This window comes from Allochromatium humboldtianum, assembly GCF_013385175.1.
Taxonomy (GTDB): domain Bacteria; phylum Pseudomonadota; class Gammaproteobacteria; order Chromatiales; family Chromatiaceae; genus Thermochromatium; species Thermochromatium humboldtianum.
Genome location: NZ_JABZEO010000002.1, coordinates 56,957 through 172,299 on the forward strand (window position 1 = coordinate 56,957; position 115,343 = coordinate 172,299).

Genomic DNA, 115,343 nt, shown 5'->3' on the forward strand with positions numbered 1-115,343 from the left:
ACCCTCCGCCGCTATCGTCCGGCACTCATCGTCAGCGTCTATCACCATCCCAAGGACTTCCTGGAGATCAAGCCCTGGCTGGAGTCGCTGGAGCTGGGCTATTACTTCAGCTTCAAGCGTCTGGATCTGCAATCGCCGGTCGCGGACATGGTGATGCTCTGTTATCCGCGACTCGACACGCTCGGCGTGGGCGAGTCGGCATCCTGATCGAATCTGTGACAAGCGAACCCTCATGAAGACATTACACAAACGTGTCCTGGTCACCGGCGGGGCCGGGTTTCTCGGCAGCCGGCTGTGCGCGCGGCTGGTCGCCGAGGACTGCGAGGTCATCTGCGTCGACAACTTCTACACCGCGACCAAGGACAACGTCAGCCAGTTGCTCGGCCATCCGCACTTCGAGCTGATGCGCCACGACATCACCTTTCCGCTCTATGTCGAGGTCGACGAGATCTACAACCTCGCCTGTCCCGCCTCGCCGGTGCACTATCAGTTCGACCCGGTGCAGACCACCAAGACCAGCGTGCATGGCGCCATCAACATGCTGGGTCTGGCCAAGCGCACCAAGGCGCGTATCCTGCAAGCCTCGACCAGCGAGGTCTATGGCGATCCCGAGTGCCATCCGCAGTCCGAGACCTACTGGGGCCGGGTCAACCCCATCGGCCCGCGTGCCTGTTACGACGAAGGCAAGCGCTGCGCCGAGACCCTGTTCTTCGACTATCACCGTCAGCACCGGCTCGAGATCAAGGTCGCACGCATCTTCAACACCTATGGTCCGGGGATGCATCCGAACGACGGGCGGGTGGTGTCGAACTTCATCGTCCAGGCACTCAAGGGCGAGCCGATCACCCTCTATGGCGACGGCTCGCAGACGCGCTCGTTCTGTTTCGTCGACGACATGATCGAGGGGTTCGTGCGGCTCATGGCCAGCCCGGCCGAGATCACGGGGCCGATCAATCTGGGCAACCCGATCGAACTGAGCATGCGCCAACTGGCCGAGCGTATCCGCGAACTCACGGGGTCCAAGTCCGAACTGGTCTACCGTCCGCTGCCGCAGGACGACCCGACCCAGCGCCAGCCCGACATCACGCGCGCGCGTGAACTGCTCGGTTGGGAGCCGCGCGTGCCGCTCGACGACGGACTCAAGCAGACCATCTTCTATTTCGAGGGTCTGCTGAGCCGGGGGCTGGCATGATCCCGGTCCTGGTCACGGGCGGTGCAGGCTACATCGGCAGCCACACCTGCAAGGCGCTGGCACGCGCGGGCTACCGGCCGATCACGCTCGACAATCTGGTCTATGGCCATGAGTGGGCGGTGCGCTGGGGGCCGCTGGAGATCGGCGACATCAGCGACCGCGCCTGTCTGGACGCGGTCATCGCGCGCCATCGGCCCGAGGCGGTGATCCATTTCGCCGCCTATGCCTATGTCGGCGAGTCGGTGCGCGATCCGGGGCGTTACTACCGCAACAATGTCGCCGGCACCCTGACGCTGCTCGAAGCCATGCGCGATCACGCCATCCCGCACATCGTCTTTTCGAGCACCTGCGCGACCTATGGCATCCCGGACCGGACCCCGATCACCGAGGATCATCCGCAACGTCCGATCAACCCTTATGGCGCCTCCAAGCTGATGGTCGAGCGGATGCTGGCCGACTTCGAGCACGCCCACGCACTGGGCTGGATCGCGCTGCGCTATTTCAATGCCGCCGGCGCCGATCCCGAGGGCGAGATCGGCGAGGATCACGATCCCGAGACCCATCTGATCCCGCTGGCGCTCCAGGCGGCCGCTGGGCGTGGTCCACAGCTCCAGGTCTTCGGCGACGACTATCCGACTCCGGACGGGAGCTGTATCCGCGACTATATCCATGTCAGCGATCTGGCCGAGGCCCATGTCCGGAGTCTCGCCCATCTGCGCGCGGGTGAAGCGAGCGGCGCCTTCAATCTCGGGACGGGGCAGGGGGCTTCGGTGCTGGAGGTCATCGCCGCCGTCGAGCGCGTCACTGGCCGCCCGGTTCCGCGTGAGATCGGCCCGCGTCGTCCGGGCGATCCGCCGGTGCTCTATGCCGATGCCGACAAGGCGCGGCGTCTGCTCGGTTGGGAGCCGCGCTATCGCGCGCTGGCCGAGACGATCGAACATGCCTGGAGCTGGCTGCAATCGCGATGATCCATTCGTTCGACATCTTCGACACACTCGTCACCCGCCGGGTCGGCACGCCGCGCGGGGTCTTCGTCCATCTGCAACGCCGGCTGCTGGCCGATCCGCAGGGACTGCCGTCTGAACTCTGCCGGCGCTTTGCACACGAGCGCGTGGCGGCTGAATACGCCGCTCGCCTCGAAGCGCGCGCGCGCGATCCCCAGGCCGCGCATCAGGTCGAGGAGATCGACTTCGCCGACATCCACGCCTGTCTCGGTCGGCGGCATGGACTCACGCAAGCCGACATCGAGCGTCTGATGGAGCTCGAACTGGCCGCTGAGGCCGAGTTCCTCTATGGCGTCCCCGAGATGCTGGCGCGGTTCCGCGCGTTGGCTGAGCGTGGCGAGCGGGTGGTGCTGATCTCGGACATGTATCTGCGCCGCTCGGATCTGAAGCGACTGCTCGACGGCATCGATCCGTTCCTGCTGGAGACCGCGCCGCTCTATCTTTCATCTGAGATCAAGCTCAACAAGGCTTCGGGTCGGCTGTTCGAGCATGTAGCCAAGGTGGAAGGCGTGGCGCTCGCCGAGATCCAACACATCGGCGACAACCCGATCAGCGACATCAGCCGTCCGCGCGAGAAGGGCTGTCAGGTGACGCTGTTCGAGGCCTGTCATTTGACGCCAGACGAAGCCTTCGGCGCCAACGAGGACGACTTCGGCTGGCAGGTCTCAGCGGGCGTCTTTCGCGAGAGCCGTCTGACGCTCGACTCCGACCGCGCGCGCTTGGGAGCCATCCACGCCGCGCCCCTGCTGCTGCCGTTCGTGCATTGGGTGATCGATCACGCGCGCACCCAGGGCCATGACCGGCTCTATTTCCTCGCCCGCGACGGACAGGTGCTGCTCGACATCGCCCGTCGGCTCGGGCTGGGGGATATGGAGACGCGCTATCTGCATGTCTCGCGTCTGGCCTGTCATCGCTGTGTCGATCAGGATTACGAGGCGCTGGTCGACTGGATCCTGGTCTCGCACCGCGAGATGTCGCTCATCGACATCGCCCATCGTCTGAGCGCCCGGCCCGAGGCGCTGATCGAACGGCTCCAGGCGGCCACGGGTCTCAATGGTTCACCCGAGACACCGCTCGATGCCCGCACCCGGCGGCGTCTGCGCACGCTGTTCGTCTCGGACCCCGAACTCAAGGCGCTCGTCCTCGAACAGGCCGCGCTGGAGCGCGCCCGACTGCTGGACTATCTGGATCAGGAAGGACTGACCGCAAGCGATGCGGTCTGTCTGGTCGATGTCGGCTGGAGCGGTACCATCCAGGATTCGCTGCACGCCATCCTGAACGGCGATGAGCCTAACCGGGTCAGCCTGCACGGCCTCTACTGGGGCCTGATGGGTCAGGCACGCGCCGGCGCCGCGACCAACCGCAAGACGGCCTTCGCCTTCCAGCCCGGCCAGTTCTGGCGCGATCCGACCGCCCTGCGCGAGATCGTCGAATGCTTCACGGCGGCCGATCACGGCAGCACCCTGGGCTACGAAGCGCGCGACGGCGTCCATCACCCCATCCTCAACGCCGAGGGCGCTGAGATCCGCGACTGGGGACTGAGCGCGTTTCGCGCCGGCATCCACGCCTTCAGCGACCGTCTCAGCCGATGGCTCACGCCGGCCGAGATCATGGCCCTCATGCCTCATTACTTCAGCCGTCTGGAATTCCTGGTCGAGCGCCCGAGCGTACTGCTCGCACGCGAGATCGGCGACTTCCCCTATTCGCCCGACCCGACCGGACGCCTGCTGCCCTTCGCCCCGGCCCTGAGCCTCGGCGAGGCACTGGCCTATCATATGAGTCCGGGCGCCCGGCGCGGCGCCATCACCCGCTGGCGCCAGGGCAGTCTGGTCAACAGCGCGCCCCCGGTGCGTCTCCTGATGTCGTCCAAGGCCAACCGCCTCTCCGGCCTGCTGCGCGCCGTCCATCCGCGCATGCTGGTACGCTTCCTGCCCTATCCGGCGCTGATGTGGCTCAAGCAGCGACTGCCGACGCCGATGCTCCGCGCCGCGCGTGCCATGCTGCGGATGTGATAGCAGTTGCCGGACCGGGTGACAAATCGATATTCTGTTGCGCCGCACAAAAGACTGGATCCCTTCCAAGATGACTACTCCCAGACCCGTATTTCTCGACCTGTTGCGGATCAAGCTGCCGCTGTCAGGTATCGTCTCCATTCTCCATCGCGTCAGCGGTGTACTGATGGTGCTCACGATCCCGATCGTCGCCATCCTGTTCCATCAGGCCCTGTCCAGCCCCGAAGGCTTCGCGGCGACCGCCGCCGTTCTGGATACCTGGTTGATCAAGCTGGTTCTGCTCGGACTGCTCTGGGCGCTGTTCCATCATCTGGTCGCCGGGATCCGTCATCTCTTCCTGGACTACGGCGTCGGCCTCGATCGCGCGATGGCGCGCGAAACCGCCCGCCTCACGCTCTATGCCGCCCCCGTGCTGCTGGTGCTGTCCATCATCCTGTCGTTTCTGCTGGGAGACTGAACGCATGAGTCGTCAAGCATCCGGACTCATGGCCTGGCTGTTGCAGCGCACCACGGCCATCTATCTGTCCTTTCTCGCGGGCTACCTGCTGCTCAAATTCATTTTCGACGCCCCCGCCGACCACGCCGAACTGGTGGCCTGGGTGGCGCATCCGCTGGTCGCCATGGCGCTGATGCTCGGCGTGCCGCTGGTGCTCGCCCATGCCTGGGTCGGCATCCGCGACGTGCTGATCGATTATGTGCGTCTCACCAATCTGCGCGTGGGTCTCATGACCTGGTTCGTATTCATCATCGTCGCCTCCGGACTCTGGTTCGTGAAGGCGATCATCACTGCCGGCATCGGGGGTTGAGTTCCGTATGAGTCTTCCAACACGTCATTTCGACGCCCTCATCATCGGTGCCGGCGGCGCGGGCCTGAATGCGGCGCTGCAACTGGCCGGCGCGGATCTGCGCGTGGCCGTCGTCTCCAAGGTGTTTCCGACCCGCTCGCACACCGTGGCCGCACAGGGCGGCGTGAACGCGGCGCTCGCCAACGTGCTGCCCGACTCCTGGCACTGGCACATGTTCGACACCGTCAAGGGTTCGGACTATCTGGGCGACCAGGACGCCATCGAGTTCATGTGCCGCGAGGCCATTCCGACCGTCTATGAGCTGGAACACGCGGGCGTGCCCTTCTCGCGTCTGGACAACGGCAAGATCTATCAGCGTCCGTTCGGCGGCCAGAGCCAGAACTTCGGCGGCGATCAGGCCGCGCGCACCTGTGCGGCGGCCGACCGCACCGGACACGCCATCCTGCATACGCTCTATCAGCAGAACATCCGCGCCCGCACGCACTTCTTTGACGAGTTCTTCGCCATCGATCTGGTGCGCGACGCCGAGGGCATCATCTGCGGCGCTCTGGTGCTGGAGATCGAGACCGGCGAGCCGCTGCTGATCGAATCCAAGGCCACACTGCTGGCGACCGGGGGCTGTGGTCAGGTGTTCCGCACCACCTCCAACGCCCACATCAACACCGGCGACGGGTGCGCCATGGCCCTGCGCGCCGGCATCCCGCTGATGGACATGGAGTTCTTCCAGTTCCATCCGACCGGCATCGCCGGCAAGGGCATGCTCATCACCGAGGGCACGCGCGGCGAGGGCGGCTATCTCGTCAATAAACATGGCGAGCGTTTCATGGAACGCTATGCGCCGCGCGCCAAGGATCTGGCCAGCCGCGACGTCGTGTCGCGCGCCATCGTCACCGAGGTCAAGGAAGGACGCGGCTGCGGTGAGAACGGCGATTATGTGATGCTCAAGCTCGACCATCTCGGCGAGTCCGTCATCGCCAAGCGGCTGCCGGGCATCCGCGAGTCGAGCAAGATCTTCGCCGGCTGTGATCCGGTCGTCGAACCCATTCCGGTGTTCCCGACCGCGCACTATGCGATGGGCGGCATCCCGACCGATCGCTTCGGGCGTGTGGCCATGCCGGCGGGTACGGGTTCCGAGGAGGTCGTGGTCGGACTCTACGCGGCGGGCGAGTGCGCCTGTGCCTCGGTGCATGGCGCCAACCGGCTCGGCGGCAACTCGCTGCTGGACATCCTGGTGTTCGGGCGTCTGGCGGGCAAGGACATCATCGACTTCGTGCGCGAGAACCCCTACCAGCGCGCCGCCGACTCGGCGAGCCTGGATCAGGCCATGGCGCGTCTGACGCGCTGGGAGCAGAAGGGTGAGGGGGCCACGGTGCAGGAACTGCGCGCCGAGTTCCGCAAGTGCATGGAGGACCACGCCGGCGTCTTCCGCACCGAAGAGATCATGTCCGAAGGCGTCGAGCGTCTGCGCGAGCTGCGCGACCGGCTGCCCGAGGTGCGTCTGACCGACCACTCCAAAGTCTTCAACACCGCGCGCATCGAGGCGCTGGAGTTGGAGAACATGGTCGATGTGGGTCTGTCGATCGCGGTCTCAGCCCTGCATCGTCAGGAGAGCCGTGGCGCGCACTCACGCCCCGACTACCCCGAACGCGACGATCAGGTCTGGCTCAAGCACAGTCTCTATTATCAGGACGGCGACCGCATGGACTACAAGCCGGTGCGCACCAAGCCGCTGACCGTCGAATCCTTTCCCCCGAAGGAACGGGTGTACTGAAGCCCCTCTCCCCAACCCCTCTCCCGCAAGGGGAGAGGGGCTGAGCGGCCTCACAGGCGCTCGAAGGTTTCGCGCGCCTCCTCGATGCCAGGGAAGGTCTCCCCTGATTCCAGCGCTCGCGCGAGCGCCTGACGGGCCTCGTCGGTTCGGCCCAGGCCGGCCTTGATCAGACCCAGGTGATAGAGCATCTCGGCAGGCATCGGGTCGACCATGGCGGAGGCCCGCTCGATGGTCGCCAGGGCCGCATCCGCATCGCCCGAACGGAACTGCACCCAGCCGAGCGTATCGAGCAGCACCCATTGATCCGAACCCGCAAAGTCCTGGGTCAGTTCGCGTGCGCGCGCCAGGGCCTCTGGATCATCGCGCCGATGGTTCACCAGCAGCATAGCCAGATTGTTGATGACTGCCTCGGCCTGCGGGTTGGTCTTGAGGACTTCCTCATAGACCGAGATCGCCTCGTCCTCCTGTCCCGTCTCCTGGAGCAGCATCCCGAGCCTGAACAGCAGGAAGGGGTTGCGCTCGGTCGAATCCAGGCCGGTGCGCAGTGTCACGACGGCCCCGTCGCGATCGCCCGCCCGGAGCTGGAGATCGGCCAAACGCGCGTAGGCGCCCGGCACGGTCGGATAGAGCGCGATGAGCTGACGGAACTGCTCGCGTGCCTCGTCGAAGCGCCCAGAAGCCAGTTGGATCTCGCCGAGCAGATTGAGGCCGGCGGCATTGACAGGTTCGTTGTCGAGAAGCTGACGCACCCTGGCCTCGGCCCGATCGGACTGACCCAGCGTCATGTGGGCGCGCGCCAGCGCCAGTAGCGGCTCGACGGCATCGGCACGCTTTTCGAGCGCGGTCTCGAATTGCGTGACGGCCTCGGCGTCGCGCCCCTCACGCTGCAACAGCAGTCCGTTCAAGTAATATCCCAAGGGGTGCTCGGGATTGGACTCCAGGATGCGTTTGGCCGTCTTCTCCATCGCCGTCCAGTCCTGCTGACCGAGCTGGATGCGAGCGAGCGCGCTCTGGGCGAGCGCATTGTCGGGCGCCTTCTCCATGAGTCGTTCCAGGATGGTCGTGGCGCCCGGCAGGTCTCCGCTGTCGGCCTTGAGCTGGGCCAGTTCCAGATAGGCGATGGGGTCGTTCGGCGCGGCGGCGATCGCACGGTCGAGCGCGTCCTGGGCCAGTGCCGGCTCGTCGCGCCGCTCATGCGCCTTGGCCAGCATGATCAGGGCGCGCGTGTCGTTCGGGTCGCTCTGGAGCGCATCGCGCAGATCGGCGACCGCTCGCGCCGTGTCGTTCCGGTCCAGGGCGATGGCGGCGCGTAGCACCAGCGCCTCATGGTTGCGCATGTCCTTGGTCAAGACCTCGGCGAGCAGGGCTTCGGCCGCGTCCGTGCGTTGCGCGGACAGATTGAGTGCGGCCAGTCGGTTGCGCGCCTTGAGTCCATCAGGTCCGAGCTGGTCGCGCTCGATGATGTCCCGGTAGACCGCCTCGGCGGCGTCCGTCCGGCCCGAGGCACGCTGGACGTCGGCCAGCGCGAAACGCAGTTCCTGGTCGTCCGGGCGTGACTCGACATAGGTCTCCAGCAATTCGATGGCCGCTTCGGCGCCGCGCTCGCGCCCGGTCCATTCCACCAGCAGCAGCTTGGGCTGGAGTTCATCCGGCTTGTCGGCGACGCCCTGGCGCAGTACGGATTCGGCCGCAGCCTTGTCGCCGGTCTGATCCAGGAAGGCCGCCAGACGCGCGACATGGATGAGTTCGCCCGGCTCGATGGTCAGGATGCGTTCGAGTTGTTCGCGCGCGGCGGCCGTGTCGCTCTGATCCTGGTAGAGACTGGCCAGTGACAGACGCAGCCGGACGTCATCCGGATGGGCGGTGACGGCCTGCTGGAGCAGTCGGATGGATTCAGTCGGATTCTGGCGCGCGCGCTCGATCTCGGCGAGCAGCAACAGACCATTGCGATGATCGGGATCACGCGCCAGGGCGGCCTTGGCATCCGCCGTTGCACCCGCGAGATCGTCCTGGCGCGCGCGGATGGCGCCGCGCAGGGCCAAGGCCTCGGGATCGTCGGACGTGCGTTGCAGGACGGCCTCGGCGTCCTTCAGCGCGTCTTCGGTCTGATTGGCGTCGAACAGCAACTGTCCGCGCTTGAGCCGCGCCTGGACGAGCGTGCCGTCCAGTTCGATGGCCTTGGAATAGGCGCCGTAGGCGGCGGGCCATTCCTGGCGCGCCGCCTCGGTCTCGCCGAGCTGGAACCAGGCCATCGCATCCTTCGGATCGATCTTCAGGACGTTCTTGAACTCCAGGCGCGCGCGTGTCGGGTCGCCGGCGGCGAGTAGTTCCATTCCACGTTCGAGATACGCCTGCTTGCGGTCCTCGGCGCCACAGCCGAGCAGCAGCACCACGAGCAGCAACGACAGCAAGGGTTTGGATGATGAGCGCATGACGACGAGTCTCTCCCTTCGATGACAGTGAAAAAATCCGGCCGGACTGCGCTATGCTTGTCCACCAGACACACGCGAACCCGCTTCGTGTCGGAGTGGGAGCCTCAGACCGTCGCCCTGGAGTCCTCGGTCTTGACATGCAGCGCATACAGCATGTCCTCATCGGCGATATGATCGATGAGCCAGTCCTGGGTGATGTCGAGTGCACGGTCGGCCAGATCCTGACTGGGACCGAAGATCATGAGATCGTTCTCCAGTTCGTCGAGACGGCGGAAGAAGGCCGCGTGCTGGCGCAGGTGGTCCTTGAGTCCGGGGTAGTCGTGCTCGCGCATGAAGACCTCCTCGGTCTGGAAGTGACGGTTGGCGTAGTCGCGCATGAAGGCGATCGCCTCGACGACGGCGTTGCGGCCCTCGCGATCGAGGATGCCTTCGTACAGGCGGTGGGCGGCCTCGAAGAAGCCACGGTGTTGCTCGTCGATCTCGGTGATGCCGATCGAGTAGACGTCGGACCAGTCTCTTAACATGTGACACCCAGTCTGGATTGGAACGAAGGAGCGGGCGCGCATGGAGACGGCGCCCGACTCGGGCTGAGAATCGGCGCCGAGCGCCGCTGTTCGGCCCGATCATAGCCCAACGCGCACCGCGATTCGCGTCGGATTTGCTAAAGTCGTTTGCGACGACAACTCAATCACGCATCGATAATCAACTAGACAAACAGCGGGGTCATCGCACAGTGGAAGCAGAATTCGCCCAACTCTCAGCACGGATCGGACAACGTCTTCGCGCCGAGCGCATGCGGCGCGGGTGGTCGCTCAACGATCTCTCCAAGCGCACCCAGGACCAGTTCTCCAAGTCCAGGATCAGCAACTACGAGCAGGGGATTCGCCGCATGGGGCTGGAGGCGGCCTGTCAGTTGGCCGAGGCCTTCGGCGACGTGACGCCGGCCTGGCTGCTGATGCTCGACGACTGTGGTCCGCTCAGTCCCGAGGAACGCCAGCTCGTCGAAGCCTTCCGCGCCATGGACGACAAGGGGCGTCGTCAGGTGCTCGACACGATCGCGCCAGACGGCGAAGGCTGACCGGCTCAAGCGCCGGCCGCGTCGCCCGTCAGCGCGGCCGCGACACATCCCTGACCGAGTGCCAGTCCGCCGTCGTTGGCCGGTAGCCGGCGATGGACGAGTGGCGTCAGTCCTGCGTCGCGTAATCCACCGGCGACCGATTCCAGCAGCAGTCGGTTCTGAAACACGCCCCCCGAGAGTGCGATGGTCTCGACAGCGAGATCCCGCGCCAGCCGTGCGCCCATGTCGCTGATGGCGGCGGCGAAACCAAGGTGGAACCGCGCCGCGATGCAGGCCGGTGGCAGATCATGCTCCAGATCGGACAGGAGCGCGTCCCACAGCGGCGCCGGGTCCAGACGCCAGGGACGGTTCGAACAGTCGAGATCGAAGACATAGCCCGACTCGGTGCCGGATGTCCGTGCAAACGTCGATGCCAGAGCCTCCAGTTCGATCGCCGCCTGTCCTTCGTAACTCAGTGTCTCGCCACCCAGGCCGAGTGCCGCCGCCACGGCATCGAACAGCCGACCGGCCGAACTCGAGCGGGGCGCGTTCAGACCGCGCGCGATCAGGTTGCGTGCCAGACCGATCGGCTGGGCTTCCAGACGCCGTATCACCTCGAGATCGGGATGGCGTGCGCGCCAGTGCTCCCAGCCGCCGGCGTCCTCCAGCCGCGCCAGCAGATTGCGCCAGGGCTCGCGGATGGCCTGGACGCCGCCTGGCATGGCCGCCGGCGTCAGATGTCCGACCCGCTGAACGCTCCGATAGTCCCCCAGCAGGAACTCACCGCCCCACAGCGTCCCGTCCTCGCCCAGCCCCAGGCCGTCGAGCAGGATGCCGAGCACCGCGCCGCCGTCCAGCGGCCAGTCGTTGTCAGCCAGCACCGAGGCCAGATGGGCGTGATGGTGCTGGACCTCGATCAGCGTCAATCCCTCGCGTTCGGCCCAGGCGCGCCCGAGCTGCGTGGAGTGATAGTCGGGATGGCGGTCGACGGCCAGGATCTCGGGGCGATGCTGGAACAGCTCGCCATAGAGGGCGAGCGTGGCGCGATACTCTCGCGCGGTGCGCGCTTCCTCCAGATCGCCCAGATGTTGCGAGAGGATCGCCGAGCCGTCGCGGATCAGGCAAAAGCTGTTCTTGAGTTCACCGCCCAGGGCCAGGATCGGCGCTGTCGACGCGAATCCGGGCGGCAGTCGGATCGGCGCCGGCGCATAGCCGCGTGCGCGCCGCAGTGGGCGGGGGCGGCCGTCCATGAGGCGCCAGACCGAGTCGTCGACCCGATTGACGATGTCACGGTCGTGGAGCAGCAGGTGATCGGCCAGACCACTCAGACGGGCGAGGGCGTCGGCATTGTCGATGCACGGCGGCTCGTCGCTGAGATTGCCGCTGGTCATCACCAGCGGGCGGTCCCAATCGGCCAGTAGCAGATGATGCAGCGGACTGTAGGGCCGCATGAAGCCGAGCGTGGACTGACCGGGCGCGATGCCGGGGGCGAGATCGGAATCGCAGCGGCGTTCGAGCAGGAGGATCGGCGCCGCCGGACTCGCGAGCCATTCGGCCTCCAGCTCGGACAACCGCGCATGACGCCGGATCACGTCCGGATCACGGGCCATCAGCGCAAACGGTTTGGCGAAGCGTCGCTTGCGTTGGCGCAGTGTCTCGACCGCCGTGGCATGGGTGGCGTCACAGGCCAGATGGAAGCCGCCGATGCCCTTGATCGCGAGGATTCGCCCCTCGGTCAGCAGGCGACTGGCCGCCGCGATGGCGTCCGGCGCGTCCAGCTCCGCCGGTACGATCTCCCGCCCAGCCGCATCGACCAGCCACACCTGCGGCCCACAGTCCGGGCAGGCGTTGGGCTGGGCGTGGAAGCGCCGGTCGGCCGGGTTCGCGTATTCGGCCCGACAGCGCGCGCACATCGGAAAGGCGGCCATGCTGGTACGGGCGCGATCATAGGGAATGCCGCGCACGATGCTCAGGCGCGGCCCGCAATGGGTGCAGTTGGTGAAGGGATAGCGGTAGCGCCGATCGGTCGGATCGCGGATCTCGGCCAGACAGGCCGGACAGGTCGCGGCATCGGCGACGATGCCGGTGTGGACGGCGCCGGCGTCGCTGCCGAGGATGGCGAAGGTCGTGGTGTCGAGCCGGCTCTCCAGGCGGGTACGCTCGACGGCATCGATCCGTGCCAGCGGCGGGCACTCGGCGCGCAACCGGGCGCAGAAACTCTCGATGGCATCCGTATCGGTCGGGTCGGCCGGCTGGAGTCGGATCAGCACCCCCTCGCCATCGTTGCGCACGTCACCGAGCAGTCCCAGCTCATGGGCCAGACGCCACACGGTCGGGCGGAATCCGACCCCCTGCACCAGCCCCCGCACCCGGATGCGCTCGGCGCTCATGGGGCGTGTCCGTGCCGGGCAGGTGCTGGGCGTCCAGCCACACAGGGCGCGTCATTGCAAGTCTTGGCAGAACAGGCGGGCGACCCTACCTGGATGACTCCGGCCTGTACCAAGCGCGCGGGCGGTTCGAGTTTCATAGCCAACATGGGAGGTGAGTCATGGCGATACGCGAGGCGACATTCGGTGGTGGGTGTTTCTGGTGTCTGGAAGCCGTCTTTCAAGCGATCCAGGGCGTCGAGTCGGTGGTTTCGGGCTATGCCGGCGGGCAGATCCCGAATCCGACCTATCAACAGATCTGTACCGGCGCCACCGGGCACGCCGAGGTGGTCCGGATCGCCTTCGATGAGGCGGTGGTCGACTACGAGACCCTGCTGGACGTCTTCTTCGCCACCCATGATCCGACCACGCGCGACCGTCAGGGGGCGGACGTCGGGAGTCAGTATCGATCGGTCATCTTCCATCACGACGACGAGCAGCGTGCCCTGGCTGAGGCCGTGGTCGCGCGCCTGAATGCCGGACGGATCTGGCCGGACCCCATCGTCACCCAGATCGAACCCGTGCCGACATTCTATCCGGCCGAGGGGTATCATCAGAACTACTATCGCCGCTATCCGACTCAGGGCTACTGTCAGGCGGTCATCGCGCCGAAGCTCTCCAAACTGCGTCGGAGCTTCCGCAATCTGGTCGCCGACGCGGAACGGCTCTCGGCCTGACCCTTACCCAGGACAGCTCATGACGTTTGAAACCGCTTTCGATCGCAACGCGCTCAACTTCTCGGGGGGACCGGGCGCGTTGCCGGCGGTGGTGCTGGCCGAGACCCGGCAGGCGATCGAGGCCGTGCCCGAGGTCGGACTCTCGATCCTGGGCATCAGTCATCGCTCGGACTGGTTCGCCGGTCTCGTCGAGCAGACCGAGCGCGATCTCCGCGCGCTCCTGGATCTGCCCGACAGTCATGCTCTGCTCTTGCTCCAGGGCGGGGCGACGCTCCAGTTCTCGATGGTGCCCATGCTGTTGCTGCGCGGCTCGGGACGGGCGGCCGAGTATTTGCGGACCGGCTACTGGAGCGCCAAGTCCATTGCGCCCGCACGGCTGGAAGGGGAGGTGCGGGTGCTCTGGGATGGCGAGCGTCAGGGGTCGGGCTTTCGCCGACTGCCGACGGCGGACGAGCTGGCGTGCTCGCCCGAGGCGGCCTATCTGCACTATGTCTCCAATGAAACGGTCGAGGGGGTGCAGTTCCATCACATTCCCGGACTCGACGGGGTCAGGCGGGTCTGCGACATGTCGTCGGACTTTCTCTCGCGCCCCTTCGATCCCGAGCGCTTCGATCTGATCTATGCCCATGCACAGAAGAATCTGGGGCCGGCCGGGGTGACGCTGGTCGTCATCCGCCGCACGCTGCTCGATCGGGCGCCGCCCGGAATCCCCGAGATCCTCGACTATCGCGCCCATCTCCAGGCCCGTTCGATCTACAACACGCCGCCGGTCCTGGCCATCTATGTGGTCTCGCGTGTCCTGCGCTGGCTGCGTGAAGACATCGGCGGGCTGGAGCGGATGGACGCGCTCAATCGCCGCAAGGCCGAGTGTCTCTATGGGGTCATCGACCGTTATCCGGACGTCTACGAGGGCTGGGCGAATCCGACGGACCGCTCGCGGATGAACGTCGTCTTCCGGCTGCCGACGCCTGAGCGCGAGGCCGACTTCCTGCGCCGGGCCGAGTCGGCCGGATTCAGCGGACTCAAGGGGCATCGCTCGCTCGGCGGCATCCGTGCATCCATCTACAACGGGATGTCGCTCGAAGCCGTCGAGCGGCTGGCCGGGTTCATGGTGGACTTCGCGCGCCATGGAGGCTGAATCGGCCATGTCGACCTTTCTCGGTCTCGCCAAATGGTTGCGGCTCGCGCTGGCGGGCGAGGATCTGGCGCCCTTCGGTCAGTCGCTGTTGCAGCGCGCGGCGGACGATCCGAGCGACAGCGCGGCGCTGCTGGATGCATCCATCGTCCTGCAGTGTCTCGGCAATGCGGAGATGGGGTTGAGGCTCCAGCGCGAGGCGCTCGGGCAACAGCGGCAGTATCGGATTCGCGCGACGACCGGCCCGGCGCGGCTCAGGCTGCTGGCGCTCATGGCGCCGGGCGCGATCATGGCCAATGTGCCGGTCGAATGTCTGCTCGATGGGAGCGACATCGAACTCGATCTCTACTATGTGTCGACCGATGCGCCGGATCCGGCCGACCTCCCCGAGCATGATCTGCTCTTCGTCGCCATCGGGGAATCGGAGGCCAATCGGCCGCTGCTCGAAGCCTGGGCGTCGCATCTGCGCGACTGGCCGCGACCTGTGTTGAATGATCCGCGCCGTATTCTCGATGTGGCGCGCGATCGGGCCTGCCTGCGGCTCCAGGGCTGGTCGGGACTGGTGGCACCGCTCACGGCGCGTCTCGATCGCGACCGACTCCGGGTATTGGCGGGCGGGGAGGGGGGGGCGGGACTCGACTTCCCACTGCTGGTGCGCCCGCTCGATTCTCATGCCGGGCAGGGGTTGACCAAGGTCGATACTCCGGAGGCGCTGTTCGCTGCCCTCGACGGCCAGTCGAGTCAGGCGTTCTTCGTCTCGCCCTTCGTCGACTATCGCAGTCCCGATGGACGCTTTCGCAAATTCCGCGTCGTCCTGATCGATGGTCGGCCCTTTGCCGTCCACATGGGGATCTCGGATCACTGGATGATCCACTATCTCAACGCCGGCATGGACGAGAGCGCCGCCAAGCGTGCCGAGGAAGCCGCGTTCATGGCTGGCTTCGAGCGGGATTTCGCCCGACGTCATGACGAGGCTCTGGCCGCCATCCACGCGGCATTCGGCTTGGACTATCTGGGGATCGACTGTGCCGAGACCGCCGATGGGCGGCTATTGATCTTCGAGGTCGACCCGGCGATGGTGGTTCACGACATGGACCCGATCGATCTATATCCCTACAAACCGGCCGCGATGCACCGTATATTCGCCGCGTTTCGGGCGTTGCTGATCGAAGCTGCCGAGTGCCGGACGCCCGGTCTGCCGTAGGAGGCTTGAAAGGCATTGGAGCGCACTGGGATCGAAGACTCTCGCCGGCACGATCTAAGACATACCTGGGCGAGCCGGCGATGTTCAGGGCGGCACATCGCTATTGAATTCATGGAGCCGATGAGCGGATTCGAACCGCTGACCCACGCATTACGAATGCGCAATTCAGCCTCGATTCGCTTTATATTCAACAGGTTAGCCGCTCGCGCACTGTGCAAACCTGCCCTGATCTGCCCTGTTTATACCCGTGTCGGCGGTGTGCCGGCACATTATCCGGCACACTGCTGAAGGCGGTAATCAGTAGTCCTCCGGCAGCAGAATCGTCGTTGCCGAGCGGTCTCACTTGGTGATGACCCAGACCTTCAGGTCATCGTGAATCCGGTAGGCGCTCAGCAGCCGAGAGCCGTCCTTGAGGGCTTGGTAGTTGCTGGCAGTCCTCCTCGTCCAAATCGCCCCAGTCTCCCAAAGCATATCGGGCGAGAATCGTCGGGGTGATCGCCTCCAGGTCGCGCTGACGTAGATGTCTTTCTTTTCCTCCCCGCCTTGGTAGGCCGCTTCAGCGGCGACCAATGCTGTTGATTTCAGCTTCCAGCTGCCGCAGGCGTGCCACGATGGTCTCGAATGCCAGGGTGTCGCCGTAGAACATCTGTGCAGCCAGCATCGCTTGGTAATCCTGGCGTAAAGCGTCCAGCAGTGGCTGATCGGGAATCAGCCGCAGGCCACCCGCGATGCATCGGTCGTAGTGACTGAAACCGCTTCGGTAGAAAGTCTCCTTGATGCGCAGGACGTCGCGCAGCAAATCCGAATCACCTAAAGCTTGTTGCCCGACCTCGTGATCCGCGAGACGTGCGAGGTCGTACCAATGGCGAGATAGTCGCTCCGCACTGGGTCTCAGGTTCGAGCGATGGCACTCCACATGAATCAGCGTCGCCTTCTCCCAAAAGGTACGCGCGGCCGATAACACCGACACCTGCGCCATCGGCAAAGCCAGGTCAGGGACGTGTTCGGCAATATCGGGCGTGATAGCCAGCGTGCTTTGCGGCAAGGTCGAGTTGCGACCGCCGAATTCGATCAGGATGCTCGGCCGCACGTAGCTGTCGGTGTTTTCTACGGCGCTGGGGTAGAACACCCACAGTTTCTCGGCGTCATCACTGACCTCGATGCTGGGGGTCTGCGTGGGCAACGCCGAAGCGAGCGCTACTTGCAATGCCGGCGCCAGCTCGTCAATTACATGCCGAGTGAGCGCCGCTTTCAATGTGTCCGACAACTTGCTGCGCCGGCTGTTGCTGGTGATGGATTCCAGTTCAGGTGCATCGGCTACCAGGCTGCGGTAGTCGACCGTGACGTCGATGTCTTCCGAGAAGCGCTCAATCGCCTTGTAGACCTTGGACAGCGAGGTGCCGCCCTTGAAAGCCATGGGCTTGCGGCATGGAAGCTGAAACAGGATGTCGAGCACCTGGCACAGCCAAATGTCCTTTTCGAGGATCTCGGCCCGGCGTCCCATCACGGGCGCCAGGCTCTGGAGCACATCGGCTTGATCGCTGACGGGGAGGTCGAAGTAGTGCTCGCGGTGGATGTCAGCCATGCGCCACCGTGCCTTCCTCATACCGGCGAAGGGCTTCGACCATCCAGGCCGGCATCGAGGACTTGGCGCTACGCAAAGCCTCGAATTCGCTCGGCGGCAGTTTGGCGGCAATACGCTCGAACGTGGCCGGCGTGACTTGCCGACGACCGAGGTACCAGAGTGCGGACAAGGCCTGGCCCGCTGGACGACCGGCCAGTGCCAGCTTGCGCGCCGCGACGTGCTGCAGTCGTACCTTCAGCTTGCCCATCCGCACGGTGTGAGACGAGCCGGTGGTGTAGAAGACCGGCTGGGCCGGCGCCTGGGTGCTGAAACCAAAACGACGAGCGGCTTCGGCTCCGTGCATTTCGATGGAGGCTCCTTCGGTGGCCGCTACCGTCTGCGCCACCGTTTCTGGCGAGGGCATGGTTTTCAGACCAAAACGGCTGGTTTTGGGGACGGTGTAGAGACCACGGCCGAGGCGTTCGATGAGACCTTCCTTGGTCAGGCGCATCAGGGTCTGATCAATGGACGCACGCGACCCCAACCCTGCAAATAGGGCCGGGGTGAACGGTGCTCCAACAGGTTGAGCCGCGATGCGCTCGCGGATGGCTTGAGATGTGTTCATGGTGGCCTCTGTGTTAGATAATTTAATAAAAAATCTAACAGTTCACAAGGAAGGCCGCACTCGTGAGTCGTATTCCGGCCTGCGCGGCTACGGCCTGAGTGTGATTGGCCGTCACTACCGACCGCCGCTCGACCACATTCCCCGCCACATTGACTTGATCCGCCGCAGAGTCCAAGTCGCGTCTCACCAGACTCGCGTTATTCCATACGCATCGAACGCCCGTATCGCTTGACACCAGCGTTCGTTGGTCATTTTAGGTGACCAACCAGATTTAGGACGCGCTCCGGGGCGGCTGCAAAACGGGCGGTACCTAACCGATCATCAATGAGCCGGATACAAGAAGTGAAAATCTTTTAAGTGGCGGTTTGTAGTAGAGTTTCGAACTCTACTCACCCAAAAGCACAACAGGACACGGTCAACTACCCCCGCCTGAAGGCGGGGGCTTGTGAGGCCACTCGCAAGCCGGGTTGACCAGGGACAGCGGTGCAAGTCCGCTCCGTTTGCAACAGGTCGTCAAGACCCACTCCGGGATGCTTCCTCAGTCCCGGACCCTGGAAGGTCGGGATCAGGCAGGCGAAAGGTAAAGCGCCGAAGGTTCCGATCGCCGCCGCGAGGCGGGAGCCGGTTGCAGACATTCCCGAGGGGAGCGAGCCGTAAGGCTCCGTCACTAGGCCCGTAAGGGCAATTTTGGGAACAGATCGATGGCTGTATTCGTACTCGACAAACAGAAGACGCCACTGATGCCGTGCACGGAGAAACGCGCGCGGCTGTTACTGGAGCGCGGACGCGCGGTGGTGGTGCGTCTGGCCCCCTTTACTATTCGCCTGAAGGACCGGATCGGCGGCGCGGTTCAACCACTGCGCCTGAAGCTCGATCCGGGGAGCCGGACCACCGGGCTGGCCTTGGTGCGCGAATCCGAAACCTGTGATCCTGAAACGGGCGCGGTCGAGCGCCTGGAGCATGGGCTGTGGTTCGGGGAACTGGCGCATCGCGGTCAGGCGATCCGGGAGGCGTTGGAGCAACGGCGTCACTACCGCCGGGCGCGCCGCGCTCGCAAGACCCGCCACCGGGCAGCGCGCTTCCTGAATCGCACCCGTCGCGCGGGCTGTTTGCCGCCGTCGTTACAGCATCGGCTCGACACCACCGTCAACTGGGTGGAGCGGCTGCGCCGGCTCGCCCCGATCAGCGCCCTCAGTCAGGAGCTGGTGCGCTTCGATACCCAGGCGCTCCAGAACCCGGAGATCAGCGGGGTCGAATACCAACAGGGCGAACTGGCCGGTTACGAGGTCCGTGTATATCTGCTGGAGAAGTGGAACCGGACCTGTGCCTATTGTGGCGCGACGCACGTCCCACTGGAGATCGAGCATATCCAACCCAAGAGCCGAGGTGGCTCCGATCGCGTCTCGAATCTGACGCTCGCCTGCCGGCCCTGTAATCAGCGCAAGGGGAGCCGATCCATCGAGGACTTTTTGAAGCGCCAACCGGCGCGGCTGCACAAGATCCAGGCGCAGGCCAAAGCCCCGCTCCAGGACGCCGCCGCCGTCAATGCGACGCGCTGGGCACTGTTCGCCGCCCTGAAGGCCACGGGGTTTGCCGTCGAGACCGGCTCGGGCGGACGGACCAAGTTCAATCGCACGCGCCTGGACATCCCCAAAACCCATGCCCTCGATGCCGCCTGTGTCGGCGCTGTCGATCAGGTCCGGGGCTGGAATCGTCCGGTGTTGGCGATCAAAGCCACCGGGCGCGGCGCTTACAGCCGCACGCGCACGTTCAACAACGGCTTTCCGCGTGGCTATCTCATGCGCCCCAAGCGCGTCCATGGCTTCCAGACCGGTGATTGGGTGCGCGCTGAGGTGCCCAAGGGCAAGAAGGCCGGCGTGCATGTCGGGCGCGTGGCCATCCGGCGCACGGGGTCGTTCAACGTCCAGACGCCCGGCGGCACGGTCGCAGGCATTTCACATCGCTATTGCCGTCTGCTGCAACGCGCCGACGGCTATGGCTACACCGTTCAACCCAAACCTGTAACGGAGGACGCGAGGCGGGCCGCCTAACCGCGCTCCGCGCGGTGCGCTATCCCTCCCCGCCAGTCAAGGACGGGGTTTCTCGCGCAAGACTGATGAACACCCAGGAGCTGACAGCCCTGCTCGACCGCCTGCGGGCCGAGCCGCATGAGAGCGAATGGCTGGAGTTCAAGCACGACCGATTCGAGCCAAGGGCGCTGGGCGAGTATGTCTCCGCACTGGCGAATGCGGCCTGTCTGTTGGGACGCCCGCGCGCCTATCTGGTCTTCGGCATCGAGGACGGCACCCACGCCGTGCTCGGCACCCGCTTCGACCCAGGCGCCGAGACGGTCAAGGACAAAGACAGCAAGGGCAACCAGTTGCTGCCGCTGTGGCTGTCGCGGCATCTACAACCCAACACCGGCTACGAGATCCATCCCTTCGAGTACCAGGGCCGGCGGGTGGTGCTGTTCGAGATCCATCCCGCCTATGACCGACCGGTGGAGTTCGACGGCACGGCCTATATCCGTGACGGCTCCAGCAAAACGGAGCTGCGCAAGTATCCGCAGAAGGCGCGCCAGATCTGGAGCCGTCAGATCGATTGGAGCGCCGAGGTTTGCGAGCGGGCAACCCTGGATGATCTCGACCCGGCGGCCCTCGCCAAGGCGCGCCTGGAGTACAAGACCAAGTTTCCCGGCAAGGCCGCCGCGGTCGACACCTGGGACGACGCCACCTTTCTCAACAAGACCAAGCTGACCACGCGCGGCAGAGTGACTCAGGCCGCTCTGCTGCTGCTCGGGCGCGAGGAGTCCAGTACCTTGCTGGCCCCTGCCGTGGCGCGGATGAGCTGGATTCTCAAGAACGACCGCAACGAAGAGCAGGATTACGCCCACTTCGGTCCGCCCTTCCTGCTCAATGTCGATCAGGTACTGGCCCGCATCCGTAACCTCACGGTACGCGAACTGCCGGACGGCACCTTGTTCCCAGTCGAGATCTCGCAGTACGACCCCTGGGTGATCCGCGAAGCACTGCACAACTGCATCGCCCATCAGGACTACGGCCTACGCGGACGGATCAACATCGTCGAGACGCCGAACGGCCTGATCCTGCGCAACATGGGGAGCTTCCTGCCGGGATCGGTCGAGACGGTGATCCAGCAGGATGCACCGCTGGAGGTGTACCGCAACCCGCTACTGGCTGAGGTGATGGTCAACCTGAACATGATCGACACCCAAGGCGGCGGCATCAAGCGCATGTTTCTGAAGCAGCGCCGTCGCTTCTTCCCGCTGCCGGATTACGACCTCTCCGAACCCCAGCGGGTCAAGGTCGAGATCCAGGGGCGGATTCTCGACGAGCGCTACACCCGTCTCCTGATGGCGAACACCGATCTGGATCTCTTCACCATCATGTTGCTGGACAAGGTCCAGAAGCGCCGACCGATCACCCCGGAGGAGCATCGCCGGCTCAAAGGCGGCAAGCTGGTGGAGGGGCGCTACCCAAGTATCGTGGTCGCGGGCAAGGTTGCCGCCGCCGTCGGCGAGAAGGCACGCCATATCCGCGATCGGGGACTTGATAGTCAACATTATGAAGCTCTAGTGCTCGCCTTGATCCAGGAACATCAGCCCGTGACGCGGGAAGACATCGATCGCCTGTTGATGGACAAGCTCCCGGAGGTGCTCGACGACGAGCAAAAGCAAAACCGCATCCACTATCTGCTCGGAAAGCTGACGAAGAAAGGGCGAATCCGTAATGCGGGTAGCCGTAAGTTTTCACGCTGGGTTTTGATAACCGACTAGCGGTTTTGCAGTTAAAACCTGGTCGTCATCAATAAAAAAAGACTAATGCACTGAAAATATAAGATTTATTTTTTGTTGGCGCCGGTGTTTGACCGAGTCATTGGCGGACCGATCATCAATGAGCCGGCCACAAAGTGAGTCTCATGGCCAGTCAGCGCTGGAGCGTCAACGATCCAGGGGCAAGGGCTTGGGCAAGTCGTGCCGGCGAATGTCAGTCGCTCCCCGGCCTGTCAGCGAGCGGATGACCGGTGGACGGAACGGTGTCGGTTCGGCTGACGCTCGCGGCGACCTGTCGCCGGCAGTGCACGCGCCCATCCAGGGCGACTCCGCACGACTGACCATCGACCGCCAGGGCATGTTCCGGCTGTCCGCCGCGCCAAGCCGCTCCACCCAGCCATTCCGGCGAGCGATTGACCACATAGCTGGGAAAGGGGAGGCGGGGCGGGGAGCCGGTTGCCGGCGTGGGTGGCGGGGCCGAGGTGCACCCTGTCAGCAGGATGAGTGGTATGAATGGCCAGAGGGGCGCGTGCTTGAGCATGATCCAAACTCCCGGATGAACAGCACTCGATCATAGCGGGACGCCCGGCGCTCGACCGGCTGAAACGGTGAATCGGGCGCGGACGGTTTGACCGGTACAAAACGGTCCGCTACCGAATCACCGTTCCGGGTGGCCGGGCCGGATGGAACCATGCTGGGATAGCGGTTTGTCGTCGCTCCGGTATCTTTGCGCCCGCATGTCGAGCTTGATCGCCCGTTGTCAGGCGGCCTGGTCCGCCTTTCGCGCCCCGCCAGACAGTGTCTCGAACCGGGATGACGGCTGTGCGCCGGCCTCGGTCGGGCCGGAGCCTGAGATTCCACGCTATCCGCCCTTCCTCAAGGGACTGCCGGTGGCGCGCACGGCCCAGATCCTGGAGACCCAGCGTGAGCTGATCGCCGGCCTGCAGGATGCCCTGGCGTTCACCGATGCCGATTACCAGGCCCTGGTGTATCCACTGGTCGAGCGTTATGCCGCTTTCGTCCATCTGTTGCCCGCCTCGGAGACGCACCACCATCGTGGGGCGGGCGGGCTGTTTCGTCATGGACTCGAGGTCGCCTTCCAAGCCGCCCGCGCCAGTCGCGGACGCCTGTTTGCGCTCGATCGACGCCCGGAGGAGCGACGTCTCCTGGAACCGCGCTGGCATCTGGCCGCCTGCATCGTGGGGTTGCTGCACGACATCGGCAAACCGGTCGCCGATGTTCTGGTCGTCGACCGTACCGGCGCCCAACGCTGGCAGCCGGTGGACGAGACCCTGAGCGACTGGGCCGACGCGCACGGGATCGACCGCTATTTCCTGCGCTGGAACGCCCAGCGTGTCCATCACGGGCACGAAATCTTCACCACGTCGGTGCTGCATCAGGTGCTGACGCGACCGGTGCGCACCTGGCTGATGGACCCCGATCCGCTGGTCTGGCATACCCTGAGCCGCGTGCTCGCCGGCAGCGATACCCAGGCCTTGCTCTATCAGCTGATGCGCGAGGCCGACCAGGCCAGTGTCGCGCAGGATCTGCGCGAAAACCGGCTCGATCCCGAAGCCCTGTCGCTTGGAGTCCCGATCGAGCGTTATCTGGTCGACACCATGCGCGCCCTACTGCGCGAAGGCACCTGGGCGGTCAACACGCCCGGCGCGCGGGTCTGGATCTTTCCGCCCAACAGTGTGCACCTGGTCTGGCCGGCCTGTGCCGAGGCCATCGTCCAGCGGCTCACCGATGAGCGCATTCCAGGCATCCCGCATGATCCCGATACCCTCGCCGACATCCTGATCGAGCGCCATCTGGCCCGGCCGCGACCCGTGGCTGAAGGTGAGCCGGCGGCGCGCTACTGGCGACTGGCGCCGGCGATCCTGGCGCGCGAGCAACCGGTCGAGCTGTCCTTCCTGCGTCTGGCCACGCCGGAGCTGCTGTTTTCGGGGGTGGTGCCCTCGCCGACACCGCTCGTGCCGACGCCGGACACGGTGGCAGGCCAATCGACGCGCGAGCATGAAGCCCCGTCTGAGGTCCGGCCTGTCGTCGTCCCGGAAGCGGCACCGCCGCCATCAACGCAACAGACGGCACCGCCTGAATCGCCGGCTGAAACGCGACCGGTCGTCGCTCTCGAAGCCGCACCGACGCCACTGGCAGACCAGACGGCACCACCACTCGTGTCGGAGTCGACCACAGGCCACAAGAGCGCCGTTGACACCGGTGCGGCCGACCGCGAACCATCCGGCACCGCCGATCCGGACCCCCCAGCGGCCGGTACGCCGCAGGAGGCCGCCCGCGCTTGGCTGGCACGCCACGCACCTGCCGGAACCAGCCTGATGGCCATGGCCGAGGCGCTGACCGAGGGGCGTCTGACGCTCGATGCCCAGCCGACGCTGATCGACGGCAAGCTGTTTCTGCCCTATCCCCAGGCCCTCACCGGCCTGGCAGTATCTCCCGAGGAGGTGCTGAAGGATCTGGTCGCGCGCCACTGGATCGAGTGCGATCCGCTGCGACCGTTGCTCAAGCTGCGTGAACAGGGCGGGGTGACGGGACTCTGGTTGAACCGCGAGGTCTCCCGGCCGCTGCTGGCGCTGGGACTCGGTGTGCCTGTCACGCCAGTCGGTTGCCCGCCGGCAGCTGAGGCCGTGGCCGTCACGCCGAGTGCGGCGGTGACACCGACTGAGCCGACCGCGCCTGACCGCGCCCCCGTCACGCACACGACGACCGGCCGCGACGCCGCCGACTATGCCCGCCACGTCCGGCAGCGCCTGCTGGCCCGGGATCCCGCACTCGGCCCGATCGTCGAGCGTCCGGGCGCCCTGGCCATCGCCCTGCGCGGCCCGCTGCTGGAGGAGGCCCGGCGCGCGGGAATTTCCGAGATCGCGCTACGGCGCGCCCTGGAAAAACTTCCGGGCGCCCGGCCGGTGGAGCAGGGGATCTTCACGCTTGGCCTATAACCCGCCCTGGCGTCCGAACTTCGAACTGGCCGCACTGACGCTGTGGCTGATGGTCGGGCTGCTGGCCGCCGTGCTGCATCCGCTCTGGCCGCTCTATCAGCGTCCCTTTCAGGTGCTGGCGTGGCTGTCGATCCCACTGGCGCTGCGCTGGCTGCCGGCGGCCCTGCATCAGGGGCAGCGCCGCGCCCGGCTCATCGGACAGCCGCTGGCGTTTCTCACCCCCACGCAGCTGGCCGAGCAGTGCCGGCGTCGCCGCGAGGCGTTGTGGCTGGGCTGGGGCTTTGACTGGAACAGCGAGCATGCGCAGCTGGCGCTGGATCTGATCCGGGTCGGCCCGGAGCGGATCGTGCCCGCCCAATCCCAGCTCGGCGCGCACTGGCTGCATGGACTGGCCGCGCGCGAAGCGCCGGTCTGGTTGCCGGTCGAGCACAGCGCCGGTCATCTGCTGATCGTCGGAACCACCGGGGCCGGCAAGACCCGCCTGCTGGATCTGCTGGTCACGCAAGCGGTTCTGCGCGGTGAGGCCGTCGTCATCCTCGACCCCAAGGGGGATCGGGATCTCCAGCAATCGGCGCAACGTGCCTGTGCGCACCAGCCCGGCCGGTTCGTCAGTTTCCATCCGGCCTTTCCGGATCGCAGTCATCGGCTCGATCCGCTCTACAGCTTCAACCGGGCCACCGAGATCGCCAGCCGGATCGCGGCCATCATGCCCAGCGTCAGCGGCAACGATCCCTTCAAGAGTTTCTCGCAGATGGCGCTCTCGCACGTCATCGGCGGGGTGCTGGCCGCCGGCGAGCGGCCCAATCTGGTCAATCTCCGCCGCTATCTCGAAGGCGGGGTCGAGGCTCTAGTGGTGCGGGTGCTGATGCGCTTCTTCGACGCCCATGAACCGGGCTGGGAGGGAAAAGCGTCGCGCTACCTGGGCAAGACGCCGGACACTCAGGCCCGCGCACGCGCCCTCGTGCGCCTCTACCGCGAACAGATCCGGGCCAAACAACCCTCGACGGTGATCGATGGGCTGGTGTCGCTCTTCGAGCATGACAGGGTCCATTTCTCCAAAATGGTCGCGAGCCTGTTTCCCATCCTCAACATGCTCACCGCCGGTCCCCTGGGGCCGCTCCTGTCGCCCGACAGCGACGATCCCGCAGATCCGCGCCCCATTACCGCCATGGCGCGGATCGTCGAGCGCGCCCAGGTGGCCTATATCGGCCTCGACGCCCTGTCCGACGGCATGGTCGGCGCGGCGATCGGCTCGATCCTGATCGCCGATCTGGCCGCCGTGGCCGGGGATCGTTACAACTACAGCACCCAGCCGCCGCCGGTCAACGTCTTCATCGACGAGGCCTCGGAGGTGGTCAACGACCCCATGATCCAGCTGCTCAACAAGGGACGGGGCGCCGGGCTGAGACTCACCATCGCCACCCAGACCTTTGCCGACTTTGCCGCGCGTACCGGGAGCGAGGCCAAGGCGCGTCAGGTGCTGGCGAACCTCAATACGCTGATCGCGCTGCGTGTGCTCGATAGCGAAACCCAGGAGTATGTGACCAACAGCCTGCCGAAGGCGCGCCTCAAGACACTCACCCGAACCCAGGGCACCTCCACGCAGACCAGTCCCCTGACCCATGCCGGCAATGTCGGCGAGCAGCTGAAAGAGGAGGTGAGCGAGCTGTTCCAGCCGGCGCTGCTGGGCCTGTTGCCCAACCTGCACTACATCGCACGTCTGGCGGGAGGGCGGATCGTCAAGGGACGGCTGCCGATTCTCGGCACGCCCAAGGGCGCGCCGCCGGATGACGCGCGGCGGCCCTGAGTATGGCTGGATCGGCGGCTGACGGCGCGACCCGCCCGAGCTCCGTCTCGGTGGCGCTGATCAGTCTTGTGCTGGTGGCGCTGATTGCGGGGGCCGTCTTCATCCCGACCGCCTGGCTGCGGCAGGTGCAGGCGCTCGAACAGCAGTGGATCCTGAGCCATCTGGGCGAGAACACCGCACGCGCCATTCTGCATCAGGCCGCGCGCTGGTTTGACGCGCAGGTGGCGGCCAGTGGCCGAGGCGATCGCGCCCTGCAGGAGGCGCTGTCCTGGACGCTCCTGGAGGGGAGCGATCCGGCCTGGCTGACCGATCGTCTGGAGGCCGCCTGGCTCCTGGTCGAGCTGGCGTTGCTGCGCGCCGCGCTGCTGGCGGCTTGGGCGCCGGCCATGGGGCTGCTGCTCATGGCCGGCGTGCTCGACGGGCACTGGCGCTGGCGCATCCGCCAGCTGGGATTCGACTATCCCAGTCCAAGCGCGCGTCAGGCCGGCCAGTTGGGGTTGAGGCTGGTCGTCGGTCTGCTGCTGTTCATGGTGCTCCTGCCGGTCCCGCTGCACCCGTTCGTGATTCCACTCCTGGGGCTGCCGGCGGTGCTCTTCATCGGCACCAGCCTCGCGCACCGTCCAAAACAACTCTGAAACAACGGTTCCCGGTGCGATCACGGTTGTTTGCTGACGGGGCTGGCGAAAATCGGCATCGTTAAGGACACCGACACCACGTCACCCGAACCTGATGCCGATGGCCAGCCTTGAACTCCCGCGTCATGTCGATGATCCGCCGAACCTGCTGTTTTGGCGCATCGATGATGTGATTCCCTTTTTCCTGGTGCTGATCATCGGCGTCCTCATCAATCAGCCGCTGATCTTCAGCCTGCTGGGACTGCTGGCGGTGCGTCTCTACGGACGCTTTCGCGAGAGCCGCGCGGATGGCTATGCGCTCCATGCGCTCTATTGGATCGGATTGATGCCGATGGGACATCGCACCACCCCGAATCCCTTCGTGCGTCGGTATCTGCCATGACGCTGACGCGCTTTCGCCAGACCTGGCAGTCGCTGGTGGCGGAAAACCGCTTTCATCGCGGCCTCCTGCTGGGGCTGCTCGTGACCAATCTGCTGACGCTGATGGCGCTGTTGCAGGCCGAGCGTACCGTGGTGCTGGTGCCGCCGATCCTCGAACAACAAGTCAATGTCGCCCGCGAGGCGGCCAGCCAGGAGGTCAAGGAGGCCTGGGGGCTGTTCGTCACCGAGTTGCTGGGCAATGTCACGCCCACCAACGCACCCTTTCTGCACCAGACCCTGGAGCCGCTGCTCAGTCCCGGCTTGCGGCGTGAGGTCGCACAGGTGCTGGAGGCGCAGGTGGCCGAGTTGCGGCGCGATCGCGTCAGCGTGCGCTTCAGCCCGGAGACGATTCAATTCGATCCGGCGACCGATCGGGTGCGGGTGAGCGGCAAGCAGGTCGTCACCGGACCGGGCGCCGATCCGGTGACACGCCCGCGCAGCTACGAGATCGGGGTGATGTTCCGTAACTATCGCCCCGTCATCACGTACCTGGATGCCTACGCCGACCCGCGCGAGCGTCAGGGGCGCGGTCGCGAGGACAGCGGGGAGCCGCGTCCTTAACCGGCCGGTACGGCCACCGGACAGCGCCTGCGCGCTCGCTTTCAACCCATCACCCAGACGGCCTCCGTCTGGCCGAGGAATGTGCCATGTCTCTCGACCGCTTCAGACTTCGCTCGGCGTCAGCCTCCAGCTTGGGTTCGGCGCTCGCGCTCGCGCTGGCGCTGGTTGGCCTGACTCCGGCGGCGGCCCAGCACGAGGACATCGGCATCGAGCTGCCGTCCGTCCCCGATGCCTGGCTGGCCAGTGAGCGTTCGGCGCCGACCGATGGCTGGGGAGGGCGCTTGTTACCAGTCAAGGCCGAGACGCCGGCGGCCTCGACGAGCCATCTCGAACTCGGGCCGATGACGGTCAATGTCACCGTGGGCGTCAATCTGATCCTCGACATCGCGATCGATCATCTCAACCGGATCCTCACCCCCTTTCCCAATCCGCAGGTGCGCACCGTTTCGGACGCAACGACCAGCGTCGACGGCTCGGCCATCTATGTGGCCACGGCCAATGAAACCCCCGTCACCCTGTTCATCAGCGATGCCTCCGATCCCAATCACGCCGTGTCGCTGACCCTGGCTCCGCGACGCATTCCGCCGCGCGAGATCCGTCTGGTGCTCACCGATCCCTGGCCGGGGCCGACGCCGCCCCGGAATCCGGCCGGACCGGCGTCCGGCGCTGCGTCCGACTATGTCGCGGCGATCACCGACGCCATGCGCGCGCTGGCCAAGGAAGAGATCCCCCAGGGTTACAGCCTGCGTCCGGCCAAGCGTGGCGAGACCGTCACCTGTGTCCAGCTTGGACTGGAGACGCGCCGTGGCCAGGTGCTGGAGGGCAGCGGGTTGTGGTTGGTGACGGCGCTGGCGCGCAATACCACTGAGGCGCCGCTGGAGATCGAGGAGCGGGCCTGTCGGGCCGACATCGACGGCGACACGGTGGCGGTGGCCGCCTGGCCGCGTGTGTGGCTGGAGCCGGGCGAGCGGGTCGAACTCTATGTGGCGGCCCGTCTACGCCCACAGGCGCAGCGCCATCCGGAACGTCCTTCACTGCGCGGGGCGGGAGCGCGCTGATGCCCGTGCGTCCCCTACACGCCTGGGAACGGCTGTCGCCCACCTGGCGCCGTTGGCTGGTCATCGGTGGCGTGCTTGGGACCGTGGCCCTGATCGCCGTGCTGGCCTTTGAGCCGCAGACGCCGACGGCGACGCGCACCCAGGAGGCGCGCGAACGACTGACGCGCCGGCTGCTCACCGATACCGATCCCCGCACCCTTGGCATCGATGGGCTGGCCCAACGATTGGAGCAGCTGGAGCGACAACTGGCCCAAGCCGCCACCCGGCAGAGTCAGCGCGACAGCCGTGAGACGACCGCCGTCAATCAGCAGGTCGAGCAGCTGCGCCAGGCGCAGGACGTCCAGGTCGAGGCACTGCGCCAGGAGATCGCGCGCTTGAAGACGGCACTGGAAGCGCCTCAGACCATGCCACAACCGCCGTCGCCGCCGGCAACGCCGGAAGCGGGCGCTGCACCGACGCCACCGCCCGCCGCGCCTGCCGCCGAACCCGCCGCTGGATTGTTCGAACGTCGGCCGGCCACAGCCGTGACGCCCCTGAGTCCCAACCCGGCCACCCGGACTCCGAATGCCGGTGCGCTGAGTATCCGTGTGGTGGAGCAGACGCCGACCACCCAGGCGACGGCCACAGCGGCCACGCCCCCTGGGCCGATCCCCGATCCGGGTGCCGAGGCCATTGTGATTCCGGCCGGCAGCCTGCTGCGAGGCGTGCTGTTGTCCGGGATGGATGCGCCAACCGGACGCCAGGCCCGGCGCGATCCGTATCCGGCGCTGGTGCGTCTCAAACATGAGGCCATCCTGCCCAACCGTTTCCGCGCCGATGTGCGCGAATGCTTTATCACGGTCGCCGGCTACGGTGAGCTGTCGAGTGAGCGCGCGTTTCTGCGCACCGAGGTGATCACCTGTGTGCGTCATGACGGCGGGGTGATCGAGGTGCCGATGGACGGCTATGCCGTCGGCGAGGATGGCAAGGTCGGGCTGCGCGGACGTCTGGTCTCCAAGCAGGGGCAGGTGATCGCGCGGGCGATGCAGGTCTCCTTCCTGCAAGGGATATCGGACGTCTTCAACAAAAGCACGGTGACGACCATCTCGACCACGAGCGACGGGACGGTGCGCTACCAGGACGTGCTGTCGAGCGATTCGGCCCAGGCCGCCGCGATTACCGGCACGGGCAAGGCGCTCGATCGCCTGGCCCAGTATTACCTGGACATGGCCGAGAACATTTTTCCGGTGATCGAGATCGATGCCGGACGCGCGATCGAGGTGATCCTCAATCGGGGCGCCTCCCTGCAACTGGCCGGCCCCCGAGCCGCGCGTGGCGTGCGTCGCTGACGCGCGCTTTCCAATCACCCGGTCGAGATGCTCATGATCCACAGAAACACCCCATCGTTCAGGTTACTCATCGCCGTTCTGGCCATGCCGCTTGCAGCCTCTGCCGGCGAGCGCATCACGCCGCCGGAGGCCGGTCCGCCTCCGTTGGCGACGCCAAGACCGGATGAGGGAACCCTCGAACACTGGATGCAGGGCATCGACGGCATGCGGCGTCTGCCCGTGGCGGGGGTGCACATGGTGCAGGCCGGGGAGCGCGTCTTCTTCGTTTCCACCAACGGGCGCTATGTCTTTCTCGGCGCGGCGATCGACCTCTGGAATGGCGAGCGGTTGACGTCACTGGCCGAGGCCGACCGTTGGCTGGAGCGTCTGGATCCGGCGCGGCTCAAGCTGGATGTCGGCGATCTGGGCGCCCTCGACGTCGGCGCGGGCGCCCAGGAGGTTCGGATCTTCGTCGATCCCCAGTGCACGCAGTGCGCCGACCTGCTCGACCAGATCGCCGCCTTGACGCCAGCCGAACGTGCGCCCTATCGATTCCGTCTCATTCCGCTCGCGGTGCTCGGACAGCCGTCGGTGGCGATCGTCGTGCGGCTCAATTGCCTGGCCGAAACCGATCGCGCGCGGGCCACCGAAGCCTTGCTCACCCATCAGTTCGAGACCCTGCCCGGCGCGAGCGGAACCTGTGGTCAGGGCGCGCTGCAACGGGCGCTGGTCACGGCCCAGTTGCTGGGGATCGACCGGGTTCCTTTTCTGATCGCTCCCGATGGGCGGCTCCAGGCCGGCGCGCCCATGAATCTGCCGCTCTGGCTCCAAGGAGACGACGCATGACCTCGAACCTCGATTGGCGACACGCTATACAGGGCGCCGGGATGCTGATGCTCCTGGGTGGACTCACCTTGACCACGGGGTGCGGTTCGCTGGCGGTGGGTGAGAAGCGTTTTGGCTGTCAAGGCCATCCCAGCGATCCGTTGTGTCTGCCCGCCTCCCGGGTCTACCAGCTGACCAGCGGGACCGACACGCTCCAGACCCGCGATCCGGCCGATGTCCCGGACGCCGCCGCCCAGCGACCGCCACGGCACGCCGCCACCGGACAGCGGCGCTCAGACTCCATCGGCTCCATGGGATTTTTCGGTGAGGATGCGGCCCTGTTCGGCGCCACACATGCGCGGACGTCCCGCCCGCGCGCCGCGCAGACCCCGGCGGACGTTCCGTCGGTCGAGGAGGCGCCGCACGCGGTGGCCGAGTCGCTGCTGCTGCCACGCTCGCGCGACCCGATTCCGTTGCGACTCCCGTCCCAGGTCATGCGCATCTGGCTTGCGCCCTGGGAAGACGACCAATCCGATCTGCATGCCAGCGGCTATGTCTTCACCGAGATCGTCCCGCGCACCTGGACGCTCGCCGCCGGTCCCGACCGCTTCTCCAACGCACAGCTCAAACCGCTGCAGGTGCAACAGCGGGCGCACGCGGTCTCGCCGGTGCCGCCCGGACAGCGGCGAGCACCTGACGAGGCCGGGGCGTCGTCATCCGCATCACCCACCATGAACACTCAGAGGACTATCACACCATGACTCCATCCACACGACTGATGGCCGGCCGGATCCTGATCCTGGCCACGGCCTTCACCCCGATGCTGGCGCTGGCCACCTCCGGGACCGGTGATACCACCGGCACGGAATTCCAGGTGGTCTACGAACTATTGACCGGCTGGATGACCGGCCTGCTGGGTAAGGTCGTCGCGATCGCCTTCATCCTGGTCGGCCTGGTGGCCGGTGTGATGCGCCAGTCGATCATGGGCTTCGTGGTCGGTGTCTCGGCCGGCGTCGGGATGCTGGTCGCACCCAACATCATCAATACCCTGTTCACGGCCACGCTACCGCTGGCCTGAACACCGACTTGACGACGTCGCTTCACCTCTCCTGCGCATTCACTGTGCGCCACCGGCCAACCCCGGCCGAGACCGGGCCGGCAACGGCCCACCCCTTTCGATCGGCGAGGATTCAGTCTATGTCCAGTCAGCTCGCACTCCCCGAGACCCGGCACTATCTGTCGGTCCCCAAGTGTCTGTTCCAGGCGATTGCCCGGCTGTCGTGGCCGGCGCGCGATCGTCTCTTCGAGCAAGCGCTGTCACAGGTCCAGGGACGCACGCCGGTGCTGGTGTGTGATGCCAATCGCCGTCTGCTGCGACCCTGTCACCCGGCCCGCGCGCGTGAGCTCCTGACACGCAAGCGCGCCCGGCTCCTCTGTGCCGATCCGCCCTTGTTGCAGCTGCGTCATGCGGTCGTCGCCGGCACGGAGCCGTGCGCATGAAGGAGCGCCGATTCCAGGGCGAGCGTGCCGCCGCCCTGTTCCCGTTGCTGGCCGGTGATCCGGAACATGGAATTTTTCTGCTCGATGATCAGAGCCTCGCCTTTGGCTGGCTCTGCCAACCACTGGCTGGAGCCGATCAGGGCCATGCCGACCGCCTGACGGCCCTGGTCAACCAGGAATGGCCGACCGACACCCTGTTGCAGGTGCTGCTCTGGGCCTCGCCGGACATCGAGGGACCGCTGGCGGTGATGAACGGACTGCGCACCGGATTGCACCAGCCATTGCTGCGTGCCGCCACCGCCGAGCGCGCGGCCTTTCTGCGCGCCGGGGTCCGGCGTCCCATCGTCCAGTCGTCGGACACCCGGGTGCGCGACGTACAGGTGCTGGTGACGGTGAAACTGCCGCTGCCCGGTCCCCTGCCGACGTCGGCGGCGCATCAGGCGGCCATCGATCTGCGCGCCAGCACCGAACAGGTGCTCATCACCGTGGGTCTACAGCCGCGCCCGCTGATGGCGGGTGATATCAGCCGGATCATGAACACCCTGCTCAACTGGGACGAGGCGGCGACCTGGCGCGAGCGCATCACGCCCGAAGTCGATCCGACACGTCTGCTGCGCGAGCACTTCCTCGACCCGGATCAGGCGCTGGAGGTCGATGCGCAGGGACTGACCCTGGGTGAGTACCGGGTGCAGACGCTCTCGGTCAAACGCTTCCCGGACCGGCTGCATTTCGGCTTGGCGGCGCGCTATCTGAGCGATCCGTTCTCCGGCGCTCGCGGCATCTCCAACAATCTGCTGGTGTGCCTGAATCTGTTCTTTCCCGAGCCGGAATCGACGCGCTCGCTCTTGCAGACCCAGAGCCAGTGGGCCACCAACATGGCCACCGGTCCGATCGCGCTCTATCTGCCCCGGCTCGCCGAACGGGCACGCGGTTTTCGGGTGCTGTTCGAGCGCCTCGATGCCGGGGATCGCCCAGTCAAGGCGCATCTGGGACTGGTGCTGTTTGCGCCCAAGAACCAGGCGACCGCCGCCGCCTCCAACCTGCGCACCTATTGGCGTGAGCTGGGGTTTCAGGTGGTGACGGATCGCTTCTTCACGCTGCCGCTGTTTTTGAACTGTCTGCCGTTTGGCGCCGACCGGAGCGCCATCCGCGACATGCAGCGCTATCGCACACTGGCGGCCACGCACGCGGTCAACCTGATGCCGGTGCTCGGCGACTGGAAGGGCACGGGCACGCCGGTGCTGAACCTCATCAGCCGGGGCGGGCAGCTGATGAATCTCTCGCTGTTCGATTCGGCCTCCAACTACAACGCCTGTATCGCCGCCCAGTCCGGTTCGGGCAAGTCGTTTCTGACCAATGAACTGATTTCGACCACGCTCTCGGTCGGGGGACGCTGCTGGGTGGTCGATGTCGGGCGCAGTTACGAGAAGCTCTGCGATGCGCTGGATGGTCAGTTCCTGGCTTTCACGCGCGAGTCCCGGATCTGCCTCAATCCGTTCGCTCTGGTTCAGCACTGGGAAGAGGAGGCCGACATGATCGCCGCCCTGGTCGGGGCGATGATCGCGCCCTCCGGTGTCCTGGACGATTATGCGCAATCCGGACTCAAGCGCGTCCTCAAGAGTGTCTGGGACAGCCAGGGTCAGGCGATGACCATCGACGCCATCGCCGAGGCGCTGGTGGCTGAGGCCGATGTGCGGCTACGGGATCTCGGCACTCAACTCTATCCCTTCACCGCCCAGGGTGAGTACGGGCGCTTCTTCAATGGACCGAACAGTATCGAGTTCTCAGCGCCGTTCGTGGTGCTGGAGCTCGAAGAGCTCAAGGGCCGCAAGCACTTGCAGCAGGTCGTGCTGTTGCAGCTGATCTATCAGATCCAGCAGGCGATGTATCTCGGTGAGCGCGATCAGGCCAAGCTGGTGATCATCGACGAGGCCTGGGATCTGCTCACCCAGGGGGATGTGGCACGATTCATCGAGACCGGCTACCGGCGCTTTCGCAAGTACCGGGGGGCGGCGGTCACGGTCACCCAGTCGCTCAACGACCTCTACACCAATCCGACCGGGCGGGCGATCGCCGAGAACTCGGCCCATACCTTCCTGCTCGCCCAGCCGGCCCAGGCCATCGATCAGCTGCAAGCGGCCAAGCGGCTGCCCTTGACTGAGGGCGGGGCGGAGTTGCTCAAGACCGTGCATACGATTCCGGGGGCGTACTCCGAGATCCTGGTGATTGGGGATCAGGGGGCGGGAATCGGGCGGCTGGTCGTCGATCCGTTCCGGCGGCTGCTGTATTCGACCCATCCGCGCGATGTGGCGGCACTGAATGCGCGCCGTCGGCAGGGCTGTTCCATCGATGAGGCGATCCGGCAGGTGCTCCAGGAGCAGGCCTATGGCTGAGCGTGTGGGTGTCGGAACGGTGGTGCTGATTGCGGGCCTGGTGTCGCTGATCAGTAGTGCCGCAGTGGCGATCTGGTGGCAGCGTCAGCTTGATCAGCGCCTGGTGATGCGCCCCCCGGTGATGATCCTTGATCTGTCGGCGCTTGCCCGTGCCACGGATCCCGAAGCCCTGACAGCTGTGATGCGTGCTTACACGCAGGCGGCCGACCGGTTGGCGGAGCAGGGAGTGCTGGTGTTGGAGCGGCAGCGGGTGTTGGCGGCTCCGCGCGAGCTGGTGCTGCGGGAGACGGAGGTGCCGGGTGTGCCTTGAGGCGTGGCGCAGGTGGGTCAACGCCTGGACGTCGCGCGTTCAGGGGTGGCGATGGCGAGAAGTCCGCGTGTCATGGCGCCGGGCCGGTCTCATGGGGCTGGGTTTGGTGCTCGTGCTCGGTCTGGGGCTCTATGGCGCACACCGCTACCGGCTGGGATTCGACCTGCAAGACCATGGCTGTCTCGATGGATCGCGGATTTTTCTGATCGATACCTTCGCGGGGCCGGAAGACGTGATGCAGGGGGATCTGGTGGCCTTTCGTGCTCTGGGGGTGGGGGTACCTGTCTTTGAGGGGCAGTTGTTCATCAAGCGCGCGGCGGGGGTGCCTGGGGACTGGGTGACGGTGACGCTCACGCATACCTGGATCAATGGTCTGCGTCTGGCCGACGGGCTGGCGCTGGCCTCGGCGCTGGCACGCGATCCGGCGACCCTGTTGCGCCATGAGCGGGTGCCGGTGGAGCATTTCTGGATGCTGGGGGAGACCCCGGACAGTTTCGATTCGCGCTACTGGGGTTTTTTGCCGCAGTCGCAGGTGGTGGGGAAGGCGTATGCGCTGTTCTGAATGGGGGCGGGGGCTGGTCATGATGAGCGTCCTGGCCGGGAGCGGTGTGGCCGCCGGTCCGGCCCCGGCGCTTCCGGAGCCGGGTCTGCGTGATGAGGCGGTGCGGATTGAGGAGCGGGCGTTGCTGGAGGCGCGTCCTGACTGGCTCCAAATCCAGGAGCCGGCGGCCGCCCAGTGGGCGCGCGAGCTCGGTGCGCTGGAGGCGCTGAAGCCGCCGTCCTGGATGGCGCCGTCCGCGTCTGGTTTATCGGAGCCGGAGCCGCCGTCCTGGACCGTCACCGTGCTGGCCTCGCGCGCCCTGGGCGAGGCGCAATTGCGTGAACTCCTGGCGATGGCCGCCGATCGTCCCGAGGTGCGGATCGTCTGGCGCGGCGTGGCCCCAGGCGAATCGCTGGGGGCCTTCCTGCGCTGGATCCAGACACCGCTGCGCGCGGCGCTGGCCAACCGCGAGGCTGAGGCGGTTCCGCGTCTCGAACTCGATCCGCGCCCGTTTCAAAACCCGCTGGTCGAACTCGTCCCAACGCTGATCGTCACCGACGGTGACGGAACGGAACTGGCCCGCGTCAGCGGCCTCAGCGATCCGGACTGGATCCTGACCCAGGTGCGCCAGGGACGTCGCGGGGATCTGGGTGTGCGCGGGCCAACGGTGGCCGTCAGCGAGCCGGATCTGATCGCTGAACTGCAACGGCGTCTGGCCGGGATCGACTGGGCGGCCGAGCGTGCGGCGGCCCGGGCGCGCTATTGGGAGCGGGCGACCCTGATCGAGCGCCCGACCGCCGAGCAGCCGCGCGAGCGCCGTCTCGACCTGACGCTCGAAGCCCAGGCCGATGTCCACCTTCCCGATGGCACGCGCGTGATCCGTGCCGGCGCGCGGGTCGATCCACTGGCGATCCGGCCGTTTCGGCAGCGGCTGTTCGTCTTCGATGCCACCGACCCGCGTCAGGTGGCCGATGTGGCCCGACGTGGGGCGGCCAGTCGCGCCGAGGGACGCCTGCCGCTCTATCTGGCCACGCGCCTCGATCGCGCCGCCGGCTGGGACGGCTACCGCGCCGTCCAGACCGCACTCGGAGATCCGCTGTATCTGCTCACTCCCGATGTGGCGCAGCGTTTCCAGATCGAACGGGTGCCGGCACGGGTCGAGGCACGGGGGGACACCCTGGTCGTGGTCGAATGGCCGCCGGAGGGCTGAGGATGGCTGGTGTGCTCAATGCGTCTGTCAGGTGGACGGCGGCGGTGCTCGGACTGCTGCTGGTCCTGGCGCCGACGGCCCACGCCGAGGAGGACGCCACAGCAGGTCTGGGCAACGCCGTCTGTCCCGACGCCGAATTGCTCGGCCCCAAGCTCATCACCGACATCTGCTGGAGCTGTCTGTTTCCGCTGCGCATCGCCGGCGCACCGATCGGTAGCGGCCCGGTCCCGAGCGGGGCCAGTACCCAGGCGCTGTGCGCCTGTCCCGACCCGGCCGGGCTGCCGAGTCCCGGGGTGGTGATCGGGATGTGGGAACCGGCGCGGATCGTCGAGCTGGTGCGGGTGCCCGGCTGTCTGCCGGCGCTGGGCGGCGCCCGGCTCGATCTGGGCGCCTGGCGCACGCTCGGCACGCCGGGACAGGCGACCTACGACGGTTCCGACAAGGCGTTCTACAACTACCACTACTACGCCTTCCCGCTGCTGGTGATGCTCGATCTGTTCTTTCCCGATCGCTGCAACGTCGATCACCTGACCGACTTCGACCTGCTCTATCTTTCCGAACTCGATCCGACCTGGAACAACGACGAGCTGGCCTTCTTTACCAATCCGGAAGCGGCGTTCGTGGCCAACCCGGTCGCTCAAGCCGCCTGTCTGGTCGATGCCGCCTCGGCGACCACAGTGCAAAAGCCCCTGGACGAACTGTTCTGGTGTGCCGGGGCCTGGGGCGGACTCTATCCCTTCACCGGGCGCGTGCCGACGCTCAACGGCCGCCCGTCGGAGATGAGCCTGGCCGGCGCGCGGGTGCTGGCCGCGCTGCACCGGCGGGGACTGGCGCGTCAGACCGTCGGCGATGAGGCCCTGTGCGAGGCGCCCTTCGCGCTCATGTTGCCCAAGACCCAGTACCGGCTGTCGCAGTTCTACCCGCGCCCGGAGGCCAACTCCAACCACGTCATCGGCGAGAGCGAGCTGCGCTGGGGTCTGGGGCGCAACGTGCCGGGGATCGGCGAGGACCATCTGTACCTGATCTGGCGCTGGCATGACTGTTGTCTCAGCTGGTTGTGAGCCGGCGGAGCCGCCGGGCGTGGGCACAGCGAGGCTGGGGCGGACCGCCACCCGTGGGCTGGTCGGGCTCCTGGTCCTGGCGATCAGCTGGACCCCCTGGGCGCTGGTGTGGGGCGATGACCTGCACCGGGCGCTCGACTTTGATCAGGCCGCCGACGACGGACAGGCGCTGGGGAGCGCGCTCGGAATCGATCCGGACCGACTGGCCCCGTTCGAGCAACCGGACGACTACCGGGTCTACTTTCCAGGGGCCGAGACTGGTACGGTCACCGACTGGAGCGCACTCTACGGGAATCCCGTCGCGCTCGAAGCCGCCGGTCTCCAGACGCAGCAGGATCTGGTGGACACGCCCTATGCCGACGCCTCCCCGAGCGGCCAGGCCTACCAGACCCTGCTGGAGCCGCTCGACCGACCGCGCGTCGACCTGAGCGCCGATCCGCTGTGGGACTTCACCGACGCCACCGTCGGCTCGCTGGACGACTTCACCGCCACCTATGCCGACTGCACCTGGGAGACGACCTTCCTCGATCGCCCGCGCACGGTGCACGTCCCCGACTATGAGGCCTGTCTGATCCCGGACACCGATCAGCCCCGGCTCAGCTGCACCACCACGCGCACGCTGGAGGCCACCGTGCACTGGGATCCGGTCACGGTCGGCACCGATCCCGAGACCGGGGAGCCGATCATCGAACTGGTGCGCCGGGTCGAGAAGCGCACCGACCGCTGGGACTGGGCCTCGAGCGCCTGTCAGGAGACGCTCAACGCCCGCCTGATGGACGGTTTCTGCCGCAGCACCACCACCTGCACGTCCAATCCCGACGCGGCCTGTGTGGCCGTGTCCGGCGGAGAGCTGTGCGGGAGCGAACTGGTGGCGCCGCCCTATCACGGGGAGACGGGGAACGAACCCTGGGAGCAATTTTCCGGCATTGGTGCGGCCTGTATGCAGGTGAGCGTTGCGCTCGACTGCACCAGTTTCAATCAGGGACGGATGGAGTGCTGGAACGATCCCGACGGGGTGGAGCACTGTCCCGACAATCCCGGCGATCTGGACAACTGCGCGGCCCTTGACGCCGATCCCAACTGCCGCCGGGTCAGCCGCCAGTGTGCTGAGGCGGCCACCGGGCGCTCCGGGGTGTGCTATGTCGATCAGGTGGTCTATGACTGCGGCACCACGCAGGAGATCACCGGCATCGAGCGCACCGACGCGCTCGACTGTGGCGGCGAGATCCGCTGTCTGGGGGAGGACTGTGTGGCGATCGAACCTGAGTCCTCAGACAACTTCGACGAAGCGGTGGCCGCGCTCCACGCCGCCGAGCTGGTCGCGCTGGATGCCGACTGCACCAGCGCAGGCTGTGCGGTGTTCAAGGGTGAGGCGCTGGAGTGCAAGCGTGCCGTGGGCGGGATCGTCAACTGCTGCGAGCGTCCGGACGGCGTCTCGCTCGGGCTGTATCTGCAACTGATGTTCTCGGTGGCCAAGCTCGACAGTGTCACCATGTCCTTGGTGAAAGCCGGTGTGTCCAATCCCGCCTTCGGGGCCTGGGAGACGCTGCGCTCGCCGCTGGTCGATACTTGGGGCGCGGTCAAGGACGCCTTCACCTCCGCGGTGAACAACATCACCGGCCACACCACGGCGGTGACGACCGAGGCGGCCAAGCAGGGCTTGATCGCGCGCTTCAAGCAGGAGCTGCTGCAACAGACGGCGCAATGGACAGCCCAGACCTTCGGGCCGCAGGCCGCCAGTGCGCTGTTCATCGATGCCGGCAGCGGCGGGGTGGCGGTGGCCGCTGACGGCACGGTGGCCGCCAACGTGGCGCTCAACCCTGCCATCACGGTGGTGATCCAGTGGGTGATGTGGGCCTATCTGATCTACTCCATCGTCATGATCCTGATCCGGCTGATCTGGGAGTGCACCGAGGACGAGTTCACCCTTGGCGTGCAGCGCGCGCTCAAGGCCTGTCATCGGGTCGGCTCCTACTGCCGCAAGAGCATTTTCGGGGCCTGTATCGAGAGCCGCGACAGCTACTGCTGCTTCAACTCGCCGCTGTCGCGGATCCTGAACGAACAGCTGCGCGGACCGGCCGGACTCAGCGGCTATGGGCGCGCCAAAAACCCCAACTGCGCCGGGATCCCGGTCGCGGCCCTGGCCGAGGTCGACTGGAGCCGGGTGGATCTCTCCGAATGGCTGACGCTGCTCACCGACGCGGATCTGATCCTGACCACCACCGGACTGGATCTGGCCACACTCACCGAAGGGTCGGGCAACCGCACGGCTGAACGGCTGGAGGATTTGAGTGAGGTGCAGACGGTGGGGGAGGCCAATCGGGCGGCCGAGGCGCAGGGGTGGGCAGAGACGCTGGAGATATTGCCGAGGCCAAGCGATTAACCAGCGAATCCATGCTTGGTCATCAGCTCACCCAGTTCGACGCTTGAAGTGGTTGCTTGTTGAGTGTGTTCGCTGAAGCGCCTCGCAGCTTGCCTTGTGGTTTCGGTGCGGTTGGACGGATCTCGTCGGAGAGCCAACCTTGCCTGATCGAGTACTGATACTGCTTGAGCAGCAAGCACCAGTCGTCGATTCCGGGACGAGCCAGCGGATTGGCAGCGCCTTCCGTAAAAGTTTGGATAAAGGCGTTTTTCAGGCGGCCAGAGAGATGGCTCCACAGTAGATACCATGGCCCTTGGGGAATGGCGCCCTGACTGCCGGGACGGGCGCCGCCCTTGCCATAGGGGAAATGTCCTTGCCTGAGATTGTCCACCGGATTGCAGCCACCCACGCTGTCATAAGGATGCCGTCCGAGCATCAGGCATTGGAACATCAGGATCGCCAGTGAGAAGGCGTCGCTTGCCGAAGTGCGCCGAACGCGCGCGAAATCCACTCCCAGATGTTCCGGGGCCGTGGTGTCCTGGCTACCGACCGGGCAAGGGAAAAAGGGGCCATTCGACGGCGCGATCTGGAAACTGTCACAGTCGATCAAAGTGACTTGGCCGCTGACCGGGTCGCAGAGGAAGTTGTTCAGATTCACATCGCCCAAATGGATGCCCTGGCGATGCAGGGTCTGGACACAGCGCAACACTTGCAGCAGGGACTCCACCACAAAGTGACGTGAAAGGCCGGGAAAATGTTGGTTGCTCAGTTTGGGATGAGCGAGCTTGCGCAACGTCACTCCAGCACCCCGGCGCATCACGTACCCGATCCACTGGCCCTGATCGTCATAGATGCTCATTCGCGGCCAGGCAAGTGGCTGGTCCTTCAGGCCGGGCCAGGTCGCGATCTGCACCTCGACCTTATCGCGCAATTGGTCGCCTCGTGAGGCCAGTTTCTCTGGGGCGTAGATCTTGACCACCAGATCCGCACGTTCTGGAAGAAGGTAGACGGTTCCCTCTCCGCCCCGATCCAGTTCGGGACCAAGCGTTTTCCCCGCGCCCATCGCATCGAAGACCACTGCGCACATGTCTTGCTCCTGTCCAAGGGTGTTTCTCTGTCAACGCACTGCACGAACGAATTTTCAACATTCAGTTTTGAAAATAGGACTCGAAAGCGCGTTACATCAGGTATCCAAACCTCACGAGGGACACATCATGGAATTCACGACCGCGCTCACCCCCTACGCCGACCTCATCGAGAACCCCGTTGCCCGCTGCGCCTGCATGCTGGTCCTGGATGTCTCCAGCAGCATGGATGGCGAACCCATCCGGGAACTCAATGATGGCGTGCAACGCTTCATCGCTGAGATCCAGGAGGACGAGTTCGCCAGTCAGGCGATCGAGCTGGGGATCGTTACCTTCGGCTCACGGGTAAATGTCACCCTGCCGATCACGCCCGCACACCTGATCACCGATGTACGGCCCTTGGAAGCCGACGGCATGACGCCGATGGGGGAGGCTGTCGCCCAGTCGATGCAGGCGCTGGCCGCACGCAAGGCCGAATATCGTCAGACCGGTACCAGCTACTACCAGCCCTGGTTGGTCCTGATGAGTGATGGCGCCCCGAATGACGATTGGCGAGCGACGGCGGTCCAGTGCCGATCGCTCAGTGCGGAACGCAAGCTGGTCGTGCTCCCCGTCGGTGTCGGAGAAGGCGCGGATCTAGCGATCCTGGGCCAGTTTTCCCATCGACCGGCAATGCCGATTGCAGGACTGCGTTTCCGGGAGTTCTTCCAATGGCTCTCGGCCAGCATGAGCCGGGTCAGCCAATCGACACCTGGCACTGGTGTGAACCTGCCCCCGACCTCCGGCTGGGATCAGATCTAGCTGCGCCGGCTGGCGGGGTGCGTCATGGATGGCGGCGGCTGCATCTGGATGCCCAGCAGGCCTGTTCGCCAGCCAGCGCCAGCCAATGTGGTGTGGGCGTTTCCGATGTTGTCTATTCGCGACCTATCACTGGAAAACTGCAATGAAACAGCCTTCGCTCGACACCTCTCATCCCGATCGCACAGGAACATCGCCCATGATCGCCTGCCGTGCCTGCATGCTGGTCCTCGACACCTCCGCCTCGATGCAGGGGGTGTCGCTTATACAGTTGCAGGACGTGCTGCAAAAGCTCGTGGCTGGACTGAAATCAGAGGCGGTCACCACCAAGGCGCTCGATCTTGGCATCCTCACCCTGGGCTCGAAGGTGCGCCGCTTGCAAGAGATGGTGCCGTTGCACCGGATTGCTGTCCCGACACGCCTGACGGCCGCAGGGCCTGCACCAGTGGGACAGGCGGTTGCCCGCGCATTGCAGGCGCTGGAGTCGCAGGAAGCGCAGTACCGACAGCATGGCATGACATTCAGCCCTTCCCGGCTAGTGGTGCTCGGGCAGGGACGGGCGACAGATGATTGGCAACCGGTGGCAGCGGCTTGCCGCGACCTCGTGCATCAGGGCAAACTCGAAATCATTGCGGCCGGCGTGGGGACAGGTGCCGATTTATCCGTGCTTGGCGCGTTCGGCGACGGACACCCTTTATCGCTGGCGAGGCTTGGAGTGCGCGCTTTTGTGGACACCTTGCAAAGTCGTCTGACGGAAGACGCAGGCAAGCTGGGCACGTTGAGCCTGATCCAGCCGACGGACCAAGGGGCCGGCATGTCCGATCAGCCTCCTGTGAGGGCATCACGGGCAGCAGCGGATAAGGCACTAGCGCGGTCCTTGGGGGCAGATTCAGGCAGACCGGCTACGCTAACCGCTGCCCCAGTGAACGGCACCGCCAACCAAGTCCCGGGCTCGTCGCTGAAGATACGTCACGATGCGTCAACCCAACACCAATCCGGTCGGATGGAGGCTTCCGAGTCCGCAGACGATCCGTGGCAGGGTTCGTGTTTCCGGCGGCACCTCATGCTAACGCGCACTCAACGGAAGAACGGGAAGCGCAAGCGTGCATCATGGCCTGAACCATCTCCCGCGCAGAAACTCAAGCAGCGTCTGGCCAAACGGCACGCTCGCTCGGCCCACATCCTTGAGCCGGCACCGGAACTTCGAATCCCACCCGCCCGCGCTTGGTTCGGCGCGGCCGACACCTGTGTTGGGGCCGCCCATCTGCGCCACGAACCTCCGACACCCTGCCAAGATGCCGCACTGGTCGTCGCTGGTGATCGGCCGATGCTGGTGGTCGCCGATGGGGCAGGATCCTCGCCGGTCTCGGATCTAGGAGCCGAAATCGTGGTCATGGGTCTGCGCCGTCTGGTGGACAGCGTCTCGCGTCAGTTCCGAACCGTGCTGGATGCGTCCGACGCTCCGCCCGATGCGACGGCCCAGGCGCTTGCACATACCTTGGTGCGTCATGCCTGCGGTCTGCTCGAGGATTTGGCCAGTCTTCACCGTCGCCCCGTCACGGATTTTCGCAGTACCCTGCTGGTGGCGGTCGGCGGGCGATCCCACTGGCTGTGGTCGCGGGTCGGCGATGGCGCTCTGGTTGTGGAGCGAGACGGTGCGTTGAAGCTGCTAGGGGAGACAGGCAAGGGTGAATTCGCGAACCAGACCGTCTTTCTGGGGCGGGAACTTCGGCCCGAGCAGGTTCAGTGGGGTCTCGAACCGACGCTGGGAATGACCGGCCTGGCCGCGATGACCGACGGGGCCGCTGAGCGTCTGGTGAGCCTGGATGGCTCCCGGATCAGCGGCCAACTCGCCACCTTCTTCAACGAGGCGCGGAAAGAAAAGTTGAGCCGGACCGGACTGCGGTCATTCCTGCAGGAGCGCGAGGTCTGGCGCAGCACCTCCGGTGATGACCGCGGACTGGCGATTCTCGCTTGTGATGGTGGATAGATGCTACTACGTGTTGAATCCCGTGCGATTTAGAACTGGATTTTTTAAAGCGGAACAAAAGCGCATAACTGAAGATCAAGTTGTGCAGCTATAAATCGACAAGCCTGTTGGGTGTTCGTACACTTGAGGATTCGCTATGAAATTAGGTAGACAGTTAGACGTGAGAATCATTGATTACATCAGCGACAGAAAGGCTCGGGTCGTCGATGAGAACAACAAAAATCCTGGCATCCTCCTGATAAAAGGAAAACCTAATGAACGAAAAAACGGAATCATCAAAGCATGGGTGATTCAGTATGATAGAAACCAGGGTTTGTATCTATATGCAAATGCCTACTTCGGCAAGCATGACATATCTCAAGGCCTTACCGAAAGATATGTTGGTATTTTGCGAAAAATGTTTGATCATCCCGAAGAGTTGATCGATACTGACATCAGTTTTTTAAAAGGCATGTGCAATCGGTGCCTCAAGAAAGATCAATGGGATTGGTTTACAACTTACAAGTATCTTGGGTATCCCGTTCATCCCGTGCTACGGGAGTTCGTCGCCGACGCATTGGTTCAAAGGGATAAACTGAGAACAGGAGACTACGTCGGTCTACCAGAGTTCAGAAGAAAATATCAATTTATGCTGAGCAGTATCTTGTTTCATCTGACTGAGGAATTGGAAGATGAAAATCTGTACGTCGACATTCCGATACCCGACTTCGACCAGATTCAGTGGAAAAAAATGTCTTATGATTCGCGCAGAAATCTCAAGATAGCTGAGCGAATTTTTAAAAAATCATCGCTTTTTAGTTTAATGCACTATTTCGTGACACTTGAGCAGGAATTCGACGGCCATTTTATTCAGCCATTTATCGACCTGCACAGAAACAAACTATCACAAACGTCGTGTCACGACGTTCGCTATCAACGCACGCACGATGTATTGGTTGGCAAGAGCCGCTTAACGCTTGGGGCAGTAAATTTTCTCAGCGCGCACATCAAAAGTAATAATGCATGCGCGAAGAGCGAGGCAGTACGGATGTTTTCTGATTTCCTTGAGCTCAAGCGAGATGCGTTCTCGGAATTATGCTCACTGATCGCCGAAACAAGAGTCAACGGTATTCCGCTGCCTCAGCTTAGAAATGGTCTCGCTCATGGAGACGTGGATGTGACCGCGCACATTGACGGTGCGGCCTTCGACAATCTGCGTTCGTGCCTTCTTGATCCGCCAGTCCAGATCTTCAGTAGAATTCTTTCAAATTCGTTTCAGGATTCGGTGCCAGCAAATTTGGACTCCTGAAATCCTGTAACTATGGCTGAAAGATTGTCACGTCACGCAGGCGCTTGGGGGCGACTTGGAATCCCGCCATGCTTCCTGAGCGACGATGACACCTTGGATTTATAAGGGTGGAATGTTATTACAACCATCTCGGCCGTCAACCATGACACCGATTGACTCCAGCCAAGGGGCTAGGCGCATGAGCACCTTGTCGCGCATTGATTCAAATTTCTTCATCAGTGCGTCTTCTCGTGCGGGATCGACTCCGAGAGCCGCCAAACCCGCCGCTTCCAGCCAATAACCAGCATGGTCCAGGCTTGTCAAGGCATGCGATCCTAAGGTTGCAAAACGCGCATCTGACAGCGCTAGATAACAGCCCACGAAAGCCCATGGCCCCGGGTCGGGCATCGTCAGACCTTTTTCGACCAAGGGCAACCATCGTTTCAGCAGCGCATCAAGCGCCTCGTCGCCGGTACTCCAGCGATAACAGGCCAGCGCACGCAGCAGGTAAGCAGCTCCGTCGTTACCCTCACCAATCTTGTTTGCCGGCAGTGCATCCAAAACTTTCTGAACTTCATCGCGATAGCGCACCAATTGTGCAGCGGAGCCACCCTCTCGTAACTTCCATGCCGCAACATAGAGAAGCCATGCCAGTTCTCGTGTGTCGTTAGCATCAGGACTTTTCTGGCGTTTGATTTCCAGAAAATGAAGCGCCTCATCGAAGCGCTGTTGGCGGAGGGCGATACGCGCCTGCCAGTCAAGGCGCTTGAAATCTTGCCAATCGCGTGCCTCTAAATCATCGATTTGGCATTCCGCATGCCTTCCAGAAATAGAAGCGGCAACCGTGGGCAGAGCCATGTCGATCAAGAGGTTCGTCATGGCGCCCAGCAGCTCTGCGTGGTCAATGGCGGGGATTAAGCCATATTGAAGGCCATTGATGAGAAAATCAGCCATCAAATCGTAGTGCCCGCATCGATAGCAGGTGTGAGCTAGTGCGCAAGAAAGGGCAGGGGATTGGCCGACAGCGTATTTATAGCGCTTGTAAAGCACCTTCATTGTGCGGTGATCCAGATTCTCCGCCGCACTCAAGGCCTGCGGCAGCAACCGGTCGAGAGTCTTCGGCCACAATGCCGGCGAATCAATCGCCTTGAGCGCATCCTGGAACTGCCATTTATCTCCATAGGCCAGCCACGGCACATCGACCAATGTTTCACGCCACTCGCGCCAGCTTATCTCGTTCCAATGCGCGACACTGGAATCATCCAACATCACTTCGCCGAACAGCGTCAGCGCATGAATGCCGCCCGCCACACTGACGCCTGTTCGTCTCTCCAGCAACCAGTCTTCCAACGTCACCCCATCATCCCGCTCGAACCAAGCGTTGAGCAGAGTGGCGATTTCCGGCGCGGAAAGCTCCCCCGTCGCAGCGACCACGGTGCGCACACCTCGGGCGAGCAGACTCTCGGCCAGCCGGTACATAGCGCCATCGTGATTGCAGGCGAGCAACCAGACTCGACGAGGGAGCGCCGCCGTATCGAGTTCGAACAGCCGTTTTTCTTGATCGAGCAGACCATGCTCGTCGCCATGCGCGAGCACGAACAACTCGTCGTAACCATCCAGGCCACTCTTTAAAGAGCGCGGCAGGATCCGAAATAAGCGCTCGGCCGCAATCGGCTTTTGTAGCTTGCCGGCAAAATTGAATTCGTGTTTGGGAAACAGGTTGAGCCAAGCGGCACGAACCCCAATCAAAGGCTGTTGGCCAAACAACGGCTTGGCATGGCGGACGGTCAGTAGCGTCGCTGCTAAAGGTTGCCCCTCGAAACGTAGTGACTCCCAGGGAGCACGCTGCCAATCCAGCGGCAGCTGGGAATCCATCACGAGTAAACCGTTCCGACCACTGGCACGCCAGCCGGAAAGTTCCTGCCGGATCTTCAGCTCGGTAAGCAAGTCCGCTAGCGCCGCGTCTGTGGTCGGCTTCGGCATGGCCATCAGGGGCATGGCGTACTGCGGCGTCAAGGCGGCTTCGGGATGCCTTTCTCCCCGCAGTGCAATGAAGAGGCGGGGGTCAGTTGTCTCTGACAAGTGGTAACTCCAGGGCAGCGCGTCCATCGGCGACTGTCAACGTTAGGGTTGTAACCTCACCGGCATCCCAATCTACTTGGACCGGGTCTTCGCCGCGACGGGCGGTCTGCTTGAACTCCAGCACCCCCGACACTCGCAATTCACAGGTGACGTCGATGTCCGATTCGGCTGTTACCTGCACACGTCCTGCCCCATCAGCGGCAATCTCTAACACCGAAATGCGGGCCAGATCGTCCCACAGCCGATCTTGGATCGCCATCGCCCCATTGTCGCGCTCGCTCATGGCGAGCGCGATGCGCGGAGCGGGAATCAGCATTGTTCCGAGCTGCGCGACGAGGTTATCCAAGCGCGACAGCCAAGCCGCAATGCTGCTCTGTTCGGGCACCGAGGCCAGCTCAGCCAGCGCCAATCGCGCCGGTTCACGGATCGCTTCAGCCGCGTGGAAATAAAGATGCTGGTACTGGTGGCGAGGATCCTCATCGCCGCCCAGCGGACTACCGGTCACGACTGACAGCTCTCCGTGGGTCAAGCGTTGGGCGACCCGGCCTGGCCATATCGGCACCTCTGTCGGGAGGTTGCCCGTCACGAACTCGCTAGCAAGTGCTCTCACGGCTTGCATCCGTGCAGGAGAGAGTCGACCCACCACACGCTCAGCCATCGGAAGATAGATCCGTAGCGGATTCCACAACTGCACGACGGCCGCCTCGGGTTCGATCGGCCCGTCTTCTTCCTGTAGTACGAAGTCCCACCAGCCCGCGTAGTCCGCCTCGCTACCGACGAGCCAGCCGTGCCAAAGCGTTGCAGCTTCGGCCGGAGCATCGAGTAGCACGTAGAGCGGAACCTGCATCACCCAATCGAGTTGGCCTTTCTTGGGCGTGCAGATCTGACGCAGCTCGACGATCTGCCCGGCGGCAGGAATAGGCTCGGCCGTCTTTGCGATGACCTCACGAGCGGCTAGTCGACGTTCGATCAACGTGCGCAGGTGGGGCGGTAGCAAGGAAGGTGTCGTATCAAGCTCGCCGGGTTCAATCCGCGACACGGCTGTTTCACGCTCTGCCCATTCAGGTGAAAAATGGACGGCTTCAGCAATGGCGTACGAGGTTTCGCCACGTTCAACCGCTTCAATCAATGCGGGGGAAACGCCGAATAAGCTGCGTTCGATATGAGCGAGCGGTGGGGAAAGTGGGCGATCAAGTTTCATTGGGTAGTGTCCTGTTCCTGGTTTTCTCTCCAGTTCAACGCCTCAAGACAGAGGATTTTAAAAACGGTAAGAATGGCATGGGTGTTTTCGGGTTGGATTTCAATTCCCAGATCCCGACTGACCCAGCGGCCAATCACCGTGTCGGCAAACCGCTTTCCTTGATTACCAGCCTTATTCGCAGCCCAGTTGATTCCGAGCTGGCTGGCCTTGTAGTGGTAGGAGCTGATCTTGAGGCGCGCCGCAAGCGAGACTAATGTCTCGCTGTAATCCTTGTCTGGACAGAAATGAAACGCCAGATAAACGGGCACCCAGGCTTCGCTGCGACACAGAAAGTCCCGCGCCGAGCAAGAGACTGTTGCTTGTGTGATTCCGTATTCCGACAGTTCTTCAAACATATCGGTCGGTCGCCCAACTTCAATCGGCTCCGCTGGTAGATTGTCGAGCCAGTGATTTTCCGTATCCTCGCCGCCATCGCTTGCGGCCTGGACGAAGTGCTGCCTGATTTTTTTGGCGTCGCGAAGATGGTCTTTCAGATGCCTTAGATAGAAAACACGGAGCGCACCGGCATGGTCGATACGGGAAGAGCCGGCCGGCAATTTCATGACTTTGTAGAGAAAGAAATCCTGGATATAGAACGATTTCTCCTCGGGTAGACCACTAAGTTCCGAGGGGCGATAGTTTCCGAGTACGGCATGAACGATCTGGTAGAGCCGTTCCCATTCAGCTTGATTGAGAGTGTCGCGGCGCGCCCACAGATCGACGAGTTCCGCGTCGAGTGCCTTTCCGGTTGGCAGTGGACTCATCAATAGCGCTCCTTCAGCCAGTTCATCAGGTCGATGCGTGCGGGATGGGTCATGGTGCCGATCTTCTTCCCGATCAGTGCATTGACCGGAACTGTCTCATAGCGGTAAAAAGCGTAGCTTCGTGTCACATCGACCCGTACCCAGTGAATTCGCTCGGGCGTCAGTTCGAAGAACTCCGGGTTGGTGGATTGCGTCTTGCTTGTGCAAGGCAAGACGACGATGCGTACACCATCAGCGCGGACCTCGACGACCGGACGACTTGGAACCGGAATGCCCCGATCACTTCCGAAATCGAGTGCCGATTGCTGGCAAATATGCACAAAGCCTGCCGCCCAGTTGGCTTTAGTCACAACGGGTGGCAGGGGAGGAAGAGGTCGACCGGTGAACATGCGTGAGGATTCCGTTATTGACTGTTAGAACGTCAGAAGGAAGCCTCCGCATCATACCATATCCGCCCGCCACGGCATACGCGGCTGGGCCGCAGCATCTAATCGTGCGGAAGGCCGATGCGCTCGTAGTTCGAGACCGTGATACGGTTTGCTCCGCGATAGAGCTGCAAACAGAAGACCTGGCCGCTTTCGAGGGTCGCGACCAGGATGCCATCGTCAAGCAACGCATGTGATTGAAGCGCCGAATTGCCATGCCAACAGGCAGGAGTATTCGGTGCAGCACAAGTAACCAAACCCCCTGTTTTGGCAAGGTGCCAGCCCGCGGTTTGGCCGGAGATCAGTTCAGGAGACTTGGCTGCGTTCAGGGTCAGCAGAAGAGATGAACTCAGCCAGGGAAGGTCTTGCTCCAATATCGGTTCGCCGATTGGGACACCGCGATTTCTGTCCCACAGCTGCACGGTGCCGTCGCAATAGCAAGTGATGAGGCGTCCATCGGGAGTGACTTGGACGTCAGTGATATCAGTATGGGCGGTGAGAAGGTTCGCTACCGGAGCACCGGTCTGCCCATCCCAAATGCCCAGGGTTGTATTTTTCCAAAAAAGGATGCACCCATCTTTCGCCCTAACGATCCACTTAGCAGATCCAGTAAGTTTCGCGAGCGACGCGCCGGTTTGCCCGTCCCGCAGGTGCAGAGTGCCGTCTAAAGATTGAGATAGGATGCGTCCGTTAGAGAGTATCTGGGCGTGATAAACCACATCAGTATGTCCATTGAGGGTCGCAATCAGTGCGCCGGTCTGACCGTCCCACAGGCGCAAAGTGTCATCATCAGACCAAGAAAGGATGCGTCCGTCGGGGAAGAGCTGAGCACCAAGAACTGCGCCGCTATGTCCTTTAAGGATCGCTAACTGCGACCCGGTTTTCCCATTCCACAAGCGTAGAGTACTATCGAAAGACCAGGAAAGGATGCGTCCGTCGGGGAGTGCCCGGGCACCATAAATGAGGTCGGTATGTGCGTTGAGGGTCGCAAGCAGTGTACCGGTCTGGCCGTCCCACAGGTGCAGCCCATTCCAAGACCGGGAAAGGATACGTCCATCGCGGAGTATCTGGACATCATTGAATTCTTCGGTATGTCTTGCGAGGATCGCGAGCGGTACGCCCCTCTGACCGTCCCACAGGCGCAGTGTCTTATCGGAAGACCAAGAGAGGATAGAGCCATCGGGAAGTATTTTGATACCCTTGATCGAGCGGGAATGACCACTAAGATGAGTCGTCAGGGTTTCTCCCGTCTGCCCGCTCCATAACCTCAGCGTATTATCCGAAGACCAAGAGAGAATGCGTCCGTCGGTGAGTTCCAGGGCGCCATTGACTCGTTGGGTATGGCCGCTGAATGCTATCAGTGATGCGCCAGTCTGACCGTCCCAGAGGCGCAGGGTATGATCCCGCGACCATGTAAGGATACAACCGTTGCGGAGTATGCGAGCACCACAGGCGAAGTCGTTATGTCCTGAGAGAGTCGCCAACAACAATAAGCTGGTTTCCACGGCCCATAGTTGGATGGTGCCATCATAAAAGCGAAATAGAACGCGCCGATCAGGAAGCACCTGTGCGCCACCGATCAAGCCAAAATCAATGATGCTTGCCAGCAGTGCACCGACTTCCCCGTCCCAGAGGTGTAGAGTCTTATCCGCAGACCAAGAAAGGATACGACCGTCGGGAAGTGCCAGGGCTCCATCGACTGAGCCAGTATGTCCACGGAGGATTGCCAACAGCATCCCGCTTTTTCCATCCCACAAACGAAGAGTGTGAGAACGCTCTTTATTATTCTCGTCAAGCAGATAATCATCAGACTCTCCAGACCAGGAGAGGATGCGTCCATCAGGAAGTATCTGGGCACCATAGATTTCACCGATATGTCCGGCAAGAGTCGCCAGCAACGCACCGTTCTGACCATCCCACAGACATAAAGTGGCATCATCAGACCAAGAAAGGATGCGTCCATCGGGAAATATTTGAGTACCACGAATCCAGCCAGAATGTTTTCTGAGGACTGCTAACTGTGAGCCAGTCTGCCCATTCCACAAGCGTAGGGTGCTGTCGAAAGACCAGGAAAGGATGCGTCCGTCGGGGAGTACCTGGGCACCATAAATAAGACCGGTATGTCCGTTGAGGATCGCCAAAAGTGTACCGGTCTGGCCGTCCCACAGGCGCAGAGTGGCATCTCTGGACCAAGAGATGATCCGCCCGCCGGTGAGCGCCAGGGCTCCCTCGACTGAGCCAGTATGTCCATGGAGGATTGCCTGCGGTGCGCTGGTTTGCACATCCCAAAGGTGCAAGTTGCCGTCATATGACCAAGAGAGGACGCGTCCATCAGGAAGCTCATGGGCGCCCTCGACACTCCCTGTATGCCCCTCAAAGACCCGTAAACAAGAATCTGGCGCCGCGTGTGCCACACGCTGAGGGTTGCGCAGCCATACCCACTCACACTTACCCTGCGCGAGCCATGCCTCGGCCTCTCGTGCCACAGGGCTATCATCCGCGTGTTCGACGGCCAGTTGCAGCAGGATCTTGAACGTCGGCCAGCGTTCATCGCCCCGCCGCAGGATGTACTCACGCTCGCGGAAAAATGACTCCCACAGCCGAAATTCCTGACGTTCGGGACTTTCGGGCAGGCGAGCCAGGAGGGTTTCGTAGTCGGCCACCAGGCCGCGAACCGCACTGCTTGGCAGCTCGGTTGTGAATGCCTGCAAGAAGACGAAGTCGGTCAGTCGCCTGAATGCCGCTCTGATTCCCGCTTCGCCTTGCCAGCGCAGCGCATAGCGCACACCCCAGCGGAACAGATGATTACGCAGGTTCCCGCATGGAAGCTCGGCCCAAGTTTGAGCCAGGCGGCAAAACTTGACTTCAGCGTCCCGCACCGTGCCGGCAAGCGCCGGGGCGGGCGGGATGGCCGGTTGATCGCCACTGGCCGGACGCCCGACCAAGTAGTCGCGGAAACTCTGATGGTAGAGGATCTGGCCCTCGGTGCCGTCCGGGGTGGGAGCATCGCGCAATAGAGCTTGCCCGGCGCGGATGGCATGATGTGCCCGCTCACGGTAGCGTGGGGCATCATCGGGTGTATCCGCCAGGAGCAGAGCCAATGCCTCGGCATCCAGTGGCTCTTCGGTGCGGGCGAGGATGGCGACCAGGAGGGGCAGGTCGCGCTTCAGGTCGGAGAGGCCGGTGCGATTCATCAAATCGTCGTAATAGGCCACCAGTCCTTGGGGCAGACGCTGTTCGTCATGCACCGAGAGGCGTCCGGCACGCAGATCCTCCAGCAGCAGATGGATATAGAGCGGGAGACCGTTGGCGCAGGCGATCACCCCTTCCACGAAAGGATTGTCGATGCCCTTGTCGGTATCCTGGTCGCGGGCGACCAGAGTAGGCGCGGCGGTGGCGAGCCCTTCCAGCAACATGGCGCGGATGTCGGTTGCGGACATGGGTGGGAGTCCATGTGGGAACAGCTCTTCGCACCGGCGGTCACTGAATGCCTGGATCAGCGCTGGCTCCCGACGGCTCGCGAGCAGCCAGACTGTACCGGGTAGCGTCAGCTCACGCAGGCGCTGCGGTAACAGCGAGTCATAGGGTAGAATTTCGTCGAGACCGTCCACGAGCACGAGAAATCGGGGCGGCGGGGCGTTGGGGGATGATGCTGGTAATCCGGCCACCGCCGCCAGCATTTCATGCGCGGACTCCAGCAGCGCCTGTTCGCGTTCCGGTGTCTCTTGATGCTCCTCGCTCCCCGAGGCCATCAGCGGTGACCACTGGGCCAAGGCCGTGAGCAGGCCCCGCAGGAAGTCGCGGGTGTTGTTTCGCCCATCACCGGCACGAAAGCGATGGTAATAGATACCCTGTCGTTCCGGCCTGGCATTGCTGAAGTCGTAGGCCAACCGCGCCATCAAAAGCGATTTACCGACGCCTGGTCCGCCAAACAGCCAACCGAGTGGGGGCACGTCATTTCGGCGGGTGTCGCGTCCTTTCATCCATGTCTTGATCCGGTCGATCTCGGCAGCGCGGCCGATGAAGTCCTCTTGAAGAATGCGGGCTTCGTTCAGGAAGGCGTTCCAGCGCCAGAACCCATCCCCTGTGGAGGGCTTACTCACGAGATCATCCAGTCGGAACAGTGCGCGAAAGGCTTCCACATCAAGTGAGAGTGAGACCGGCTCATCGCGTCCAAGCGGGTTATAGGCTAAATGCTTGCGTTCGGCTCGCTGGTAGAGTGTGACAGCGGCCTCTCCGGGCCGTTGTTCCAGTTGGCCGGCACTGTTGACCAGGCGCACGGAACCGTAGCCGGCGAGCGGCAGGAGCGGAAGGGCCTCGGTCTCGGAGATGAGCCAGGGTCCGTCCGCGCACGTATCTAGCTGGCTCGGTCGGGGGACAGGCGTAGGCCGCAACCCGGACAGTCGCTCGGTGTGCTCACCGGAGATGGCGATGACCTGGATTCCGGCGCTGGTCCGGACAACCGCCCGCAACAGGTCAAAAACGTCCGCCTCGTGGGCCAGGAGCAGTTCCCGTGCCTTTGCGGAGCGCATTCCGGCACCGTGGGCTAACCCGTTGCGCAATGTGAGCAGGGAATCTTGATCGGTAACCTTCTCGCGAAAACGGGGTTCGAAGACCTCCTGATAGAGGTTGAAGACGCCTGGAGCCAACCGGGCACTGGTCGGTGGCGCCTCGCTCAGCGTCTCCAGGAGAAAGAGCCAGCGCCCCAGCGTTGGACGCTCGATGTGTTCGCGGATGCGTTCGGCAATGGGTATTGGTAAGCCGCCCCCGTTGGCGTGGATCACCTGTGCCAGGGCCACCGCCACGCTCCAGCGCACGGCGATCTCGGCGCAACTGACCAGCCAGTGCAGTCGTGCCCCAGGGTGCTGTTCTTTCAATAGCTCCGCAAGGGGAGCTGCCAGGTAGGTGGGCAGGGTCTCCGGTTCTAATCCCTGGGGCCAAGACTGGGGGAGCTGCCAACGATGGCCACAGTCCTCGCAGAGATAATCCTGACGTCTGGGACTGAACAACGCGTTCATGGAGTCACAGGCAGGACAACTGGGTGAGGTCGGGTTCATCGCGTGGTTGGTCTCCAGTGCGGGTTTCGATTCTGCATACACCTTCATATAACGGACAATCCAGCATGAATTTCAACCGGCATGGCGAATGCTGTCGAATGTCTGTCATGGCGTTCATGCAGGGATCTATTGTTGAAAATTTCCTGTTCCGTTGCGTTGTCTTGGGTATCCCCTGCCAACCGGTGCCCTGATCATGAACGACGCGACGACAAAGATGGATTACCTGCCCTTGTTCCAGGCTCTGCGGCTGGCCGACTGCTGGCGCGCCGCAGGTGGTCGACCGGAGGTGGAGGTCGCGGCGCTTGAACCGACCCTTTGGCGGGAAGGGGACAAGGACGTTGCTGATCTCGCGAGGGAACTGGCCGCATGCGGGATGGCGGTGTCGATGACAACCAATGGCTCCCGCCTGGCCCGCCTCTCGCCACGGCTGGCCCAAGTGGGTCTGTCTCGTCTGCGCTTGAGTTGGCACACGTTGGATGCCGAGCGCTTTCGCGCCCTGACGGCGACTGGCGACTACGTCACCTTTATCGATGGCGTCCATGCCGCGCTGGCTGCTGGACTGCCATTGTCGATCAATCGGGTACTGATCGGCGGCCTGTGCGACGACCTGCCTGAGCACGTTGCCTTTGTAGACAAATACCGCCTGCGTCTGAAACTGCTCGATCTCTACGAAACCATGGACAATGCCAGAGAACGGCAAGCGCATTACGTCGAGCCGATGGCGGTTGTCCGTCCCCTCGTGAGGGCCGGGCTACTGCGCGAGTCTCGCCTTGGTGAAGATGGTGTAGAGGATGGTCGACGTGGCCGTCGGCGTTTCCACACCAAGCATGGCGGTCTCGTAGAGATCAAGTGCTCCGAGACCGCTCGCCTCAATGTCGGACCTTGCGCCAACTGCTCGTACCGGAATCACTGCCTGGAGGGGCTCGCGGACTATTTCCGGGTGACGCCGGATCTGCGTGGAAATTTCTGTTACCGACGGGCGGATCTCGAGTTTTCGCTGGCACCCATCCTCGCCAGCCCGGATCCTGCGGCCGCACTGCGGCAGACCATTCGGAGCCAGTTCGGCGTCGAGCCAGACGCCCTGTTGAACCGTGCCGCGTTGCGCTACATCGTCACCTCGGGCTGTAACTTCAACTGCGGTTTTCCTGCCTCCACGACCTCCTGGTGCCTCAAGCAGGGGCAGAACTTTCTGTTTCCACCGCGCCGTCCAGAGGCGGTTCAGATCACCCCACCCATGCGGTTGGAGGTAGCCTGATGGACCAGGCTGGCATCTCGCTCTCCTGACAGGTGTATGCTTTACGATCCATGACAGTTGGCATCCTCCTTGGTCACCATGATGGATTTGAAAGAAAGCGATTTCCTGGATCGGCTACAGGCATCCCTCGGCAATCAGGGTATCCCTTCCGAGCGCGACTTCCACTTGCCGGGCGGTATTCATCGGATCGATCTTTATCTTCCACAGTTGCCGAGAGCATCTGTGGAGATCAAGAGCATTCCAAATCCCGAACAGCTTGCTTCCGCCGTTGCTGGGACGGCAACAAAACACGAGATACTCAGTAAAGAGCTTGGCGTCACCTTCAAGACGTTTCTTATCCTATTGCATCCAAGTCATCAAAAGCCTGAGAAGGAGCAGAAAACGCCAGATGGTATTTTCTGCCTGTACATCGAAGGTGATCTGGTCAGAAAAATAGCAATTGAAGAAGTCGCAATAAAAATTCAGGAAGAAATGAAGGCGTGGCGCATTCGGATTATTCAATCCGGAATTGCTATTGGCACCATTACAGGGTCGGTCGGGGCACTTACCGGAGCAGCCATAGGATATGGTGGGTTAGGCATGGCTGGTTCTCTGGGTTCTGCTGGTTTATTGGGAGGGTTGCTTTCAATACTTCACACCAGGATTACGCAAAAAGAAAAATCTGCGCTTCCTTCATTTTTTCCTTCTGATGATGCAATCAGGATTGTAGAAGGCCAGGTTTCGAACATTCTGGAAACCTTCAAGGATCTTGCACCAGAAACGCATACAGTTCTTGCCCATGAAATGAAGTTCTTACTGGATGAATTCAGATTGGGGCATTTCACGGCATGCGCCATGCGCGGAGGGCGCAGTCTGGAAACCATGGTCTATGAATTGTCACGCCGCTGGGGGATCGACATTCAGGATGCGACTTTTGGCAAGCTGGATAAGCTTCGGGAGACTCTAGACCGGATTGGCGATCTAATTGGCGATTATCAGGTTAGCGTGAATGAGCAACGGAAAGCTCTAGGAGAAGAGCTTGAGAAGGCACTGATTTCGCTGAATGCCAATTCGATGGCACTTGCGCTAGCGGTCAAAGGCGACCAACAGATTCAGCTTTCAAATACTGAAATCGCGCCACGACCAGTTGTGTCCCTGCTCAAGAAAATCCAAAAACGCTACGGACACCTGGATGGCACTGGAGAGAACATCAGGTCTTTATTTGTCAAGGATCCTGACTCTCAGGACGGCAGTCTAATCGCCCGGATCATCCGTATCAGAAACCGTGCCGCACATGCTGACACCCAAGGAAAAATGCAGGAAATTGACGAGGCGTCTGTCAGGAAGCTGATTGACGATATCAATGTGATGTTACTGAGGCTCTCGAATGTGGGGATTGCCATTCAAAATCACCGCTCAGACGGCGTTGTAGAGGATGACACGACACCGTTACACCAAACTCGTTTCGATATAAAAACCACAAACTGAATCGTTTGCTGATGACGCGCGGAAATACTGACATCTTTTAACATCTTCGATAGCCCGGGCTGACATCGATGACACAACCTCCCACCATCTGTCCCACTTGCGGTCAGGATACCTTGCGGTTCTTCAACCGGATTGGATCTTGGCGCTGTATCGCCGAGGAGTGCGGAGAAACGCTCGACGCAGTACCGCCCCCGTCAACGCCGGAGACCGCTGCCCCAGTTCTGGACCTCGAAAACCTGCCATTTCCCGTAGCCTATCCGCTGGCCCACGCCCGCGATCCGCAGTTATCGGCCCGCGACCGCAGTGACAATGCCATCTTCGCCGCCTACCAAGCCATGCGCACGACCGCGCTACTCCTGCTGGCGGACTATCTGGCCTGCGACACGGTCTGCTTTCAGCTACAGAAGCCGATTCGCGGACTCCGTCAGCCCCATTGGTACGAATGGAGCCATCTGTGCGACCGACTCTGCCAGTTCTGGTCAAATGGTTTGCAGGAACATCCGGAGCGGGAGACGCACTTTCCCCACCTCGTAGCGGCCTGGCAGGAAGTGAACCGATCCAAGAAGCTTCCAAAAGACCACCCTTGGTTGGCGCTCCTCGCAGGTCTCCCAGGTATTCAGGGACCAGCAGCCCATAGTCCAAACGATGCCTTGTGGAAGGCGCGTAACAACCGTGCTCACCGCAATGCGACGCGCACGGTAGACGATGGCGACGAACTGGCGAGACTCCCGCGTCTATTGGAGCTCGTGGAGACCATGGTCCATCGGCTCTTCGCCTGCAGCGAGTTCACCCTGTGGCGCCGGTTCGGCGACGGGGCGGGGGCGATCCGTTTGCATGGCCCGCACGCCGACCTGAGTTTTGCGATCGAGGACAGCCCCGAGCTGACCGCCCTGAATTGGGGGTCAACCGGCCTTCTGGTCTCAACGCCCACGGCGGATCTGCCCGTCTACCCGCTGTTCGTTCCGTCGGATGCGGAAACGCTCCATGAGTCACTCCCAGGCGGCGGTTTGATGGAACCTGTCGGTCTGGTAGAGGGAATCGGCGAAAAGAAGGTGGTGGTGCTCGGTGCACAGAAGTATTGGGGAGATTTCCCCCATCTGGTCGGGCCGATCCAGCGCGCCTTGGCTCGCAAAGAGGTGCAGCTCGAATTAGAGCGCACGGAGACCACCCGCTGGACCCTCGCCAGTTGGGCCGCCGTGACCGCTAGCGATACCCTCGACGGACTTTGCAGACGTAAATATTTCCCGGATCTCTATCTGGAACGGGCCGGCGTGGAAACTGTGGCGCGCGCGGTTCTTGATCGATCCGGGCGGGGTCTGCTGCTGCTCGGTGAGGCGGGTTCCGGCAAGAGTTCCCTGCTCGCCCGCTGGGTCGATCATCTGCTGCATGGCGACACAGACCACGATGACGATGCTCAACGCTATCTCGCCCAGCATGGCCGTGGCGATGTGGTGCTGTTCCTGTCTGGTGCCGACGCCTACAAGGGCGATGCCGCTTGGTCCGGTCGCCAGACCCTGTGCGAGGCCGTCCTGCGCCGCGCCGGGATCAGAAGCGGCGAGTTCGCCGACCTTAACGACCTCTTCCGTCACCTCGAAACCACCGCCAACGAGGATCTGGATTCCGACCGGCGCGTCTGGCTGATTCTCGACGCACTCAATGAAGCTGACCGCTTCACTGATTTGATTCAGGCGCTGGATGACATCCTCCCCGCCCTGGAACGCCATGCTTGGCTGCGTCTTGCTGTGAGCCTGCGCAGCGGTGCTTACCATGCCCTGGTTCAGCGCCACCATGACCTTTTGCTGCACGGTACCGAGGTGTTCACGAATAGCCGCTACCTGGCCAGCTTTACCGCTCCGAACGACAAAGTAGTGCCCTATCTGGATCTCCGTCCATTTACCGAAACAGAAGCGGCACAAGCTTACGATCTACGTCGCCAGCGCGGCCCGGAGCTGAGTTGCATCCAGCCCTACGACGCGCTTGCGCCAGCTCTGCGCCACTTGCTCCGTGCTCCCCTCTACCTGCATCTGCTCCACGAGACGTTCCGCGGGCGCACCGATCTCCCGGTGAACCTGGACCAAGGTCGCTTGCTGGGTGCGTATCTGGATCGAATGCAAGCCGATCTCCCCGGCATGGCGACTTACTTGGAGCGCCTAGGGCGGTTGATGTTCGAGCGGCGCATCCCCGTCCTGCCGATCGAGGAGGCGGACGCATGGGTCACGGAATGGCGCGCTCGCCTCGGTGCACAAAGTGCCCTGTGCGTGGTCAAGCTGGATCCCGTGGAGGAACTGGTCTCCGCCTCCCTGCTGATGCGTCCAGCAGAGGAGGGTCGTGGTTCAGAGCGACGACTGATGGGCTATGGCTTTACCTATCAGCGATTGTGCGAACAGGTGCTTTTGCGCGAACTCCAGCGGCAGATTCATCCTCGATCGTTACCTACAGCAGCAGAACTCCTCGCTTGGGCACATCAAGCCGAGCGCGCAGACGCAGTTGAGTCAAACGACTTTCCAGAGCTTGCCGGTGCACTAGAGATCGTCACAGCGGAGCTAGCCCGGGCAGGTCAGGGGCAGATACTAGCTGCATTGCTTGATTTGAATGAAGAAAGCGTCCGTACGCGTCTGCTTGAAAGCGCGCTGAAGACGCTCGGACCGCTCGGCAGAACAGATAAGGATACGTCCGAAGCCGTCATCGCGCCGATGATAAATCGGGCGCTCACTGAGGCACAGTTAAGCGAACACTGGGCTGTATCAACCTGGGAGGTCCAGGATTGGCTGGTCAACCATGGTTACAGCTTGGTCGCGCGACAGGTTGGCGAGAGTCGACTTCTGGTCATACGTGCACTGGTGGCCCTTCAACCAGAGCGATCCGACCTTAAACACCAACTATCGGCATCGCTCGATAATCTGGGCCGCCTGATGGAGGCTGCGGGCAATAACGCAGCGGCCAAGGTGCACTTAGAGGAGTCGCTGGAGATCATGCGTGCGCTGGTGACGGAATCGGGGCGGTCTGACTTTAAAAATGGCCTGTCTGCGTCGTTTAGCAACCTGGGGCGCTTGATGGAGGCGACAGGCGAGGCAACGGTGGCCCGGACGTATTTCGAAAAGTCACTGGGGATTATGCGTCACTTGGTGATAATTGAGCCCGGGCAGCCAGGCTTTCAACGCAACTTGTCGGTCTCGCTCAACAACCTGGGGCGCCTGATGGAGGCCACAGGCGACGGCAAGATGGCGCGGACGTATTTTGAGGAGTCAGCGGAAATTATACGTCACTTGGTGACACTTGAGCCCGGACGAACGGATCTTAAACGCGACCTGTCGGCCTCGCTCAACGCCCTGGGGCGCTTAGCGTGGATTATGGGCGATGGCACGATGGCACGAGTCTACTTTGAGGAGTTGCTGGAGATCGGTCATGCCCTTATTGCGACCGATCCCGAGCATTTGGATCTTAAGCGCGAGCTAGCGGTCTCGCTCGACAACTTGGGGCGTTTGTCGGTAACAGAGGGTGATATTACGGTAGCGCGGACGTACTTCGAGAAGTCACTGGAAATCATGCGTGACCTAGTCGTACTCGAACCCGGGCGATCCGATTTTTATCGGCGCCTGTCAGTCTCGCTCGACAACCTGGGGCGTTTAGCGATGACTGAGGGTGACGTTGTCGCGGCGCGGACGTGCTTCGAGGAGTCGTTGATGATCATGCGTACCCTGATACAGCAGGAACCAAAGCGGCTAGACCTGAAGCACGACCTGTCGATATATCTCAGCGAATTGGGGAGTCTGGCAGAGGCTGAGAGTGACGGCGCGAGCGCTTTGGCACATTTCCAGGAGTCACTGAAGATCCGCCGTGATCTGGTGGTGCATGAGCCAGCGAGGATAGATTTTTGGGGAGACCTGGCTAAATCGCTTGGTGGCCTATGGCGTCTTTCGAAGGCGGCGGGAGATGAAGCAATGGCGCGGGCGTATTACGACGAGGCGCTGGAGATCTGGCGAACTCTGGTTAAGCAAGAGCCGGGCCGACCCGACCTGCGGGTAGGTCTCGCGATCAGCTATTGGAACCAGTACCTGGAGGCAGATCCGGAGGATGAACCGGAGTGGTTACGGCTGATATTGGATATTTTGCGTCCTCTGCGCGAGGCCGGAGTACTACACAAGCAATTGAACCAGATCTGGGGACTTGCGACCCAGGCTCTACACGAGCTTGGGAAAGACCAGTAGAGTATCCATTGCTTTCAGGAAAGGAGCATCTGATCGATCAAGATCATCGATAGGTCATTATAAAACCAGGGTGATGATCTTTTATCCACCGACCTAAAGCTGCCCCGGAAGGCATTGATTTTTGTGGCTACAGTGTCTTGTTTTCAATGTTCATTAACGCTCGAAATGCACCCTAAGCAGCATTGCCTGGAAATATAAATCATGCGAATTCCACTTGACAAAGACCTGAACGCTTACCGCTTCATTGCCATCGAGGGACTGGATGGAGTCGGTAAGTCGACGATCGTCCGTCTGCTTGCCGAGCGTATCGGGGGAGTTGCGACGCAGACCCCTGATCCATCACTGCGTGTGAAGCGTCAACGGGTCGAGGCGAGCGGTCAGATCGCTGACAAGTGGGCATTCTACATGGACTCCATGGTCTGCCAGCGCCCGCAGTTCGAGGCCGCCTTGCGGAATCATCATGTGGTTTGTGATCGCTACATCCATTCCACCTTGGCCTACCAGTGGCCACAAGATGCGCCATTGCCTCGCAACCCTCGCGAGATGTTCCCGAAGATATTGTGGCCTGACCTGAGTTTTTTGCTTCTTTCGGATGAAGCGACACGCCGCCAGCGTTTGCATGGCCGGGAAACCGCTGAAGGCATCGTTAATCCTGCCGACCACAGAACAGACGTGTTGACTCTGTCCGAGCAAAGGTTCAAATCCATGCAGGATTTGATTCAGATTAACACAGCTGGCTTGAGTCCGTCCGCAGTCTGCGACCAGATATTCGGCCGGGCATTCCAATAACAGAAATTCAGTCGAATGGTGTTAAAAATTGACTCTCAATCAAGAAAAAATTGCCACTTTGAGTCTTGTTCGTTCACGTCTGCTTGAAATGAAAAAACAGGCTGAGCTGGGCGTCAAAGATGCTCAAATGGAAGCAAATAGCCATATAGGCGCTATGCAGAGTCGTTACGACACCTTCAAGGAAGAGGCGCAATCGCTGGCGGCCGGGCATCGGATCCGACTGATCGGGCTGCAGGACGATCTCGCCGTCTGCGAGGCTTTGATACAGAAGCTGTCCGACGAGGATGTACGCTTCGCCATCGTCGAGATGGGCGCGTTTTTCATGCTGGAGGTCGAAGTGGAAGGCGAGAAGCGGATTCAGGGCTATTTTCTCGTTCCAGACGGCGCGGGCATGGCGGCCTGTCTCAATGGCGTGAATGTGATGTGTGTGGCGCCCCAGGCACCCGTGGTCGCGCCATTCATGGGACTTGGGGTGGACGATGATTGCGAGTTCTTGTTGGCCGGTCAGGAAGCCGTCGGAGTCGTGCTGAAGGTGGAATGAAGCTCTGATGCTGATCGCTCAACTCTCGGATACCCACATCAAGCGCCCCGGTGAACTGGCCTACCGACGTGTCGATACCGCGTACATGCTGAGCCGCTGTGTGGCCGACCTGGTCCGACTCAATCCACAGCCCGATCTGATCGTGATCACCGGTGACCTGGTCGACATCGGCTGTGCGGAAGAGTACGCCCATCTCAAGCGGCTGCTTGCGCCACTGAAGCAACCGATCATCATGGTGCCGGGAAACCACGACGGACGCGAAGCAATGCGGACCGCCTTTGCCGACGATGGTTATTTGCCGGCCAGCGGTTTCCTGCATTTTTCGATCGATGATCGATATCCGCTACGTATCGTGGGGCTCGACACTCATGTGCCAATGGCAGGTGGGGGTGAGCTATGCGAGCAACGCTTGTGCTGGCTGGACGAGAAACTCCAGCGCGAAAGGACGCGGCCGACGATCCTGCTGATGCATCATGCCCCCTTCGTGAGCGGGATCGGCTTCATGGACGAGATCGGATTGCACGGGCGCGAGCGTTTCACCGAGATCGTCGCACGTCACCCGCAGATCGAGATGATTCTTTGCGGTCATTTGCATCGCAACATCCAGACGATGGTCGGCGGCCGGCGTGTCTCGACTTGTCCGAGCCCGGCTCATCAGGTCGCGCTCGATTTTCGGACGGACACCGCCGGTGGTTTCAGCCTGGAGCCGCCCGGTTATCTGCTCCATTGGTGGCATGACGGGCATCTCGTGACCCATGGTGTCATGATTGGGTCTTACGATGGCCCCTATCCCTTCGTCGATGCTGCAGGGCGGTTGCTCGGCTGACAATAATCCGGCTTGATACTTCCTCTGACGATGGGCAATGGATTTTCAGACCAGCAGGATGACGTATGACTGACCTCCGAAACCCCAACCATATCAAGTCCCCGGAAATTTTTAGATTGTTGTGCCAGTCCCCAGGTCAGTGTGGCCAGTTTCGAATGGATCAACGCACTGAGTCCTAAATTTTTCAATCCCTGGTATCGACGGCAAACGAAGTACAGGCGCATACCAAGCCCAGTACGATAGTTAAAGCGGTTTAAAATTAAGGGGTTGCCTCTCTAGTGCAGGCATGATAGAAAACGCTCCTGAAATCAGCCGGCGGAGGCTTCAAATCCGCGCACCACCTGCGCCAACTACTGGCGCCTATCCCGCGTCGCCAGACGACGTCTGATCCCGACCAGACTGCCGGGAATCCTCAGGCAACGTGCGCCCGCACGTCAGATCCGCCCTGTTCCTGATTACGCCAAACCCCTGTCGCTTCGGCGTTGCCGTGCCTGACACATCGGCCCCGAGACCACAGCTGTTTGCGTGATCTCCCGGTTGGAGATCCTGTCATCGCTCGCGCGGGCGATTCACAAAACCGCGCGCACCATCGGCCGGTTCCGACCGGCTGTTCAACCCCGTGGGGAGCTGTCCTCCCCAGCCGGGGACGGACGTCTGCCCATCCTCGGAGACGATCCATGAAAACCACCACGGCCTCGATCCGTGCGCTACGCACGGTCGCCTTTTTCGCCACCGGTGTCGCCGCCTATACCCATGCCTCGGCATTTGCCCAGCTACCCGGCTGGCCGCGACTCCTGCAAGCCGCTCAGCGACTGGCACGCGCTCGCGCGCAAGCGGCCACGCCGATCCTCAACGCCCAGCCTGGAAGGCTGACATCCCGGATCTCGGAGATCCGCTCCACCTCCTGTAACACCTGAACCGGCCGCCGCGCCGACAACGCGCCGGCTGAAATCCACCCCACCGGGGCACGACCGCCCCCCTGGGAACGGTGTGCCCCCTGGCATTTGAGGAGAGGCCCCATGAGTAAACGCAACCAACCCCAGACGATGGCCCCGGCCTGCCGTCTGGCCATCAGTCAACAGGCCCTGGACGAAACCGGACTCGAAGCGGCGACCTGGCAGGTCTTGGTCGACTCGATCTTTCCCACCGCCAAGACGGTCGAGGGCGTCCTGCTGGCGGTACGTTACTGCCAAGCGCGCGGACTGGACGTCATGAAGCGCCCGGTGCATGTGGTCCCGATGTGGAACCGTGCCCTGGGACGCGAAGTGGAAACCGTCTGGCCCGGCATCGCCGAGGTGCAGACCACAGCCGCCCGCACCGGCCAATGGGCCGGCATGGAGCCGGCACGCTTCGGACCGGAAGAGACCCGGATCTTCACCGGGCAGAGCAAGACCGAAGCCGGCTGGCAGGACATGCAGGTGCAGGTCACGTTTCCGGCCTGGTGCGAAGTGACCGTCTACCGCCTGGTCGGCGGGTTGCGCTGCCCCTTCACCGAAACGGTCTTCTGGGAGGAAACCTATTCACGCCTCAGTGGCGGCGAGGTGCCGACGGCCATGTGGGTCAAACGCCCGCGCGGTCAGTTGTTGAAGTGTGCCAAGGCCGCCAGTCTGCGTGCCGCGTTTCCCGAGGAAGCCGGCTACACCGCCGAGGAGATGGCCGGCAAGACCATCGATGGCGATCTCGTCGCCATGACGGTGGCCGCGCCTGCCGTCCCCGAAGGTCGCCCCGAAGAGGCTCGACCTGAAGCGGCGGCGGAGCACGAGGCGGCCCCGGAGCTCGATACCGAGACCCTGACCCAGATCGAGGGACTCATCATCCGCGCGGCCAAGAGTCGGGCCTGGGCCTCGGCGCAGGACTACTTCAAGAGTCGGTTCGACGGCCCGGTCCTGGCACATGCCCTGGCCGAGCTGAACCGGGCCGAACAGGAGTGTCTGGCCGAGGCGGCCTGAGCCGTCATCAACCCGACCGGTCCGACCGGTCGATCCCCCACGGGACACCGCTCCCGTGGGGAGGGGTGTCTCGCCATCCGGAGACCACCATGAAGATCGTCAATCTCTCGCAACGCACACCGCAATGGCTGGCCTGGCGCGCCCAGGGCGTGACGGCCTCCGAAGCGGCCGTGATCCTGGGCCGCTCGCCGTATCAGACCCCCTGGCGGCTATGGGCCGAAAAAACCGGGCAATGCGCCCCGGCGGACCTGGCGGACAATCCCTTCGTGCAACGGGGCCTCGCCCTGGAGGATCAGGCTCGACGCGGGTTTGAACAGCGTCACGACACGCTGCTGTTGCCCGTCTGTGCCGAATCCAGTGTGCATCCGGTGCTGCGCTGTTCCTTCGATGGCCTCAACGACGTCGGCGAACCCGTGGAGCTGAAGATCCCGGCCCAGAAGACCTGGGAGGCGGTCGCCAGTCAGGGCGCCGACAGCCAGGCCTATCGGCTCTACTGGGTGCAGGTGCAGTTTCAGATCGCCATCGCCGAGGCCGCGCGTGGCTGGCTGGTCTTCGATCCGGTCAGCGACCAGGCCACGGCACTGGAGTTCGAGATCGTGCGTGATCACGCCTTCATCGAACAAGAGCTGATTCCCGCCTGTCTCCGGTTTGCCGAAGCCGTGCGCACCCGCCAGGAACCGCCGCCGGATCCCGAACGCGATCGCTATATCGCCGACGGCGAGGCGCGGATGCACTGGGAACGTTGGTCGAGCCACTACCGTGACACCGCCCGCCGGATCCAGCCCATCGAGGCCGAACTCAAGGCGCTCAAGGGCCAGCTGGCCGAGGCCCAGCAGGCGTTGGTCGAACTCATGGGCGACTTCCTGCTCGCCGAGCAGGATGGCCTGCGGGTGCAGCGCTACCGGCAACAGGGCAGCGTGGACTATGCCGCCGCCTTGGCCGAGCTCCATCCGGAGCTGGAACCGGCGCAGCTGGAGGCCTATCGACGCCCGGCCAGTGAGCGTGTCCGGGTCACACTCAAGGAGGAACCCGTGACCGGGTCGCCGGAGCCGGCGGATGCCCCGCGGCGACGCCGACGCCGCGACAGCGCGCCCGACACCACTGAACCGGCCACGGCCCTGGAGCCGTTTGGCTATTTCTGAACTGAAACACGCCGTGCCCCAGCCGGGGCACGGTCTTGATCGGCGACCCCTGTCCCTTCCCGAACGTCTGCGGTCGTGAACGGACAATGGTTGCTGAGGTGCTCATTGCGAGTGCTTCATCTCGCCGGCGGGGGCGATCCTGAACCCGCGCACCAACCGCCAGTCACCACTGGCCTTCACCCATCCGGGGGAGATCGACTCCCCTGGGGGGCGGTCCTCTCCCGGTTTCTATGGAGAGGACGCATGTCTACCACGCAATCGTTCAATATTGCTCAGACCTTTGAGGTGGCCACTCCGGCCGGTATGACCATCGAGGGCTTTGCCGATGCGACGCATCCGCAGATCCCCGTGCGCACGCCCTATGTCTTTCGTCAGGGGCTGTCGTCGCTGCTGGCCTTTCTGCGCCAGGCTGGAGGCGATGCCCTGCTGCTGACCGGTCCGACCGGCAGCGGCAAGACCTCGCTGATCTGTCAGGTCGCCGCCCGGCTCAACTGGCCGGTGCAATCGGTGGCCTGTCATGGGCGTTTGGAACTGTCGGATCTGATCGGGCAGTTCGTGCTCATCGACGGCTCGACCGTCTTCGTCCATGGACCGCTGGCGGTGGCGATGCGTGAGGGACATCTGCTGATCCTCAACGAAATCGACCTGATGGACCCCGCCGAGCTGACGGGCCTCAATGATGTGATCGAAGGCCAGCCCTTGGTCATCACCCAGAACGGTGGGGAGATCATCCGACCCCATCCCAAGTTCCGGCTCTTCGCCACCGGCAATTCGGCCGGGGCCGGCGATCCGAGCGGACTCTATCAGGGGATACGACGCCAGAATCTGGCGCTGCTCGACCGGTTTCGGGTCATGCAGGTGGGGTATCTGGCCCCGGACGTCGAGTTGGGCGTGCTGGAGAGCTGTGTGCCCAGTCTGCCCACCGAAGTCGGGCGACTGATGATCGTGGTCGCCAATGAGATCCGGCGGCTGTTCCTCGGTGAGGGCGAGTGTGCGGCGGAACTGACCGTCACGCTCTCGACGCGCACCCTGGTGCGCTGGGCACGGCTGGCGCTGACCTTTCGCGGCGCGCCCCAGCCGATCGCTTACGCACTCGAACAGTCCCTGACGGCACGGACCGACCCGGAGCAACGCGAGGCGATCCACCGGATCGCCGCCGATGTGATGGGCGATCTGTGGCAGGGGAATACGTTGCTATGAGCGAGACCTACCAACTCTACCGCTACATCAACGCCGATGGTTCGGCCAAGGAGTGGGCCTGGCGTCGTCGGGCCGACGGCACACTGGAGGTGCGCTGGGGGCGAGCCGGACGGCTGGTGCAGCAGCGCCTGTATCCGGCGAGCCATCAGGAACAGTTGTTCAAGACCATCGCCGGCAAGATCCGCAAGGGCTATGTCGATTTGGGTTGGCGCCCGTTGACGCAACACACCGGCCGCCAGACCCGTCCGACAGCGGTCGGTGCCACACACCCGGCTCCGGCCGGCTCACGAACCGTCTCACCAGGCCTGAAGCTCGACTGGTCACGGCTGGTGACGGATGTAAGCAACGACTGGTTCTAACCAATCCTCAACCCAAGCAGCCGATGGGCGCCGCCTGCCCATCGGGGGTGGCGTCGGTTCGGCGGGAGCTGATCCATGCGCACGCAGACCGAGACTCTCATCACCCTGACTGAACGCCTGTCGCTGATCGTCCTCACGGTCAGCATCTGGTCGGGACGGCGCAAATTGCGCGCCGATGATCTGGGGCTGCCGGACGGAGAGATTCCGTCGGCCGACCTGGTGTCACTCGGCAGTAAGCGTTTATGCAATCCTGAGGCCCTGCGCCTCTTTCACACGCTCAAGGGTCAGGCCGAACGGGCCTGCCTGCGTGTGGGAACCCGCTTTCTCGGCGGGTTTCTGGTGCCCAATGACCAGCTGGAGGCGCTCAATGACGTCCTGGGGACGCTCAAGCGCGATTTCGAGCAAGCCCGTGAGCATTTCCTGGCCGAGTACGATCAGGAGATCGCCGACTGGATCAAACGCCATCCCGCCTGGGAGCGGCAATTGCGCGCGGCGGTCGAGCCGGCTGACCGGGTGGGAACGCGGTTTGCGTTCCGCTTTCGTCCGCTGGTGATCCAGGCGGCTCCGGGACAGGACGCGCTACTGGCCGAGGATGTGGCCGAGATCGGTCACACGCTCTTTCACGAGATCGCCCAGATCGCGGTGTCGCTCGAAAAAAGCCTGGTGGGCCAAAACAGCCTCAGCCAGCGGGCGCTGGGCACCTTCCGGCGCATTCAGGACAAGCTCGGGGTGCTGTCGTTCATCGATCCACGCATTCCGCCGATCCTGGAGCTGGTCGAGGACTTTTTGCAGCGTGTGCCGCGTCAGGGGCCGATCACCGGCGCCTTGTTTCAGGAAGGCTTCGGGCTGTGGTCGTTGCTCTGCGATGAGCGGCGCCTGGCCCAGCACGGCGCCGGTCTGACACCCGTGCCCGTGATGGCCGCACCCCTCCCGCAACCGCCGGCACTGGATCTGTTGCCGGCCCCTGAGCCGCCCGTCTCCGAGGCGTTCGTTTCCCCCGTGGTGACGCGCGGGCCGGCCACGCCGGTGATGCCCGAGGAGGTCGTACTCGACGTGTTCGATAGCTTCTTCTAATCCCAATCCCAGCCGTCAGGCCGGGGTTCACCACGGGCCACCGATCTCGGTGGCCCTTTCACCCATCGGGGCCATGTTCGCCCCGCTGGGGCGGCGCGGCCTCAATCCTGGAGAGCGCCAATGACCATCAAGAACCTGACCCAGGCCATGCCGATCGTGGCCACTGCCCTTGGACGTCGCTTCGGCGTGCAAGTCATCGTGGGCGGTCGTGACGCCTGCACCGACGGCCAACATATCTGGCTGCCGGATCTGCCGCCGGAGTCGGCGTTGCGACCGGTCGCCTGGGGGCTGCTGGCCCACGAGGCGAGCCATGTCCGACACACCGACATGACGGTGTTCCAGCGTGAGGCGAGCGCCTCGCCGCTGCGTCAGCATCTGCTCAATGTCCTGGAGGACGTGCGCATCGAACAGGCGATCCGTCGTGACTATCCGGGTACCCAAACCACCCTGGAGCATGTCATCGACTGGATGCTGGCCACCGGGCAGTTGCAGACTCCGACCACGGACGCCCATCCGGCCCAGTGTTTGAGCGGCTATCTGCTGCTGGCGCTGCGCTGGCGCGTGTTGGGGCAACAGGCCCTGGCCGAGTCGGCCAGGCAGGCCGAGCAGGTGCTGCGTCAGACCTTTCCAGCCACGCTGGTGTATCGCCTGATGGGTCTGATGAGTCAGGCAGCGGGGCTGAAGAGCACGACCGAAGCGGCCCTGTTGGCGGCCCGGATCGAGGCGTTGCTGGAGGATGAAGCCACGGCGGCTGAATCCAGTCCGCCACCCGCGCCCGGAGCGTCGTCAGACGACACGAACGGCGCCGATGGCGACGACGATTCGGCGTCCGCCGCTGAGACATCAACAGCGACCGGCACTGAGACCGGTGATAGGGACGAGTCCTCGACCGGGGCATCCGATCCGACACCGAGTTCGGATGCGGTTGAGGTTGAGGCTGAGGCTGAAGCGGAAACGGAAACGCCGCCGAATGCCGATGGATGTCCAAGTCAGAAAGCCGCCGCCGACGGGCCTGGCCCGGACGCGATGGACCAAGCGGCAGGCGATGACACGGCCGGCGGGGCGGGCGGAGAAACGCCATCCGGGACAGCCGCTGAACGGCTCCGCCAGACATTGGCGGCCACGGCGGATGCGCTGGAGGGCGATTTGTTCGAGCGCGTCCGCCGGCAGCTTGGCCAGGCCGACACCGAGAGTGCCGGCGTGGTACGGCTACCGGCCGCTGAGGACGCCACGCTCGATTCGGTGAGCGCGACGCTGTTGTTGGGGCAGGTGCGCCGTACCTCGCGTGTCCTGATCGCCCGGCTCCAGGGCCTGGTCCAGGCGAGCCGTCTGGAACATCCGTGCGCCGTCGAACGTGGACGACAGTTGATGACCCGGCGTCTGTATCGGGTCGGTCTGGGCGAGACACGGCTGTTTGCCCGTCATCGCGAGCAGCCGGCGCCCAATACCGCCGTGCATCTGCTCGTGGATCTGTCGGGGTCCATGGGAAGCCAGGTCTCGGCCAATCGCTACGCCTATCAGATTGCCTTGGAGGCGTCGCTGGCGCTGGCCTTGGCCCTGGAGGCCATTCCCGGTGTCTCGGTGGCGGTCACCGCCTTTCCCGGCGATGACGGCACTGACGAGACCGTCACCCGTCTGGTCCAGCATGGACAGCGTGTGGCGAGCCGGGCCGGCGCCTTTGACCGCCATCCGCGCGGCGGGACGCCCCTGGCACAAGCCTTGTGGTATGCCGCGGCCGATCTGCTGTTGCGTCCGGAACCCCGGCGTTTGGTGCTGACCCTCACCGACGGTGATCCCAATGACCGGGCACTGGCCCTGTCGATCCTGGAGCAATGCGAACAGGCCGGGATCGAGCTGGTGGGGATCGGCATTCAGTACGATGTTTCGCCCTTGTTCCGCCACAGCCAGGTCATCGAATCCATGGCCGACCTGAAGTCGCGGTTGTTCCGTTTGACGGAGCGTTTGCTGGTGTAGGCCATCGCACCAAGCCCGCCCACCACCGACCCGCTGCGCGGGTCTTTCAACAGCCCGCCTCCAGGCGGGCTTCAACCCCCTGGGGAGCCGCGCTCCCTTGGGGGCGGGGCTTCCGCTGTTCGAGGACCGACCCATGTCTAGAACATCCCAGCGTTTGACCCGATCGGCTCACCGCATCGCCACCGAGGAGCACCAGTCCTACGGCACGGTGCCCTCCGACGAGGAGGCGGTGATTGTGCAGCAAGCGATGGCGATCATCGAGCGACGCCTGAAAGTGATCCCGCGTGAGGCCTTCCAGTCCCCGCAGGACACGCAGCTCTATCTGCGGATGCGTATCGGCCATCTGGAGTATGAGGTCTTCGGCGTCATGTGGCTCGACGTGCGCCATCGTCTGCTGGCCATCGAGGAGCTGTTTCGCGGCACCATCGATGGCGCCTCGGTCTATCCGCGCGAGGTGGTCAAGGCCGCCCTGAAACACAATGCGGCAGCAGCCATTTTCTACCACAACCATCCCTCGGCCGACTCCAGGCCGAGCGCCGCCGATCTCCAGATCACCCAACGGTTACGCCAGTCTCTGGCGCTCGTCGAGATCCGGGTGCTCGATCACATCATCGTCGGCGAGACCTGCACCTCCCTGGCCGAACGCGGCGAACTCTAGTCCGCGCCTGATCGCCCGCTCCCACGCGGGCCTCCTGATCTCCAACCCAACCGCTCCGCCGTGTCACGCCATCCCTCGAATCTTGTGGGGAAGGGGACACGGTCGGAGCCATAGGAGCGTTTTCGATGCAACTCGACACCGCACTGATTCGCGCCCAGGCCCGTGGCCAGTGGCGTCGCCTCTTGTTTGAACTCGCGCCCGTGCTGGAGATGGCGTTGGCGCGCATCGGTCGGCATGTGCCCTGTCCGGTGCATGGCGGTCACGATGGCTTTCGGCTGTTTCGTGACCTCGATGAGCGGGGCGGGGGCGTCTGCAACACCTGCGGCCTCTTCCCGGATGGGTTTGCGTTACTGATGTGGCTGACGGGTTGGCGTTTTCCACGGGTGCTCGACGTGGTGGCGAGACAGCTCGGTCTGATGGATGGCGGCACGGGATCGGGCCTCCGACCGGCACCCTCCACGCCTACCGTGACAACCGCACCCAGGGCGAGCCGAGGACGGCTCCTGGCGCTGTGGAACGAGACCTGCGATCCCCTCGACCCCCTGGCCTGGCCACTGCGGCGCTATCTGGAGGAGCGGGGGCTGGAGGCGAGGCTCGGCGGTTTGGACCCGCGTGTCGTGCGCTTCCATCCGCATCTGGCCTATTACGAGTCGGGTCGTTGCCGGGGCTACTTTCCAGCCATGCTGGCGCGGGTGTCCGGGATCAACGGGCGTGGTCTGACGCTGCATCGAACCTATCTGGCACCGGATGGAGGCGGCAAGGCGCCGGTTCGTCATCCCAGAAAACTGATGACGCCCCTGGCGCCGCTGGCCGGTGGCGCGATCCGCCTGGCCCCGCTCCGGACCGAGCTTGGGCTGGCCGAGGGTATCGAAACCGCGCTGGCAGCCCAGTGCGTGTCCGGACAACCGGTCTGGGCGGCGGTCAGTGCCACGCTCCTGGAACGGTTCGAGCCGCCTGACGGCTTACGCCGTCTGACCATCTGGGCCGATCGGGATCGCAGCCGAGCCGGTGAGTTGGCCGCTCTGGCCTTGCGCGACCGCTTGGAAGCGGTCGGGATCGCCACCGCCGTGCGGTTGCCGGAGTCGGCGATTGCACGCAACCGTAAAAGCGTCGATTGGGCCGATATCGTCCAATCCTTGCGCCCACAGCAACCGGCGGTCTGAACCGCTCGCAACCGCACGCCGTCCGATCCTTGCCAAGGGTCGGGCGGCGTTTTGCTGTCGCTCTACTCGGCATGTCACGGAAGAAAGAGACGCGAACTCACGTCCAGCGCACGCGCTCCAGCTGCGACCACAGATCCTGTTTGACTCGCTGGAGGCGTCGTTGCGGCATCAGTGTCAGACGATCGATCGCCTCGTCGAAGGTCCAGCGCTGCCGCAACATCTGCTCGACATCCTGACCGAAGGTGGTGGCCGGGTAACGCGGCAACGTCACCCAGCCGCGTATCCGGGCCTCGAACGGGCTGAACAGGTGCAGCTCGGCAATCGGGCAGTGCCGGTATTCCAGGGCGCCCAGATGCGCATTGAGCCAGATCAGGGTCGGCGCCTGGGTGTGCTCCAGCACGGCCTTGGTGCTGCTCAGGGTCTCGGCCACATCCGGGCCGCCGGCGATGACGGAGTTGATGGTCACCTGCACCCCCAGGCTCTCCAGCACCGCGAAGAGATCGTTCTCGACGGCATAGGCCATGAATGGCTGAAAGCCGTTGCTGCCGACATCGACGACGAAGTGGGTGGCGTCATCGGCCGCCGCCAGGGTCTCGACCAGACGGTCGAAGGCGCGCGGATTGATGACGTGCTCCTCGGAGAGCTTGAGGTATTCGCTGCGCAATGGTTGATAGCGCAGCAGGGTGGGGTTGGTGGTGTCTGTATCGATACAGCGCACCGGATGGCCGGCGTGCAGAAAATACTGGGCCAGGATCGAGGACACGTAGCTCTTGCCGACGCCGCCCTTGGCCTGGAGTGTGATGTACAACTGAGACATGCTGGAGATCCTCTGAAAACGCATGCTGTCATGATCGTGAGGGATTCCGGAGCCAATGACCGGTCGTTCCGGATTCGGACGGGGCGGGCTTACCGAAGGTCGTCAAGGTCGGTCTCCGGCGCCCAGTCGAATGTTCTTGGCCGTGTGCCGTCCGGACGCGCGGCGGATGGCCTTTCCGGTCCCGTGACCATGGCGCGTCCGGCAGGGATGGCGGGATTCGGTGCTGTGCGGGGCGTCACTGGGGCCGACGGTACACTGAGGGCCGGCCGCTGCTGGAGCGCCTTGACGTGGCGATAGAACTGCCGCTCGCTCATGGGCGGTGACAGCCCCAGGGCCTTGAGACCACGCAGGATCTGGGCGACGGAATAGCCGGCATTCAGCCCAGCCAGGATCAAGGTGCGGTGCGTCTTGATGAAGGCGCCGGCTCCGGATGAGGCCGCGCTTTGCCTCTGAGCCAGGGCCTGCAGAAAAGCGGCGGCGGATGGCGGAATACTTGAGCCGTCGTGCATCGCGGGTCGCTCCGTTGGGGTGAGTCTGTCCTGAGCACCAGGTGTCTGCGCGCTGTCCATCCGGCGTCAGGGCCGTGTCGATCGGTGTCAATACCAGTCAGGGCACCGTCGAAAGGCGTCCATGGCCGGTCCGACACCCACGGGCCGAGTGACGACGGACAGCACTGCTGTCGAGTCGGCGCTCATCCTAGGCCAGGACGCCGGAGGCGTCAGTCAACAACGGTAACTGGGCGACTTACGGTTTTGGGCCGACAGCGTCGGGGGCGCGGCCTATACTCGCCGAGCCTGGCCGGCCCAGACAGCGTGCTCCACGATGACCGGCTCGAACCGGCCCGTGAAGGGGCGGGAGCGGGGGGCGAAACACAGTCGTGATCGAGTCCCTGGGTGGCGGCAACCCCTGTTTCCACCCCGGTAGGAGGGTGGAAACAGGGGGAGAGCGGCTGGATTGGGTGAAACATCGTCTGGAGGCGCCCGAGTGGTGGAAATGACGACATCGGATCACGACGGGTCACACATGCGCACCGCGACCCTCGACCCTCAGATCCGGCTGCACGAGGCCACACAGGCGTTCGCGGATCTGGAAACCCAGTTCTCCACCCGCTGCATCGAAATCCTGGGGGTTCTGGAAGAGGAGGCGAGGGTGCTGACGAGCGCCTTCACCGAGGCCATGCTCCGGGAGCGGCGAGCACGCCCGGCCAGCGAGCGTGGCAGCATCGGGCTGAGAGTGCGGCGAACGGCGGGGTCGGCACCGGGACGCTTTCAGATCGAGTGGTATCGCGTGCGCGGCAAACGGCGCACCCAGTACCTCAAGCGTGGCAAGGACAAGGATGGGCGCATCAGCCATCGATACCGACCGAGCGCCTTTGGGCGTGTCACGGACTGGGAGAAGGCGCTGATTGCCGACTTTGAACCCCAGTTATCGCGTCTGCGCGCTGTTCAGTCGCACATCGCTCAGATTGAGCGGCGCTTCGCCCTGATCGGGCAGGCGCTCAGTACGCGCGACATCGGGACGGGCGACGTGGATGAGCCGTCATGGTGAATCGTGTCGTGGATAAGCTCCTGACCTATCGCATTACACGCAAATATTTAAGTCATTGATTTTTATAATTTTATGTTTATCCTGTGTATCATAAAAATGAACGTCCCTGCCCCAAGGGGCGGGGTATCACTTCGTTCCGCTCGCACGCTTCGCGGCTCGACGTCACTCAATCGCGCCTTACCATGCTCTTCGTCAACCTCTCGTCCGCTGTCGAGGCTGTACGTCCAGATCGCCAATTCCCGCGTCAAAACCCCGGTAAGCTCAAGCCCAGATTTCATGCACCCTATCGGCGGACGGCCTTAAGTTAATGGCATTGGGCGCGCCCCGGGGGAGGGTTTTTTAGGATCTCAACCTGGCTCTTCAGACGCGACAGCTCCATCGCTTGCTCGGTGACCTTAGGCGGAATCACGCCGTTGAGCGCGCCGATCTCGGCCCCCTTCAGCCAGTTACGCAGGGTCTGCTCGACTTGGTCTGTCGTGGCCTGCATGTGCAGGGACGCCATGGTTGAAAATTTCCTGTTCCGTTGCGTTGTCTGGGTATCTCTGCCAAACCGGTGCCCTGATCATGAATGACGCAACGACGAAGATGGATTACCTGCCCTTGTTCGAGGCTCTGCGGCTAGCCCAAGTGGGTCTGGGTCGAAAACCGTCGCTTCACGCCGTGCTGCACTCAGGGTCGGTGAACAGATTGAAACCTGTCCGCGCTGTGGAGATACGCCGCTGAAATAATGCATCAACAGCCTTCGCTTAAGCGTGCCAGCGGTCTTACGCGCACTGATCCGTCCTCTTCACCACTGACAAGGAGTACATCCGCATGTCAACACTTTGCCCGGCAACGCTGGCCCGCCTGACGGCAATCGCGCCGCATCACTGCGCTGAAATCGAGCGTCTATCAGAATTGAACGAGGCAACATGGCCGGTAGTCACCGTCCTGGGCAAGTACAACCACGGTAAGAGTTCATTGCTGAATGCCTTGATCGGTGAGGACTGTTTTGCGGTGTCCGATCAACGTGAAACCCGCCGAATATCAGTGCAGATGCATCAGGGTATCCAGTGGATGGATACGCCGGGCCTGGATGCGGATGTGGCGGGTGATGATGATCGTCGTGCCATGCAGGCCGCACGCCGTCAGGCCGATGTGCGTCTTTTCATACACGCTATAGATTTAGGTGAACTGGATGCGAGCGAACTAGCCCTGATGCGCGAATTGCTTGATGAGCAGTCTACAACCGGGCGTCCGACCGTGCTCGTGTTGACACGGATCGCCAATCAACCCGTAGCAGAGCGTGAGCAGGTGATTCGTGCTGTGTCTCAGCAAGTTCCTGAAGCACACATTGTGGCCGTCTCCGCCAGCAGTCATCAGCGTGGCATTGCAAACAAGATGCCCGCACTCGTGCAACTTGGCAATTTAGTCGCACTGCACACTGCAATCACCAGCGCCGTTCTCCAGACACAACGGATTCGAGAGTGCGAGCGCGCGCTTCTAGTAAGCACAGTTGCTAAACACGTCAGTCACCTGTTGGATCAAGCGTACTCCCGGCATGAGCAGGCTAAATCTCGGGCCCAAGCTACTCACAACGTCTTACAGCAGCAATTTGCGCAATTGCAACACCGCATTGCGACAGAAATTCGCGGCTAACCGCCAAATCAACAGGATTGTTTTCTGTCAATTCTATGGAGACATCTGATGCCGATTCCTCTTATTTGGGCTGGTTTGGCGATTGGTGCGACCGTGGTGTCCGCCATTGCTTATAGCATCAGCCAAATGAACGATGATGACACGTCGTCATCCAGCCATAACAGGGATGCTGAGCAACGTCAGCGTGAGGCACGAGAGCAGCAAATTCGCCACAAGATCCAGGCCGAAGCCGAGGCTTGGCTACGGAGTCAGCGGATTGCGCTCGACACAAACCACCAAACCAAGCTGTTAAGCCATTTGGTGGACGGGAAAACACTGGAGGCCGACGTATGGGCCGCTCTGACGCGCGCCTCACCCGCTATTCAGCATGCCGAGCTCGCCGTTAAGGCCGAGGAGCAATCGGTTGCCGAGTACAGCGCACTGCTGAAAACCTTGCGCTCGCATATCAAACCCATTGACCACCCCGAACATTGATTTCACAGGGAGACTGGCATGACCACGATGGAGTCAACCGCAGAAACACGTTGGATCAAAGCTGTCGGTGAATTTGTCTGTGTCAGCGAGGCGATACAGACGCAGCTCGATGCACTCAATCATCGCACCGAGGCCATGCAGCAGACTTTGCAAACGGCGGTTACAGCGTTGCCGCGCAAGGGCCCGATGCTGGAGCGTAGTGGGCGACAGCTTGAGCAAGCCGTCGCGGATGCCATACACCAAGCGACCCAAAACTGGGGTGAAGGTGCCTTGGGACGCCAATTCAGCGACTCCATGGCGGATCGGCTGATTCTGTTGATCTATGGCAAGGTCAATGCCGGCAAGAGCACGCTGCTGAACTTTCTTGTCGAGCGTTTTGCCGCCCACGGTCTGCCGGCTCAGCGGTTCCGAATCGAGAACGGGCATGAAGTCGCTCTGGAAGGCCCCTTTGAGACCTCATGCACGGAGAACACCGCGCATATCCAGGGTGTGAAACTGGGTGAGACCCTGGTTGTTCTCGATACCCCCGGCATGTTGTCGGTCACCCAGGCGAACCACGCCTTGACCGAGCGTTTTAGAGTAGCCGCCGACGCAGCGCTGCTGGTGACGAGCTCAGGGGCTCCTGGTGAAACCCAAGAACTGGATGTGTTGCGCACCGCCGCTGAGAGTGGCAAGCCGATTCAGATCCTTTTGACACAAAGTGATGTGAATGAGCCCATGGAGGTGGATGGTGAAATCCATGATCGTTGGGTGAATAAGGATCCGGCGCGGCGCCTGGGACAGGAGGAGGATGTACTGACACGGGCACGCTGCAAGCTCAACGACGAAGGCGTGGCTTCTCTGTTGGAGGAACCCGTCTCGGTGTCGGTAAAGTGCGCACGTGAAGCGGGCTGCACGCCAGCTGCGCTGGAGGAGAGCGGTTTCGAGCGTTTGTACCAAAGACTATGCCGACTCGCCGATAGCGCGTTGGAATACAAACGCGAAAAGCCGTTGAAGATCTACCAAGATTATCTACAAAACGTTCTGTATTTATCACTGCGCACGAAGGTCTTACCGCCCTTGGAGGACTTGCGCTCAGCCGGCAGACAGGCGATCGAACGGTTAGGCCGCCAGACCCGTCCGATGTCCGAAGCGGTTTTGGTGGAAATGATCGGCGCACTGCCGGCGGTGCTGCGTCGCCACCAGGAACGCCAGGATGTGCAGGCCGTCGCGCAGGAACTGTCGACGTTGCTCGCAACAATTAGCCAGACGCATCTGCTCAATGCCCTGTCCGATTACGAAACTCAGGCTGAAGCCATTCTGATCGATCTCGATCCCGGTCGTTTCGGCGGCTATACCGAGCGGTTCATCAACGTTGAGCAGCAGCGGGGAGCCGGTCTGGCGGCCGCGGCGGGGGCTGGCGGTACCGCGCTGGGTGTCTACGGTGCCGCCAAGCTGGGCACGGTCATCGGCACCGCCGGTGGTCCGCTCGGCATGGTGGTCGGCGGATTGATCGGGGGGTTGGTGGGAACTGCCATCGGCCGCCTTGCCCTCACCCAGGAAACCCTCCGCCTTCCCGTCGGCGTCGACTATTTCGAGTTGCAGACCCGCATCGAAGATTTGTTGCAAGCAGAAATCCTAAACCTGATGGATACACAGATTAGCCGTGTCTGCACCGAGCTGGAGGCGCTCGATGGGCGCTTGAGCAAAATGCAGTCACTTGTCGATCGCTTCATTGAGCCGATTGAAGCCACCGAACTGACCCCTGTGGGAGATGCAGCATGATGACCGCCTCCGCTCTGGAATTCGTACTCGATGCACTGAGGCCACTGCTGCAGGCGTCTCTGCCTCAGCGTTTGGACACTCTGGACACCTTGCGCCAAGCGTTGCACGATCGGCGATCCAGATTACTCGTCTTTGGTGCCTACAACGCGGGCAAGAGCACGTTGGTCAATGCTCTGCTGGGTCGTGAAGAGGCGCCGGTGGGCGATATCCCCACGACATTGCGCACCGCCGAGTACGACTGGGGGAGACGGATTCTGCTGGATACCCCAGGCGTCAATGCGCCGGTCGAACACGAATCCGTGGCGGCAGAAACACTGCGCACGGCTCAACGGATTTTGTTTGTGGTGCGCGAGGGCAACCAGGATTGTGCAGATGTCTATGATCGATTGTTCGAACTGCTCGGCGAGAGGCGCCCGGTCATCCTGCTGATTAATCATCAGTATGCAAAGATCGAGGAAGCCGAGGCGCTGCGCGCCCGCCTGCTGGATGTTCTGCTGACCCAAGCGGCTCGACGGGAAGTGCCCGATGCGCATATCGCTGCTTTGCCTGTATTACTGCTGAATGCGAGGCTTGCGCTGCGCGGCCGTTTGGAATCCAGCGCCGTCTTTGTGCGTGAATCCGGTCTCGAGGATGTCGGCACACGCCTGGAGCAGTGGCTGGAGGCCTGTGAACGCGAGCATCCGCCTGTGGCGCAGATTCAAGCGGACATCAAGCGCGAGCTGCTGCAACCCTTGCTGGCGTCGCTGAAAGCGAATGGTGCTCCCCAGGAAGCCTTGACCCGCTCGGCAGAGGATCTGGCGCAACTGGAGCAGCGTCTGCGTTGGTTGACCGAACGCACCCAAAACCGGCTGGCGACCATGATCTATCCCTTGCAGCCGCAGATTGGGGCGGCATTGGACCAGAGTCAGGGACAAGTCGATGTGCTACAAGCCCGCTTAGCCGAGCTGGCCGCAGGCGTGGCGGAAGACATGGCTGGCTGGCTGGAGGCGGAACTGGTCCCGCTCTATGCGGAAGCTAACCGTTTGGTGGACAGATTGCGCACGACACGGGTCACGGCGGATCCAGCTAGCCATGCAGAATATGACTTGACCAAGGATATCCTGGAGTCTGTTGGCAAACTGACCCTCACAGGTGTGCGTGCCATTCGCAAGGAACACCTTCTCGAATTATTGAAAGCTGGGCGTGCAGCCAAGATTCCGTGGCTCAAGGGACGTTGGGAGACAACGCTGGAGAAGTGGGCTGGAAAGGCCATGCCCTGGATTCAGGCCGGTGTAGCTGTCTTGGAAATCGGCCTAGCGCAGTACGGACAGCATCAGCACAATACCGAACGTCAGCGTGCTGCACTGCAGAGACAGCAATGGATCGAAGAGATCGCCAGCGCCCTAATTGCGGCTATTCAGGACGCGGCGATGCAGGCTCTGGCTGAAGTTGAAACACAGATCGTTTTGCCGCTGCGCCAACAGCATGAAGCACAAGTTCAAGCCGCAGATGGGCATCAGCAGACGATTCTGCAAGTGAAGACATGGCTGGCCATGTGCGCGCCATCTATGCCCGAACCCGTCTCATAGGATCGTGCCTGATCTGTGCATTATGCAGAAGAACTCGTTGGATGTCAGACCGGCCAGGCGCGGATCGACGGGATCAGGCTTGAGGATATGAGTGGACGCCAAGTCCGGGCCTTCGACCAGATACCAGTCCTCGCCCTCCACCAGAACTGCCAGCTTGTCCTGAAAACCGGCGATGGACAACCGCACCTTGCCATCCCAGACCGTGAAGGGGACATGCGGACGCTGGCGGAGACGGTGGGCGAGTTCATCCGGAGTCAACAAGCGTTTGTGGGCCTGATCCCGACCCGGACTGTCCGGGAGCACCAGACGCAGAGCCCCCGCCGTTTCACGCCCCAGCGCGATCAGCAGACCAACCAGATTGCCTTTGGAGACGCGGTTGGCGCGTGCCGCCTCTTCCAGGGCCTGACCCTCGGGCAGCAGGACTCAGCGGATAAGCCGCCGGGCGGGCGCACCAAGCGTCCGTATACGCGAATGAAAAACGGTGGTGCGTGGCGTCATAGGCCAGCGTGCCGACCCGTTCCTGGTCGAGCCAGACCTCAAGCCGCATCCGTGCCTCCGGGACCGCCGGCGTCCGGCGGCGCCTGCCAGGTCAGGCGAATCCCCAACCCGTTCATCACCTTGAACGCCAGTGCCAGCGACACCGTGCCGGTTCCGGTTTCGAGGTTTTGCAGGGTCTGCTTGGCGACCTTGACGCTCAGTGCCGTCTCTTCCAGCGTGAGACCCGAGGCCGTGCGCACCGCGCGCACCAGGGCGCCGAGCTGTTGCGGGTGGGTGATGAGTGGCGCTGGGAGGGGTGTGGCCTTGACGGTGCGCATACATTGATCCTTTTTTCTTAGGATCATAGCTGAGCGAGGGGCCGTGAACAATGCTAATCCTTTTTCAATAGGATTATTCAATCCGTAGTGCCGGCGGCGGTCGTCCAGCGCATCAGCGGATCGGTGCGCGGATCGACGGCCCGACCATCGCGCCACACTTCGTAGTGTAAATGCGGACCGGTTCCCAAGCCCGAGTCGCCGGTATACCCGATGAGATCGCCTTGACGCACACGCTGCCCCGGCTCGACCAGGATCCCGGAGAGATGGAAGAACTTGGTCTCGACCTTCCCCGGATCGCCCTCCGGGCCATGATGGAGGGCGATGAAGTGACCGGCGCCGTGTTCCTGATAGCCGGTGCGCGCAAAGCCGTCGGCTGGGGCGAAAAGCGGCGTACCCATGGGTGTGGCCAGATCGACCCCACGATGTGCTTGAAGACGCCCCGTGACCGGATGCCGGCGCTCCGGTGAAAACGCCGAGGTTACGGGATAGTGTTCCGGATCCTGCAACGGCGCCGACAGCACGACACCTGGGCCGGCAGCGGGCGCTGGAGCCGCGAACGGTGTCGACGCGCCGGAGCGAATCGCGGCCAGCGCCGCCACCACCTCGGCCTGCTCGACATGCGCGGCGTTGGCGCCCACGCCCGCGTGATAGCTGAGGTTGGAGGCATCCTTGGGCAGGGCGGCCCAGCGGCGTGAGAGGTTGTGGGCCAAGCCGGCCGCGTCGAGACGACCGGCGATCCAGTCGTTGACGCCGGACTCGCGTAACAGCCGCAAGGCCAGACGATCCTGCAGGGCCGGGGTGAAGGGCTCCTCGCCCGTCAGCTGCAACTGGCGGCGCAGATCCTCCAGGGTGTCCGGCAGGAACTGATAGCGGCCGATCGCCGAACCGCCCTGTCCATCGGCCAGGAGGTGCGTCTGAAGGGCGCGCACTTCGTCGAAGGTGAGACGATCGAGCACCACTCCCTGCTGATCGACCTGTCCATACCAGGCGTTGTAGTTGCCGTGCGACTCCGGGGCGGCAATCAGATCCAGGATCTGCCCAAACGCGCCTCCAGTCACATTGGAATGTCGGAGCGGCAAACCGCCGATTCCGGTTCCCGGCTGGGCGCTAGCGTTTTTTTTTCCGTCCTCCCCGCCTGAAGCGCTCGCCCTCGGTAGCGTCACTGTGACGGGTGGCAGCACCTCGGCGGCCAGCTCCCCAACCGGGGTCGGCGTCCGGCTGGACTGAAACAGTGGCTGGGTCTGGTTGTAGGCGCCGATCAGCCGCAGATCCGTCTCCTCACGGCTGCCGGCCGAGCGCTCGATCAGGGTGGCGATCTGCGCGCCGACGGCCGGGGAGGGCGCCTCGTCGATCACGCGCGCCCGGGCCGCCCGTTGCGCCTCGCTGGGGACGAAGGCAAACAGGCTGGTCTCGGTGGTCGCGCGGTACAGCTCCGCTTGCGCCGGTGTCAGCCCATGCCCGGCCACGGCGGTCAGTCGCGTCTCGATCATCGCCTCGCGGGCGCTCTCCCAGACCGAGTCGCTTCCGGCGGCCTCACGCCCGGCCTGCCGGGCCGCCTCCCATCCCTGGCCGTCCACCAGGGCCTGGCCATAGGCCAGGGCGGCGGCGGCCTGCCGCGCCCCCTGTCCGGCCAGATCACCGATACCCGCACGCAGTAGAGCTCCCTCTTCCCCGAGCTGGATCAGAAGTCCGCCAACCTGCTCCTGGGCCGCGCGGGCCACGGGAGCCGGTAGCCCAGCCCGCTCGGCGAGCCTGTCGGCCAGCCCCTCGGCCTGCTCCCGGCGCAGCTGGTTGGTGTGGCGCACACCCTGATCGGCCACGGCCTGACGGGCGCCGGCGCCGAAGTCCTGCACCTGTTCCCGGCCGGACGTCACGCGGGTGATGGTGCCGTCGGCGTTGATCTGGTGGTGCTGCAAACCGGCCGCCACCGGATCGCGCACGTCCTGCACGCCCGCGTTCATCACCTCCTGACGCACGCCATCGAGCGCCGGCGCCTGTGTCGCCAGGGCCGCCTGCACCTGCGGATCGAGTCCCTCGGGGAACCGCACGCCCAGCAGGCTCGAATAGAGACCCATGGCCGCCGCGTGCGCCTGTTCTTTCTCGTGCGGGGTCAGGGTATCGGCGCGCGATCCGCCGTAGAAGCCGAGCAGTAGCCCCAGACCGGCGATGGCCCGTGCCTGGACAGGATGGCCCACGACACCACCGGCGAGCAGCCCATCGGCCTGACGCGCCACATCGCCGGACAAGCCAAAGCGTTCGAGCGTCTGCTCCAGGCGGTTCATCAGGGCGGGATTGGCCAGCAACAGGCCCGAGGTTTCGATCGCGTTGAAGCTGGCGTCGGTGCCGATGGAGCGCGCCAGGGTGGCGGCCTGCTCATAGGAGCGCGATGTGCTCAGGACATTGTGCGCACTGCGCGTCAGCTGCGTGCTGTCGCTCTGATTGAGTCCCTGGGTATAGCTCTCGCCATGCTGGCGTGCGATATCGGACGCCAGTCCCTCACTGAAGGCGGCTTTGAGCTGCTGATCGGTGGTGACGCGCTGGGCGATCGCCTGCGCCATCTCCTGCGCTTGACTGGCGGAAACGTCATAGTGCTGCCGGATGTGGCCGGCCAGATCGGCCCCGATCGCCGACGGACTCGCCCCGGCCAGCCGGCCCTTCAACCCGGCACTGATTAGCGTGCCCAGTCCCTCGCGGCTGACCCCCGAGGCGCCGAAGCGCTGCGACAACTCTTCGGCACTGGCCAGCACGGCGGCATCCGCCTGACTATAGGAGGCCTCGAAGGTCTGCCTGAGCGCATACTGGGTGGCCGTCTGCCGGGAGGCGGCCGCCGAGCGCGCGAAGGACTGCCCGAAGACGCTCTGGAAACTCTCCTGGGCCTGGACGGCGGTCAGCTCGGCTGAGCGCACCAGCGCCTGGGCCGACTGGCCGGCCTTGAACGACCACACCAGACTCTGGGCGCCGGGGGCATGGGTGCCGCCGAGTGCGGTGGTCTGCATCAGCGGTCCCACAGTGCCGGCGGCACTCGGCTGCATCACATCCGGCGCGGTGAGTCGCTCGTTGATGTGATCACCGCCCTGCAGACGTCCGGCCAGATGGGTGGCCGTGATCGCGCTACCGTAGATGAGCATCAGACTGATCGCCGGCGTCGAGGCGATCAGCATCCCGGCTGTGCCCAGATAGCTCTGTAGCAGCAAGTCCGTCTCGTACAGCGCCCGAAACGAGGGCAGGAGCGCCCCGTTCTGCGTGGCCAGGGCCTCGAAGGCACGCTGCGCGGTCAGGATCAGATACAGATTGGAGATGGCCAGGATCGGCATCCACAACTGGATCCAGAGTCCGAACAGCAGGTACTTGCCCACCATCCGCACCCCCAGCGGGCCGAGTCCGATGGCAAATGCCATGAAGGGTCCGACGGCGAAGATGAAGCCCTCGAAGTAGACCATCATCGGCTGCATGATGGCGATGAACAGATTCTGCTCGGTGGCCCACTGACTGTTGCGTTGCTGGATCGCCTGACTGGTCTGGGTCGCGGCGGCCTGATCGCCGAGGTGGCGGTAATGCTGCACGATTCCCTTCTCGAACATCGGCAGCAGGGCGGCCATCACCATGTACTGCTGGGCATCGACCGTGTCCTGTGCCAGCGCGGTTAAGGCACCCGTGACGCGCGTGTCCACCGTCGCCGTCGAGGCGCCGAGCCGGGTGGCCAGCGCCTGCTTGAACTTCGGCAGAAAGTCCGTGGTCGTGACCTGACGCAGCTGGGGGTAGGCCTCGGCACAGGTCAGGATCTGGCGTGTCGGGCCAAGCTGGAGTTCGGTCGTCCCGGTGACGATGGGGGTCTGGAGCGCCGCATCGAGGTCGGTGGCCTTGAGGATGGCATCGAGGCCGGCCCCGTTGATCTGGCGGTCGACGCCGTAGAGCACGCAATCGGCGACATAGTTGATCCAGGACTGCTCGATATCGGCCCCCGGCGTTGGGCTGTTGGCCTCGCCCGTGGTCAGGCGCGAGAGCGCGGTTTTGCGCACCGTCGCCAGCACCTGGAGCGCCTCGACATAGCCCTGTCCGGTCAGGGTCGGGGTGGTGAAGACCTGCTCGAACAAGCGGGTCACGCCATAGCCCAGATTCGACACCGCCGAACCGACGACGGCCGGTCCCAGCGGCACGTTGTCGACCACGCGCACCGTGCCCGAATAGGCCCCCTCGATACTGACCGAGACGGTCGGCATGAACAGCAGGGCGTAGAGCAGAAAGGACACCAGCAGTCCCTGGAAGCGGATACTCTGCGCCCCCTGGATCAGCCCCTGGACGGCGATGATCAGGAGTCCGATCAAAAAGCCGATGGCGACGAATTGCAGGAAATCCGCCGACCCGAACAGCATCGCCACGGCATTGAGCACCTGCTGGAGGAACACCGGATCGCCGATGGAATAGATCGTCCACATCGTCAGGGCGTCTCCGCGTGGCCGGTGGTGGCGGTCGGCTGCATCACGTCCAGATAGCTCGGCGCTGTGTAGAGCGCGAGCAGATGGCGGTAGCTCTCCAGCAGCGCCTGGGGATGGCCGTAGCGCGCGGCCAGGATGTCGTACTCCTCCCAGATGTCGGCACGTACCGCCGCCAGGTGCTGCATCAACTCAGTGGCATGGGTGTGTTGCAGGGTGCGGCTGCTCAGGCGCACGCTGTTGAGCATGTCGCGCACCAGCCCCTGTACCAGCTCGACGGCGATGATGGGCGCAGCGCGCTCGGCGAAGGCCAGGGCCAGCCCCGGTTCCTGACGCGCCAGGGTGCGGATGGCGCCCCCCAGCCCCCAGGGGGCCTGTTCCATGAAACTCAGTTCTTCAGCCGTCAGCGTCTCCACACCCCGCTTGAACTTCTCGATCAGGCCGGTCCGGGTCGCATCGCCGATCAACAGCGCCCGCACGCGCGGGATCAAGCCGGTCAGGGTCACGCGCTCCTGAGTCGGCGTGCGGCACTCCGTGAGCGAGGCGCAACGCCAGAGGACGACCGATGTCAGGTCGCTGTCACCGCTCCCATGTAGGAGGTCGCTGACGCTGAGGGTGGCCTCCAGATAGGTGGTCGGCAGATTCTTACCGCCGTCGGCACTCGGTTGCAGACCGCCGTCGGCTGACCCAACGATCAGGCTGCCGGTGAGGCTCATCAGCGCTTCCAGGAGCGCCTTGTCGCCGTGGCTGTACCAGGTTTGTACCGAGTGATCGGTCAGTGCCTTCCAGACCAGATTGCCCTCGAACTGCGTGGCCGCCTGCGCCGGGATCTGGTCATAGACCGTCTCCAGCGGCCCCTTGCCGGTGACGGTCGAGCGGTTCTCGAACACATCGCCCAGCTCGAACAGATCGGCCATCAGGCTGGCCTCGCCATGGCGCTTGCCGGTCAGGGCTGAGGCGGCGTCATTGACCAGCCCCTGGGCGAGCTGACAGGAATTGGCCGAGAGCGCATTGAGCTGCTGGACCTTCTTTTGCAGCTGCTCGATCAGCTCAGCGGCCGAGGGGGCCATGGTGGTGAGGGCGAGCTGGAAGGCATAGCCGGCGGCATTGGAGGCAATCGAACGCAGCAGGTTGGTGTACTGCTCGACATTGATGAAGGAAAACGAGCCGCCAAACAGATCGATGCCGCCGCACCCGGCTTCATACGACGGCGGAACGATGGCGACGGGATGCACATCGACGATCCGGTGGCGCGCCACGACCGAGCCGCCGGAGAGCACGCCACGGCGTTGTCCCCAGTGGGCGGTGGGGTCGGTGACATTGACCAGACTGCCAAAGAGCTGGTCCATCTGCGCGCTCAGATCGGCGCGCACCGGCGTGGTGGCGCTCAGAAGCAGCAACCCGGCAATGACCGGCCAGCGGGAGCGACCGTGACCATCAGACATGGGAGAGACCTCCTTCAGGGGGCCGTGGGTGGAGTGATATCGGGCGTGGCCGGATCCGGAGCTGGGTCGCGGTCTTGAGCGTGATGGCGCAGTCGCGCGAGGAACGTCTCCGGATCGGCGGGGATCTCGGTGAAGTGTTCGGACGCCGGGGCCAGTCTCAGGTCCGTGACCAGGGGACGGGTGCGGGCATAGTCGGCGGCCTCGATCCAGCCGGCCGTATGCGCGGCCAGCAGCAGGCGCTGCTCCAGGTCACTCAGCGACAGCAGTCCCTGAGCCAGCGGCACCAGTCCGTCGGGCGGACGCACCAGAAACAGCGCCGGTGTCGAGACGACGCCCAGACGCGCGGCCTGACCGGCATCGGCGCGAAAGTCGGGGAAGTGCCCGGTGGGCAGCGGCTGTCCATCGAGGGCGATGGCCTGCACGGTCAAGCCCAAGCGCTGGGCCAGACGCGCCAGCACCGGCGCCTGCGCCGTGCAGTACGGACAGTCGGCGCGATAGAAGAACCAGATCCCGACGTCGCCGGCGAGTGCGCGCAGCTGCGCCTCACGCTGCTCACCGGCCACGCGGTTGAGCAGATTGGCGTAGGTGCCGACCGGACGCCGCGTGGTCTCGTCGAGATAGGGATCGCTCTGCACCACCTGCTGAAAGGTCTCGGTGAAACGCGAGGCCTTGTCGAGCGCGAGCTTCTGCAAATAGAGATAGAGCGCGACCTTGGTGGGGGTCGGGTCGTCGATGGCCTGGAGCCGATAGTGTTCGAGGTTGGCGCGCAGCCAGGCCGCCGAGAGTGGGGCCGGGTCCGGCGGTGCGGACGCGGCGGTCGTGGGCGGCTCAGGTGTGGGCGGCGCGGGCGTGGACGTGGACGGCGGCTCGGGGTCGGTCGGGGAGGGCGGTATGGGATCGCGCTGATACCAAAACCAGCCCTCGGCCTGGCGATCGTAGAAGCGCGGACTCTCCCCGGCCTGCGGTGCGACCGGCGCCAGCGCCAGGGCGAGCAGCGCCGCCGGCAGGTGAGCAGCCTGTGGTTCAGACACCGAAACGGTCGATCATGGCAGTGCAGGCGCCGTCATCCGGGCGCCAGCGGATCGCGGGGCGCCGTTCGAGGATGTCGGCCTCCCGCTCCTCGCGCAGACTGAGCGCCCGGCACACCTGCCGGACACTGAGTCCGGACGCGCGCGCCGTCTCCAGATAGCGCTCGGCCAGCTCCAACTCGGCGAGCCGATCCCAGTGGCCGAGAATCGTCTCCTCCTCGGCCAGGGTCGGATTCGCCGGACGCCCGCCGTTGGGATATTCGTCGTCGAGCCGCAGTCGTTTGCGCTGATTGCGATACTGTAGCGGCGTCCAGCCATAGAGCTGGCCCATCAGGTGACGCGGGGCGCCGGCCATGAGCAGACGGTTCTGGAGGTCGAGGGCCTGTCGATATTCGGCCAGCCGCCGCAGGGTTTGGCGCGCGTGCGGATGATCGACGCGGACCTCGCAGGCGATGAACTGGGCGCTGCGCGTTTCCAGCCAATGGAACTCCTGCAACGACAGCGACTCCAGGAGCCGAATCTCTTCCCAGTCGAAGCCCAATTGCAGAGCCAGGTCATAGTTGCCGTCATGAATGTGGCGCGTGACGTAGTGCAGGATAAAGGCCGATGGCGCGTGTCGTTCCATCACCAGCTCTCCTCGTGAAGTGGATGTGGGGCGGGAGGCAGCCTAGCGGCTGACCGGTGCGGCTGGAACCGTGAACGGTGAGGCGCGGTGTAACCGTTGTTGACTGACGACCGCCGGATCAGTCCGCCTCCGGCTCCTCCGATTCCTCTTCATCCGTATCGAACCCCTGGAGTCCGGCGCGGGATTCGCGGTCGACGGCCTCGCGCTGACCCCGGCGCTCGGCCTCGGCATAGGCGTAGCGGTGCAGGTCGATAAAGCTCTGTCCGGCCGCGCCGAGGCGATTGCGCCAGGCGATCTGGCGTTCGGTGTGCTCCTTGTTGGAGAGCACGCCCGACAGCCACAGGGTATCGATGGCCATCATCAGCTGATCGAGTTCCAGGATCAGATTGGTGTAGGCGCCGATGTGCGGCGAGGCGATCTGCACGCGCAGATCGATCGGCTGGGTGTAGCGGGGACGCACCGCCAGCAGGTCATAGCGCTCCAGCTCGGCGTGCAGGCGTTCGCGTTCGGCCACCAGTTCCTGGCTGAGCTCGCTCAGTCGGGTGGCGATCACGGTTTCGACTTGATCGGCTTCGGCCTCGGTGGCGATGAGACGCAGGATGACGTCGAGGCCATAGAGGGCCGTCATCGCCGGGCGAAACTGACGCTCACTGACCAGGCGGCGGGCGTACTCGCTGTGGATGCGCACCGGGCGATCAAAGACCGGGCGGCTGTGGCGATACGGACGCCGCGTCTGGCGCGGGGTGGTTTGAGCGTTGGGGTCGGAACCCCGGGCGGGCGTGTCGTCGGCGAGAGGGGCCGCGTGCTCGGTGGTGGGGGTGGCATTGGGGGTGGCATCAGGATCAGGCGTCATGGCGGATCGATGGCTCCAGACCGGTTGGACGGTAGGCGGTGGCCACATCCTGACGCGCCCCGGTGTCGTTTCTCAAGGCGAAACGGTGAATCCGTGCCCATCCGGTTTGGGTCTGGAAACGGTTGGCGTGCCAGTCACCGTTGTTGCAGGCACCGCGCCGCGCGTTGTCATAGGCTCGGGGCTTTGAGGTTGAGCGACAGGAGAGGATCATCCGATGACGTTTCGGGACCGATGGGGCCGGCGGCGGGCGGCCTGGTTGAACGCGGGCTGGCTGCTGGGGACCGCCGCCGTCGTCATGGCGCCGTCACCGCTGCACGCCCATGCCCAGGGACTCCAGACCAGCGGTGCGGCCGGTTCCGGCCAGGTGGCCACAGCGCCGTTTTTACAGGGCACGGTCTGGGCGCAGGTGGCCGCACGGCATGGACTCGATCCGGTGCTGCTCTATGGCGTGGCCCTGAAGGAGAGTCGGCGGCGCGCCGGAGCGCGTCGCTCGGCCCCCTGGCCCTATACGCTGCGCGGTCCCGACGGGCCGCAGTTCTATCGCTCGCGCGCTGAGGCCGAACAGGCCTTACGCCGGCTGACGGCCCGTCATCCGCCGCTGGCGATCGATGTGGGATTGATGCAGGTGAACCTGCACTGGCATGGCCACAAAGTCGCCGATCCGGTTCAGCTGCTGGAGGCGCGCACGAATCTGGAGATCGCCGCTGGCATTCTGGCCGAGGCGATCGCCTCGGCTCCGGGGGATCTGGAGCTGGGGGTCGGGCGCTACCATCATTGGAAGGACGCAGCCGTGGCGCGCGCCTATGGGCGCGGCGTGCTGCGGATGGTGCGGGCGATGTCGTCCGGCCGTGAGTGAGCCGACCCGGACGCCATGCCATCGAATCGAGCTGTCATGGGTTCACGTCTTCCGATGAGGCGAACGATCCCTGTGTGGTGCCGGCGTAAGCCGGTCGAAGTCGTCCGCGCACGCTCCGCTCAGAACTGATAGCGCATCCCCAAGCGAACAGCCTGATTTCGGATCGCCGCCTCCGTGCCGTCGATCTCCAGGGTGCGCGTCCCACGCGCACGCACGATCGTCGCCGCACCCGCCTCCGTGCCCATCCAGCCGAGATCGGTATAGCTCCAGCTCAGATCGACCGTGAAACGCGGATCGACGCGGAGGCCGACACCAACCGCCGCCCGCCAGGCGAACTGATCCCGCTCACCGTCGGCGGTCACCGTCACGGCTCCGGGGGCCAGTCCAGGGAAGCCATAGGTCATGCGATCCATTTCATGCCTGGCCCAACCTGCACCCACGGCCACCCAGGGAACCACCCGTTCCCAACCGACATCGATATCCGCCACGACCTGCGCCAGGAGCAGCCCGGTATCGAGATCGCCCGTGACCGGCTGTGCCCCCGGCACCGAGAGGAAATTGGCGTCGCCCGAAAAGCTCCGGTCGGCAACCCGCTCATAGCCGAGTTCCAGACGCCAGATGGGCGAGAGCCGATAGCCCACGCCCAGATCCCAGCCCAGCGCGTCGTCGAGTCGGCCATAGGCGCCGATCGGCCGGCCATCGGACCCCAGGGAGCAGCCAAAGAGGGCCGGCGGACTGTGGTTGGCGCAGTGCTCGTCGGTCAGATGCTCATGGCTCGATGTCACCCAGCTCAGACCGCCGCGCAGATACCAGGGCGAGCCGTCGGCCATCGCCACGGGCGCAAGCGCAAGCAGTAGCCAGGCCGACATCCGGGGCTTGAGCCGATCGGACAGGGGCGGGGTCGCGGTGTGCATCGATGTCTCCGTGAGTCAGGGGTTGAGGATTCATGGTGGATGTATCGCTTGAATGACGCCGGATGATATCCCACAGTATTCGCCTCCCAGCAGCGCAATCCAAGACAGGCGATCGATGCGTATCGGCGTCCCCCGCGAGATCAAGACCGAGGAAAACCGGAAGGCTCGACAGTCATGCGCCTTCTCATCAAATTCCTGAAATGGATCGGCCTGCTGTTGGGCCTTCCTCTGCTTGTGCTCGTAGGCCTGATGCTCTGGGAGGCCAGGCAACTGGAGCGGGCCGTTGAACAGGTCGCGGCATCCTTCACGCTCGGCGGATCGCCTTTCATCCTCCCGCTGCCGGCGGATCGTAGCGCGATGGTGTCGATCTCCAAGCGGGATTCCCGCCAGACCTGCGCGGATCTGGCAATCCGCAACGGTGTGGTGCGGTCGGCCCAGATTGCCGGACAAGCCGTGCCGGTCGCCTTCGACCGGGGCCTCGATCTGACGGCCCAGACCGAGGCGCTTCAGCCCTGTGACCGGATCGACATGGCGCTCATGGCGAACTGGGGCTACCTGAAAGGCGGGTTTACGCTGGAGTACGCCGGGTCGCGCGTGACGCAGATCGGCGAACCCCGGCTGTGGGATTGAGGAACCGATACAACCATGACCCACTTCAAAGACCTCATCGAATGGATCGCCCTGCTGATCGACGGCGCCGGGGTGCTGGTCATCGTCGCCGGTATTCTGATCGCCGGTTGGCGCTATCTGATGCAACGGCGCGCGGGGAGCGATCCGTACCATCAACTGCGGCTGGATCTCGGGCGCGGCATCCTGCTGGGCCTGGAACTGCTGGTCGCGGCCGACATCATCCGCACCGTGGCCGTGCCGCCGACGCTGGAGGGCGTGACGGTGCTGGGCCTGATCGTGCTGATTCGGACCTTTCTGAGCATGGCGCTTCAGGTCGAGCTGGAGGGGCGCTGGCCGTGGCAGCGGGGGAAAGAGGGCCAGGCCCCCGAGTGATCTGACCCGATGCTGGGCTACTTGAACAGATCCAGCGCGGCTTTGGCCAAGTCTTCCGGGCCTGGGGAGGCTCCCGCCGCCGCTGGGGTGAGGCTGGGTTCGAAATACTCGCAGAAGTTGGCGCGCGCCTTGTCGAGCACGCGCTCGGCCAGCGGTTCCAGACAATCGTTGGGGCGGCCGGTGGCGTAGTGGCGGCAGTTGCGGCAGACATGGGTGGGCTTGACGCACGCCAGGCAGTCGGCCTCGCGCCCGTAGTCCGATTGGCTCAGATCGGCCCCGCAGTTCCAGCATTGTCCGACGATCTCGGTGTTCATTCAGTGCCCTCACGCGGATATTCGATCCACCGCACCGAAGGGGGCGTTGGCGGAAGCTCTGCGAAGCTGTCACCGTTGGCCGCCCCGACGAATTGCAAGCGCGCCTCCGGGCCGGTGGCTCTCGGATCCGGGTTGAGGTAGGCGGTTCCGATCCAGCCGCGCGGCTTGAGACCCTGATCCAGTGCGTCCGGAGCGGCGAGGCGGGAGCGCACGCGGATGCTGTCGCCCGGCTTCACGCGGATGCTGGATTGCAACACCGAGATAACCTCCATCCGGTAGAGGGCTTCGTTGCCCGTCGACGGCTGTGCCTCCAACACCTTGACCTCCAGCGTGGCCGCGGCTCCCGTCGGCGGCGAGGACTCAGCCCGGACCGCTCCCCACAGGATCGACAGTGCGCCAAGGGCCGCAATGGTTGTGAGCCGAATCGCATCGAACTTGAACATGACGGAGTCCTCGTTGGAGTTGACATTGAGCCGTGCGGCCTTGACCAGACCGCAACGGATTCCAGTCGCAGTCTAGTCGAGGCGGCGCGAAGGCGCGCTCGTTGACGACCGGAGACTGGACCGTCTGATTGCTGGAGCAAAGCCAATGCTCGACGCACCGCCTGTCATGGTGAGGCCCTGGTGGCTTCCCCATCAGCCCAACTCGAAACTGGTCACGCCATAGATTCGTGCCGGATCCAGCGTCGGTGCCGGACCGGCATACATGCGCGCGGTCTCGAACACCGGCTGCCAGCCGTGGCGTTGGACGAGGGCGACGGCAGCCGGATGGCCGGCCGGGATGTCGAGGAACACGGGTTCCTCGCACGCGACATCGGCCCGGAGGGCCGTGAAGAGTCGCTCGGCCCCGGCGGGCGTCGCGGCCAGGAGCGGGCCGATCTTGAAGCCCTGCCGGCACGCGCGGCGCACGCCATAGCCGACGAGTCGTCCCTGATCGAGCAGCCCGAGGGCACGAGTCCGGGGTTGGCGGATCCAGGCGTGCAGAAATGCCTCGCGCGCCGTTGGGAAGCTGGCACGGTCACAGGCGGCGAGTTCAGCCGGCGGAACCTGATGCAGATCCACTAGCTCGGGATCGGATGAAACGCCTTGCGCCAGACCGTGGCCCTGATAGCGCACCTGCCGGTAGGCGAGCTCGAAGCCCGAGCGTCGGTAGTTGTCCTGTTGCGCCGGCACCCCGTCGAGGCCGATGGTGCGTCCCGCCAGACGCGCCATGGCCGCCTGCCAGATGGCCCAGCCGTGGCCTTGGCCGCGCCAGTCCGGGTGCACGATATAGAACCCGATGAAGCCGAAAGTCTCGGCGTAGCGCACCGCTGAGATGATCGCCACGGGTGTGGTGTCGATCCGCCCGATCAGAAAGCCCTCGGGGTCGGCGGCCCGAAAGGGGACGGCATCCTGGAGGCCTGGATTCCAGCCCTCGGCGGCGGCCCAGTCGAGCGCCAGATCGATCTCTTCGGGCTTCATGGAGCGGATCTGTATATGCATCGTGGTGTCCTCATGGCGCTCGGATTCGGCTGTTGGGATCGGGGCCGCGCCTGCCATACCGAGCCTGGAGCGAGTGTGGCAGAACGGCGCGGCACGGCGAGCCGGCCGAGTATACTCAGGCTCCAGACCCAACGGAGCCAGGAGCCCCATGATCATCGAGACCCGTGCATGACCACGCCGCGCACCACGGGCCGCCTCACGACGAGCCGCTTCCGTCCGGCCTGGTGGCTGCCCGGTCCCCATCTCCAGACCCTTTGGCCCAGCCTGATGCGTCGGCGTCCACGCCTGGCGCTGACACGGCGCCGGATCGAACTGGTCGATGGCGATTTCATCGATCTGGCCCTGGGAACCTCATCCGGTCCACGGGTGTTGGTGATCCATGGGCTCGAAGGCAACCTGGAGTCGCACTATGCGGGCAGTCTGATGCAGACACTCGCGCACGGCGGTTTTCAGCCGATCTTCCTGTTTCTGCACGGGTGCTCGGAGGAACCGAACCGGCTCGATCGCGCCTACCACTCGGGCGCAAGCGCGGATCTGGCCGAGGTGCTGGAGGTCTTGAGCCGCGATCCCGAGGGCGCGCCGCTACGTTCTGTACGAAAACCCAGCTTGTTACACTGACCTCGTTCCAAGAGGAGAAGAGGCCAGATGTCGAGACGTTACGAGCTTCCCGAAGAAGCCTGGGAGTTGATCGCCGATTTGTTTTCCCGTCCGCAACGCACGGGCCGCCCGCGCCGAGACGACCGCCTGATGCTCAACGGTCTCTTCTGGGTGCTGTGCTCGGGGGCGGCGTGGCGCGACCTGCCCGAGCGCTTCGGTCCCTGGTCGACGGTCTACCAGCGGTTTCGCGACTGGCGTGACGACGGCACCTTCACCAAGGTCCTGGAGCGGTTGCACATCCGACTGCGTGAGGACGGGTTGATCGATCTGGAGACCTGGATGATCGACTCGACCTCGATCCGTGCCACGCGCGCCGCCGCGGGCGGCGGGAAAAAAGGGGGCCGCAAGAGCCGCTAAGCCAGGCGCTCGGGCGCAGTCGGGGCGGCCTGACGACCAAGATCCACCTGCTCTGCGATGCCAAGGGCGTCCCCTTGAGCTTTCTGCTCTCCCCGGGGCAGCACAGCGACATCGGCTATGCCCAACCGCTTCTCGATCAGGTCCGCCTGCCCAGCGCCCGCCCGGGGCGTCCACGGACGCGCGGCCGTCAGCTACTCGCCGACAAGGGCTACGATGCCGACGGCTTACGCCATTACTGCGATCGGCGCGGCATCCGTCCGGTGATCCCGCAACGCCAGGGCGTGCGCAAGCCCAAGCCGGGCCGCCCTCGGACGTTCAGCGCTACCCGCTATCGCCAGCGCAACGTCATCGAGCGACTGTTCGGCTGGCTCAAGTCCTGTCGACGCATCGCCACTCGTTACGACAAGTTGGCCTCCAGCTTTTCGGCCATGTTCACGCTGGCTTGCATCCGCCGATGCTTCAGGCATTACTTTTCGTACAGAACGTAGCGGCGATCGGTTTCTCGCTCGGGGCCAATCTTCTGCTCAAGTATCTGGGCGAGACACCCGCGCCACGGCTGCAACGGGCGGTGGCTGTCTCGGTGCCCTTCGTGCTGCGTGATGCCATGCTGCGGCTGGATCTGGGCGGCTCGCGCCTCTATCGGCGCCATCTGCTGGGCAAGCTCAAGGCCAGTCTGCGGCGCAAGTTCGCCCATCGCCCCTTTCCGTTGGATGTGGATCTGGACGCGATCCACGACTTCAACCAATTCGACGACCAAATCACCGCACCGCTCAACGGCTTCTCCGGCGTCTTCGACTATTACACGCGGGCCAGTTGCCGGCCCTTTCTGGCCGGCATCCACACGCCTACGCTCATCCTCCAGGCGGCGGATGATCCCTTCATGTTCCCGACTACCGTCCCTTGGGCGCATGAGCTTGGTCCCGGCGTGACGCTCGAATTGGCCGCGCATGGCGGGCATGTCGGGTTCGTCGCCGGCCCCTGGCCCTGGAAGCCGCACTATTGGCTCGAAACTCGTGTGCTGGAGTATCTGCGAATCCAGGATCTGTCGTGTATCCAAAGGGCGCAACCGTGAACGGCTATACTCCCCATCCCAGACCACTGATGGCCAAAATGGGGCCGCACCATGATCGAAATCGAATACATCGTCCGTGACCGCCGGGGAGTGGAACGTTTGCGCACCGCCGACAAGAAAGCCGCCGAAGCCTATGACCGGATTCTGGAGAACGCCGAGCGGCTGGCCGACTGGTTGCGTGCCGGATCGGTGTTGCCGAGTCTGCCCGATGACGACCTGGAGACGCTGACGGTGCATCTGGCCCGTCATGCTCGCGAGGTCGAGCTGATCCTGAAGGGCAAGTCGGTGGAACTGGAGCCGAGCGCGGGGTCGGCGTCGACGTCGACGCCTGAGATCCGGACCGAGAACGCCCAACCCGTAGCGCTCAAGGCGGTGCAGGCGTAGCCAAGGCTGGATCGATGAGCGCCGCCGACACCCTCGACCCGGCCATTCAGGCCGACATCCGCGACCGGCTGACCGCCATCGAGGCCGCCCATGAGGTGCGGCTCCTCTATGCCTGTGAGTCCGGCAGCCGGGGCTGGGGCTTCGCCTCGCCCGACAGCGATTACGACGTGCGCTTTCTCTACGTCCATCCGTTGCCCTGGTATCTGCGCGTCCATCCGGCGCGGGATGTGATCGAGGAGCCGATCAGTGATGTTCTGGACATCAACGGTTGGGAACTGCGCAAGGCGCTCGCGCTGCTGCACAAGGGCAATGCCACCCTGATCGAATGGCTCGATTCGCCGATCGTCTACAGGGCCGAGCCGGTCTTTCTGGAGCGGTTGCGCGAACTCGCCCGGCAACTGCACCGGCCTGAGCGCGCGTTTCATCATTACATCCACATGGCGCGGGGCAATGCCCGCGCCTATCTGGGCGGTGAGCGGGTGCGGCTGAAGAAGTACCTCTATGTGCTGCGTCCACTGCTGGCGACGCTGTGGATCGAGCAGGGGCGCGGACCGGCGCCGATGCGCTTCGAGACCCTGGTCGAGACGCTGATCGCGGATCCGGTGTTGCGCGCGGCCATTGCGGAACTGTTGCGCGTCAAACGCTCTGTCGGCGAGGCCGAGCACGGCGCACCCGATCCCATCCTCGATGCCTTCATCGCCCGCGAGCTGACGCGCCTGGAGGCCGTGGTGGCGCCCACGGCATCCAAGGTCGAGACGACGGAACTGGATCGCTTGCTCTATGAAACGGTGTGCCGGCTGTCCTGAAGCTCGAACTGTCTGAAGACGTTCAAGCCGGCGCATAGACCAAGGCCCCGCTCACGGAGCCGGGGCCTGGGTTTCAGTCACACCCGTGGGGCAGGCGGTCAGAGCGACTTCTTGCAGAAGTACCAGTCGACGCATTCGTACTCGTCGCTGACGGCGCGCGCATTGGCCTCTTCCACACTGCCCGGCGGCGGGACGATGACCTTATCGCCCGGCTGCCAGTTCTCGGGCGTGGCGACCTTGTTGGCGTCCGAGGTCTGCATCGCCTTGACCAGACGCAGGATCTCGTCGATCGAGCGGCCATTGCTCATGGGGTAGTAGAGCATGGCGCGCAGCACGCCCTGGGGATCGATGACGAAGGTAGCGCGGACCGCCGAGGTGTCGCTCGCGCCTGGCTGGATCATGCCGTAAGCCTTGGCCACGGCCATCGACAGATCGGCGATGATCGGGAAGCCGATCTCGACGTCGAACTTCTCCTTGATGTTGCGCACCCAGGCGACATGGCTGTAGTGACTGTCGATCGAGAGTCCGAGCAGTTCACAGCCGATGGCTTGGAAGTCGGCGTGCCGGCGGGCGAAACCCATGAACTCGGTGGTGCAGACCGGGGTGAAGTCGGCCGGGTGCGAGAAGAGCACCAGCCATTTCCCGTGATAGTCCTCCAGCGTCTTGCGGCCGTGGGTGGTCGGGGCATCGAAGGCCGGTGCGGGTTCGTTCAGGCGCGGCATGGCGGTCGCGGTCGTCTCTTGAGTCATGGCTGAGCTCTCCATTCGTGTCGGTAACGTTCGGTGTGGATCCCTCTCACGAGGTTGAGGCTAGATTAGCGCTCGCGCATGAACGGATACAGTCGTTTGTCACGATCGGTTTAATTGCTCTAACAAATTGACAAATATCAATAAAAAGCCAATCCAGTGGGCCGGTTTGGTTGCTCAAAGGTTTCCGGTGCCGGCATCGTCCGATCCGGTATGATGCGCCCCTTTCAAGACCAACCGATGACGACCGACCGATGACCACACCTCCACCCTGTCCCCGCTGCTCGATGGGCAACACCTATCCTGACGGAGATCTCTACATCTCCCGACTGCGGCCATGAGTGGCCGCAACAGGCCGATGACGAGGGCGACGCGGACGCCATCGTGGTCAAGGATGCCAACGGACAGGTTCTCAGCGATGGCGATAGCGTGGTGCTGATCAAGGATCTCAAGGTCAAGGGCACCTCGACCACGCTCAAGGTCGGCACCAAGATCAAGGGCATCCGGCTGGTGGGCGGCGATCATGCCGTCGACTGCAAGACCGACGCCGGGAGCTTTCTGTTGAAGGCGGAGTTTCTGAAGAAGGCATGAACCGCTGAGGGGCGTGGTCGCCGGTCAGAAGGTCGCCTTGTTCCAGCTGAACAGGAGGGCGGGCGGCGACATCATCAAAGCGGTGTGATCACGATTGATCATGTTTGGAGGCGTCTTCCGGCGACCAGCTCCGACGAAAGCGCTGAAACTCGTGTCGATAGCTCTGGGCATCGCCATACTCGAAGAAGTGGGCCGTATAGCGGTGCGGGTCGACCGTGCGCTGGGCATGTTTGATCGGACACCAGTACCGCTCGGTGCGAGCGACCACTTCACGGGCATACTCCATCAACTGGTTGGCGTAGCCGCAATAGAGACAGTTCAGTTTCTCGATGCCGTTGAGATAGGCGAGCCGATGCCGGTCGAGCCTGAAATACGCGCCACGCCGAACTCTGGGAATGCGATAGATACGAAAACAGACGTGCTGATACAGCGTCAGCGCGGCGTCGAGCAGCAGCAAGGGAACGATCATGCCGTAGATGAAGGGGGCCGACAGGAGGTAGGCGACCGGAGCCTGTCGCAGATAGCGCCACACGCCGGTCCGCTGCTGTCGATGCCAGAGTCGCATTCCCTGCTCGAACACGACCTTGCCGCGTTGCAGTGAATAGCGAAACTGCTCGCGACTGTCCGCGAGCAGACGGTCGAACTCCTGATCGAGCTCGCGCTGAGTCGCGCGTAGCCGGACCAGGATCTCATCCAGCGCTGTCTTGCCCATCCTGTCCTCCAGAGGTCGCGAGGCGACTCAAATCACTCAGCCCCTGGCGTGGACGATTGGCGCTCACAGCCTGGACGCCAATGCCTGACGCGCGGGGGATTCTAACACTGACTCCCCCGGCCTTCTTCTCGAACACCGGCAGTGCCGGGTTCTCCAGCACCGCCACATACGCGACGAGACGGCGTGTCGACTGTTCTGACGGCTGAACCAAGCGGCCCAGAGCCTACTCAGCATAGCGCTCCAGGAAGGCTTCATAGTCGTCGAAACCGACGATCCGGCGCAGTTCGCCGAAGGAGACGCGCGTTCCCGGCGTGCGCCCGGCCTGGAGATCGGCCAGCGCCCCTTGCATCGCCGCCACGGCGCTGCTGAGCAGACTCAGCGGATAGGCCGCGAGCCGATAGCCCATCTCAGCCAGGCGTTTGGGCGGCAGCCAGGGTGTCAGACCGTCCTCCAGCATGTTGGCCATCGGCCAGCCGGGCACCACACGGCAGAAGCGCTCCATCTCCTGTTCATCACGCGGGGCCTCCAGGAACAGCACCTCAGCGCCCAGATCGGCGAACGCCTGCACGCGCCATAGCGCCTCGTCGAGTCCCACGGCACTGCGCGCATCGGTGCGGGCCACGATCACCAGATCCGCGCCGGCCTCGCGCGCCTCGACGGCCGCACGGATGCGCCGTAACGCTTCCGAACGCTCGACCACCGCCTTGACCCCGGTATGTCCGCAGCGCTTGGGCGCGACCTGATCCTCGATCATGATTCCGGCAAAGCCGGCGGCGGCATACTGCTCGACGGTGCGACGTACGTTGGCCGGGTTGCCGTGTCCGGTATCGCCGTCGCCGATGACTGGGATGTCGACCGCCTGACAGATGGAGCGCCCCTGGTCGAGCATCTCGGTGACGGTGATCAGGCCGGTGTCGGGCAAGGCCAGTCGCGCGGCGGAGACGGCAAAGCCGCTCATGAAGGTCAGCGGAAAACCGGCCTGCGCGATCAGGCGCGCCGAGAGCGCATCGAAGCAGCAGGGCATGAGCTGGAGCTGATCGCGGGCGAGCAGGGCGCGCAGACGGGCGGCTGGTGTTGAATCAGGCATCGGGGGTCCAGTGAGGCGCATGATTCGAGGGCCTCAGAAGGTGGCGTTGTTCCACCCGAACAGATGTCGGGGCGAGGCGGCGAACTCGATGTAGACCCGCTCGGGCGGGATGGACAGCGTTTCGTTGAGCAGACCACAGAGGGCGCGTGAGAACTCCGGTGTCCGCGACTCGGGCAGGCCCAGGCTCTTGAGTTCCAGATAGGCGGCCGGATCAGCCGTCCCGGCAAACAGCAGGTCGCGCCCGCTCTCCAGGATCACCATGACATAGGATTCGGGCTTGCCGAGAAGCTCAGCGACCATGCGCGAGGCATGGGCCAGCAGTTCGGGGCGAGACTCGGGAGCGATCTCGACGTTGGTCAGCAGGCGAAGAGTAGGCATGGGCGAATCCTCATGACGATGACAAGGCGCTCAGGATAGCGCGCGAGCGGCTGACTGTCCGGGTTCGGAAAATCGATTGACAGGGGACGTTTTTGAGATAAGATGAGAATCATTATCAAATAGACCCGCCAGCCACTCCAGACCGGATCGCCAAGCCGGGTGTTTCCTCAACCGTTACTCTCGGGAGAAACACGCCATGTCCGCCCTGACCCACCACCTGGAACTCGACGACCTCACGCGCCTGGAAGCGTCGCGCTTGCGCCGACGCCTCGCCGATCTCATCCATCAGTACGTTCACAAGCGCTCGGTCGCGCTGGCCGAGACGATCTTGTGCCATATCGAGGCGCTGTGCCTGCATCCTACGGATTGTCGGGAGCCCGATCAGCTGTGTGCCTATCGTCGGCTGGCCTGTCACTGGCGTTGCCTCGCCGAGGTGCAGCGTCTGCGCGAGCAACAGGGTGATTCGGGTTGGCGGCCTTGAGCGGATGGATCGGGTGCCATTCATGAAGACACAGGAGTGGGTGATGACTTCGAGACCGCTTCAGCCATCCGCCATCCGACGCTGGGTTCCCTGGAGCCAAATGTTGAGCACGGGTTTCGTTGCACCGCTGTTGCTTATTGGTGTGGTTCTCGGCGGGTTCTTCTGGTCCGTACCACCTGTGCCCTAGTACCTCGCACCGGATATGAGCCAGATAACCAAAGCCAGCAAAATGGGTGAGTTCGTGGCCTTGGGGCGATCAGATTATCCGGGACATTATCGGTGCGAGGTACTAGCCGGTTGAGCGAAGCGCGGAGGGTTCGACTGTCCTGTGACGGTGCCCGGCGATGGCGTCATGGAGGCCACCCGGCTTCAATCCGTCGCCTCCCGTCCCGCCAGCTCCAGCAGCCCATCGGCCAAACGGGCGATGGCCTCGGCGTGGGTCAGTCGGGCGCGCCAGGACTCAGGAATGGCCTCTACGCCATAGTAGGCCCCGGCCAGTTGGCCATAGATGGCCCCGGTGGTGTCGGCATCCTCGCCCAGATTGACCGCCTTGAGCGCCCCGTCTGCGAAGCTGTCGCTGGTGTGGAAGGCCCACAGCGCCGCTTCGAGCGCCTGGACCACATAGCCGGTGCCTCGGATGTCTGGAGGATGGCGCTCTTTGAAGGAACCGGCGGCGATCGTGGCGATGGCGGGGGCCAGGGGTGTTTGGTTCCAGTCGACGCCCACGGGGGCGAAGTGGGGGGCGAGCAGCACGGGCTTCTCCACGCCCTGGTGGGCGCCGATGAGGAGTCCAGCATAGTAGCGGCAGGCATCGACCGCCTCAGCGGCACCGTGCGTGGTGCGCGACATCTGCCCGGCCTGTTCCACGGCGGCGACCGGATCACGGGCGAAGGCCAGTGGGATCGGGGCCAGCCGCATCAGCGAGCCGTTGCCGGCGGTGTGGGGATCGGTCGCGCCGGCGAAGGGGTCGCCGGTGTCGATGAAGCGGTTCAGGGCACTGGCCACGGTGTTCCCGATGTCGAAGCAGCGCCCGGTGCTGCTCCAATAGCCCTCGTCCCGCCAGCGCCGGTAGCGGCGCATTTGATCGGCGGCCTCGAAGCCCCGGCATTCGATCAGGCTCTCGGCCAGACACAGGGCCATCGAGGTGTCGTCGGTCCATTGGCCGGGGGCGAGCCGGAAGGGACCGCCGCCGATCATGTCCGTGATCGGCGCGAAGGTGCCGGGACGGGTGAACTCCAGCGTGGTGCCGAGTGCGTCGCCAGCGGCCAGTCCCAGCAGGGCCCCGTGATAGCGGGCGCGGAGCCTGGGCGTACCTGAAGCCTTGTCAGTGCGCATGGGGATGTCCTCGATGGTCCGGTTAGCCGGATCGGCTAGCGATAGAACAGCGACACGATCGTCTGGCCTGGTGCACTGGATCCGCCGGGGACATAGTGGAGAGAGGCGGTGCGATACTCCGGCCAGTCCCAGCCATAGGCCGACTGGCGTCGATCCTGACGGTGCGGTGCTCCGAGTACGTGCGAGACGGTCGGAAGCAGGGCGCGGGTCTGATCCGGACCGGGGATCCGGAGCAGGAGCGAGGCGACACGCGGACTGTCGGGATGGGTCTCGACCTGGAGGGTGACGGCGCCGTAGCGACCCTCGAAGAGCGCACATCCGGTATTCATGGGCGCGACAGGGTGCAGATAGTCCAGGCGCGGCACCGGCTGATCCTGGCGAATGTCGTCGAGGATCCGCTCGACCTCAGTTACGGCATCGGCCTGAACGGTCCCGAACAGCAGGAACGTGAGCAGCAGGCTCCACAGCGCCCCGCGTGACAGTGTCGTGAATGGCATGGTTCTGTTCTCCAGTGGTTTGGTCGTGATCGCAACGCCTCAGTCGCCCGAGCCAGTCTGATCGCCCTGATCGCGCATCAGCAGCGACAGCAACCGTCCACGCACCGCCCGCCACGCCAGCCAGGACAGATACCCCAGCGCCAGTAGGCTGAAGCCGAGCAACGCCCAGTCCGCGTCGGAGAAGACCTCGTAGTGACGATAGCGCTCCTGGGGGCGGATGTAGGAGGTCCGTTCTTCCAGGGCAGCCAACACCAGCGACACCAGGATACCGGCATTGACCAGCAGCACGACATAGCCGAACAGCGGAATCAGCCACAGCGTGGCCAGCGCGAAGGCCATGACCAGGATCGGCGCGAACAGGTCCAGATCGAATTCATCGTGCGCGGTGAACAGCATGAAGGCCGCCAGCAGGATCAGCACGGAGTGCCCCAGATAGGACGGCAGGGGTGAGCGCGCCGCTGTGCGCTCGGGCGTGTGGTACCGCTGCATGAAGTGTCGTGCCAGAGTCTCGACCTGCGCGAAGTTTTCGGGTGTGCAGTAGACCTCCATCAGCGGTCGCCAGGCGTTGCGAAAGATCAGCCGATGGACGCGCGGCTGGACCTGGAGACTGAAACTGCCGCGCCAATCGAGCCGCTCGCTTTCACGGGCGCGGGCGGTCAGTCCAGCCCCCATCGTGCCCGGCTGACCGCTCGCTGCGCCCCCGAGCACGGTGAGCCGATTGATGAGTCGGCTGGTGCGATCGATGGTCTCCTGGTGGATCCCCTGGGCATCGAACGTATAGCGCGTGCGCAGACGGTTGCCGAAGACGATCAGGGCGATCAGCACGAAGCTGACGAACATCCCCAAGCCGATCAAGGCCAAGATCCCCACCAGGGGCGGAATGTCGTCCCAGTCGCCCTGGGCGCCCAGGATGACGCTCATGAAGAGGCTGGAGATCAGTGCCGCCAGACCGCAGACCAGGGCCAGGGTCTTGAGCAGACGCGGGTTGGTCGCCAGCGGGATGTCGATTTCCCAGACGACGGGAGGCGAGGGTGGCTTCATGTGGCGACGGTGACCCGGAGTGTCATCGTCGCTCAGGATGCGTGGCGGGACTCCAAGTCGCCCCCACGCCCTCGCGACGAGACAACCTTTAGGCCCGGGTTCGTCCCACTCCGAGGACGGCTGCGGCTCTACGCGCCTACGCCATCCTCTGCGCGAATGACTCTACGGTGTGTCGGGTGCGCTTTGCCTACTCGCCTCCACCGCTTCGGGACCGTTGGCCCCTACGCGCTTGCGGCGTTAGGCCCGCGCCTACACCTACCCGGGACTACCGGCCCCGCGCTTCGCGCTTCCTTGGCCGGCAGCGCGGGTTCTCGGACGCCATCCCGGCTTCGTGTGTATTCTTCATCTGGCTCCGCACCCGTCATCAGGTGCGGTTCTTACGCATGATCCGCTTGGAGGCTTCAGACATGCTCGCGATGTACCACTCCCCTGTCACTCGGCTCCTGCCGGGTCTGATTCTGGCCTTGACCGCGTTCGCGGCCCCAGCCCAGTTCGATCCCCCAACCTATCAAGGCGGACGTGGACAATGGCAGTGGGAAGGGAATGTCGCCAAGACCTTCTTCGACAACGGACTGGCCATCGCGATCGCCTTTCCGCCCGATGATGATTGCGATACCGCCTACTTCGGTCTCATCGGCAACGATCAGGTCACGTCGATGACCTTCACCATCGACCAGAGCCAATACAACACGCTCGACGTCGAAGCGGTCGATACCGGTGACGGCACGCCGCTGATCGGCTTCCCGCTCTCGGACAAGGCGCTCTACGACCTCAAGCGCGGCCAGATCCTGCGCGTGCGCACCGACCAGGGCAATCTGAACGTGGGACTCACGGGTACGGCGCTGGCGTTCAACAACGCCTATGGCAACTGTCTCCTCATGCTCCAAAGGACGACGCTGCAACCGAGCCACAGCCGTCCCAAATCCGAGCAGGCATTGGCCCCCACCAAGCCGTCCGCGCCCGACAAACTCTCGCGCATCGACCTGGAGAACGGGACGGTGATCGTCATGTTCTCAGGCGAGTTCGAGGCTGGGGATGGACAACGGATCATCGCGGCCCTGGAGGAGAACGAGGCGGCGGCCCTCGGGCTCAACAGCGTCGGCGGGCTGGTCTCGGAAGCGCAGATGGTCGGCTACTATCTGCGCAGCCACAATCTCGACACGATCGCCGGTGAGGTATGCGCCAGTGCCTGCACCTTCGCACTGGCTGGCGGCGTGGATCGATTGGCCATCAATGGGGCGCGCATCGGTCTGCACCAGTCCTATGCACCCGGCGGCGGCAGCCTGGAGGATGGTCAGCGTCTGGTCGGCAACTACATCCGCTACTTCCAGAGCATGGGGGTGGATGCGGAGGTGGTGGCCTTGGCGGCGACCATGCCCAGTGAGGGCATCCGCTGGCTCGATCCCGAGCGGGCGATGGAATTGAAGCTTATCGGGGATGTTTTGCCCTGAAGCCACACCGGAGACCCTATCCCATGCGTCGACTCGCCCTGTTTGTCCGGCTGCCGGCAGTCTGTTCTATCCTGATGATCGCGGGTCCGGCATGGCCCGATCCCGCGCCTCAACCGCTGCTCAAGCGCGGGAGCTGTCCGAGCGGCTATTACGTCAGCGGGAACTATTGCACGCCCGGCTCGAATGCGCGGTTCGCGGTCGAGAAGCGGGGGAGCTGCCCCAGCGGTTATCACGTCAGCGGTGACTACTGTCTGTCGGGGGCGTCGGGTCGGGCGGCGATTCCAAAGATCGGCTCCTGTCCTTCGGGCTGGATTGTGAGCGGCGATTATTGTCTGGAACGGCGCTGACCGGCGGCGCTGTTTGTGGCCGGTGTGCTGTTCGATGTCCCGGCCCTGAAGGCGCTGTTTCGGATCGTCCTGGAAGCGCCGTCCTGAGTTCGGCGTCGATCTATTCCATGAGGAAGCGGCGATGTCGCTGACCGACCGACGCCGGGGATACCGCTATGCGGGCGTCCTCTTCTCCGAGGATGGGCGCGAACTTCAACAAAACGGTCAGCGCTATCGCGAGTGCGCGTTTCCGGCGCGGGCCGAACGACGCTTCCGGGTCTGGCTGGTCGTGGTGTTGCTCGGTACCTTTCCGGGCATTCCGTTGTTGGCGGCGGCGGGGTTTCAGGCGGATCTGCTGTGGATCGTCGCGCCCTGGCTCGTACTGGTCTATTGGCTGCATCGGCGTATCCATGCCTGCCCGCGCTGCGGTGGCTCTTCGCGTGTGCTCAAGACGCCGCACATGGGTTCGCCGGTGCTCTATCTCTGTCCGCGCTGCCGGACGTTCTTCGAGCATGGCCAGATCGATGGCGGCTGGCCCTGGAAGTGAACAGGCATCGAGGATGCGTCTGGCCCTGTATCTGAGCGTTTTCGCCAACCTGATCCTGGCCCTGGAGTCCTGGAACCTCCTGCCCGAGCGGGTGGCGATCCACTTCGGCGCGGGCGGCGTCCCGGATGGCTGGGGATCGAGTCTGACGGCGACGGGTCTGAGCGTGGGCCTGTCGTTGCTGCTGTTCGGGGTGCTGACGTGCAGTGCCGATCTGGTGCGACGGGTGCACGGCTTCACGAGCGACTCCAAGCGTTCGGCACGGCGCTGTTCGGGTTTCTGTTGGTGGCCGAGTGGCTGACCTTGCAGGCCAATCTGGCCGATCCGGTGCGCCTCGATGAGCCGCTGTTTCTTACAGCGCTCGGGAGCTTTCTTGCCTATACCCTGTACTGGACCTGGAGCTTGATGCGAGCTTTCCGGATGCCGTCGTCGAGCGGATCGGTCTGAGCTGGAGCGCCAGGCGGGGAGCCGTCGCCATCAGGATTCGCTTGCAGCACGGATGCGTTCGTCATCCCGATATCCATGCTGCCGACGCCGCTTCCCGATCGCCGCGATCTGCTTCAATCCGGCTTCGCGCGATTCGACCCACAGGATGCGCTGGCCGCCCAGGTGGGAACCGATCCCTCCCCAGCACTGGAGCAGCGTCCAATCGCCGAACAGGTCGCGGACCAGGGCGACGCTGTAGTAACGCTGTTTCTCCGGATGAATCCAGCGGCCTTGAGACCGCTCGCCATCTTTGTGAGGACTGACCAGCCGGTTCGGCGCTGTCTCCAGACTCGAGCGACGTGTTGAGTGTCGTGCGCCCATGTCGGCTTCACGCCGCATAGATCATGGTGCGGGTCATCCCGCCATCGACGATCAGGTTCTGGCCGGTGATAAATCCGGCTTGATCGCCGGCCAGGAAGCGCACGGCGGCGACGATGTCCTCCGGCTCTCCGACCCGCCCGACGGCATGTTGGGTCCGATCGATCGGGCGATGGTGCGGGGCACGCCGATGCGCCGACTTCTGGAGCGGACCGGTCTCGATCCAGCCGGGACTGATGGCATTGACCCGGATCTCCGGTCCCAGACTGATCGCGGCGGCATGGGTGAAGGCCAGCAGTCCGCCCTTGGCGGCGGCATAGGCTTCGCACTGGGGTTCGGATTGCAGGGCGCGGGTCGAGGCGATGTTGACGATCGCGCCACGGCGTCGGCGCAGCCCTGGAATGGCTGCACGGGTGCAGAGAAAGGCGCCGGTCAGATGGCTATCCTGCCAACGCCTCCAGTCGGCCAGCGACAGTGTTTCGAGCGGACCGCTCAGCGGGTCGGCCAGACCGGCATTGTTGACCAGCAGATCCAGGCCGTCGGGCTGGCCATCCCGAGCCTGCCAGGCCGCCAGTGCGGCGAAGGCGCGCGCGACCGCCGTTTCATCGCCGACATCGGCCTCCAGCCCGAGACAGGCGGAGGTCGCCCATTCAGCCGTCACCTCAGACAGCGCCTCGGCCTCCCGGTCGAGCACCGCCACCCGCCAGCCTTCGGCCAGGAACGCCTGAGCCAGGGCGCGGCCGATCCCTTGGGCGCCGCCCGTGATGAGTGCCAGCGGTGTGCGGGTGTTCGGCATCGTCGACAGGACTCCGGTATCGGTGCGGGACTCGGGCCGCCCGCCACTGCGCAGCGCAACTGGCCGGCGGGGTTATACTCGTCCCAAGCTATCCAATGGACCTCAACCATGATCGAGATCGAATACAGCGTCAAGGGCCGCCGGCTGGAGTCGGGAGTTTCCCTGGCACGAATCGATTCTGGTTATCATGGCGGTTCTTCAGCCCCCTGATGGGGCGTTCACGCCTGTCACTGACCCGCCCCTGTCGCCGGCGATCCTGATGGCCGCCGTCGCTGTTTCAGTCACCGCCGAGCCATTGCCGGCGGGATTCATCCATCTCCAGACGCTGGCGCCTGAGATCGCGCAGGACAAAGGAGCGTGGGCAGCATGACTATCGATCCTCGGTAAAATTTTTGTGCCTCAAAGGATTGAATCTTGGAGCGCAGTGATTGAGTTCGTTGAGGCGGGTCTTCGGCACGCGATCCCACGCGTTAGCGGGTAGCAGTGAGCCGAAGAGGCTAGCATCGAAGGCGTGCTGTCGGCGCATCACACGATCCCACTGAAAGGCGTCGTATGTGCCTTCGAAGACAAGTTGACGCACCTCAACAAACGGAGGCTCTCCTTGTTTTCCATCCTCAATCCACTTTCTCGCGAGCCGCTCCCAGCGGCTGCCTTTCCGGTCCACACGCCCGATTTGCTGTTCGAGTACAGCGGGGTTCCATTCGGCGTGGAACTGCAGGACTACACGACAGGACTCGTGAAGATTGAGCCCCTCGCGCCCGACCTGACTCTGCGCGATCAGCACCCACGGCGAGCCACCGGAACGGTTGAATGCAGCCTGTAGGTAGCGCCGGGTCTGCCATCGAGTGTCCCCCTGAAGAAGACGCGCGTGAAGGCTCTGGCGACTGTCGTCGTCATCGAGAAGTGCCCTCAGCGACTCCTGACGGAGCACGATCTGCTTCTTTTGGATCTCTTCATTACCCAACTCGCTAAACAGCGGAAGCAGGCGCTCTTTGACGAACTCGGCGACGAGCGTCTTGAAACGCTCGTCGGTCAACTGCTTGTCGGACACCGATGTCTTGGCTAGGAAGTCGTCGAGTACGAACGAAATTAGGTGGTCTTCGAGCGCACCCTTGAGCGCGGGCGCATCCAATGCACCGCCGAGGAACAGCGGGTCTTTGCTCCACGCGACGACCTGCTTCTTTGCGCGCAAACGTACCCTGTCCCGCAGGCGTTCGTAAGCCTTGTGGCTCTCTTCGAGTGCGTCAAGCATCACTTTGTTGCCGCCTGCGGAAAGACGGCCTTTGAGCAAGCCTTCCGCGCGCAGGCGATAGAGCTGGCGCAACGCAATTTCGCTCAGTGCATTGTCGGTGTGAATTGCGTGTACGATCGGCTGACCCACATCGGCGGCATATAGCGCTTGCCGCACGTTGAGCACGTCACGCAGGAGTCGAAGCGGGCGCAGGAAGACGCCAAAAACCAGTACCTTCTCGCGCTTAAGCATCCAGCTCTCGATCTCCTTCACGGCAGCAAGAATGCGCGGATGCTCATCCTCGTGGAGGCCGGAACGCATGGACTTCTGAATCCTGGCCCGCCAGTATTCAGTGCGTTGCAATTTGCCTCGTGCGACAACTTCGCAATCCTCAGGGGGTACGATTCGCACGTCAGTGTCGAAGATGTCGGCACTCAGGTGACCAGATGCAAGTCGCACGTACATATCTCTGATCAGGTGCTTCAGCCGCTTCTGCTTTTTCTCATCGGAACTGTTACCTGATAGCTGAATCGCCGACTCAAACACATCCTTTTTCAAGCCCCGTGCGCTCTGGCTCATGCACTCGGCCGCAAAGAGCACATCGAGCCAGGGCGAATTTTGGCTGACCGTTTCCGTCCATCCAATCTGTAGGCGCTGAAGGCGTCGATGTGGATGCGGCCGCCCAGCGAGCAGCTCTGCACCCTCGCGAAATTTCGTGATGAGCGGATCCTCGTCCCGCCGACGCCGCGTCACGTATGGAGAGAGCGTCTTGGTAAAAACCTTTGCGGCTGCGCACAGCTCATCGAGGCGACTTCCTTCATCGGGGGCGATAGCGGCGCGCGATGCCGCGTCATGCAGGCGCTTCACCACCTGCTTCCCTTGTTCTTGGTCGATCCCGCAGTGCGCACGGCGAAGCAGGTCGAGCCACTGCGATAGATCAAGTTCCATCGGCGTCGCCGTGAGGCACAGCCGACGGCCGTGCTCGGGCTGCTTCAAGATCTTGTCGACGAGGCGAGCGAGCACCTTGCCCGATTTCGTGCGCCGATCCGTGTCCTCGACCTCCTCTACCTCGCCCCGGCTCTTATGGGCCTCGTCAATGACGAGCAGATCGAACTCGCCGAGCCACAGGCCCAGCAGCTCCTCAGTCAACGGACGCCCATCGCCGCCGTTGCCAAACTGCGCAAGGAGCGCGTTGTTGTTCCAGCTCGACACGTTGAGCTTGGGCAACGCCTCAATGCGCTTGCTCAAACGCTCAGGAACGCGGGGCGCGATCTCACTCGCGATGCGTGCCATGCCCTTCCAGTCCCACCACGATTCAGGCGCGTTCTTGATCTCGCGCTGGAGCTTGCCGATCCGCGTCCGCCCGTCATTGCGCTCGGCTTGCGAGGCGAGATGCAGCTCGACGAACGCCGGCAGCGCCACACGCCAAGGGTTGCTGCGGACCAGAGGCGTGCGAAATCCGTGAGAAATGAGCCACCACTCGGACTTGTCTGGACGGGGGCAGTGTTCCTTCCACGAAGCCTCATTCAGCGACACTCCTCGCAGGAACTCCGTGAACGTCGTGAGTTCCTTCGGCACCGGGCTGATTGCACAGAGCTTCCGCGACTCCGCGATCCACTGGTGCATGAGTCCGTGCGGAACGACGACAGCCGCGCGACCGCCCGCTTTCAAGACGGCGTGAACCACAGCGCACGCGATGCGCGTCTTGCCGGTGCCGACCTCATCCGCGAGTATGACACCGCTCTGTGGCAGCCGCTCAGCCACCCATGTGAGCGACGCTCGCTGGCCCTCGTCGAGATGCTGATCCGCACGCGGCTTGGCCGCATCCTTCTTGACGAACGTGCGAAGCGCGGTGGCTGCACCTGCCCACGAGAAACTCATTGCAGCCCCCACGCACGCGCGGCGCCATCAAGCACCTCGGAGTACCTGGCTTCCTGCTGTTCATTCAGATTTGGTGGTCGCAGTTCCTCTGCCTTAAGGTGCAGGAATATATTGAGACGATGCGTGCGCCAAGTCTCAATGAGTGCTTGAGGAAAGGATGCACGGAACATCCGATCGAGATGATCGAGCCAGTCGTCAAGCATCGACTTGGGCAGTACCGCCTGTAGGGCAGCGACCTTTTCGATGAGTTCGGCAGCGGCGTGCAGCGCATAGCGTTTCTCCTGCTCGACTCTCTCCTCCGTCCTTTCTCCAGTCCCTTTGCCATTCATGTTGCGACCATCCTCTTCGTCACTGTCATCGTCGTCCGTAGCCTCGGCAGGACGAATTGGGAAATCGAGGAGGGCCGCAAGCGCATCAGCGTAGGTGTCGAAGCGTGGCGGTTGCCACCCAACGCGCCCGGCGGCGTCCACGACGGGTACGACCCACCTGTGGGTGCTTTCGCCAGCGACGTTGAGCGCGGTTGGACTCTCGTCGTTCTGCAGTGGGATTTCGCTCCCTCGTTTCACGTCGAACCAGTCACGTCCCGTCCAGGAGATCCTCACGCGGGACTCGCCAGAGAAGTCCTCGCGCCAGAGCAATATTAGGCGTCGTGTCTGCGCCGTCTCGATCATCGCCGAAAGAATCGGCGTTGCTTCCAGGATGGGCTGCGCGTCTGGCGCGTCGCCCACCTGACCGATGGCCCACTCCTCGTCGCCGATGATCTCGGCTTCGTCCGACCAGAACAGCCAACGCTTGATCGCCTCACCATCGAGTCGGTCGTCGACCGCGAAGACCACGCCGGTCTCGACGTTCCCCTTGGCCATCCCTCCGTGAGTGAGGAGGCCGCGGCGCGAGAGGTTGCCCGACCCGAGATAGATCCAGCCGTTACTTAAGTGCCCGTTGCGGAGGTAGCCCGCGTAAACGAACTTCGCATGGAGCCGCCGTTTGTAGTTGAGCGCGTCAAAGGGGCGAACGACCTCCCAGCCGTCCGTGTTGCCCGCCTTGGCCCACGTCGCCACCGCACCAGATTTTTCGGGCTCGACCAGCGCCACGCGGCGCACGTTCGAGGTGAACACACCCAGGTTCTCGAGCTTGTCGAAGACGGCGGGCTTGCGCGCCTTGTTGGACGGCTCCTCGTAGAAACCCGAGCCGCACAGTAGCAGGTTCCTCGGCTTGTCGATCGCGCTGTGGAAGCGCTCGCGGATCTGGTCGTACAGAGGCCTGTCGAGCGAGTGGATGAAGCGTGGCTTGCGATTCGTCTTGAGGGACGATGCGGCCTTAAGGAGGACGTCGAGCCGCGACGTCAGCTTGCGGTCCTCCGGCGGGAGACTCTGTTCGTTGCAATGGAAGCGTTGCGTGAGGAGCGTCTCCACGAACGCTCCCGCTACCCTGGCATCCGCGCGGTCTTCCGGGCGTGCAGTGTCGTCGAGGGGCACATCGACGACCCAGACCAACTCGAGCTGCTGCCGCGCCGAGGTATAGGTGAAGTTGGCCGTGAGTACCGCGAGGCGAAGGTGGACAGGTGCGCCGGTCCGGCTCGGTGCGAACGCCAGCAGCGCAACCTTGGCGTGCAGGAGCGAATCGGTCTCGACCTTGCGCGGCTGGATCTCGTGCAGGCCGGGGATACGTCCTGGTGGAAAGACCTCCTGCCGGGAGTCCGAAGCATGTCCGTCAAGCATAAGGTATACGAGCACATGCCCCAGTTCGGCGCGCTGTCGGGGGCGAAGACCCGTGAAACGCTGCATGGCGTCCTCAAGGAAATCTTCGGTGCCGGTCATGGCGACGAGGGCTGCGCTGTGCCCGGCCAGACCATCGGGCGGCACAAAGATGTCGAGTAGCGTCTTCTCGGCATTCATCGCGAACTCCTTTGATCGATGTCGCGCAGGAGCGAGTGAAAGTTCGCGATGCGGAACGTTCGACCCGTGCGATCGGGTTCGATGCTCGCCGCGCCGTCTTCCGGGTCACTGGTGTTATCAGTCGAGCTGACGATGCGAAACAGCGGGCCGCGGGTGACGAAGCCGTCGGCAAGCCCGAGCACCTCACCGGAACGCCGAACGAGGATCCGAATGGCTTCCGCGTCATCTCCCGCGACGACTGCGTCTGCGAACGCTCGGCTCGTGGTCTCCTTAACGGCCGCCGTGTTTGCCTTCTCGATATATTTCTTCGAGCTGGTCCGGAGATCCTTGATCGACTTCTTGAGCACTGAGTCACTTGCAAGATTCGTAAGCTTCACGCCGCCACGTCCGGGCTCGACCGCGCGGGTCAGGCTCGCGACTGCATCACGTGCTCGGTCGAGCACTGCGCCGAACGCACGCGCTACGACGACTTCGTTGGCTTGCTCGCGATGACCGGCCTCGCGAAGACGAACGACAACGCTGTCCTCGATGCTCGGCAGTTTTGCAGCGCGCCCTATTGCTCGGGCTAGGTGCTGCCGCTTCTCGCTTGCGGACGACGATGTTCCGAACAGCCGTGAGCGGATCAGGACGCGCTCATCGTCGGTCGGGTGCTCGGGGGACAGCGCTTGCAGGAGGGTCTTGGGGCAGCCCGAGATCTCGCGGTCGCCTTCGATCCACCCAAGCAGCCACTTGCGA

105 protein-coding genes and 3 pseudogenes (2 of these 108 running past the window's edge) are annotated in these 115,343 nt (G+C 63.7%); 69 read left to right on the forward strand and 39 right to left on the reverse strand.

What is annotated here, in order from left to right:
• The 7 genes from HW932_RS02745 to sdhA form a co-directional block, all read left to right on the forward strand.
• On the forward strand, positions 1-207 hold the 3' end of the coding sequence (locus HW932_RS02745; RefSeq protein ID WP_176974972.1) for an FkbM family methyltransferase. 1,923 nt of this gene lie to the left of the window's left edge; the window shows 207 of its 2,130 coding nt (coding positions 1,924-2,130); its start codon lies beyond the left edge, outside the window; its stop codon occupies positions 205-207.
• Positions 208-232: 25 nt separating this feature from the next.
• Positions 233-1,192 carry a UDP-glucuronic acid decarboxylase family protein gene (locus HW932_RS02750; protein ID WP_176974973.1) on the forward strand — a complete coding sequence of 320 codons (960 nt, stop codon included), beginning with the start codon at positions 233-235 and terminating at the stop codon, positions 1,190-1,192.
• Positions 1,189-2,160 carry a UDP-glucose 4-epimerase GalE gene (gene galE / locus HW932_RS02755; protein ID WP_176974974.1) on the forward strand — a complete coding sequence of 324 codons (972 nt, stop codon included), beginning with the start codon at positions 1,189-1,191 and terminating at the stop codon, positions 2,158-2,160. Before HW932_RS02750 ends, galE begins: the two co-directional genes overlap by 4 nt.
• A complete protein-coding gene (locus HW932_RS02760; protein WP_176974975.1) occupies positions 2,157-4,208 on the forward strand; it encodes an HAD family hydrolase in 2,052 nt (683 codons plus the stop codon). Before galE ends, HW932_RS02760 begins: the two co-directional genes overlap by 4 nt.
• A 70-nt stretch (positions 4,209-4,278) precedes the next feature.
• Complete coding sequence (gene sdhC, locus HW932_RS02765; protein ID WP_012971160.1) at positions 4,279-4,665, forward strand: succinate dehydrogenase, cytochrome b556 subunit; 387 nt, start codon at positions 4,279-4,281, stop codon at positions 4,663-4,665.
• 4 nt (positions 4,666-4,669) lie between these two features.
• On the forward strand, positions 4,670-5,014 hold the full coding sequence (sdhD, locus tag HW932_RS02770; RefSeq protein ID WP_012971159.1) for a succinate dehydrogenase, hydrophobic membrane anchor protein: 345 nt from the start codon (positions 4,670-4,672) through the stop codon (positions 5,012-5,014).
• Positions 5,015-5,021: 7 nt separating this feature from the next.
• Entirely contained in the window at positions 5,022-6,785 is a 1,764-nt protein-coding gene (gene sdhA / locus HW932_RS02775; protein WP_176974976.1) for a succinate dehydrogenase flavoprotein subunit, read from the forward strand.
• 50 nt (positions 6,786-6,835) lie between these two features.
• Here the strand turns inward: sdhA and HW932_RS02780 are convergent, their stop codons facing one another.
• Both HW932_RS02780 and HW932_RS02785 read right to left on the reverse strand, forming a co-directional pair.
• Entirely contained in the window at positions 6,836-9,217 is a 2,382-nt protein-coding gene (locus HW932_RS02780; RefSeq protein ID WP_176974977.1) for a tetratricopeptide repeat protein, read from the reverse strand.
• A 104-nt stretch (positions 9,218-9,321) separates the two neighbouring features.
• The gene (locus HW932_RS02785) at positions 9,322-9,741 is read right to left on the reverse strand and encodes a bacteriohemerythrin (protein ID WP_176974978.1); all 420 of its coding nucleotides are present in this window, start codon (positions 9,739-9,741) and stop codon (positions 9,322-9,324) included.
• Positions 9,742-9,950: 209 nt separating this feature from the next.
• Here HW932_RS02785 and HW932_RS02790 point away from each other — a divergent pair, with 209 nt between their 5' ends.
• Positions 9,951-10,295, forward strand: coding sequence for a helix-turn-helix domain-containing protein (locus HW932_RS02790; RefSeq protein WP_176974979.1), 345 nt, complete (start codon positions 9,951-9,953; stop codon positions 10,293-10,295).
• Between the two features lie 5 nt (positions 10,296-10,300).
• Here HW932_RS02790 and hypF read toward each other — a convergent pair whose 3' ends face one another.
• Positions 10,301-12,664, reverse strand: coding sequence for a carbamoyltransferase HypF (hypF, locus tag HW932_RS02795; protein WP_176974980.1), 2,364 nt, complete (start codon positions 12,662-12,664; stop codon positions 10,301-10,303).
• 158 nt (positions 12,665-12,822) lie between these two features.
• On the opposite strand from hypF, the gene msrA reads away from it, so the two are divergent.
• The 3 genes from msrA to HW932_RS02810 are packed head-to-tail and all read left to right on the forward strand — an operon-like array spanning position 12,823 to position 15,716.
• Complete coding sequence (gene msrA, locus HW932_RS02800) at positions 12,823-13,377, forward strand: peptide-methionine (S)-S-oxide reductase MsrA (RefSeq protein WP_176974981.1); 555 nt, start codon at positions 12,823-12,825, stop codon at positions 13,375-13,377.
• Positions 13,378-13,396: 19 nt separating this feature from the next.
• A complete protein-coding gene (locus HW932_RS02805) occupies positions 13,397-14,515 on the forward strand; it encodes a phosphoserine transaminase (RefSeq protein ID WP_176974982.1) in 1,119 nt (372 codons plus the stop codon).
• A 7-nt stretch (positions 14,516-14,522) separates the two neighbouring features.
• Positions 14,523-15,716: an ATP-grasp domain-containing protein gene (locus HW932_RS02810; RefSeq protein ID WP_176974983.1), complete on the forward strand. Its 1,194-nt coding sequence runs from the start codon at positions 14,523-14,525 to the stop codon at positions 15,714-15,716.
• 556 nt (positions 15,717-16,272) lie between these two features.
• Here the strand turns inward: HW932_RS02810 and HW932_RS02815 are convergent.
• Both HW932_RS02815 and HW932_RS02820 read right to left on the reverse strand, forming a co-directional pair.
• Positions 16,273-17,301, reverse strand: coding sequence for a nucleotidyl transferase AbiEii/AbiGii toxin family protein (locus HW932_RS02815; RefSeq protein WP_176974984.1), 1,029 nt, complete (start codon positions 17,299-17,301; stop codon positions 16,273-16,275).
• Positions 17,294-17,905 (reverse strand): DUF6088 family protein, encoded by a 612-nt coding sequence (locus HW932_RS02820; protein WP_176974985.1) that lies wholly within the window; start codon positions 17,903-17,905, stop codon positions 17,294-17,296. The genes HW932_RS02815 and HW932_RS02820 overlap by 8 nt, the downstream gene beginning before the upstream one ends.
• A 701-nt stretch (positions 17,906-18,606) precedes the next feature.
• Between HW932_RS02820 and iscB the strand changes: the two genes are divergently transcribed.
• Entirely contained in the window at positions 18,607-19,956 is a 1,350-nt protein-coding gene (iscB, locus tag HW932_RS02825; protein WP_176974986.1) for an RNA-guided endonuclease IscB, read from the forward strand.
• 65 nt (positions 19,957-20,021) lie between these two features.
• A complete protein-coding gene (locus tag HW932_RS02830) occupies positions 20,022-21,701 on the forward strand; it encodes an RNA-binding domain-containing protein (RefSeq protein ID WP_176974987.1) in 1,680 nt (559 codons plus the stop codon).
• 211 nt (positions 21,702-21,912) lie between these two features.
• Here HW932_RS02830 and HW932_RS02835 read toward each other — a convergent pair whose 3' ends face one another.
• Positions 21,913-22,239, reverse strand: a complete 327-nt coding sequence (locus tag HW932_RS02835; protein WP_176974988.1) for a hypothetical protein — start codon at positions 22,237-22,239, stop codon at positions 21,913-21,915.
• A gap of 196 nt (positions 22,240-22,435) precedes the next feature.
• On the opposite strand from HW932_RS02835, the gene mobH reads away from it, so the two are divergent.
• The 17 genes from mobH (at position 22,436) to traN (ending at position 40,669) form a co-directional block, all read left to right on the forward strand.
• Positions 22,436-24,658, forward strand: a complete 2,223-nt coding sequence (gene mobH, locus HW932_RS02840; RefSeq protein WP_176974989.1) for a MobH family relaxase — start codon at positions 22,436-22,438, stop codon at positions 24,656-24,658.
• Positions 24,648-26,465 (forward strand): conjugative transfer system coupling protein TraD, encoded by a 1,818-nt coding sequence (gene traD, locus HW932_RS02845; protein ID WP_176974990.1) that lies wholly within the window; start codon positions 24,648-24,650, stop codon positions 26,463-26,465. Before mobH ends, traD begins: the two co-directional genes overlap by 11 nt.
• A gap of 50 nt (positions 26,466-26,515) precedes the next feature.
• The gene (locus tag HW932_RS02850) at positions 26,516-27,100 is read left to right on the forward strand and encodes an IncC plasmid conjugative DNA transfer DtrJ family protein (RefSeq protein ID WP_343046947.1); all 585 of its coding nucleotides are present in this window, start codon (positions 26,516-26,518) and stop codon (positions 27,098-27,100) included.
• A gap of 100 nt (positions 27,101-27,200) precedes the next feature.
• Positions 27,201-27,482: a type IV conjugative transfer system protein TraL gene (traL, locus tag HW932_RS02855; protein WP_176974992.1), complete on the forward strand. Its 282-nt coding sequence runs from the start codon at positions 27,201-27,203 to the stop codon at positions 27,480-27,482.
• Positions 27,479-28,081, forward strand: a complete 603-nt coding sequence (locus HW932_RS02860; protein WP_176974993.1) for a TraE/TraK family type IV conjugative transfer system protein — start codon at positions 27,479-27,481, stop codon at positions 28,079-28,081. Before traL ends, HW932_RS02860 begins: the two co-directional genes overlap by 4 nt.
• An 86-nt stretch (positions 28,082-28,167) precedes the next feature.
• Positions 28,168-29,139 (forward strand): TraK domain-containing protein, encoded by a 972-nt coding sequence (locus tag HW932_RS02865; protein ID WP_176974994.1) that lies wholly within the window; start codon positions 28,168-28,170, stop codon positions 29,137-29,139.
• Complete coding sequence (locus HW932_RS02870; protein ID WP_176974995.1) at positions 29,139-30,467, forward strand: TraB/VirB10 family protein; 1,329 nt, start codon at positions 29,139-29,141, stop codon at positions 30,465-30,467. The genes HW932_RS02865 and HW932_RS02870 overlap by 1 nt, the downstream gene beginning before the upstream one ends.
• A 33-nt stretch (positions 30,468-30,500) precedes the next feature.
• The gene (locus HW932_RS02875; RefSeq protein WP_246296632.1) at positions 30,501-31,292 is read left to right on the forward strand and encodes a disulfide isomerase DsbC N-terminal domain-containing protein; all 792 of its coding nucleotides are present in this window, start codon (positions 30,501-30,503) and stop codon (positions 31,290-31,292) included.
• On the forward strand, positions 31,289-32,032 hold the full coding sequence (locus tag HW932_RS02880) for a TraV family lipoprotein (protein ID WP_176974996.1): 744 nt from the start codon (positions 31,289-31,291) through the stop codon (positions 32,030-32,032). Before HW932_RS02875 ends, HW932_RS02880 begins: the two co-directional genes overlap by 4 nt.
• Positions 32,029-32,349: a TraA family conjugative transfer protein gene (gene traA / locus HW932_RS02885; RefSeq protein ID WP_176974997.1), complete on the forward strand. Its 321-nt coding sequence runs from the start codon at positions 32,029-32,031 to the stop codon at positions 32,347-32,349. Before HW932_RS02880 ends, traA begins: the two co-directional genes overlap by 4 nt.
• Positions 32,350-32,468: 119 nt before the next feature.
• Positions 32,469-32,771, forward strand: a complete 303-nt coding sequence (locus tag HW932_RS02890; protein ID WP_176974998.1) for an RRXRR domain-containing protein — start codon at positions 32,469-32,471, stop codon at positions 32,769-32,771.
• Positions 32,768-35,164 carry a type IV secretion system protein TraC gene (gene traC / locus HW932_RS02895; protein ID WP_176974999.1) on the forward strand — a complete coding sequence of 799 codons (2,397 nt, stop codon included), beginning with the start codon at positions 32,768-32,770 and terminating at the stop codon, positions 35,162-35,164. The genes HW932_RS02890 and traC overlap by 4 nt, the downstream gene beginning before the upstream one ends.
• A complete protein-coding gene (locus HW932_RS02900; protein ID WP_246296634.1) occupies positions 35,157-35,474 on the forward strand; it encodes a hypothetical protein in 318 nt (105 codons plus the stop codon). The genes traC and HW932_RS02900 overlap by 8 nt, the downstream gene beginning before the upstream one ends.
• 67 nt (positions 35,475-35,541) lie before the next feature.
• Complete coding sequence (lepB, locus tag HW932_RS02905) at positions 35,542-36,036, forward strand: signal peptidase I (RefSeq protein ID WP_343046948.1); 495 nt, start codon at positions 35,542-35,544, stop codon at positions 36,034-36,036.
• Positions 36,023-37,225, forward strand: coding sequence for a TrbC family F-type conjugative pilus assembly protein (locus HW932_RS02910; RefSeq protein ID WP_176975001.1), 1,203 nt, complete (start codon positions 36,023-36,025; stop codon positions 37,223-37,225). The genes lepB and HW932_RS02910 overlap by 14 nt, the downstream gene beginning before the upstream one ends.
• Positions 37,226-37,227: 2 nt before the next feature.
• Complete coding sequence (locus tag HW932_RS02915; RefSeq protein WP_176975002.1) at positions 37,228-38,286, forward strand: TraU family protein; 1,059 nt, start codon at positions 37,228-37,230, stop codon at positions 38,284-38,286.
• A 19-nt stretch (positions 38,287-38,305) separates the two neighbouring features.
• Complete coding sequence (gene traN / locus HW932_RS02920) at positions 38,306-40,669, forward strand: conjugal transfer protein TraN (RefSeq protein WP_343046949.1); 2,364 nt, start codon at positions 38,306-38,308, stop codon at positions 40,667-40,669.
• A gap of 22 nt (positions 40,670-40,691) precedes the next feature.
• Here traN and HW932_RS02925 read toward each other — a convergent pair whose 3' ends face one another.
• The gene (locus HW932_RS02925) at positions 40,692-41,735 is read right to left on the reverse strand and encodes a protein kinase domain-containing protein (protein ID WP_176975004.1); all 1,044 of its coding nucleotides are present in this window, start codon (positions 41,733-41,735) and stop codon (positions 40,692-40,694) included.
• Positions 41,736-41,862: 127 nt separating this feature from the next.
• Between HW932_RS02925 and HW932_RS02930 the strand changes: the two genes are divergently transcribed.
• The 3 genes from HW932_RS02930 (at position 41,863) to HW932_RS02940 (ending at position 45,809) form a co-directional block, all read left to right on the forward strand.
• Positions 41,863-42,534 carry a vWA domain-containing protein gene (locus HW932_RS02930; protein ID WP_176975005.1) on the forward strand — a complete coding sequence of 224 codons (672 nt, stop codon included), beginning with the start codon at positions 41,863-41,865 and terminating at the stop codon, positions 42,532-42,534.
• 142 nt (positions 42,535-42,676) lie between these two features.
• Positions 42,677-44,521 (forward strand): protein phosphatase 2C domain-containing protein, encoded by a 1,845-nt coding sequence (locus tag HW932_RS02935; protein WP_176975006.1) that lies wholly within the window; start codon positions 42,677-42,679, stop codon positions 44,519-44,521.
• 136 nt (positions 44,522-44,657) lie between these two features.
• Positions 44,658-45,809 carry a hypothetical protein gene (locus HW932_RS02940; protein ID WP_222932207.1) on the forward strand — a complete coding sequence of 384 codons (1,152 nt, stop codon included), beginning with the start codon at positions 44,658-44,660 and terminating at the stop codon, positions 45,807-45,809.
• A 99-nt stretch (positions 45,810-45,908) separates the two neighbouring features.
• Here the strand turns inward: HW932_RS02940 and HW932_RS02945 are convergent, their stop codons facing one another.
• The 5 genes from HW932_RS02945 to HW932_RS02965 form a co-directional block, all read right to left on the reverse strand.
• The gene (locus HW932_RS02945) at positions 45,909-47,870 is read right to left on the reverse strand and encodes a hypothetical protein (RefSeq protein WP_176975008.1); all 1,962 of its coding nucleotides are present in this window, start codon (positions 47,868-47,870) and stop codon (positions 45,909-45,911) included.
• Positions 47,854-49,071 (reverse strand): hypothetical protein, encoded by a 1,218-nt coding sequence (locus HW932_RS02950; RefSeq protein WP_176975009.1) that lies wholly within the window; start codon positions 49,069-49,071, stop codon positions 47,854-47,856. The genes HW932_RS02945 and HW932_RS02950 overlap by 17 nt, the downstream gene beginning before the upstream one ends.
• Positions 49,068-49,874: a hypothetical protein gene (locus tag HW932_RS02955; protein WP_176975010.1), complete on the reverse strand. Its 807-nt coding sequence runs from the start codon at positions 49,872-49,874 to the stop codon at positions 49,068-49,070. Before HW932_RS02955 ends, HW932_RS02950 begins: the two co-directional genes overlap by 4 nt.
• Positions 49,874-50,263, reverse strand: a complete 390-nt coding sequence (locus HW932_RS02960; protein WP_176975011.1) for a hypothetical protein — start codon at positions 50,261-50,263, stop codon at positions 49,874-49,876. Before HW932_RS02960 ends, HW932_RS02955 begins: the two co-directional genes overlap by 1 nt.
• A 98-nt stretch (positions 50,264-50,361) precedes the next feature.
• Positions 50,362-55,404, reverse strand: a complete 5,043-nt coding sequence (locus tag HW932_RS02965) for a P-loop domain-containing protein (protein WP_176975012.1) — start codon at positions 55,402-55,404, stop codon at positions 50,362-50,364.
• A 145-nt stretch (positions 55,405-55,549) separates the two neighbouring features.
• Here HW932_RS02965 and HW932_RS02970 point away from each other — a divergent pair, with 145 nt between their 5' ends.
• The 15 genes from HW932_RS02970 to HW932_RS03040 all read left to right on the forward strand — a co-directional run bounded on the left by HW932_RS02970 (position 55,550) and on the right by HW932_RS03040 (position 73,961).
• The gene (locus HW932_RS02970) at positions 55,550-56,611 is read left to right on the forward strand and encodes a radical SAM protein (protein WP_176975013.1); all 1,062 of its coding nucleotides are present in this window, start codon (positions 55,550-55,552) and stop codon (positions 56,609-56,611) included.
• 57 nt (positions 56,612-56,668) lie between these two features.
• Entirely contained in the window at positions 56,669-58,078 is a 1,410-nt protein-coding gene (locus HW932_RS02975) for a hypothetical protein (protein ID WP_176975014.1), read from the forward strand.
• A gap of 113 nt (positions 58,079-58,191) precedes the next feature.
• Positions 58,192-62,286, forward strand: coding sequence for an ATP-binding protein (locus HW932_RS02980; RefSeq protein ID WP_176975015.1), 4,095 nt, complete (start codon positions 58,192-58,194; stop codon positions 62,284-62,286).
• 201 nt (positions 62,287-62,487) lie between these two features.
• A complete protein-coding gene (locus HW932_RS02985; RefSeq protein ID WP_176975016.1) occupies positions 62,488-63,075 on the forward strand; it encodes a nucleoside/nucleotide kinase family protein in 588 nt (195 codons plus the stop codon).
• Between the two features lie 28 nt (positions 63,076-63,103).
• A complete protein-coding gene (locus HW932_RS02990) occupies positions 63,104-63,616 on the forward strand; it encodes a hypothetical protein (protein ID WP_176975017.1) in 513 nt (170 codons plus the stop codon).
• A gap of 7 nt (positions 63,617-63,623) precedes the next feature.
• Positions 63,624-64,442, forward strand: a complete 819-nt coding sequence (locus HW932_RS02995; RefSeq protein ID WP_176975018.1) for a phosphodiesterase — start codon at positions 63,624-63,626, stop codon at positions 64,440-64,442.
• Positions 64,443-65,119: 677 nt separating this feature from the next.
• Positions 65,120-65,359, forward strand: a complete 240-nt coding sequence (locus tag HW932_RS03000) for a hypothetical protein (protein WP_176975019.1) — start codon at positions 65,120-65,122, stop codon at positions 65,357-65,359.
• Between the two features lie 102 nt (positions 65,360-65,461).
• Positions 65,462-66,391, forward strand: a complete 930-nt coding sequence (gene bet / locus HW932_RS03005) for a phage recombination protein Bet (protein ID WP_176975020.1) — start codon at positions 65,462-65,464, stop codon at positions 66,389-66,391.
• An 89-nt stretch (positions 66,392-66,480) separates the two neighbouring features.
• Entirely contained in the window at positions 66,481-67,533 is a 1,053-nt protein-coding gene (locus tag HW932_RS03010; RefSeq protein WP_176975021.1) for a YqaJ viral recombinase family nuclease, read from the forward strand.
• Between the two features lie 243 nt (positions 67,534-67,776).
• Entirely contained in the window at positions 67,777-68,733 is a 957-nt protein-coding gene (locus tag HW932_RS03015) for an AAA family ATPase (RefSeq protein ID WP_176975022.1), read from the forward strand.
• A complete protein-coding gene (locus HW932_RS03020) occupies positions 68,730-69,092 on the forward strand; it encodes a hypothetical protein (RefSeq protein ID WP_176975023.1) in 363 nt (120 codons plus the stop codon). Before HW932_RS03015 ends, HW932_RS03020 begins: the two co-directional genes overlap by 4 nt.
• Before the next feature lie 75 nt (positions 69,093-69,167).
• Positions 69,168-70,166: a DUF3150 domain-containing protein gene (locus HW932_RS03025; RefSeq protein ID WP_222932208.1), complete on the forward strand. Its 999-nt coding sequence runs from the start codon at positions 69,168-69,170 to the stop codon at positions 70,164-70,166.
• A 120-nt stretch (positions 70,167-70,286) separates the two neighbouring features.
• Positions 70,287-72,140, forward strand: a complete 1,854-nt coding sequence (locus HW932_RS03030; RefSeq protein WP_176975024.1) for a VWA domain-containing protein — start codon at positions 70,287-70,289, stop codon at positions 72,138-72,140.
• Between the two features lie 133 nt (positions 72,141-72,273).
• Positions 72,274-72,798 (forward strand): JAB domain-containing protein, encoded by a 525-nt coding sequence (locus tag HW932_RS03035; protein WP_343046950.1) that lies wholly within the window; start codon positions 72,274-72,276, stop codon positions 72,796-72,798.
• Between the two features lie 125 nt (positions 72,799-72,923).
• Entirely contained in the window at positions 72,924-73,961 is a 1,038-nt protein-coding gene (locus HW932_RS03040) for a DUF7146 domain-containing protein (RefSeq protein WP_176975025.1), read from the forward strand.
• A gap of 97 nt (positions 73,962-74,058) precedes the next feature.
• On the opposite strand, the gene HW932_RS03045 is transcribed toward HW932_RS03040, so the two are convergent.
• Both HW932_RS03045 and HW932_RS03050 read right to left on the reverse strand, forming a co-directional pair.
• On the reverse strand, positions 74,059-74,778 hold the full coding sequence (locus HW932_RS03045) for a P-loop NTPase family protein (RefSeq protein WP_176975026.1): 720 nt from the start codon (positions 74,776-74,778) through the stop codon (positions 74,059-74,061).
• Positions 74,779-74,867: 89 nt separating this feature from the next.
• Positions 74,868-75,287: a hypothetical protein gene (locus HW932_RS03050; RefSeq protein ID WP_176975027.1), complete on the reverse strand. Its 420-nt coding sequence runs from the start codon at positions 75,285-75,287 to the stop codon at positions 74,868-74,870.
• 514 nt (positions 75,288-75,801) lie between these two features.
• Here HW932_RS03050 and mobI point away from each other — a divergent pair.
• Entirely contained in the window at positions 75,802-76,326 is a 525-nt protein-coding gene (gene mobI / locus HW932_RS03055) for a conjugative transfer protein MobI(A/C) (RefSeq protein WP_176975028.1), read from the forward strand.
• A 304-nt stretch (positions 76,327-76,630) separates the two neighbouring features.
• On the opposite strand, the gene HW932_RS03060 is transcribed toward mobI, so the two are convergent.
• Positions 76,631-76,828 (reverse strand): hypothetical protein, encoded by a 198-nt coding sequence (locus HW932_RS03060; RefSeq protein ID WP_176975029.1) that lies wholly within the window; start codon positions 76,826-76,828, stop codon positions 76,631-76,633.
• Between the two features lie 311 nt (positions 76,829-77,139).
• On the opposite strand from HW932_RS03060, the gene HW932_RS03065 reads away from it, so the two are divergent.
• From HW932_RS03065 to HW932_RS03080, 4 genes are read left to right on the forward strand one after another with little or no spacing between them, the layout of a single operon-like run.
• Entirely contained in the window at positions 77,140-77,964 is an 825-nt protein-coding gene (locus tag HW932_RS03065; protein ID WP_176975030.1) for a GTPase, read from the forward strand.
• A gap of 48 nt (positions 77,965-78,012) precedes the next feature.
• Positions 78,013-78,438: a hypothetical protein gene (locus tag HW932_RS03070; RefSeq protein WP_176975031.1), complete on the forward strand. Its 426-nt coding sequence runs from the start codon at positions 78,013-78,015 to the stop codon at positions 78,436-78,438.
• 18 nt (positions 78,439-78,456) lie between these two features.
• Positions 78,457-80,202, forward strand: coding sequence for a GTPase (locus HW932_RS03075; RefSeq protein ID WP_176975032.1), 1,746 nt, complete (start codon positions 78,457-78,459; stop codon positions 80,200-80,202).
• Positions 80,199-81,770, forward strand: coding sequence for a GTPase (locus HW932_RS03080; RefSeq protein ID WP_176975033.1), 1,572 nt, complete (start codon positions 80,199-80,201; stop codon positions 81,768-81,770). The genes HW932_RS03075 and HW932_RS03080 overlap by 4 nt, the downstream gene beginning before the upstream one ends.
• Here HW932_RS03080 and HW932_RS21750 read toward each other — a convergent pair.
• The 8 genes and pseudogenes from HW932_RS21750 to HW932_RS03120 form a co-directional block, all read right to left on the reverse strand.
• Entirely contained in the window at positions 81,765-82,031 is a 267-nt protein-coding gene (locus HW932_RS21750; protein ID WP_246296636.1) for a hypothetical protein, read from the reverse strand. The genes HW932_RS03080 and HW932_RS21750 overlap by 6 nt on opposite strands.
• 102 nt (positions 82,032-82,133) lie before the next feature.
• Positions 82,134-82,317 (reverse strand): annotated as a pseudogene (locus HW932_RS22155) (HipA N-terminal domain-containing protein); the annotation flags it as partial.
• Positions 82,307-82,585, reverse strand: coding sequence for a helix-turn-helix domain-containing protein (locus HW932_RS03095; RefSeq protein WP_176975035.1), 279 nt, complete (start codon positions 82,583-82,585; stop codon positions 82,307-82,309). The pseudogene HW932_RS22155 and the gene HW932_RS03095, both read right to left, overlap by 11 nt.
• 77 nt (positions 82,586-82,662) lie before the next feature.
• Positions 82,663-87,021: a conjugal transfer protein TraG N-terminal domain-containing protein gene (locus HW932_RS03100; protein ID WP_176975036.1), complete on the reverse strand. Its 4,359-nt coding sequence runs from the start codon at positions 87,019-87,021 to the stop codon at positions 82,663-82,665.
• Between the two features lie 2 nt (positions 87,022-87,023).
• Positions 87,024-88,463, reverse strand: a complete 1,440-nt coding sequence (locus HW932_RS03105) for a conjugal transfer protein TraH (RefSeq protein WP_176975037.1) — start codon at positions 88,461-88,463, stop codon at positions 87,024-87,026.
• Positions 88,464-88,477: 14 nt separating this feature from the next.
• The gene (locus HW932_RS03110; RefSeq protein WP_176975038.1) at positions 88,478-89,494 is read right to left on the reverse strand and encodes a conjugal transfer protein TraF; all 1,017 of its coding nucleotides are present in this window, start codon (positions 89,492-89,494) and stop codon (positions 88,478-88,480) included.
• Positions 89,487-90,116: an STY4526/YPO1902 family pathogenicity island replication protein gene (locus HW932_RS03115; RefSeq protein ID WP_176975039.1), complete on the reverse strand. Its 630-nt coding sequence runs from the start codon at positions 90,114-90,116 to the stop codon at positions 89,487-89,489. The genes HW932_RS03110 and HW932_RS03115 overlap by 8 nt, the downstream gene beginning before the upstream one ends.
• Positions 90,117-90,234: 118 nt before the next feature.
• Positions 90,235-90,969, reverse strand: a complete 735-nt coding sequence (locus tag HW932_RS03120; RefSeq protein ID WP_176975040.1) for an AcaB family transcriptional regulator — start codon at positions 90,967-90,969, stop codon at positions 90,235-90,237.
• 214 nt (positions 90,970-91,183) lie between these two features.
• Between HW932_RS03120 and HW932_RS03125 the strand changes: the two genes are divergently transcribed.
• Positions 91,184-91,825, forward strand: coding sequence for a transglycosylase SLT domain-containing protein (locus HW932_RS03125; RefSeq protein ID WP_176975041.1), 642 nt, complete (start codon positions 91,184-91,186; stop codon positions 91,823-91,825).
• A 119-nt stretch (positions 91,826-91,944) separates the two neighbouring features.
• On the opposite strand, the gene HW932_RS03130 is transcribed toward HW932_RS03125, so the two are convergent.
• Complete coding sequence (locus HW932_RS03130; protein ID WP_176975042.1) at positions 91,945-92,739, reverse strand: outer membrane protein; 795 nt, start codon at positions 92,737-92,739, stop codon at positions 91,945-91,947.
• A gap of 174 nt (positions 92,740-92,913) precedes the next feature.
• Here HW932_RS03130 and HW932_RS03135 point away from each other — a divergent pair, with 174 nt between their 5' ends.
• Together HW932_RS03135 and HW932_RS03140 are read left to right on the forward strand one after the other, a co-directional pair.
• A complete protein-coding gene (locus HW932_RS03135) occupies positions 92,914-93,369 on the forward strand; it encodes a hypothetical protein (RefSeq protein ID WP_176975043.1) in 456 nt (151 codons plus the stop codon).
• Between the two features lie 15 nt (positions 93,370-93,384).
• A complete protein-coding gene (locus tag HW932_RS03140) occupies positions 93,385-93,741 on the forward strand; it encodes a DUF1622 domain-containing protein (RefSeq protein ID WP_176975044.1) in 357 nt (118 codons plus the stop codon).
• 17 nt (positions 93,742-93,758) lie between these two features.
• On the opposite strand, the gene HW932_RS03145 is transcribed toward HW932_RS03140, so the two are convergent.
• The 3 genes from HW932_RS03145 to HW932_RS03155 form a co-directional block, all read right to left on the reverse strand.
• A complete protein-coding gene (locus HW932_RS03145; RefSeq protein ID WP_176975045.1) occupies positions 93,759-94,055 on the reverse strand; it encodes a hypothetical protein in 297 nt (98 codons plus the stop codon).
• Positions 94,052-94,498, reverse strand: coding sequence for a hypothetical protein (locus HW932_RS03150; protein ID WP_176975046.1), 447 nt, complete (start codon positions 94,496-94,498; stop codon positions 94,052-94,054). Before HW932_RS03150 ends, HW932_RS03145 begins: the two co-directional genes overlap by 4 nt.
• Positions 94,499-94,690: 192 nt before the next feature.
• Positions 94,691-95,536, reverse strand: a complete 846-nt coding sequence (locus HW932_RS03155; protein ID WP_222932210.1) for a GNAT family N-acetyltransferase — start codon at positions 95,534-95,536, stop codon at positions 94,691-94,693.
• A 168-nt stretch (positions 95,537-95,704) separates the two neighbouring features.
• Here HW932_RS03155 and HW932_RS03160 point away from each other — a divergent pair.
• From HW932_RS03160 to HW932_RS03180, 5 genes and pseudogenes are all read left to right on the forward strand, one after another.
• Positions 95,705-96,130: pseudogene (locus HW932_RS03160) on the forward strand (alpha/beta fold hydrolase family protein); the annotation flags it as partial.
• Positions 96,131-96,181: 51 nt separating this feature from the next.
• Positions 96,182-97,038, forward strand: a protein-coding gene (locus HW932_RS03165) for an IS5 family transposase (protein WP_176975047.1) whose coding sequence is annotated in 2 segments (ribosomal slippage) — positions 96,182-96,530 and positions 96,530-97,038 — 858 coding nt in all. Because the reading frame shifts where the segments join, the coding sequence is not laid out codon by codon here.
• Positions 97,035-97,622 (forward strand): annotated as a pseudogene (locus HW932_RS03170) (YheT family hydrolase); the annotation flags it as partial. The gene HW932_RS03165 and the pseudogene HW932_RS03170, both read left to right, overlap by 4 nt.
• Positions 97,623-97,673: 51 nt before the next feature.
• Positions 97,674-98,006, forward strand: coding sequence for a YebG family protein (locus tag HW932_RS03175; protein ID WP_176975048.1), 333 nt, complete (start codon positions 97,674-97,676; stop codon positions 98,004-98,006).
• Positions 98,007-98,020: 14 nt separating this feature from the next.
• Positions 98,021-98,812: a nucleotidyltransferase domain-containing protein gene (locus tag HW932_RS03180; protein ID WP_176975049.1), complete on the forward strand. Its 792-nt coding sequence runs from the start codon at positions 98,021-98,023 to the stop codon at positions 98,810-98,812.
• Positions 98,813-98,910: 98 nt separating this feature from the next.
• Here the strand turns inward: HW932_RS03180 and HW932_RS03185 are convergent, their stop codons facing one another.
• Complete coding sequence (locus HW932_RS03185) at positions 98,911-99,561, reverse strand: peroxiredoxin (RefSeq protein ID WP_176975050.1); 651 nt, start codon at positions 99,559-99,561, stop codon at positions 98,911-98,913.
• A 309-nt stretch (positions 99,562-99,870) separates the two neighbouring features.
• Between HW932_RS03185 and HW932_RS03190 the strand changes: the two genes are divergently transcribed.
• Entirely contained in the window at positions 99,871-100,149 is a 279-nt protein-coding gene (locus HW932_RS03190) for a zinc ribbon domain-containing protein YjdM (protein ID WP_425485094.1), read from the forward strand.
• A gap of 88 nt (positions 100,150-100,237) precedes the next feature.
• On the opposite strand, the gene HW932_RS03195 is transcribed toward HW932_RS03190, so the two are convergent.
• The 3 genes from HW932_RS03195 to HW932_RS03205 form a co-directional block, all read right to left on the reverse strand.
• On the reverse strand, positions 100,238-100,861 hold the full coding sequence (locus tag HW932_RS03195; protein ID WP_176975051.1) for a hypothetical protein: 624 nt from the start codon (positions 100,859-100,861) through the stop codon (positions 100,238-100,240).
• Positions 100,862-101,084: 223 nt separating this feature from the next.
• Positions 101,085-101,948, reverse strand: coding sequence for an isocitrate lyase/PEP mutase family protein (locus HW932_RS03200; protein WP_176975052.1), 864 nt, complete (start codon positions 101,946-101,948; stop codon positions 101,085-101,087).
• 33 nt (positions 101,949-101,981) lie between these two features.
• Positions 101,982-102,326: a phenylpyruvate tautomerase MIF-related protein gene (locus tag HW932_RS03205; RefSeq protein ID WP_176975053.1), complete on the reverse strand. Its 345-nt coding sequence runs from the start codon at positions 102,324-102,326 to the stop codon at positions 101,982-101,984.
• 196 nt (positions 102,327-102,522) lie between these two features.
• On the opposite strand from HW932_RS03205, the gene HW932_RS03210 reads away from it, so the two are divergent.
• Complete coding sequence (locus HW932_RS03210; protein WP_176975054.1) at positions 102,523-102,807, forward strand: ATP dependent RNA helicase; 285 nt, start codon at positions 102,523-102,525, stop codon at positions 102,805-102,807.
• Between the two features lie 369 nt (positions 102,808-103,176).
• On the opposite strand, the gene HW932_RS03215 is transcribed toward HW932_RS03210, so the two are convergent.
• From HW932_RS03215 to HW932_RS03225, 3 genes are read right to left on the reverse strand one after another with little or no spacing between them, the layout of a single operon-like run.
• A complete protein-coding gene (locus tag HW932_RS03215) occupies positions 103,177-104,142 on the reverse strand; it encodes an ADP-ribosylglycohydrolase family protein (protein WP_176975055.1) in 966 nt (321 codons plus the stop codon).
• Between the two features lie 35 nt (positions 104,143-104,177).
• Positions 104,178-104,639: a hypothetical protein gene (locus HW932_RS03220; protein ID WP_176975056.1), complete on the reverse strand. Its 462-nt coding sequence runs from the start codon at positions 104,637-104,639 to the stop codon at positions 104,178-104,180.
• Positions 104,640-104,678: 39 nt separating this feature from the next.
• Positions 104,679-105,680: a hypothetical protein gene (locus HW932_RS03225; protein ID WP_176975057.1), complete on the reverse strand. Its 1,002-nt coding sequence runs from the start codon at positions 105,678-105,680 to the stop codon at positions 104,679-104,681.
• 407 nt (positions 105,681-106,087) lie between these two features.
• Between HW932_RS03225 and HW932_RS03230 the strand changes: the two genes are divergently transcribed.
• From HW932_RS03230 to HW932_RS03250, 5 genes are all read left to right on the forward strand, one after another.
• Complete coding sequence (locus tag HW932_RS03230; protein ID WP_176975058.1) at positions 106,088-107,131, forward strand: COG3904 family protein; 1,044 nt, start codon at positions 106,088-106,090, stop codon at positions 107,129-107,131.
• Between the two features lie 23 nt (positions 107,132-107,154).
• Positions 107,155-107,478 (forward strand): hypothetical protein, encoded by a 324-nt coding sequence (locus tag HW932_RS03235; RefSeq protein ID WP_176975059.1) that lies wholly within the window; start codon positions 107,155-107,157, stop codon positions 107,476-107,478.
• Positions 107,479-107,599: 121 nt separating this feature from the next.
• Positions 107,600-108,004, forward strand: coding sequence for a hypothetical protein (locus HW932_RS03240; RefSeq protein ID WP_176975060.1), 405 nt, complete (start codon positions 107,600-107,602; stop codon positions 108,002-108,004).
• A gap of 13 nt (positions 108,005-108,017) precedes the next feature.
• On the forward strand, positions 108,018-108,302 hold the full coding sequence (locus HW932_RS03245; RefSeq protein WP_176975061.1) for a DUF1648 domain-containing protein: 285 nt from the start codon (positions 108,018-108,020) through the stop codon (positions 108,300-108,302).
• Between the two features lie 2 nt (positions 108,303-108,304).
• Complete coding sequence (locus tag HW932_RS03250; protein WP_176975062.1) at positions 108,305-108,448, forward strand: hypothetical protein; 144 nt, start codon at positions 108,305-108,307, stop codon at positions 108,446-108,448.
• A 30-nt stretch (positions 108,449-108,478) separates the two neighbouring features.
• Here the strand turns inward: HW932_RS03250 and HW932_RS03255 are convergent, their stop codons facing one another.
• Together HW932_RS03255 and HW932_RS03260 are read right to left on the reverse strand one after the other, a co-directional pair.
• Positions 108,479-108,808 carry a WGR domain-containing protein gene (locus HW932_RS03255; protein WP_343046951.1) on the reverse strand — a complete coding sequence of 110 codons (330 nt, stop codon included), beginning with the start codon at positions 108,806-108,808 and terminating at the stop codon, positions 108,479-108,481.
• 7 nt (positions 108,809-108,815) lie between these two features.
• Positions 108,816-109,601: an SDR family oxidoreductase gene (locus HW932_RS03260; RefSeq protein WP_176975063.1), complete on the reverse strand. Its 786-nt coding sequence runs from the start codon at positions 109,599-109,601 to the stop codon at positions 108,816-108,818.
• Between the two features lie 187 nt (positions 109,602-109,788).
• Between HW932_RS03260 and HW932_RS03265 the strand changes: the two genes are divergently transcribed.
• On the forward strand, positions 109,789-109,971 hold the full coding sequence (locus HW932_RS03265; RefSeq protein WP_176975064.1) for a hypothetical protein: 183 nt from the start codon (positions 109,789-109,791) through the stop codon (positions 109,969-109,971).
• Here HW932_RS03265 and HW932_RS03270 read toward each other — a convergent pair whose 3' ends face one another.
• The 3 genes in view from HW932_RS03270 to HW932_RS03280 are tightly spaced (each overlapping or abutting the next) and all read right to left on the reverse strand, a layout consistent with a single transcriptional unit that may run on beyond the window.
• Positions 109,972-112,713, reverse strand: coding sequence for a helicase-related protein (locus HW932_RS03270; RefSeq protein WP_176975065.1), 2,742 nt, complete (start codon positions 112,711-112,713; stop codon positions 109,972-109,974).
• Entirely contained in the window at positions 112,710-114,608 is a 1,899-nt protein-coding gene (locus tag HW932_RS03275) for a phospholipase D-like domain-containing protein (RefSeq protein WP_176975066.1), read from the reverse strand. The genes HW932_RS03270 and HW932_RS03275 overlap by 4 nt, the downstream gene beginning before the upstream one ends.
• Positions 114,605-115,343, reverse strand: the 3' portion of a protein-coding gene (locus HW932_RS03280) for a hypothetical protein (protein WP_176975067.1). Its footprint extends 557 nt past the window's final position; the window shows 739 of its 1,296 coding nt (coding positions 558-1,296); its start codon lies beyond the right edge, outside the window; its stop codon occupies positions 114,605-114,607. The genes HW932_RS03275 and HW932_RS03280 overlap by 4 nt, the downstream gene beginning before the upstream one ends.

Bases quoted from the DNA above. Each gene is read 5' to 3' on its own strand.
- HW932_RS03150 (WP_176975046.1), bottom strand. From the start codon at position 94,498: ATGTTCAAGTTCGATGCGATTCGGCTCACAACCATTGCGGCCCTTGGC.
- HW932_RS02820 (WP_176974985.1), bottom strand. From the start codon at position 17,905: ATGAACACATCTCAAGCCATCCGCGAGCGCATCGCGGCTCAACCTGTT.
- HW932_RS03180 (WP_176975049.1), top strand. From the start codon at position 98,021: ATGAGCGCCGCCGACACCCTCGACCCGGCCATTCAGGCCGACATCCGC.
- HW932_RS03210 (WP_176975054.1), top strand. From the start codon at position 102,523: ATGTCCGCCCTGACCCACCACCTGGAACTCGACGACCTCACGCGCCTG.
- HW932_RS03140 (WP_176975044.1), top strand. From the start codon at position 93,385: ATGACCCACTTCAAAGACCTCATCGAATGGATCGCCCTGCTGATCGAC.
- HW932_RS03130 (WP_176975042.1), bottom strand. From the start codon at position 92,739: ATGCACACCGCGACCCCGCCCCTGTCCGATCGGCTCAAGCCCCGGATG.
- HW932_RS02805 (WP_176974982.1), top strand. From the start codon at position 13,397: ATGACGTTTGAAACCGCTTTCGATCGCAACGCGCTCAACTTCTCGGGG.
- HW932_RS03010 (WP_176975021.1), top strand. From the start codon at position 66,481: ATGAAGATCGTCAATCTCTCGCAACGCACACCGCAATGGCTGGCCTGG.
- HW932_RS03175 (WP_176975048.1), top strand. From the start codon at position 97,674: ATGATCGAAATCGAATACATCGTCCGTGACCGCCGGGGAGTGGAACGT.
- HW932_RS03215 (WP_176975055.1), bottom strand. From the start codon at position 104,142: ATGCGCACTGACAAGGCTTCAGGTACGCCCAGGCTCCGCGCCCGCTAT.
- HW932_RS03195 (WP_176975051.1), bottom strand. From the start codon at position 100,861: ATGGGCAAGACAGCGCTGGATGAGATCCTGGTCCGGCTACGCGCGACT.
- HW932_RS02960 (WP_176975011.1), bottom strand. From the start codon at position 50,263: ATGTTCACCGGTCGACCTCTTCCTCCCCTGCCACCCGTTGTGACTAAA.
- HW932_RS02880 (WP_176974996.1), top strand. From the start codon at position 31,289: ATGACCTCGAACCTCGATTGGCGACACGCTATACAGGGCGCCGGGATG.
- HW932_RS02875 (WP_246296632.1), top strand. From the start codon at position 30,501: ATGATCCACAGAAACACCCCATCGTTCAGGTTACTCATCGCCGTTCTG.
- HW932_RS02780 (WP_176974977.1), bottom strand. From the start codon at position 9,217: ATGCGCTCATCATCCAAACCCTTGCTGTCGTTGCTGCTCGTGGTGCTG.
- HW932_RS03050 (WP_176975027.1), bottom strand. From the start codon at position 75,287: ATGCACGACGGCTCAAGTATTCCGCCATCCGCCGCCGCTTTTCTGCAG.
- HW932_RS03275 (WP_176975066.1), bottom strand. From the start codon at position 114,608: ATGAATGCCGAGAAGACGCTACTCGACATCTTTGTGCCGCCCGATGGT.
- HW932_RS02940 (WP_222932207.1), top strand. From the start codon at position 44,658: ATGAAATTAGGTAGACAGTTAGACGTGAGAATCATTGATTACATCAGC.
- sdhC (WP_012971160.1), top strand. From the start codon at position 4,279: ATGACTACTCCCAGACCCGTATTTCTCGACCTGTTGCGGATCAAGCTG.
- HW932_RS02955 (WP_176975010.1), bottom strand. From the start codon at position 49,874: ATGAGTCCACTGCCAACCGGAAAGGCACTCGACGCGGAACTCGTCGAT.
- HW932_RS02965 (WP_176975012.1), bottom strand. From the start codon at position 55,404: ATGAAGGTGTATGCAGAATCGAAACCCGCACTGGAGACCAACCACGCG.
- HW932_RS03080 (WP_176975033.1), top strand. From the start codon at position 80,199: ATGATGACCGCCTCCGCTCTGGAATTCGTACTCGATGCACTGAGGCCA.
- traC (WP_176974999.1), top strand. From the start codon at position 32,768: ATGAAGGAGCGCCGATTCCAGGGCGAGCGTGCCGCCGCCCTGTTCCCG.
- HW932_RS03020 (WP_176975023.1), top strand. From the start codon at position 68,730: ATGAGCGAGACCTACCAACTCTACCGCTACATCAACGCCGATGGTTCG.
- HW932_RS02950 (WP_176975009.1), bottom strand. From the start codon at position 49,071: ATGAAACTTGATCGCCCACTTTCCCCACCGCTCGCTCATATCGAACGC.
- HW932_RS02915 (WP_176975002.1), top strand. From the start codon at position 37,228: ATGGCTGGTGTGCTCAATGCGTCTGTCAGGTGGACGGCGGCGGTGCTC.
- HW932_RS03105 (WP_176975037.1), bottom strand. From the start codon at position 88,463: ATGTCTGATGGTCACGGTCGCTCCCGCTGGCCGGTCATTGCCGGGTTG.
- HW932_RS02815 (WP_176974984.1), bottom strand. From the start codon at position 17,301: ATGGCTGACATCCACCGCGAGCACTACTTCGACCTCCCCGTCAGCGAT.
- HW932_RS03095 (WP_176975035.1), bottom strand. From the start codon at position 82,585: ATGCGCACCGTCAAGGCCACACCCCTCCCAGCGCCACTCATCACCCAC.
- msrA (WP_176974981.1), top strand. From the start codon at position 12,823: ATGGCGATACGCGAGGCGACATTCGGTGGTGGGTGTTTCTGGTGTCTG.
- HW932_RS03260 (WP_176975063.1), bottom strand. From the start codon at position 109,601: ATGCCGAACACCCGCACACCGCTGGCACTCATCACGGGCGGCGCCCAA.
- HW932_RS03185 (WP_176975050.1), bottom strand. From the start codon at position 99,561: ATGACTCAAGAGACGACCGCGACCGCCATGCCGCGCCTGAACGAACCC.
- HW932_RS03220 (WP_176975056.1), bottom strand. From the start codon at position 104,639: ATGCCATTCACGACACTGTCACGCGGGGCGCTGTGGAGCCTGCTGCTC.
- HW932_RS02750 (WP_176974973.1), top strand. From the start codon at position 233: ATGAAGACATTACACAAACGTGTCCTGGTCACCGGCGGGGCCGGGTTT.
- HW932_RS03045 (WP_176975026.1), bottom strand. From the start codon at position 74,778: ATGTCTCAGTTGTACATCACACTCCAGGCCAAGGGCGGCGTCGGCAAG.
- HW932_RS03120 (WP_176975040.1), bottom strand. From the start codon at position 90,969: ATGACGCCTGATCCTGATGCCACCCCCAATGCCACCCCCACCACCGAG.
- HW932_RS02985 (WP_176975016.1), top strand. From the start codon at position 62,488: ATGCGAATTCCACTTGACAAAGACCTGAACGCTTACCGCTTCATTGCC.
- HW932_RS03230 (WP_176975058.1), top strand. From the start codon at position 106,088: ATGCTCGCGATGTACCACTCCCCTGTCACTCGGCTCCTGCCGGGTCTG.
- HW932_RS02870 (WP_176974995.1), top strand. From the start codon at position 29,139: ATGCCCGTGCGTCCCCTACACGCCTGGGAACGGCTGTCGCCCACCTGG.
- HW932_RS03155 (WP_222932210.1), bottom strand. From the start codon at position 95,536: ATGCATATACAGATCCGCTCCATGAAGCCCGAAGAGATCGATCTGGCG.
- HW932_RS02925 (WP_176975004.1), bottom strand. From the start codon at position 41,735: ATGTGCGCAGTGGTCTTCGATGCGATGGGCGCGGGGAAAACGCTTGGT.
- traA (WP_176974997.1), top strand. From the start codon at position 32,029: ATGACTCCATCCACACGACTGATGGCCGGCCGGATCCTGATCCTGGCC.
- HW932_RS03255 (WP_343046951.1), bottom strand. From the start codon at position 108,808: ATGGGCGCACGACACTCAACACGTCGCTCGAGTCTGGAGACAGCGCCG.
- HW932_RS03015 (WP_176975022.1), top strand. From the start codon at position 67,777: ATGTCTACCACGCAATCGTTCAATATTGCTCAGACCTTTGAGGTGGCC.
- HW932_RS02835 (WP_176974988.1), bottom strand. From the start codon at position 22,239: ATGCTCAAGCACGCGCCCCTCTGGCCATTCATACCACTCATCCTGCTG.
- HW932_RS03000 (WP_176975019.1), top strand. From the start codon at position 65,120: ATGAAAACCACCACGGCCTCGATCCGTGCGCTACGCACGGTCGCCTTT.
- HW932_RS03030 (WP_176975024.1), top strand. From the start codon at position 70,287: ATGACCATCAAGAACCTGACCCAGGCCATGCCGATCGTGGCCACTGCC.
- HW932_RS03065 (WP_176975030.1), top strand. From the start codon at position 77,140: ATGTCAACACTTTGCCCGGCAACGCTGGCCCGCCTGACGGCAATCGCG.
- sdhA (WP_176974976.1), top strand. From the start codon at position 5,022: ATGAGTCTTCCAACACGTCATTTCGACGCCCTCATCATCGGTGCCGGC.
- HW932_RS02995 (WP_176975018.1), top strand. From the start codon at position 63,624: ATGCTGATCGCTCAACTCTCGGATACCCACATCAAGCGCCCCGGTGAA.
- HW932_RS03240 (WP_176975060.1), top strand. From the start codon at position 107,600: ATGTCGCTGACCGACCGACGCCGGGGATACCGCTATGCGGGCGTCCTC.
- mobH (WP_176974989.1), top strand. From the start codon at position 22,436: ATGTCGAGCTTGATCGCCCGTTGTCAGGCGGCCTGGTCCGCCTTTCGC.
- HW932_RS02890 (WP_176974998.1), top strand. From the start codon at position 32,469: ATGTCCAGTCAGCTCGCACTCCCCGAGACCCGGCACTATCTGTCGGTC.
- HW932_RS03145 (WP_176975045.1), bottom strand. From the start codon at position 94,055: ATGAACACCGAGATCGTCGGACAATGCTGGAACTGCGGGGCCGATCTG.
- HW932_RS03070 (WP_176975031.1), top strand. From the start codon at position 78,013: ATGCCGATTCCTCTTATTTGGGCTGGTTTGGCGATTGGTGCGACCGTG.
- HW932_RS03205 (WP_176975053.1), bottom strand. From the start codon at position 102,326: ATGCCTACTCTTCGCCTGCTGACCAACGTCGAGATCGCTCCCGAGTCT.
- HW932_RS03115 (WP_176975039.1), bottom strand. From the start codon at position 90,116: ATGGAACGACACGCGCCATCGGCCTTTATCCTGCACTACGTCACGCGC.
- HW932_RS02935 (WP_176975006.1), top strand. From the start codon at position 42,677: ATGAAACAGCCTTCGCTCGACACCTCTCATCCCGATCGCACAGGAACA.
- sdhD (WP_012971159.1), top strand. From the start codon at position 4,670: ATGAGTCGTCAAGCATCCGGACTCATGGCCTGGCTGTTGCAGCGCACC.
- HW932_RS02810 (WP_176974983.1), top strand. From the start codon at position 14,523: ATGTCGACCTTTCTCGGTCTCGCCAAATGGTTGCGGCTCGCGCTGGCG.
- traL (WP_176974992.1), top strand. From the start codon at position 27,201: ATGGCCAGCCTTGAACTCCCGCGTCATGTCGATGATCCGCCGAACCTG.
- iscB (WP_176974986.1), top strand. From the start codon at position 18,607: ATGGCTGTATTCGTACTCGACAAACAGAAGACGCCACTGATGCCGTGC.
- HW932_RS03075 (WP_176975032.1), top strand. From the start codon at position 78,457: ATGACCACGATGGAGTCAACCGCAGAAACACGTTGGATCAAAGCTGTC.
- HW932_RS03225 (WP_176975057.1), bottom strand. From the start codon at position 105,680: ATGAAGCCACCCTCGCCTCCCGTCGTCTGGGAAATCGACATCCCGCTG.
- HW932_RS02970 (WP_176975013.1), top strand. From the start codon at position 55,550: ATGAACGACGCGACGACAAAGATGGATTACCTGCCCTTGTTCCAGGCT.
- mobI (WP_176975028.1), top strand. From the start codon at position 75,802: ATGCGCACCGCGACCCTCGACCCTCAGATCCGGCTGCACGAGGCCACA.
- bet (WP_176975020.1), top strand. From the start codon at position 65,462: ATGAGTAAACGCAACCAACCCCAGACGATGGCCCCGGCCTGCCGTCTG.
- HW932_RS02930 (WP_176975005.1), top strand. From the start codon at position 41,863: ATGGAATTCACGACCGCGCTCACCCCCTACGCCGACCTCATCGAGAAC.
- HW932_RS02900 (WP_246296634.1), top strand. From the start codon at position 35,157: ATGGCTGAGCGTGTGGGTGTCGGAACGGTGGTGCTGATTGCGGGCCTG.
- HW932_RS03245 (WP_176975061.1), top strand. From the start codon at position 108,018: ATGCGTCTGGCCCTGTATCTGAGCGTTTTCGCCAACCTGATCCTGGCC.
- HW932_RS02830 (WP_176974987.1), top strand. From the start codon at position 20,022: ATGAACACCCAGGAGCTGACAGCCCTGCTCGACCGCCTGCGGGCCGAG.
- HW932_RS03265 (WP_176975064.1), top strand. From the start codon at position 109,789: ATGGCGGTTCTTCAGCCCCCTGATGGGGCGTTCACGCCTGTCACTGAC.
- HW932_RS02865 (WP_176974994.1), top strand. From the start codon at position 28,168: ATGTCTCTCGACCGCTTCAGACTTCGCTCGGCGTCAGCCTCCAGCTTG.
- HW932_RS03025 (WP_222932208.1), top strand. From the start codon at position 69,168: ATGCGCACGCAGACCGAGACTCTCATCACCCTGACTGAACGCCTGTCG.
- HW932_RS03270 (WP_176975065.1), bottom strand. From the start codon at position 112,713: ATGAGTTTCTCGTGGGCAGGTGCAGCCACCGCGCTTCGCACGTTCGTC.
- HW932_RS02760 (WP_176974975.1), top strand. From the start codon at position 2,157: ATGATCCATTCGTTCGACATCTTCGACACACTCGTCACCCGCCGGGTC.
- galE (WP_176974974.1), top strand. From the start codon at position 1,189: ATGATCCCGGTCCTGGTCACGGGCGGTGCAGGCTACATCGGCAGCCAC.
- HW932_RS03235 (WP_176975059.1), top strand. From the start codon at position 107,155: ATGCGTCGACTCGCCCTGTTTGTCCGGCTGCCGGCAGTCTGTTCTATC.
- HW932_RS02785 (WP_176974978.1), bottom strand. From the start codon at position 9,741: ATGTTAAGAGACTGGTCCGACGTCTACTCGATCGGCATCACCGAGATC.
- HW932_RS03200 (WP_176975052.1), bottom strand. From the start codon at position 101,948: ATGCCTGATTCAACACCAGCCGCCCGTCTGCGCGCCCTGCTCGCCCGC.
- HW932_RS02910 (WP_176975001.1), top strand. From the start codon at position 36,023: ATGCGCTGTTCTGAATGGGGGCGGGGGCTGGTCATGATGAGCGTCCTG.
- HW932_RS03040 (WP_176975025.1), top strand. From the start codon at position 72,924: ATGCAACTCGACACCGCACTGATTCGCGCCCAGGCCCGTGGCCAGTGG.
- HW932_RS03060 (WP_176975029.1), bottom strand. From the start codon at position 76,828: ATGGCGTCCCTGCACATGCAGGCCACGACAGACCAAGTCGAGCAGACC.
- HW932_RS03125 (WP_176975041.1), top strand. From the start codon at position 91,184: ATGACGTTTCGGGACCGATGGGGCCGGCGGCGGGCGGCCTGGTTGAAC.
- HW932_RS03035 (WP_343046950.1), top strand. From the start codon at position 72,274: ATGTCTAGAACATCCCAGCGTTTGACCCGATCGGCTCACCGCATCGCC.
- HW932_RS02860 (WP_176974993.1), top strand. From the start codon at position 27,479: ATGACGCTGACGCGCTTTCGCCAGACCTGGCAGTCGCTGGTGGCGGAA.
- hypF (WP_176974980.1), bottom strand. From the start codon at position 12,664: ATGAGCGCCGAGCGCATCCGGGTGCGGGGGCTGGTGCAGGGGGTCGGA.
- HW932_RS03135 (WP_176975043.1), top strand. From the start codon at position 92,914: ATGCGCCTTCTCATCAAATTCCTGAAATGGATCGGCCTGCTGTTGGGC.
- HW932_RS03100 (WP_176975036.1), bottom strand. From the start codon at position 87,021: ATGTGGACGATCTATTCCATCGGCGATCCGGTGTTCCTCCAGCAGGTG.